Source organism: Brevundimonas sp. NPDC007368, from assembly GCF_042869015.1.
Classification (GTDB): Bacteria; Pseudomonadota; Alphaproteobacteria; order Caulobacterales; family Caulobacteraceae; genus Brevundimonas.
The window spans coordinates 109,500-217,463 of sequence record NZ_JBIAFA010000003.1 but is presented as its reverse complement, the minus strand read 5'-3'; the positions used below and the strand labels follow the sequence as shown (position 1 = coordinate 217,463).

113 protein-coding genes, 1 tRNA gene and 1 pseudogene (2 of these 115 running past the window's edge) are annotated in these 107,964 nt (G+C 67.4%); 57 read left to right on the top strand and 58 right to left on the bottom strand.

Annotated elements, in window-relative coordinates:
• From ACFYLW_RS07685 to ACFYLW_RS07675, 3 genes are all read right to left on the bottom strand, one after another.
• A protein-coding gene (locus ACFYLW_RS07685; protein ID WP_313471978.1) for a hypothetical protein crosses the window boundary here: on the bottom strand, positions 1 to 281 show its 5' portion. The gene continues 205 nt to the left of window position 1, outside the view; only the first 281 of its 486 coding nucleotides appear in the window; the start codon lies at positions 279 to 281; its stop codon lies beyond the left edge, outside the window.
• A gap of 465 nt (positions 282 to 746) precedes the next feature.
• Positions 747 to 1,295, bottom strand: coding sequence for a hypothetical protein (locus ACFYLW_RS07680; protein WP_312062824.1), 549 nt, complete (start codon positions 1,293 to 1,295; stop codon positions 747 to 749).
• An 8-nt stretch (positions 1,296 to 1,303) separates the two neighbouring features.
• Positions 1,304 to 2,068 carry a transglutaminase-like cysteine peptidase gene (locus ACFYLW_RS07675; protein WP_312062825.1) on the bottom strand — a complete coding sequence of 255 codons (765 nt, stop codon included), beginning with the start codon at positions 2,066 to 2,068 and terminating at the stop codon, positions 1,304 to 1,306.
• A gap of 141 nt (positions 2,069 to 2,209) precedes the next feature.
• Here ACFYLW_RS07675 and ACFYLW_RS07670 point away from each other — a divergent pair, with 141 nt between their 5' ends.
• The 3 genes from ACFYLW_RS07670 to ACFYLW_RS07660 all read left to right on the top strand — a co-directional run bounded on the left by ACFYLW_RS07670 (position 2,210) and on the right by ACFYLW_RS07660 (position 4,723).
• Entirely contained in the window at positions 2,210 to 2,791 is a 582-nt protein-coding gene (locus ACFYLW_RS07670) for a polysaccharide biosynthesis/export family protein (protein WP_312062827.1), read from the top strand.
• Positions 2,792 to 2,794: 3 nt separating this feature from the next.
• Entirely contained in the window at positions 2,795 to 3,607 is an 813-nt protein-coding gene (locus ACFYLW_RS07665) for a metallophosphoesterase family protein (RefSeq protein ID WP_313471979.1), read from the top strand.
• An 84-nt stretch (positions 3,608 to 3,691) separates the two neighbouring features.
• Complete coding sequence (locus ACFYLW_RS07660) at positions 3,692 to 4,723, top strand: cell wall hydrolase (protein WP_390182945.1); 1,032 nt, start codon at positions 3,692 to 3,694, stop codon at positions 4,721 to 4,723.
• A gap of 1 nt (position 4,724) precedes the next feature.
• Here ACFYLW_RS07660 and ACFYLW_RS07655 read toward each other — a convergent pair whose 3' ends face one another.
• Positions 4,725 to 4,877 (bottom strand): hypothetical protein, encoded by a 153-nt coding sequence (locus ACFYLW_RS07655; RefSeq protein WP_312062832.1) that lies wholly within the window; start codon positions 4,875 to 4,877, stop codon positions 4,725 to 4,727.
• Positions 4,878 to 5,084: 207 nt separating this feature from the next.
• Here ACFYLW_RS07655 and ACFYLW_RS07650 point away from each other — a divergent pair, with 207 nt between their 5' ends.
• Both ACFYLW_RS07650 and ACFYLW_RS07645 read left to right on the top strand, forming a co-directional pair.
• Positions 5,085 to 6,005: a glycosyltransferase gene (locus tag ACFYLW_RS07650; protein WP_312062834.1), complete on the top strand. Its 921-nt coding sequence runs from the start codon at positions 5,085 to 5,087 to the stop codon at positions 6,003 to 6,005.
• Position 6,006: 1 nt separating this feature from the next.
• Positions 6,007 to 7,521, top strand: a complete 1,515-nt coding sequence (locus ACFYLW_RS07645) for an oligosaccharide flippase family protein (RefSeq protein ID WP_312062836.1) — start codon at positions 6,007 to 6,009, stop codon at positions 7,519 to 7,521.
• On the opposite strand, the gene ACFYLW_RS07640 is transcribed toward ACFYLW_RS07645, so the two are convergent.
• Entirely contained in the window at positions 7,475 to 8,479 is a 1,005-nt protein-coding gene (locus ACFYLW_RS07640; protein WP_312062838.1) for a glycosyltransferase, read from the bottom strand. The two genes, ACFYLW_RS07645 and ACFYLW_RS07640, sit on opposite strands and share 47 nt — an antisense overlap.
• A 113-nt stretch (positions 8,480 to 8,592) precedes the next feature.
• Between ACFYLW_RS07640 and ACFYLW_RS07635 the strand changes: the two genes are divergently transcribed.
• Both ACFYLW_RS07635 and ACFYLW_RS07630 read left to right on the top strand, forming a co-directional pair.
• A complete protein-coding gene (locus ACFYLW_RS07635) occupies positions 8,593 to 9,414 on the top strand; it encodes a hypothetical protein (RefSeq protein ID WP_312062840.1) in 822 nt (273 codons plus the stop codon).
• Positions 9,415 to 9,509: 95 nt separating this feature from the next.
• On the top strand, positions 9,510 to 9,707 hold the full coding sequence (locus tag ACFYLW_RS07630) for a hypothetical protein (protein WP_292083163.1): 198 nt from the start codon (positions 9,510 to 9,512) through the stop codon (positions 9,705 to 9,707).
• Positions 9,708 to 9,716: 9 nt separating this feature from the next.
• On the opposite strand, the gene ACFYLW_RS07625 is transcribed toward ACFYLW_RS07630, so the two are convergent.
• The 8 genes from ACFYLW_RS07625 to ACFYLW_RS07590 are packed head-to-tail and all read right to left on the bottom strand — an operon-like array spanning position 9,717 to position 18,303.
• A complete protein-coding gene (locus tag ACFYLW_RS07625; protein ID WP_390182944.1) occupies positions 9,717 to 10,304 on the bottom strand; it encodes an acyltransferase in 588 nt (195 codons plus the stop codon).
• Positions 10,301 to 11,269 (bottom strand): NAD-dependent epimerase/dehydratase family protein, encoded by a 969-nt coding sequence (locus ACFYLW_RS07620; RefSeq protein ID WP_312062842.1) that lies wholly within the window; start codon positions 11,267 to 11,269, stop codon positions 10,301 to 10,303. Before ACFYLW_RS07620 ends, ACFYLW_RS07625 begins: the two co-directional genes overlap by 4 nt.
• A gap of 4 nt (positions 11,270 to 11,273) precedes the next feature.
• Positions 11,274 to 12,497: a class I SAM-dependent methyltransferase gene (locus ACFYLW_RS07615; RefSeq protein WP_312062844.1), complete on the bottom strand. Its 1,224-nt coding sequence runs from the start codon at positions 12,495 to 12,497 to the stop codon at positions 11,274 to 11,276.
• The gene (locus tag ACFYLW_RS07610) at positions 12,494 to 13,639 is read right to left on the bottom strand and encodes a glycosyltransferase family 1 protein (RefSeq protein ID WP_312062846.1); all 1,146 of its coding nucleotides are present in this window, start codon (positions 13,637 to 13,639) and stop codon (positions 12,494 to 12,496) included. Before ACFYLW_RS07610 ends, ACFYLW_RS07615 begins: the two co-directional genes overlap by 4 nt.
• A complete protein-coding gene (locus tag ACFYLW_RS07605) occupies positions 13,636 to 14,859 on the bottom strand; it encodes an aminotransferase class I/II-fold pyridoxal phosphate-dependent enzyme (protein ID WP_312062848.1) in 1,224 nt (407 codons plus the stop codon). Before ACFYLW_RS07605 ends, ACFYLW_RS07610 begins: the two co-directional genes overlap by 4 nt.
• On the bottom strand, positions 14,856 to 15,656 hold the full coding sequence (gene rfbF, locus ACFYLW_RS07600) for a glucose-1-phosphate cytidylyltransferase (RefSeq protein WP_312062850.1): 801 nt from the start codon (positions 15,654 to 15,656) through the stop codon (positions 14,856 to 14,858). Before rfbF ends, ACFYLW_RS07605 begins: the two co-directional genes overlap by 4 nt.
• Positions 15,653 to 16,798, bottom strand: a complete 1,146-nt coding sequence (gene rfbG / locus ACFYLW_RS07595; protein WP_312062852.1) for a CDP-glucose 4,6-dehydratase — start codon at positions 16,796 to 16,798, stop codon at positions 15,653 to 15,655. The genes rfbF and rfbG overlap by 4 nt, the downstream gene beginning before the upstream one ends.
• 2 nt (positions 16,799 to 16,800) lie before the next feature.
• The gene (locus tag ACFYLW_RS07590; RefSeq protein ID WP_312062854.1) at positions 16,801 to 18,303 is read right to left on the bottom strand and encodes a hypothetical protein; all 1,503 of its coding nucleotides are present in this window, start codon (positions 18,301 to 18,303) and stop codon (positions 16,801 to 16,803) included.
• A 244-nt stretch (positions 18,304 to 18,547) separates the two neighbouring features.
• Here ACFYLW_RS07590 and ACFYLW_RS07585 point away from each other — a divergent pair, with 244 nt between their 5' ends.
• Genes ACFYLW_RS07585 through ACFYLW_RS07570 form a run of 4 tightly spaced genes read left to right on the top strand, consistent with a single transcriptional unit; the run spans position 18,548 to position 22,852 of the window.
• Positions 18,548 to 19,906 carry a glycosyltransferase family 2 protein gene (locus tag ACFYLW_RS07585; RefSeq protein WP_312062855.1) on the top strand — a complete coding sequence of 453 codons (1,359 nt, stop codon included), beginning with the start codon at positions 18,548 to 18,550 and terminating at the stop codon, positions 19,904 to 19,906.
• Positions 19,903 to 20,829: a glycosyltransferase family A protein gene (locus ACFYLW_RS07580; RefSeq protein WP_312062857.1), complete on the top strand. Its 927-nt coding sequence runs from the start codon at positions 19,903 to 19,905 to the stop codon at positions 20,827 to 20,829. Before ACFYLW_RS07585 ends, ACFYLW_RS07580 begins: the two co-directional genes overlap by 4 nt.
• A complete protein-coding gene (locus ACFYLW_RS07575) occupies positions 20,826 to 21,812 on the top strand; it encodes a methyltransferase domain-containing protein (RefSeq protein WP_312062859.1) in 987 nt (328 codons plus the stop codon). Before ACFYLW_RS07580 ends, ACFYLW_RS07575 begins: the two co-directional genes overlap by 4 nt.
• Positions 21,809 to 22,852 (top strand): Gfo/Idh/MocA family oxidoreductase, encoded by a 1,044-nt coding sequence (locus tag ACFYLW_RS07570; protein ID WP_312062861.1) that lies wholly within the window; start codon positions 21,809 to 21,811, stop codon positions 22,850 to 22,852. The genes ACFYLW_RS07575 and ACFYLW_RS07570 overlap by 4 nt, the downstream gene beginning before the upstream one ends.
• A gap of 3 nt (positions 22,853 to 22,855) precedes the next feature.
• On the opposite strand, the gene ACFYLW_RS07565 is transcribed toward ACFYLW_RS07570, so the two are convergent.
• The 9 genes from ACFYLW_RS07565 to ACFYLW_RS07525 all read right to left on the bottom strand — a co-directional run bounded on the left by ACFYLW_RS07565 (position 22,856) and on the right by ACFYLW_RS07525 (position 33,098).
• Positions 22,856 to 23,722, bottom strand: coding sequence for a hypothetical protein (locus tag ACFYLW_RS07565; RefSeq protein ID WP_312062863.1), 867 nt, complete (start codon positions 23,720 to 23,722; stop codon positions 22,856 to 22,858).
• The gene (locus ACFYLW_RS07560) at positions 23,716 to 24,801 is read right to left on the bottom strand and encodes a Gfo/Idh/MocA family oxidoreductase (protein WP_312062864.1); all 1,086 of its coding nucleotides are present in this window, start codon (positions 24,799 to 24,801) and stop codon (positions 23,716 to 23,718) included. Before ACFYLW_RS07560 ends, ACFYLW_RS07565 begins: the two co-directional genes overlap by 7 nt.
• Complete coding sequence (locus ACFYLW_RS07555; RefSeq protein ID WP_312062865.1) at positions 24,801 to 25,523, bottom strand: polysaccharide deacetylase family protein; 723 nt, start codon at positions 25,521 to 25,523, stop codon at positions 24,801 to 24,803. Before ACFYLW_RS07555 ends, ACFYLW_RS07560 begins: the two co-directional genes overlap by 1 nt.
• Positions 25,520 to 26,740: a glycosyltransferase family 4 protein gene (locus tag ACFYLW_RS07550; protein WP_312062866.1), complete on the bottom strand. Its 1,221-nt coding sequence runs from the start codon at positions 26,738 to 26,740 to the stop codon at positions 25,520 to 25,522. The genes ACFYLW_RS07555 and ACFYLW_RS07550 overlap by 4 nt, the downstream gene beginning before the upstream one ends.
• A complete protein-coding gene (locus ACFYLW_RS07545; RefSeq protein ID WP_312062868.1) occupies positions 26,740 to 27,921 on the bottom strand; it encodes a glycosyltransferase family 1 protein in 1,182 nt (393 codons plus the stop codon). Before ACFYLW_RS07545 ends, ACFYLW_RS07550 begins: the two co-directional genes overlap by 1 nt.
• A gap of 3 nt (positions 27,922 to 27,924) precedes the next feature.
• Entirely contained in the window at positions 27,925 to 28,788 is an 864-nt protein-coding gene (locus ACFYLW_RS07540; protein ID WP_312062869.1) for a hypothetical protein, read from the bottom strand.
• Positions 28,781 to 29,842 carry a Gfo/Idh/MocA family oxidoreductase gene (locus ACFYLW_RS07535; RefSeq protein WP_312062870.1) on the bottom strand — a complete coding sequence of 354 codons (1,062 nt, stop codon included), beginning with the start codon at positions 29,840 to 29,842 and terminating at the stop codon, positions 28,781 to 28,783. The genes ACFYLW_RS07540 and ACFYLW_RS07535 overlap by 8 nt, the downstream gene beginning before the upstream one ends.
• Entirely contained in the window at positions 29,826 to 31,340 is a 1,515-nt protein-coding gene (locus ACFYLW_RS07530; protein WP_312062871.1) for an NAD(P)/FAD-dependent oxidoreductase, read from the bottom strand. The genes ACFYLW_RS07535 and ACFYLW_RS07530 overlap by 17 nt, the downstream gene beginning before the upstream one ends.
• 63 nt (positions 31,341 to 31,403) lie before the next feature.
• Complete coding sequence (locus tag ACFYLW_RS07525; protein WP_312062872.1) at positions 31,404 to 33,098, bottom strand: hypothetical protein; 1,695 nt, start codon at positions 33,096 to 33,098, stop codon at positions 31,404 to 31,406.
• Between the two features lie 127 nt (positions 33,099 to 33,225).
• Here ACFYLW_RS07525 and ACFYLW_RS07520 point away from each other — a divergent pair, with 127 nt between their 5' ends.
• Complete coding sequence (locus ACFYLW_RS07520) at positions 33,226 to 34,113, top strand: hypothetical protein (protein ID WP_312062873.1); 888 nt, start codon at positions 33,226 to 33,228, stop codon at positions 34,111 to 34,113.
• A 50-nt stretch (positions 34,114 to 34,163) separates the two neighbouring features.
• A complete protein-coding gene (locus ACFYLW_RS07515) occupies positions 34,164 to 35,000 on the top strand; it encodes a methyltransferase domain-containing protein (RefSeq protein ID WP_390182942.1) in 837 nt (278 codons plus the stop codon).
• Here ACFYLW_RS07515 and ACFYLW_RS07510 read toward each other — a convergent pair.
• Positions 34,994 to 35,686 carry a sugar transferase gene (locus ACFYLW_RS07510; protein WP_312062876.1) on the bottom strand — a complete coding sequence of 231 codons (693 nt, stop codon included), beginning with the start codon at positions 35,684 to 35,686 and terminating at the stop codon, positions 34,994 to 34,996. The genes ACFYLW_RS07515 and ACFYLW_RS07510 overlap by 7 nt on opposite strands.
• Before the next feature lie 158 nt (positions 35,687 to 35,844).
• Positions 35,845 to 37,494: an amidohydrolase gene (locus tag ACFYLW_RS07505; protein WP_390182941.1), complete on the bottom strand. Its 1,650-nt coding sequence runs from the start codon at positions 37,492 to 37,494 to the stop codon at positions 35,845 to 35,847.
• A gap of 559 nt (positions 37,495 to 38,053) precedes the next feature.
• Between ACFYLW_RS07505 and ACFYLW_RS07500 the strand changes: the two genes are divergently transcribed.
• Entirely contained in the window at positions 38,054 to 39,370 is a 1,317-nt protein-coding gene (locus tag ACFYLW_RS07500; RefSeq protein WP_312062880.1) for an integrase arm-type DNA-binding domain-containing protein, read from the top strand.
• 49 nt (positions 39,371 to 39,419) lie between these two features.
• Here the strand turns inward: ACFYLW_RS07500 and ACFYLW_RS07495 are convergent, their stop codons facing one another.
• The 6 genes from ACFYLW_RS07495 to ACFYLW_RS07470 all read right to left on the bottom strand — a co-directional run bounded on the left by ACFYLW_RS07495 (position 39,420) and on the right by ACFYLW_RS07470 (position 48,267).
• Positions 39,420 to 39,623: a hypothetical protein gene (locus ACFYLW_RS07495; protein ID WP_312062881.1), complete on the bottom strand. Its 204-nt coding sequence runs from the start codon at positions 39,621 to 39,623 to the stop codon at positions 39,420 to 39,422.
• Between the two features lie 685 nt (positions 39,624 to 40,308).
• A complete protein-coding gene (locus ACFYLW_RS07490) occupies positions 40,309 to 43,077 on the bottom strand; it encodes a PAS domain-containing protein (protein WP_312062882.1) in 2,769 nt (922 codons plus the stop codon).
• A 197-nt stretch (positions 43,078 to 43,274) separates the two neighbouring features.
• Entirely contained in the window at positions 43,275 to 45,845 is a 2,571-nt protein-coding gene (locus tag ACFYLW_RS07485; RefSeq protein ID WP_312062883.1) for an HWE histidine kinase domain-containing protein, read from the bottom strand.
• Positions 45,845 to 46,321, bottom strand: coding sequence for a biliverdin-producing heme oxygenase (locus ACFYLW_RS07480; protein ID WP_313471981.1), 477 nt, complete (start codon positions 46,319 to 46,321; stop codon positions 45,845 to 45,847). Before ACFYLW_RS07480 ends, ACFYLW_RS07485 begins: the two co-directional genes overlap by 1 nt.
• Positions 46,322 to 46,733: 412 nt before the next feature.
• Entirely contained in the window at positions 46,734 to 47,504 is a 771-nt protein-coding gene (locus ACFYLW_RS07475) for a metallophosphoesterase (RefSeq protein ID WP_312062885.1), read from the bottom strand.
• On the bottom strand, positions 47,488 to 48,267 hold the full coding sequence (locus tag ACFYLW_RS07470; protein ID WP_312062887.1) for a hypothetical protein: 780 nt from the start codon (positions 48,265 to 48,267) through the stop codon (positions 47,488 to 47,490). Before ACFYLW_RS07470 ends, ACFYLW_RS07475 begins: the two co-directional genes overlap by 17 nt.
• Positions 48,268 to 48,502: 235 nt before the next feature.
• On the opposite strand from ACFYLW_RS07470, the gene ACFYLW_RS07465 reads away from it, so the two are divergent.
• From ACFYLW_RS07465 to ACFYLW_RS07450, 4 genes are read left to right on the top strand one after another with little or no spacing between them, the layout of a single operon-like run.
• Entirely contained in the window at positions 48,503 to 48,925 is a 423-nt protein-coding gene (locus tag ACFYLW_RS07465; protein WP_312062888.1) for a DUF2231 domain-containing protein, read from the top strand.
• Entirely contained in the window at positions 48,925 to 50,232 is a 1,308-nt protein-coding gene (locus ACFYLW_RS07460; RefSeq protein ID WP_313471982.1) for a sorbosone dehydrogenase family protein, read from the top strand. Before ACFYLW_RS07465 ends, ACFYLW_RS07460 begins: the two co-directional genes overlap by 1 nt.
• Positions 50,233 to 50,289: 57 nt before the next feature.
• Positions 50,290 to 51,021: a cytochrome c oxidase assembly protein gene (locus tag ACFYLW_RS07455; RefSeq protein WP_312062891.1), complete on the top strand. Its 732-nt coding sequence runs from the start codon at positions 50,290 to 50,292 to the stop codon at positions 51,019 to 51,021.
• Positions 51,018 to 51,752 (top strand): cytochrome b, encoded by a 735-nt coding sequence (locus tag ACFYLW_RS07450; RefSeq protein WP_312062893.1) that lies wholly within the window; start codon positions 51,018 to 51,020, stop codon positions 51,750 to 51,752. Before ACFYLW_RS07455 ends, ACFYLW_RS07450 begins: the two co-directional genes overlap by 4 nt.
• On the opposite strand, the pseudogene ACFYLW_RS07445 reads toward ACFYLW_RS07450, so the two are convergent.
• A pseudogene (locus tag ACFYLW_RS07445) lies at positions 51,748 to 52,209 on the bottom strand (c-type cytochrome); the annotation flags it as partial. The gene ACFYLW_RS07450 and the pseudogene ACFYLW_RS07445 sit on opposite strands and share 5 nt — an antisense overlap.
• Positions 52,210 to 52,444: 235 nt before the next feature.
• Here ACFYLW_RS07445 and ACFYLW_RS07440 point away from each other — a divergent pair.
• The 9 genes from ACFYLW_RS07440 (at position 52,445) to ACFYLW_RS07400 (ending at position 59,941) form a co-directional block, all read left to right on the top strand.
• Positions 52,445 to 52,825: a c-type cytochrome gene (locus ACFYLW_RS07440; protein ID WP_312062894.1), complete on the top strand. Its 381-nt coding sequence runs from the start codon at positions 52,445 to 52,447 to the stop codon at positions 52,823 to 52,825.
• Entirely contained in the window at positions 52,815 to 53,765 is a 951-nt protein-coding gene (locus ACFYLW_RS07435) for a c-type cytochrome (protein ID WP_390182940.1), read from the top strand. The genes ACFYLW_RS07440 and ACFYLW_RS07435 overlap by 11 nt, the downstream gene beginning before the upstream one ends.
• Complete coding sequence (locus ACFYLW_RS07430; RefSeq protein ID WP_312062897.1) at positions 53,762 to 56,308, top strand: cbb3-type cytochrome c oxidase subunit I; 2,547 nt, start codon at positions 53,762 to 53,764, stop codon at positions 56,306 to 56,308. Before ACFYLW_RS07435 ends, ACFYLW_RS07430 begins: the two co-directional genes overlap by 4 nt.
• Positions 56,305 to 56,604: a hypothetical protein gene (locus ACFYLW_RS07425; RefSeq protein ID WP_312062898.1), complete on the top strand. Its 300-nt coding sequence runs from the start codon at positions 56,305 to 56,307 to the stop codon at positions 56,602 to 56,604. Before ACFYLW_RS07430 ends, ACFYLW_RS07425 begins: the two co-directional genes overlap by 4 nt.
• An 852-nt stretch (positions 56,605 to 57,456) precedes the next feature.
• A complete protein-coding gene (locus ACFYLW_RS07420) occupies positions 57,457 to 57,720 on the top strand; it encodes a DksA/TraR family C4-type zinc finger protein (protein ID WP_300195080.1) in 264 nt (87 codons plus the stop codon).
• Positions 57,721 to 58,046: 326 nt separating this feature from the next.
• Positions 58,047 to 58,262 carry a DUF6894 family protein gene (locus tag ACFYLW_RS07415; protein WP_312062902.1) on the top strand — a complete coding sequence of 72 codons (216 nt, stop codon included), beginning with the start codon at positions 58,047 to 58,049 and terminating at the stop codon, positions 58,260 to 58,262.
• 260 nt (positions 58,263 to 58,522) lie between these two features.
• Positions 58,523 to 58,717: a hypothetical protein gene (locus tag ACFYLW_RS07410; RefSeq protein WP_312062904.1), complete on the top strand. Its 195-nt coding sequence runs from the start codon at positions 58,523 to 58,525 to the stop codon at positions 58,715 to 58,717.
• A gap of 289 nt (positions 58,718 to 59,006) precedes the next feature.
• A complete protein-coding gene (locus ACFYLW_RS07405) occupies positions 59,007 to 59,261 on the top strand; it encodes a hypothetical protein (protein WP_390182939.1) in 255 nt (84 codons plus the stop codon).
• A 35-nt stretch (positions 59,262 to 59,296) separates the two neighbouring features.
• Positions 59,297 to 59,941 carry a hypothetical protein gene (locus ACFYLW_RS07400; protein WP_313105902.1) on the top strand — a complete coding sequence of 215 codons (645 nt, stop codon included), beginning with the start codon at positions 59,297 to 59,299 and terminating at the stop codon, positions 59,939 to 59,941.
• A gap of 345 nt (positions 59,942 to 60,286) precedes the next feature.
• Here ACFYLW_RS07400 and ACFYLW_RS07395 read toward each other — a convergent pair whose 3' ends face one another.
• Positions 60,287 to 61,066 (bottom strand): Crp/Fnr family transcriptional regulator, encoded by a 780-nt coding sequence (locus tag ACFYLW_RS07395; protein WP_312065288.1) that lies wholly within the window; start codon positions 61,064 to 61,066, stop codon positions 60,287 to 60,289.
• A gap of 189 nt (positions 61,067 to 61,255) precedes the next feature.
• On the opposite strand from ACFYLW_RS07395, the gene ACFYLW_RS07390 reads away from it, so the two are divergent.
• A complete protein-coding gene (locus ACFYLW_RS07390) occupies positions 61,256 to 61,483 on the top strand; it encodes a hypothetical protein (protein ID WP_312065287.1) in 228 nt (75 codons plus the stop codon).
• Between the two features lie 79 nt (positions 61,484 to 61,562).
• A complete protein-coding gene (locus tag ACFYLW_RS07385) occupies positions 61,563 to 62,282 on the top strand; it encodes a Crp/Fnr family transcriptional regulator (RefSeq protein WP_390182982.1) in 720 nt (239 codons plus the stop codon).
• On the opposite strand, the gene ACFYLW_RS07380 is transcribed toward ACFYLW_RS07385, so the two are convergent.
• Entirely contained in the window at positions 62,279 to 62,785 is a 507-nt protein-coding gene (locus ACFYLW_RS07380) for a hypothetical protein (protein ID WP_312065286.1), read from the bottom strand. The genes ACFYLW_RS07385 and ACFYLW_RS07380 overlap by 4 nt on opposite strands.
• Before the next feature lie 185 nt (positions 62,786 to 62,970).
• Between ACFYLW_RS07380 and ACFYLW_RS07375 the strand changes: the two genes are divergently transcribed.
• On the top strand, positions 62,971 to 64,242 hold the full coding sequence (locus ACFYLW_RS07375) for an FAD-dependent oxidoreductase (RefSeq protein ID WP_312065285.1): 1,272 nt from the start codon (positions 62,971 to 62,973) through the stop codon (positions 64,240 to 64,242).
• A gap of 374 nt (positions 64,243 to 64,616) precedes the next feature.
• Here the strand turns inward: ACFYLW_RS07375 and ACFYLW_RS07370 are convergent, their stop codons facing one another.
• The 6 genes from ACFYLW_RS07370 to ACFYLW_RS07345 form a co-directional block, all read right to left on the bottom strand.
• Positions 64,617 to 64,805 (bottom strand): hypothetical protein, encoded by a 189-nt coding sequence (locus ACFYLW_RS07370; protein WP_300195062.1) that lies wholly within the window; start codon positions 64,803 to 64,805, stop codon positions 64,617 to 64,619.
• A 68-nt stretch (positions 64,806 to 64,873) separates the two neighbouring features.
• Positions 64,874 to 65,629: a Crp/Fnr family transcriptional regulator gene (locus tag ACFYLW_RS07365; protein ID WP_312065284.1), complete on the bottom strand. Its 756-nt coding sequence runs from the start codon at positions 65,627 to 65,629 to the stop codon at positions 64,874 to 64,876.
• Between the two features lie 85 nt (positions 65,630 to 65,714).
• On the bottom strand, positions 65,715 to 66,320 hold the full coding sequence (locus tag ACFYLW_RS07360) for an isochorismatase family cysteine hydrolase (protein ID WP_312065283.1): 606 nt from the start codon (positions 66,318 to 66,320) through the stop codon (positions 65,715 to 65,717).
• Between the two features lie 6 nt (positions 66,321 to 66,326).
• Entirely contained in the window at positions 66,327 to 66,854 is a 528-nt protein-coding gene (locus ACFYLW_RS07355) for a hemerythrin domain-containing protein (protein ID WP_312065282.1), read from the bottom strand.
• 94 nt (positions 66,855 to 66,948) lie between these two features.
• Complete coding sequence (locus ACFYLW_RS07350; RefSeq protein WP_312065281.1) at positions 66,949 to 67,875, bottom strand: methyltransferase; 927 nt, start codon at positions 67,873 to 67,875, stop codon at positions 66,949 to 66,951.
• Entirely contained in the window at positions 67,872 to 68,786 is a 915-nt protein-coding gene (locus tag ACFYLW_RS07345) for an iron-containing redox enzyme family protein (protein WP_312065280.1), read from the bottom strand. Before ACFYLW_RS07345 ends, ACFYLW_RS07350 begins: the two co-directional genes overlap by 4 nt.
• A gap of 159 nt (positions 68,787 to 68,945) precedes the next feature.
• Here ACFYLW_RS07345 and ACFYLW_RS07340 point away from each other — a divergent pair, with 159 nt between their 5' ends.
• The 5 genes from ACFYLW_RS07340 to ACFYLW_RS07320 all read left to right on the top strand — a co-directional run bounded on the left by ACFYLW_RS07340 (position 68,946) and on the right by ACFYLW_RS07320 (position 74,288).
• A complete protein-coding gene (locus ACFYLW_RS07340) occupies positions 68,946 to 69,137 on the top strand; it encodes a hypothetical protein (RefSeq protein WP_312065279.1) in 192 nt (63 codons plus the stop codon).
• Positions 69,134 to 71,914, top strand: a complete 2,781-nt coding sequence (cphA, locus tag ACFYLW_RS07335; protein WP_312065278.1) for a cyanophycin synthetase — start codon at positions 69,134 to 69,136, stop codon at positions 71,912 to 71,914. The genes ACFYLW_RS07340 and cphA overlap by 4 nt, the downstream gene beginning before the upstream one ends.
• Complete coding sequence (locus tag ACFYLW_RS07330; protein WP_312065277.1) at positions 71,907 to 72,731, top strand: cyanophycinase; 825 nt, start codon at positions 71,907 to 71,909, stop codon at positions 72,729 to 72,731. Before cphA ends, ACFYLW_RS07330 begins: the two co-directional genes overlap by 8 nt.
• 77 nt (positions 72,732 to 72,808) lie before the next feature.
• Positions 72,809 to 73,327 carry a ferritin-like domain-containing protein gene (locus tag ACFYLW_RS07325; RefSeq protein WP_313105085.1) on the top strand — a complete coding sequence of 173 codons (519 nt, stop codon included), beginning with the start codon at positions 72,809 to 72,811 and terminating at the stop codon, positions 73,325 to 73,327.
• 55 nt (positions 73,328 to 73,382) lie between these two features.
• The gene (locus tag ACFYLW_RS07320) at positions 73,383 to 74,288 is read left to right on the top strand and encodes a manganese catalase family protein (protein WP_312065275.1); all 906 of its coding nucleotides are present in this window, start codon (positions 73,383 to 73,385) and stop codon (positions 74,286 to 74,288) included.
• Positions 74,289 to 74,814: 526 nt separating this feature from the next.
• Here ACFYLW_RS07320 and ACFYLW_RS07315 read toward each other — a convergent pair.
• Positions 74,815 to 75,018: a hypothetical protein gene (locus ACFYLW_RS07315; RefSeq protein WP_312065274.1), complete on the bottom strand. Its 204-nt coding sequence runs from the start codon at positions 75,016 to 75,018 to the stop codon at positions 74,815 to 74,817.
• A 504-nt stretch (positions 75,019 to 75,522) separates the two neighbouring features.
• On the opposite strand from ACFYLW_RS07315, the gene ACFYLW_RS07310 reads away from it, so the two are divergent.
• A complete protein-coding gene (locus tag ACFYLW_RS07310; RefSeq protein WP_184268476.1) occupies positions 75,523 to 75,771 on the top strand; it encodes a hypothetical protein in 249 nt (82 codons plus the stop codon).
• Positions 75,772 to 75,807: 36 nt separating this feature from the next.
• Positions 75,808 to 76,530: a DUF72 domain-containing protein gene (locus tag ACFYLW_RS07305; protein ID WP_312065273.1), complete on the top strand. Its 723-nt coding sequence runs from the start codon at positions 75,808 to 75,810 to the stop codon at positions 76,528 to 76,530.
• Here the strand turns inward: ACFYLW_RS07305 and ACFYLW_RS07300 are convergent.
• Positions 76,527 to 77,183: a DUF6766 family protein gene (locus ACFYLW_RS07300; protein ID WP_312065272.1), complete on the bottom strand. Its 657-nt coding sequence runs from the start codon at positions 77,181 to 77,183 to the stop codon at positions 76,527 to 76,529. The genes ACFYLW_RS07305 and ACFYLW_RS07300 overlap by 4 nt on opposite strands.
• 151 nt (positions 77,184 to 77,334) lie before the next feature.
• On the opposite strand from ACFYLW_RS07300, the gene ACFYLW_RS07295 reads away from it, so the two are divergent.
• The 5 genes from ACFYLW_RS07295 (at position 77,335) to ACFYLW_RS07275 (ending at position 80,676) form a co-directional block, all read left to right on the top strand.
• Positions 77,335 to 77,550, top strand: coding sequence for a hypothetical protein (locus ACFYLW_RS07295; RefSeq protein ID WP_312065271.1), 216 nt, complete (start codon positions 77,335 to 77,337; stop codon positions 77,548 to 77,550).
• A gap of 293 nt (positions 77,551 to 77,843) precedes the next feature.
• Positions 77,844 to 78,431, top strand: a complete 588-nt coding sequence (locus ACFYLW_RS07290; RefSeq protein ID WP_312065270.1) for a DUF4142 domain-containing protein — start codon at positions 77,844 to 77,846, stop codon at positions 78,429 to 78,431.
• 5 nt (positions 78,432 to 78,436) lie between these two features.
• On the top strand, positions 78,437 to 78,895 hold the full coding sequence (locus ACFYLW_RS07285) for a hypothetical protein (RefSeq protein WP_313471984.1): 459 nt from the start codon (positions 78,437 to 78,439) through the stop codon (positions 78,893 to 78,895).
• Between the two features lie 41 nt (positions 78,896 to 78,936).
• A complete protein-coding gene (locus ACFYLW_RS07280) occupies positions 78,937 to 79,485 on the top strand; it encodes an SRPBCC family protein (protein WP_313471985.1) in 549 nt (182 codons plus the stop codon).
• Between the two features lie 18 nt (positions 79,486 to 79,503).
• Positions 79,504 to 80,676: a zinc-dependent alcohol dehydrogenase gene (locus ACFYLW_RS07275; protein WP_312066097.1), complete on the top strand. Its 1,173-nt coding sequence runs from the start codon at positions 79,504 to 79,506 to the stop codon at positions 80,674 to 80,676.
• 176 nt (positions 80,677 to 80,852) lie between these two features.
• On the opposite strand, the gene ACFYLW_RS07270 is transcribed toward ACFYLW_RS07275, so the two are convergent.
• Positions 80,853 to 81,095, bottom strand: a complete 243-nt coding sequence (locus tag ACFYLW_RS07270) for a hypothetical protein (protein WP_312066096.1) — start codon at positions 81,093 to 81,095, stop codon at positions 80,853 to 80,855.
• A gap of 206 nt (positions 81,096 to 81,301) precedes the next feature.
• Between ACFYLW_RS07270 and dinB the strand changes: the two genes are divergently transcribed.
• Both dinB and ACFYLW_RS07260 read left to right on the top strand, forming a co-directional pair.
• Positions 81,302 to 82,390 carry a DNA polymerase IV gene (gene dinB / locus ACFYLW_RS07265; protein WP_312066095.1) on the top strand — a complete coding sequence of 363 codons (1,089 nt, stop codon included), beginning with the start codon at positions 81,302 to 81,304 and terminating at the stop codon, positions 82,388 to 82,390.
• Positions 82,387 to 82,977: an alpha-ketoglutarate-dependent dioxygenase AlkB gene (locus tag ACFYLW_RS07260; protein WP_312066093.1), complete on the top strand. Its 591-nt coding sequence runs from the start codon at positions 82,387 to 82,389 to the stop codon at positions 82,975 to 82,977. Before dinB ends, ACFYLW_RS07260 begins: the two co-directional genes overlap by 4 nt.
• On the opposite strand, the gene ACFYLW_RS07255 is transcribed toward ACFYLW_RS07260, so the two are convergent.
• Together ACFYLW_RS07255 and ACFYLW_RS07250 are read right to left on the bottom strand one after the other, a co-directional pair.
• A complete protein-coding gene (locus ACFYLW_RS07255) occupies positions 82,974 to 84,170 on the bottom strand; it encodes a DUF6880 family protein (protein ID WP_312066091.1) in 1,197 nt (398 codons plus the stop codon). The two genes, ACFYLW_RS07260 and ACFYLW_RS07255, sit on opposite strands and share 4 nt — an antisense overlap.
• A gap of 173 nt (positions 84,171 to 84,343) precedes the next feature.
• Positions 84,344 to 86,134 (bottom strand): response regulator, encoded by a 1,791-nt coding sequence (locus ACFYLW_RS07250; protein ID WP_313471986.1) that lies wholly within the window; start codon positions 86,132 to 86,134, stop codon positions 84,344 to 84,346.
• A gap of 309 nt (positions 86,135 to 86,443) precedes the next feature.
• Between ACFYLW_RS07250 and ACFYLW_RS07245 the strand changes: the two genes are divergently transcribed.
• The gene (locus tag ACFYLW_RS07245) at positions 86,444 to 86,665 is read left to right on the top strand and encodes a hypothetical protein (protein ID WP_312063197.1); all 222 of its coding nucleotides are present in this window, start codon (positions 86,444 to 86,446) and stop codon (positions 86,663 to 86,665) included.
• 30 nt (positions 86,666 to 86,695) lie between these two features.
• Here ACFYLW_RS07245 and ACFYLW_RS07240 read toward each other — a convergent pair whose 3' ends face one another.
• Positions 86,696 to 88,771, bottom strand: a complete 2,076-nt coding sequence (locus tag ACFYLW_RS07240; protein ID WP_390182938.1) for a glycoside hydrolase family 65 protein — start codon at positions 88,769 to 88,771, stop codon at positions 86,696 to 86,698.
• Positions 88,764 to 89,000, bottom strand: coding sequence for a hypothetical protein (locus ACFYLW_RS07235; protein WP_312063193.1), 237 nt, complete (start codon positions 88,998 to 89,000; stop codon positions 88,764 to 88,766). The genes ACFYLW_RS07240 and ACFYLW_RS07235 overlap by 8 nt, the downstream gene beginning before the upstream one ends.
• A 578-nt stretch (positions 89,001 to 89,578) precedes the next feature.
• On the opposite strand from ACFYLW_RS07235, the gene ACFYLW_RS07230 reads away from it, so the two are divergent.
• The 3 genes from ACFYLW_RS07230 to ACFYLW_RS07220 all read left to right on the top strand — a co-directional run bounded on the left by ACFYLW_RS07230 (position 89,579) and on the right by ACFYLW_RS07220 (position 91,203).
• Positions 89,579 to 90,175: a JAB domain-containing protein gene (locus ACFYLW_RS07230; RefSeq protein WP_313471987.1), complete on the top strand. Its 597-nt coding sequence runs from the start codon at positions 89,579 to 89,581 to the stop codon at positions 90,173 to 90,175.
• A 264-nt stretch (positions 90,176 to 90,439) separates the two neighbouring features.
• On the top strand, positions 90,440 to 90,832 hold the full coding sequence (locus ACFYLW_RS07225; protein ID WP_313104967.1) for an AlpA family phage regulatory protein: 393 nt from the start codon (positions 90,440 to 90,442) through the stop codon (positions 90,830 to 90,832).
• A gap of 122 nt (positions 90,833 to 90,954) precedes the next feature.
• Positions 90,955 to 91,203: a hypothetical protein gene (locus tag ACFYLW_RS07220; RefSeq protein WP_312063129.1), complete on the top strand. Its 249-nt coding sequence runs from the start codon at positions 90,955 to 90,957 to the stop codon at positions 91,201 to 91,203.
• Here the strand turns inward: ACFYLW_RS07220 and ACFYLW_RS07215 are convergent, their stop codons facing one another.
• Both ACFYLW_RS07215 and ACFYLW_RS07210 read right to left on the bottom strand, forming a co-directional pair.
• Positions 91,204 to 91,473, bottom strand: coding sequence for a hypothetical protein (locus ACFYLW_RS07215; protein WP_292083072.1), 270 nt, complete (start codon positions 91,471 to 91,473; stop codon positions 91,204 to 91,206). It abuts the gene before it with no gap.
• Between the two features lie 21 nt (positions 91,474 to 91,494).
• Positions 91,495 to 91,731, bottom strand: coding sequence for a DUF378 domain-containing protein (locus ACFYLW_RS07210; RefSeq protein ID WP_312063126.1), 237 nt, complete (start codon positions 91,729 to 91,731; stop codon positions 91,495 to 91,497).
• 208 nt (positions 91,732 to 91,939) lie between these two features.
• Between ACFYLW_RS07210 and ACFYLW_RS07205 the strand changes: the two genes are divergently transcribed.
• The 3 genes from ACFYLW_RS07205 (at position 91,940) to ACFYLW_RS07195 (ending at position 93,462) form a co-directional block, all read left to right on the top strand.
• Complete coding sequence (locus tag ACFYLW_RS07205) at positions 91,940 to 92,191, top strand: hypothetical protein (protein ID WP_312063124.1); 252 nt, start codon at positions 91,940 to 91,942, stop codon at positions 92,189 to 92,191.
• Positions 92,192 to 92,570: 379 nt separating this feature from the next.
• The gene (locus tag ACFYLW_RS07200) at positions 92,571 to 92,924 is read left to right on the top strand and encodes a hypothetical protein (protein WP_312063123.1); all 354 of its coding nucleotides are present in this window, start codon (positions 92,571 to 92,573) and stop codon (positions 92,922 to 92,924) included.
• Between the two features lie 82 nt (positions 92,925 to 93,006).
• Entirely contained in the window at positions 93,007 to 93,462 is a 456-nt protein-coding gene (locus ACFYLW_RS07195; protein WP_313471988.1) for a DUF6894 family protein, read from the top strand.
• Positions 93,463 to 93,477: 15 nt separating this feature from the next.
• On the opposite strand, the gene xth is transcribed toward ACFYLW_RS07195, so the two are convergent.
• Both xth and ACFYLW_RS07185 read right to left on the bottom strand, forming a co-directional pair.
• Positions 93,478 to 94,251 carry an exodeoxyribonuclease III gene (gene xth / locus ACFYLW_RS07190; protein WP_312063119.1) on the bottom strand — a complete coding sequence of 258 codons (774 nt, stop codon included), beginning with the start codon at positions 94,249 to 94,251 and terminating at the stop codon, positions 93,478 to 93,480.
• Between the two features lie 131 nt (positions 94,252 to 94,382).
• On the bottom strand, positions 94,383 to 94,619 hold the full coding sequence (locus tag ACFYLW_RS07185) for a DUF6894 family protein (RefSeq protein ID WP_312063117.1): 237 nt from the start codon (positions 94,617 to 94,619) through the stop codon (positions 94,383 to 94,385).
• Between ACFYLW_RS07185 and ACFYLW_RS07180 the strand changes: the two genes are divergently transcribed.
• Entirely contained in the window at positions 94,618 to 95,391 is a 774-nt protein-coding gene (locus ACFYLW_RS07180; protein WP_312063115.1) for a Crp/Fnr family transcriptional regulator, read from the top strand. The genes ACFYLW_RS07185 and ACFYLW_RS07180 overlap by 2 nt on opposite strands.
• A gap of 13 nt (positions 95,392 to 95,404) precedes the next feature.
• On the opposite strand, the gene ACFYLW_RS07175 is transcribed toward ACFYLW_RS07180, so the two are convergent.
• The 6 genes from ACFYLW_RS07175 to ACFYLW_RS07150 form a co-directional block, all read right to left on the bottom strand.
• Complete coding sequence (locus tag ACFYLW_RS07175) at positions 95,405 to 96,163, bottom strand: Crp/Fnr family transcriptional regulator (RefSeq protein ID WP_312063113.1); 759 nt, start codon at positions 96,161 to 96,163, stop codon at positions 95,405 to 95,407.
• Between the two features lie 956 nt (positions 96,164 to 97,119).
• Positions 97,120 to 97,311 (bottom strand): hypothetical protein, encoded by a 192-nt coding sequence (locus ACFYLW_RS07170; protein WP_312063111.1) that lies wholly within the window; start codon positions 97,309 to 97,311, stop codon positions 97,120 to 97,122.
• Between the two features lie 75 nt (positions 97,312 to 97,386).
• Entirely contained in the window at positions 97,387 to 99,123 is a 1,737-nt protein-coding gene (locus tag ACFYLW_RS07165; RefSeq protein WP_313471989.1) for a hemerythrin domain-containing protein, read from the bottom strand.
• 400 nt (positions 99,124 to 99,523) lie between these two features.
• The gene (locus tag ACFYLW_RS07160; RefSeq protein ID WP_312063105.1) at positions 99,524 to 99,811 is read right to left on the bottom strand and encodes a PQ-loop domain-containing transporter; all 288 of its coding nucleotides are present in this window, start codon (positions 99,809 to 99,811) and stop codon (positions 99,524 to 99,526) included.
• 19 nt (positions 99,812 to 99,830) lie between these two features.
• Entirely contained in the window at positions 99,831 to 100,826 is a 996-nt protein-coding gene (locus tag ACFYLW_RS07155) for an NAD(P)/FAD-dependent oxidoreductase (RefSeq protein WP_312063103.1), read from the bottom strand.
• Positions 100,827 to 100,942: 116 nt separating this feature from the next.
• On the bottom strand, positions 100,943 to 103,003 hold the full coding sequence (locus tag ACFYLW_RS07150; protein WP_312063101.1) for an AsmA family protein: 2,061 nt from the start codon (positions 103,001 to 103,003) through the stop codon (positions 100,943 to 100,945).
• A gap of 148 nt (positions 103,004 to 103,151) precedes the next feature.
• On the opposite strand from ACFYLW_RS07150, the gene ACFYLW_RS07145 reads away from it, so the two are divergent.
• The 5 genes from ACFYLW_RS07145 (at position 103,152) to ACFYLW_RS07125 (ending at position 106,984) form a co-directional block, all read left to right on the top strand.
• Positions 103,152 to 104,045 carry an SDR family oxidoreductase gene (locus ACFYLW_RS07145; protein ID WP_292083053.1) on the top strand — a complete coding sequence of 298 codons (894 nt, stop codon included), beginning with the start codon at positions 103,152 to 103,154 and terminating at the stop codon, positions 104,043 to 104,045.
• Between the two features lie 132 nt (positions 104,046 to 104,177).
• The gene (locus tag ACFYLW_RS07140; protein ID WP_313471990.1) at positions 104,178 to 104,996 is read left to right on the top strand and encodes a TIGR02587 family membrane protein; all 819 of its coding nucleotides are present in this window, start codon (positions 104,178 to 104,180) and stop codon (positions 104,994 to 104,996) included.
• Complete coding sequence (locus ACFYLW_RS07135; protein WP_292083051.1) at positions 104,993 to 105,379, top strand: hypothetical protein; 387 nt, start codon at positions 104,993 to 104,995, stop codon at positions 105,377 to 105,379. The genes ACFYLW_RS07140 and ACFYLW_RS07135 overlap by 4 nt, the downstream gene beginning before the upstream one ends.
• Positions 105,380 to 105,788: 409 nt before the next feature.
• On the top strand, positions 105,789 to 106,025 hold the full coding sequence (locus ACFYLW_RS07130; protein WP_312062657.1) for a DUF5961 family protein: 237 nt from the start codon (positions 105,789 to 105,791) through the stop codon (positions 106,023 to 106,025).
• Between the two features lie 95 nt (positions 106,026 to 106,120).
• Positions 106,121 to 106,984 (top strand): Ku protein, encoded by an 864-nt coding sequence (locus tag ACFYLW_RS07125; RefSeq protein ID WP_313105922.1) that lies wholly within the window; start codon positions 106,121 to 106,123, stop codon positions 106,982 to 106,984.
• Between the two features lie 684 nt (positions 106,985 to 107,668).
• Here ACFYLW_RS07125 and ACFYLW_RS07120 read toward each other — a convergent pair.
• A tRNA-Val gene (locus ACFYLW_RS07120) sits at positions 107,669 to 107,743 on the bottom strand.
• 86 nt (positions 107,744 to 107,829) lie between these two features.
• Positions 107,830 to 107,964 carry the end of a dicarboxylate/amino acid:cation symporter gene (locus tag ACFYLW_RS07115; protein WP_312062653.1) on the bottom strand. 1,155 nt of this gene lie beyond the right edge of the window, so 135 of the gene's 1,290 nt are visible here — the last part of the coding sequence; its start codon lies off the right edge, out of view; its stop codon occupies positions 107,830 to 107,832.

The following is a 107,964-nucleotide window of genomic DNA, read 5'->3' as shown; positions in this document are numbered from 1 at the left end:
AGCCGCAGGGCGGCCTGCACCACCATGGGATCGGCCCCGCTGGCGCTGATGACGTCTTCGACCGCCTGGGACACGGCCAGTTCGATCTCGCTGCTGGAGCGGCCGCGGTTATCTTCAATCGCCGTCGCCATCGCCGCCCTGATCCTGGCGGTCAGGGCTTCCACTTCGGGTGAGGGCTGATCGGATGGCGCCGGGGCCTGTTGCGCGGGCGTCGAGGTCGCGGCGGGGGTCGCCAGGCAAAGGGCGACGATGGCGAGCAAGCAGGTATGTTTCATCGTCATTCTCGATCCCGGCGGTGCAAAAGAAAATTTCGCATGAAACGATCCGATCGATGGTGTCTAACGTTCTCTATCTACTCACTAAAGGCCGTTTATACTCGTTGAGTTGATCTAATGATTGTTCTGGCCTAGGTTTATTCGTTCCAGATCGTGGATTTTATCATTCATGGATCTTCAAGAATTCAGGAAGCGGTGGATCGATAGTTCTGACCCGGCGACGGAAGGCAGTATCGATAACTCCAGACTAGAAGGCGCGAGCGAACGGCGACCGACGACCAAACAATCGTCCGTTCGGCAACCGGTACGCTTGAGGCCAAAATATGTTCCAGAGTCGGACAGCGACCTGCATCGCGAAGGAATCCGAAGGGCCTTATCCCGGGCTGTGATCGCCGTGGCGGTCTTCTTCGTCGCCTTGATCGTCCTGGGCGTCTTGCTGGACTATCTGCCCGCCTATCTGCGGACCTATGTCTATGATCGCTGACGCGTCGCGCCGGTCAGATCCGCCTCTGTCCTGAGCCGGGAGAAGGCCATGAAGGCGATCATTCTTCCGCGCGGATTCCGGATGGTCGACGGCAGATCCCTGAGCGCCCAGCCGTGGCGCGGGAAGACGGCGGCGAGTTCGTTCATCGCCTTGCCCTGCAGCGAGGGCGACAGGGCGTCCCAGTTTTCAAAAAGGAAGCTCAGCCGCCAGCGTGTCAGTTCGGGGCCGAGCGGCTCAAGTTCGTAAGAGCGCAGCACATGGGCCTGTGCGCGCTCAGAAAGGGGCGAACGCCGGGCCCGATCGATGTAGGCTAGGCGTAGCCAGGCTGAGGCGTCGCTTGGGCGCTGGGCGATGTAGTCTTCGGTCAGTCTGGTCGCTTGCCCGAGGTCTTCGCCAGCGGGGAGGGGCGCTTGCAACCGTTCGACGGCGGCGGCCTCCTGTCGGTCGAGGGGGAGTGGGCCGATCGGCCCCATCAGGCCTGTGAGCGCCAGGGCCAGTCCGAACAGACTGATCGCTCCGGGCAGCAAGTCGGCCATGCGCGGGCTTACTCGGCGGCGACGTGCACCCATGTCAGCATCTGGCCCGGCGCCTGGCGTTCGCGCCATGTCAGTCTGGCCTCCGTCCAATGCACCACCCAGGGGGTGAGATTGTCGAGAACGTATTCCCCCTGGTCCGTGGCGACAAGCAGAACGGCGTGGCTCAGCCCCGTCCGAGTCGTGACCAGGGCGATGGACAGGGCCTCGGCGGGGACGCCCTGCGCGATCAGGCGTTCGCGCTTGGTCAGGGCGAAGTCCTCGCAGTCGCCGACGGGCCTGGCGGGGCCGGTCGCGCGCGGGATCGTCCAGTAGTCGGCTTGCTGGTAGGCGCGCAGGTCGTCCTCGGCGTGAATGGCGGCGTTGACCTCGGCGTTGACGCTGGCCACCGCGCGCCACAGCGGACCGCGCCGATCGACAAGGGCGCTGCTGATTGTCGTCGTCGGGCGACGAGGCTCGACCTCGGCTGGCTGGCGAGCGGATCCTGACGCCGGTGAGGTGGCGCCCGGCGGCGATGCCTGATGCGAGCGGTCAAATACCTGGCGCCAGTAGGCTCGCGCCGCCGCCTGGGTCAGGGCCTCGACATCGGCGACCGTAGAGCCGGGCGTGCGGCAGGCCTCGGGATCACGGCGGCAGTAGTCGATCATCCCCGCGGGCGGCGCGGTTTCGGCGCCCAGTGGCATGGCTGAAAGAGGCTGGGCGCAGGCGGGGGCCGCCGCCACGCACAGGGCGATGAACGCCGACGACGGCGCGAGCCGGAAACTGGGTCGCGACATTCCTTCGAGCCCCGCACGGATGGGTGATCGCGACGCTAAGGCTGCGGTCGTCAAGATTCCGTAAGCTGACTCGTCCGAAATTTTGAACGGGAAACCTGCTGCGTCGTTAGAAGCGAAGCTGTGCAGACTGGGAAGGCCGACATGATCTCTCGTCGTCTGGTGTTGCTGACCTTGCCGGTCCTCGGTCTGTCGGGGTGCGCGACCGCGGCGCCCCTGAGCACGGGCGAGACTTCCGGCGCTTCAGGATCAAGCGATCGCGTGGTTGAGGACTATCGTCTGGGGGCGGGCGACAAGGTTCGCGTCAATGTGTTCGGCGAGCAGGCGCTGACCGGCGAGTTTCAGGTCAGCGGCGCCGGAATGATCTCCCTGCCCCTGATCGGCGACATCCCGGCGGCGGGCCTGACGGTGGCCGAGTTCCAGCGCTCGGTCGAGGAGGGTTTGAAGCAGGGCTATCTGCTGGATCCCAAGGTCAGCGCCGAGGTTCTGACCTATCGACCCTTTTTCGTTCTGGGAGAGGTCGGGTCGCCCGGCACCTATCCTTACAGCACGGGACTGACGGTGCTGAACGCAGTCGCGACGGCTGGGGGCTTCACCTATCGCGCCGACACCAAGCGGGTTTTCATCCGTCGCGCCGGCGGCGGGGACGAAGAGGTCTATCGCCTGACCACAGGCACCATGGTGGCCCCTGGCGACACGATCCGGATCGGAGAACGGTTCTTCTGAGCGATGTTGTTCGGCGCGCGCCCCAGAATTGCGGATGACCTGTCGCAGCGCGGCGTGCCTTCGGACACCCTGATATGGGCGATAGGCGACGTGCACGGTCAGGCGGACCTGCTGGCCTGTCTGACGCGGGCGATCGTCACCGACCTGGGCCAGAGCGCCTGCAGGCGGCGGATCCTGTTGTTGGTCGGGGACTATGTCGATCGTGGGCTTCAGTCGCGTGAGGTGATCCAGCACGTTCTCGACCTGGAAGCCGAGATGGAGGCCGAGGGAGGCGAAGTCGTCTGCCTCAAGGGCAATCACGAGGAATTGCTGCTGAAATTCCTTGAGGATTCCACCATCGGCCCGGACTGGGCGGCGCTGGGCGGCAAGGAGACCCTGATCTCCTATGGGGTGGAGCCTCCGCCCCTGGGCGCCAAGTCGGATCAGTGGCAGCGCGCCTCAACCGCCCTGCTGGAGCACATGCCCAGGGACCATCTCGAGTTCTTGCGCTGCCTGCACATCTCGGTGACCCTGGGGGACTTCCACTTCGTCCATGCCGGGGTCAGGCCCGGCGTGCCGCTGGAGCAGCAGACCGAAGCGGATGCCTTGTGGATCCGCGACGCTTTTCTGGCGGACGAGGCGCCCCTGCCCAAGGTGGTGGTCCACGGACACACCCCCGTTCACGACGTCCATGTCGATCATCGGCGGATCTGCATCGACACCGGCGCCTATGCGACCGGCGTGCTCAGCGCCCTTCGGCTTGAGAACCGAACCCGGATGCTGATGTGCGCCGAGCGCAAGGGGAGGGAACTCGGACTGTCCTTCAGGCGATTGTAGTGGTTGAGACGGCGCCGCTTGGCGTGACCTTGGCGGTCTGACAGGGCGTCGGGAGGGAGAAGGGTGGAGGAGCACGCGAGGGCTTTGGCCGCCTATGGCGGAGAAGTGTGGCGGCGCGGGCTGGCGACGGCGGCGGTGCTTGCCCTCCTGGCGGCGACGGTCTTCATCGGCCAGAACGTGCTCCAGGCGTGGAATGAGCGCCATCTGCGGGTGTTTCACCCCATCGCCGGTCTGAACTACGACCGGCCCCTGGTCGATGTCGCCGCCACCACGCCCGACAATCCCGTGCCGATGGCGTTCCAGAAGATCAGCGCCAATGACGCCTACCGCTACAACGCCTCCGTTCCGGTGGTTTCGGGCGCACTGGCGACGGCGCGTCCCTTCTTCCTGCCGGTGATGGCGGGGGTCAGCAACGAGCGCGCCCTCTATTGCCTGACGGCCGCTGTCTATTACGAGGCGGCATCCGAGAGCGCCGCGGGTCAGCAGGCCGTGGCCCAGGTGGTTCTGAACCGGGTGCGTCACCCGGCCTTCGCCAACAGCGTCTGCGGGGTCGTCTTTTCGGGCTCGCAGCGGGCGACGGGATGCCAGTTCACCTTCACCTGCGACGGGGCCATGGCGCGGCGGCCCAGCATCGCCGGCTGGGCGCGGGCGCGTTCGGTCGCCCAGGCGGCTTTGAACGGCTACGTCTATCCCGGCGTCGGAACGGCGACCCATTATCACACCCTGTGGGTGGCCCCTTACTGGAGTCCCTCCCTGACCAAGGTGGCCAATATCGGCGCCCACACCTTCTACCGGTGGAAGGGCGGCAATGGCCTGCCGGCGGCCTTCACGTCGCGATACGCCGGCTTCGAGCCCGCGCCGACGCCTGGCGGGCGGGCCGAGGTCGTGCTGGCAGCGGCGGTTCCGGCTGCGGTCGAGGTGCTGGACGTGACGCCGGCCAAGTCAGCCCTGCCGCCGCCCGAGGAGGCGGCGTCGATCCCTCCGCCGCCGATCATTCCAACCCCGCTGCCGACGGTCGCCGTCGAGGAGGCGCCGGTCGTCGCCGCTCCGCCGCCGCCTCAGGTTCTGGTCGAGAACGACCGGCCCCGGCGTCGGATCGCCAAGCCCAGCTGGTAGGTCAGAAGAGCATCCAGATGACCGTGATGATCCCGGCCCAGAGCGCGATCGAAGACGCGACCACGAACGCCAGGGTCCGGCGCGCGGACCAACGGGGCTCGGCCGGTCCGGGCTCGGCGCACGGCGTCGATGTCGGCAGGGAGGAGGCGGTCACCAAGGTTTCCTCTGGCGTGTGCAGGTCAATCGAACGTAACGCCGCCTTGCGGCCTGTTTGGGGTCCGGATCTGTTCAAGGTGCGACAAGCGGCAGGGGCGAGCCCTTATGAAGTCGTCTCCCTGCCTAGGGAGATTCTTCGCCTGTCGCCAATCAGGCGGGCGCGTCTGATGCTGCGCCGCCGACGCCTATCACGGCCGGGGTTCAGATGACGGATTGCTCCATCATCGTCTGCACGCGCAATCGCCTCGAGGCGCTTCAGCCCTGCCTCGCATCGATCATTCAGGCCGTCGGCGCGGCGGATGACGCCCGGTGCGAAATCGTCGTCATCGACAATGGCTCGACCGATGACACGGCGCGCTGGGCCGCTGACTATCTGTCGCAAGCGGCCGTGGCCTTTCGTGTCGAGCGAGAAGAGCGGCCGGGTCTGGCGGCGGCGCGGAACGCCGGCGTTCGCCACGCCTCGGGCCGCATTCTGGTTTTCACCGACGACGATTGCCGGCTGACGCCGGACTACGTGTGCAAGGCCCTGCATCATCATGCGGCGGATGCGGCGCCGGTCATGCGGGGCGGGCGGGTGGATCTGGGCGACGCCAGAGATCTGCCCTTCACCGTGATCGCCGACCCGCGCCCGCGTCGCTACGATCCGGGGAAGAAGACCCAAAGCCTGGGCGGCTTCATCCTGGGCTGCAACATGAGCGCGCCCAAGGCCCTGCTTGAAGCCGTCGGGCCGTTCGACGAGCGCTTCGGCGTCGGCGCGCCGTTCCGGGCGGCGGAGGACACCGACTACCTGTACCGCATCCATCTGGCCGGCTTCGGTGTCGAGTACGCCCCGGACATGGTGATCCGTCATCATCATGGGCGTCGCAGCGTCGACGAACTGCGCCGGGTCATCGACTACTACAACGAGGGGGAGGGGGCGATTTACGCCAAATACCTGTTCGGCCCCCGCGCCTTCTTCCGTCAGCTGCGCTGGGACGTCCGCGACGCCCTGGCCGAGACGCTGATGCGGCGGCCGATCCGGGACGTCTTCGGCGTGGGCAAGCTGACCAAGCTGAGGTCGAACGCCGTGGGCTTCTGGCGCTACCTGACCTACCCTGGCGTCGGTCCCGAGCGGCCGGGTCCATGAGATGACGCCTGCTCCGACCGTGACGTCGAAACCCGGCACCCTGGGCCGCACCACGGTCGGCGGGGTGGTCTGGCTGCTGGCCCAGACCCTGGCCAATCGCGGCGTCGGCGTGGTCAGCCAGATCGCCCTGGCCTGGTTGCTGATCCCGGCGGACTTCGGTCAGTTCGGCCTGGCGCTGTCGATCGTTCTGGTGGTGGGGCCGCTGACCAGTTTCGGCGTGGACGACGTCCTGCTGCAGCGGTCGGCCAGATCGCGCGTCTGGGCACCGCCGGCCTTCTGGACCGGCCTGATCGCGGGTCTGGTCAGCATGATGCTGGTCCTGATCGCGGCGCCCTTCCTGGGCGAGGCCTATCGCGCGCCCCGGATCGTCGGCGTCATGGCGGTGCTGGCCGTCGCCATTCCGGTGGCCTCGCTGTCCACGGTGCCGATGGTGACCCTTCGCGCCCAGCTTCGCTTCAAGACCCTGGCCTGTATCGGAACGGCCGAGTTCGCGGGGCAACAGGCCCTGACCGTGGCCCTGGCGGCGGCGGGGATGGGAGCCTACGCCTTCGCCATTCCGGTTCTGATGGTGGCCACGATCAAGGCGGTGGTGCTGTGGCGCATGGCGCGACCGTCCTTGAAAGTAGGGCGTCTTGGCCTGTTCCGGCTGCTGGCCCAGCGCGGCGGGTCGGTCTTCCTGTCGCGCATTCTGATCGCCCTGAGGCATCAGGGGGACGTCGCCATTCTGGGGCTGTTCGCCACCCAGGTTCAGGTCGGGCTCTACTTCTTCGCCCTGCGGATCGCGGCCCAGCCGGTCCAGATGTTCGCCGGCAGTCTGAACATGGTCCTGTTTCCCGCCCTGGTGCATCTGAGCGGCGACCGCCCGCGCCAGCTGGCGGCCTCGCTGAATGCGGCGCGGACCCTGGCCTTCCTGATCACCCCCATATGCTTCATGCAGGCGGCGGTGGCGGAGCCCCTGCTGACCCTGCTGTTCGGCGCCAAGTGGGCCGGCGCGGTCCTGCCGATCCAGTTCCTCAGCCTCGGCCTGGCCTTCGACGGCGTCGCCTGGGTGGCCGGGGCGCTGTTGACCGCGCGGGGCCATTTCAGACTGGGGGCCATCTACAACGCCGTCATGCTGGCGATCTTCGTCACGGTGGTTCTGACGAGTTCGCTTTCGGGCCGAGCCGCCTATGCCGCCCTGGCCGTGGGGGGATTCTACGCCGTCGTCCCGCCCGCCTATTCATGGCTGGTGTTCCGCCGATACGGCGCCTCATCGCGCGACGTCCTCGGTCTCTATTTCCGGCCGACCTTGATCGCGGGCGCGGCGGTCGGGACGGCCTGGGCCGTGTCGCGTCTGGGGCCGTGGGGCGCGGACCCCTTCTGGACCTGCGCGGTGGTCGGACTGGTCGGCGTCGCCCTGTACGCAGGCCTGGCGCGCTGGTTGATGGCCGACCTGTTCGCCCAGACCCTGACAAGGCTTCTGGGCCGCTTCAGCCGTCCGGGCCGGATCGCCGTCGCCGTGCCTGATCGGCCATGAAGGCGTCGAAGGCCGCGTCCGACCGCCCCAGCAGCCGGATGGCCAGACCGCGCAGGCTCAGGTTCACGGCCGCCTTGAACGGCAGGACGGACAGGGTCCGCGGCCCGGCCAGAAGCGCCTTGGTCAGACCCTTCGCCCGGTCGATGCGGCTGGCCGGGAAGGCCGCCAGGCTCAGGTAATCGCGGCGGCGTTCAGCCCCTGCCCGCCGCCACGCCTGTCGCTGCAGCCTCTGGGTCCGGTGCTTCAGGTCCAGTTCGCGGCGCAGATAGGAGGCCTTGTTGCCTACGTCGCGGGTCGTCTGCTCGCCGTTCTCGGCCCAGACGGCCAGCGGCTCCATGGCGACCAGGATGGGCTCGTCCACCGCGAAGGTCCGCATGTATTCCTGACTGGTCGCGGTGCAGGGGCCGATCTCCAGCGCGCTTTTCACATCGCGCGTCCAGAACAGGCCGCCGTTGGACACGCCGATCCCGGTCAGCAGGACCAGCCGGAACAGGTCCGCTTCATACAGCCCCTCGACGAGCTGTCCGTCCAGAACGCCGCCGTCGCTCAGGCGCGCCTGAGCCGTGCCGCTGGCCAGTTCGACGAACTGATTGCGCAGGATCAGGTCGACCTTGCGCGTCCGGCACAGGTCGATGTTCCGCTCCATGAAGCGGGGCAGCAGGTAGTTGTCGTCCTCGACCACACAGAAGTAGTCCGCGTCATGCGGGTTGGCGGCCGAGAAGCACTGGTCGATGTTGGCCGAGGCGAACTTGCGCGGTCGGTTGACCGTGTAACGGATGCGCGGGTCGTTCAGGGCCGCGCAGACCGCGCGCCCGCTCTCGTCGGGATCGTCGTCGAAGACATCGCAGATCCAGTCGGTCCAGGTCTGGGCCGCCAGAGACTCCAGACAGCGCTTCAGGGCGACGGGGCGTCGGTAGGTCGGCGTCCGAACCTGAACCCGTCCTCCGTTCCGCTCCACCCGGATGCTCCCTCAAGCCCGACCGGATCATCGGCGCGCATGTCGCCGTTATCAACATGGCTGGCGTCGAAACCTGTTCGGGCGGATAGTTCATGCGGGGCTGAGGAGACGCCATGAGGCCGCACTCGCCTGCGTTGAGAAGCCTGTTGCGCCTCGCCCTGGTCGCGCCCCTGTGCGGGCTGGCGTCGTTCGCGCGGCGACCCTCGCGGCAGGATGCGGGGCCTTCATCAGCCCCTGTTGCGCTGATCCCGACGCCGATGGACCGCGCCTTGCCGGACTGGCGCGGCGTGACGCTGCGGATCAATCGCTGGCGCACCCACCCGTTCAATCCCTCGTACTGGAGCGAGCCCAAGCTGGGCCCCTATGCCTGGAGCCCGCGCAATGCGTTGATTGCGGACGGGGCGTTGAGGCTGCGCGTCAGTGAAAGGGCGTCCGGTCAGATCCAGGCCTGGGATCGGGAATTCGCCACCCGCGCCCTGTGGGAGGTGGACGTCACCCTGCCGGACATGGCGCCCGGCCTGATCGCCGCGCCGCTATGGACCTACAACCGCACGACGCTGGAGGAGAGCGACTTCGAGGTCGTCGGGATCAAGGGCCTGTTCGTCACCCTCTGGGCCAAGGTCGGGGGTGAACACGTCGCCGTCTGGGACAATGGCGGGGCGCCGCTCATTCCGGGCGATTTGTCAGGACGGCGACTGCGCCTGGGCATGGCCTATGATGCGGGGCGCGTGGTCGTCTATTTCGTCAACGGGCGCGAAGTCGCGCGCGTGACCCCGGCCGACACCCGCGACGGGCGCTTTCCGACCGGACCGCAGAAGGCCTATCTGGACCTCTGGGTCGCCGCAGGTCTGGACCCCGGCTGGGCGGGCGGCTGGCGTCCCATGCCCGAGGGGCGACGGCTTGAAATGGTGGTCCACGGCTATCGCCAGGCCTGAGCCGGAAAGCAGGGATTTCAGGGTTTTATCGGGAACCGGCGTTCTTCGTGCGCGTCTAGCTTGGTAGGGTGTGCATTCAGGAGCGGGCGCGGGTCATGTCGTCCAAGGATATCGCGGATTTCGCCATTGAACTGAGGTTCGAGCCGGTCGCGGACTGGCTGTGGGCTGTCATCGACGCCGAGGGCCTGACCCTGACGTCGGGCAGTTCGACGTCGCGAACCCTGGCCTGGCGAACCGCGACGCGTGCGGCCGAAACCCTGCAGCAGGCGCGTCAGCCGTCCCAGGGACGTTGAATCGTCGGCCTATTCGATGGTCTTGATGTAGCGGGCGGGGACGCCGCCCCACAGTTCGCCCGCAGGCACCTCGCCGCGCACCACGCTGCCGGCGGCGATCACCGCATTGTCGCCGATGCGGGCCCCCGGCAGGATGGTGCAGTTCGCGCCGATCCAGACGTTGGCGCCGATCTCGACGCCGCACCTGACGTCGTCCCAGGGCGTATGGAAACGCGGCAGGCCCGGCTCGATCCTGTGGTTGGCGCCGACCAGAACGCAGTGCTGGCCAATGCCCGAACGATCACCGACGCGAATGACCCCGCCCGCTGCGCGGATGTTGCAGCCGGTCGAGATGACGACGGCGTCGCCGAGGACCAGCCCGCCTTCGACCGGGCTGTGCCTGGCATGACGTTGCACCAGCACCTCGGTGAAGGCGTAGACTCGCACTCCCTGACCCAGCTGGATGGCGTCGACGTCGCGATAGCCGTAGTCCCAGGTCACGGTCGGGTCGCTGAACAGGGTCGGGTTCCGCAAACGGACGCGCAGGGCCAGGAGCCACCGTGTCGCGCGCAGGCGACAGTCGCCGACCAGCACCTTGAGCAAGCCTCCCAGGCTCATGTCGTCGCCTCCAGGGTCAGCGCCTCGCGATGCCAGGCGATGGTCCGGGCCAGGCCCTCGTCCAGCGTGACCTGAGGTCGCCAGCCCAGTTTGGCGTGCGCCAGCGCCGCGTCTCCGACCAGATCGAAGATCTCGGTCGCCCGTTCTGGAGCGCCGCCGATGTCGAGCAGGGCGGTCGCCTCCACCATCCCGGCGATCCGGGTCGCGATGTCGCGGATCGCATGGCCCTCGCCGCTGGCGATGTTGAGGACGGCGCCGCGCAGGCTGTCATGGTCGGCCGCCCCCAGTGCGGCGGCCACGAAGTCGTCGACGTGCAGCAGATCACGGCGCTGCCGCCCTTCGGTCAGGGTGAAGCGCCGCCCATGCAGCAAGGCGCGGATCAGGGCGGGGATCAGGAAGTCCGCCGACTGGTCGGGGCCGTAGATCAGCGTGGGGCGCAGGGTCACGACGGCGAAGGGCAGGTGGGGCTGCATCATCTGGCTCAGATGCGTCCCCGCCGTCTGAGCGAAGGAGTAGGGCGAGCAGGGGGCTTCGCGTTGGCTCTCGACAAAGGGCGAGGGCCCGGCGCCGTATTCCTCAAGCCCGCCGGTGCGCACCAGGCTGCGCAACTCCGGCGCCTCTTCGCGCGCGGCCTGCAGCAGGTTCATCAGTCCGCCGAGCCCGGTCGTGGCGGCGCGCTCGACGCCGGCCCAATCGCCGGAGAAAGCCCTCAGGCTGGTGTCGCCCGCCAGGTGAAAGATCGCTTCGGGCCGTGCGCCTCGGCAGGCGGCTCGCAGCGAGGCGGCGTCGGCCATGTCGCCGCTCCAGACGGTCAGGCGGCTTCGACAATCCCGTAGCCGCCGAAAGTCGCTGTCGGGCCGCGCCAGCACATGAACCTGGCGTCCCTGCGCCAGCAGGCGACGCGTCAGGTGCGACCCCAGAAAGCCCGTGGCGCCGGTGACCAGAACCGAACCCCCCGCCGCCATGGGTTCAACCGACCACGCGGGGCTGGGGAATGGGCAGGATGAACCGACCGCCCGCCGCCCGATAGGCTTCCAACTGCTCCATGATCTCGTCGGCGAAATTCCAGGCCAGGATCAGCAGATAGTCGGGCCGGGTCTCGGCGATGACCTGGGGCGAGACGACGGGAATCCGCATCCCCGGGGACCAGCGGCCCTGCTTCAGCGTGTTGCGGTCGGCCAGATACTCCAGCAGGTCCGGCCCGATGCCGAAGTAGTTGAGCAGGGTGTTGCCCTTGGCCGGGGCGCCATAGCCCGCCAGCCTCATGCCCTGTTGCTTCAGGTCGTGAAGCAGGGCCATCAAGGTCTGGCGCATGACCTCGACCCGCTCGGCGTGGGCCACATAGGTTTCGCGCTCGAACAGGCCCGCGTCACGCTCGCGCTGCAGCCATTCGGCCACCACCGGCTTGGCCGGGCCGTGACGCCTCAGATAGAGCCGCATCGACCCGCCGTGGATCGGCAGGTCGTCGATGTCCACGACCTGAAGCCCGTGCGGGCGGCCGATGGCCTCGACGGAGGCGACGCTGAAGACCGACAGATGCTCGTGATAGACGGTGTCGAACTCGTTGAACTCGACGCAGGTCAGGGCCTGCGGCACCTCGATGACGAAGGTCCCGTCCGGCGCCAGCAGGGTCTCTATCCCCTCCATGAAGCCGTGCAGATCGTCGATGTGGTTCAGGGTGTTGGTGGTGACGATGACCTGGGCCGGTCCGTAGCGCGCCAGGATTTCATGGGCCGAATCCCGGGTGAAATAGGCGTTGAAGACCTCGATGCCCCTGTTTCTCGCCAGTTCTGCGATATTGGCCGAAGGGTCCACGCCCAGGACCTTGAGCCCCTGATCCTGACAGGCCGACAGCAGCAGGCCGTCATTGCAGCCGATATCGACCACCAGCTGGCCCGGCACGGTGATCAGTTCGTCCCGGAACCGCTCGGCCAGGGCGGCGAAATGCTTCGGCATGGTGGTCGAGGCCGACGGGACATAGACGTAGTCGACATAGAAGTCGGACGGCAGCTGATCCGGCACCTGGATCAGGCCGCACTCCAGACAGGCATGGGTGTCCAGCGGATAGCGCCGATCCGGCTGATCCAGCTTCTCGGGCCGCAGGAAGTCGTTGGCGGCGGGGTGGTCGCCCAGCGGCAGATAGCAGAACAGGTTGTCGGCGCCGCAGGCGCGGCAGGCGGCCATCGTGCTCATCTCGCTTCACCCTGTAAGGCCGAGCCCATTGCGACGCTTCGCAAGACATCCAGCGTTTGACGGGCGTTTTCGCTCCATCGCAGCGAACGACCGCGCTCGCGGCCGCGCCGTTGCAGGTCCCGCCGCAAGTCGTCGTCCTCCAACACCCGCCCGATGGCGTCGCTCAGGGCGTCCCGTTCAGGCGTGACCATCAGGGCGTGACCGCGCGCCACCTCGCCCAGCCCGCCGCGGTCGGCGGCCACCACGGCCACGCCGCAGGCCAGGGCCTCGATGGTCGTCATCGACCAGCCCTCGTATTCGGACGGATGCACGAAGACGCTGGCCGCCGCGTAGACGGGCACGATGTCGGTGTGATGCTCGATGACGCCGTCGGTCTGGACGACATGATCCGCGATGCCGAGCTTTTCGCAGAGGTCCGCCAGCGGCAAATCGGGCGGGCAGGGGCCGAACAGCAGCAGGCCATGGGGGATGTTTTTTGTCGCCCGCAGCCGGGCATAGGCCTCCAGCAGCATCGGGATGTTGCGCCGCGCCGAGCACTTGCCGACGAACAGGATGTAGGGCCGGTCGTGGCCGAAGAAGCGGGTGCGGACCGCCGACAGGACGGCCTCGTCCTCGACGGGAGCGAAGGCGTCGTCCGTCCCCTGATGCACGACGGCGATGCGTTCAGGCCGCACGCCGTAGTGCTCGACCACCAGATCCCGCGTTGACCGCGCCGGCACGATCACCGCGTCGGCCCGTCGGGCGCAGGCCCGGTGCAGCCGCGAATGGGTCTGGCGATAGACCCAGGAATGGGCCGCCGACTGCACCTCGTTGACGCTGTGGGTGGCCACCACCATCCGCCCGGGATAGGCCAGGGGCGCGGTATAGGCGGGGCAGAACAGCACGTCCTGCGACGCCGCCGCGCCGCGCAGACGCAAGGTCTCCCACGGCAGGCCCGACATGCCGGACTCCAGCAGCACCGGCCGGATGCGCGGGCTCAGCGCGGCCAGGTCCTCGTCCAGCGGGCGGCGCACGAACAGGGACACGGTCTCGTCGCCTTCAAGCTGGTTCGCCCAGTGGCGCAGCATGTATTCGATGTAGCGCCCTACGCCGAACCGCTGTCCGGCCAGGCGTTGACCGTTGACCGCGATGCTCAGGCTCACCGATGGCGCTCTGCAAAGGCGCGGAACTCCTCGTGGACATAGTCGATCTGCGCCTGGCTGAGGCCGTGGTGACAGGCCAGCAGCATACCCCCGCGCATGACACGGTCGGCGTTGGGGTATCCTTCTGCGGCCTCGCGGCGCTGAATATCCTTGAAGCCCGGCTGGCGCAGGATGTTGCCGGTGAAGACGGTGCGGGTCTGGATGCCGCGCGTCTCGAGGTAGATCTGCAACGCGCGCCGGGAGAAGGGGGCGTCGTCGCGGACGATGATCGGATAGGCCAGCCAGCCGGTGGTCGATTCCGCCATCTGACGCGGCAGGATCAGCCAGTCCTCATAGGCGGCGAAGAAGGCGGCGTGCTGGTCGAAATGGCGGGCGCGGGCCGCGACATTGGCGTCCAGCCGGCTCAGCTGCACCAGACCAAAGGCCGCGCCCATCTCGGACGGCTCGAAGTTGTAGCCGATGTCCGAGAAGACGAACTTGGCGTCATAGGGGATGCCGCCGACATCGACGTTGAAACGGTTCTCGATGGCCTCGGAATCATCGAACAGCGACGAGTTGCGGCCCCAGCTGCGCAGCAGCCGCGCCTTGTCGCGCCAGTCGTCGCGGTTGACGCACAACATGCCGCCGTTGCCGGCGCAGTTGATGACGTGAGAGCCGTAGAAGCTGGTGGTGCTGATGTCCGACCGGGCGCCCGTGCTTACCCCGCGCAGGGTGGCGCCCAGGGTGTCGGCGGAGTCCTCGATGACCAGCAGGTCATGGGCGCGGGCGATGGCGGCGATGCGATCCCAGTCGGGCAGGTTGCCGATCAGGGACGGGATCATCATGGCCCGCGTGCGCGGCGTGATCGCCGCCTCGATCCGCTCGACGTCGATGTTGAAGGTGTCCGGCTCCACGTCGACGAAGGCCGGGATCAGCCGGTTCTTGACCAGGGGCGCGACCGTGGTGGCGAAAGTCAGGACCGGGGTGATGACCTCGGCCCCCTCGGGCAGGCCCAGCAGTTCGACGGCCAGATAATTGGCGCTGGAGCCCGAGTTGACCATCACCCCGTGGGTCTTGTCGAACAGGTCGGCGACGCGCTGCTGAAAGCGGCCCACATGGTCGCCCATCTGGGTTGAGCCGCGCAGGACCGCGACCACGGCGGCGATCTCTTCCTCGCCGTGAACGGTCTGGCCATAGGGGACGCGCATGGCGGCGCGGGGCGGAACCTCGACCTGGGTCATCCCGCGCTCCGCATCAGGGGGCTTTCGACCGGACGCCGCCGCCAGGGCGGATCGCCGCTGCGCCACAGCTCCTCGAGCAGGTTCTTCTCGCGCAGGGTGTCCATCGGCTGGAAGTAGCCCTCGTGCCGATAGGCGACCATCTGGCCGTCGCGGGCGATCCGATCCAGGGCATCGCGCTCCAGCGACGACTGCGGCCCGTCGATATAGTCCAGCACCTCGGGCTCGAAGACGAAGAAGCCGCCGTTGATCCAGTCGTTCGCCGTCTGGGGCTTTTCGGAAAAGCGGGTGACGGTGTCGCCGTCCATCTCCATGAGGCCGAACCGGGCGGGCGGGTGCATGGCCGTTACCGTCGCCAGCTTGCCGTGGGCCTTGTGGAAGGCGACCACCTCGTCGATCGGCACGTCGCTGAGCCCGTCGCCATAGGTGCACATGAAGGCCCCGTCGCGCAGGTGGTCGCGCAGGGACAGCAGCCGCCCCCCGGTCAGGGTCTCCAGCCCCGTGTCGATGCAGTGAACCCGCCAGTCCGGCGCCCCTTCGCCAATGAAGGTGCGCTCGCCGCTGCGCAGGTCCATGGCCCAGTCGGAGTGGTCGAAATGCAGGTTGCCGAAATACTGCTTGATGACCTCGCCCTTGTAGCCGCAGGCGATGACGAACTCGCGGAAGCCGTGGTCGGCATAGGCAGACATGATGTGCCACAGGATCGGATGGCCGCCGATCTCGACCATGGGCTTGGGCCGCAGCGAGGTTTCCTCGGCCAGCCGCGTCCCCAGTCCGCCGGCCAGAAGCACGGTCTTCATCGGGCCCACCCTGACGCTGCGCTGAGGGCGCGGGCTCCAACGTCGGCGAGGTGCGGAGTGCTGACGTTTCGCCCCATCGCATCGCCTGCCAGCGCCGCGTCCACGGCGGCGATCGAGGACGCGACCTTGTCGCAGCCCTCCAGCCAGTCGGCGTACCAGGTCGCCGTCGCCTCGACGGCGGCGGGCGTATCCAACAGCGGCCGCCACCCGAGGGCTCGCATCGCCTCGCCGGAATCGAGCGCCAGGCGTCTGGCCTCCGGCATCGTCGGTTCGGGCGACAGCCGCCAGTCGACGTCATGACCGGTTGCGGCGCCCCACAGGTCGAGCAGGCGGCGCACGCTGATCTCGCCGTCGGCGGGACCGAAGTTGAGGGCGGCGGGCGCGGTGTCGGGCGCCGTCATCAGCCGCTCGGTCAGAAACAGATAGCCCCGCAGAACGTCGAGCACATGCTGGAACGGCCGCGTCGCCTCGGGCTGGCGCAGGGTCAGGGTCGCGCGGGACCGGATCGCCCGCACCAGATCGGGGATCAGCCGCTCCTCGCCGAAGTCGCCGCCGCCGATGACATTGCCGGCCCGCGCCGTGGCCAGCGGCGGCAGTTCGCTCGCGAAGGACGCCCGCCAGGACGCCACGGCGATCTCGCAGGCCGCCTTGGAGGCGCTGTAGGGATCGGCGCCGCCCAGCGCAGCCTGCTCGGTGAAGGGGCGGCCCGCGCCGTCGTTGCGATAGACCTTGTCCGATGTCGCCACGAGCAGGGCCTGGACCCCCGGAAGGCTCCGCGTCGCCTGCATCAGGTTGATGGTCCCGCCCACATTGGTCGCGAAGGTTGCCGCCGGATCGCGATAGCCGCGACCGACGAAGGCCTGCGCCGCCAGATGCAGGACCACATCCGGCTGCGTCGCCCGGACGAAGGCGTGCAGCCGCTCCGCGTCGCGAATGTCGATCCGCTCGTCGCCGGCGAGGAGGGCGGGCAGGGCCAACGCCTGATAGGCGGTCGGTCCGGCCTCTAGAGCCAGGGAAGCGCCGATCACCTCGGCGCCGAGCCGATGCAGCATCAGGCACAGCCAGGCGCCCTTGAAACCGGTGTGTCCGGTGACCAGCACCCTGCGACCTTCCCAGAGGCCGGGCGTCAGCGATGCGTTCACACTCAAGCCCTCCGCCCGGTGAATCGTCTGACCAACGCCAGCGTGGCCGTGTCGTTCCTTAGAAAAATCAGCCAGGTCAGGGCCAGGCAGACGGCGGCGAACAGCGCCCTGGCGCCGAAGCCGGTCAGGCTGAACTCCGGCCCGCGCATGAACAGGGCTCCGCCCGCCGCGATGACGACCATCATCCAGACGACGCGGCTGTGGATTTGCGGCGTCAGGCTGACCCCGTGTTTCCACTTCAAACGAACCAGAATGGCGCCGGCGTAGAGGGCCATGCCCAGCGTCATCGCCGCCGGCGCGCCGATCAGACCCATACGCGGCAATAGCAGTTCGGTCAGCAGCGCCGACCCGCCAAAGCCGATCAGGGCCAGAACCGGCACGGAGACAAGATCGTCCAGGCCGATGAGAAGCTGCAGGCAGATGTAGGAAATCTGCGTCAGGCACTGCCACAGCACGAAGCTGAACAGGATGTGGGCGGCGGGTGTGAACTGGTCCGTATAGAGGATGCGGATGATGGTCTGGGGGAAGCAGAGGATCGGAATGATCGCCAGGATCATGACCGGCAGCAAACTCATCATGAAGCGCTCGCAGGCCGCGACCTTGTCCGCCGTCGGGGCTTTGCGGCTCAGGATCGGGATCAGGTAGAGGTTGATCAGCGGCGTCAGCACGGCGCCCGCCGTCAGGGCGATGCTCATTCCGCTCTGGAAGAAACCCGCGGGCGTTTCGCCCATATGGGCCAGCACCAGGTAGCGGATCAGGAACAGGCTTCCCGCCGACAGAACCATGGTCAGGTAGAAGCCGGCCGAGGCCGGGAAGTGCCGCAGGGCCTCGGCGACGCCGCCTTCGCCTCGCCGTCCCATGACCCAGCGCACGCCGACGTCGCGGAACAGGAACAGGCCCGCGCCGACGGTGCTCAGCAGGCCCGCGATCGCCGTCCCGGCGTACAGACCGTTCAATCCGTCCAGGGCGACGCCGATCACCGCCCCCGCCGCCAGGGCGAAGGCGACGGCGAAATTCATCATGGCTGCGCCGACAGGCCGCTGCGCCGCCGCCAGGGTGTTGGCCGCCAGGATCGCCAGCATGGCCGCCGGAACGCACAGGGCGGCCAGCTTCAGATAGGACAGATAGGGCGTCAGCTCCCGACCGATCCACTCGGGCCTGAACTGCAGGATCAGCAGGAGGATCAGGGTGCTGAGCAGGCCCGCCGTCAGGATCGCCCTGGCGAACCCGGCTGCGACGCGCTGGAACTGCATCTGACCCTCGCTATGGGCCTGGGCCATGTATTTCAGGCTGGCGAACGGCATCCCCAACGCGCCCAGTTGGACCACGGTCATGATCAACTGATCGATGGTGGCCGCCACGCCGAAGCCGGACGGCGACAGCATTACGGCCAGGATCTTGGCCCGCCCCAGCGCCACCAGGGTCATCAGGACCTGCAGGGCCGCGATCCACACCAGCGGACTGCCCCAGATTCGTCGGCCTCGCTCGTTCGACGCTGTCGTCATCGGCGTGACGCCCCTCAATGGGTTCGGCGTTTCTCTCGCCGGACCTTCACTGAACGCCCGAAATTCGATGACTGCAACTAGACCGTAACTCAGGCGTATTGAGCATTGAGCGTGGAGTGGTGGCGGCAGGTACTCATTTTACAAATAATGAGCCGATGAATTCTCGGCGTCGCGATGGTCGGCGTCTGATTTCGCCGGCGGATGGTCGAGACCGGTGGATAGTCATTCGGATGAAGAGGGGCGAATGCACGCGGATCGCGGACTGTTCCGTGGCCGCGACGGGCTTGGCCGGGCAGGGATGGCCGTGCGGAAAGGACGGCGCGCCGTCCGGCGCAAGAGCGCCCTGCCCATCGGCCTGTCCGACGCCCTGATCACGGCGGCTTTCGGCGTCGGCATCGTTGTGGTCTGGGTTCTGCTGGTCATTCGCCTGGGGTGGGTCGGCGGCTTCTTCGCGGGGTGGATCGTCGCGCCTGTGACGGGGGTGGCCTCGGCCCTTCTGATGGCGGTCTGGACGATCCCGCTGCGCAACGAGGACGTGCTGAGCTTCAAGCGGCGGCGCCGGCATTTCGAACCCGACGCCTCGACGTCAGCCCGGCGCAAGAGCATCTCGGTGGTGATGCCGGTCTATAATGGCGAGCCCTACCTGAGGGTCAGTCTGCCGCCGCTGATCGCCATGCTGGCCGACGGCGCCCTGGCCGAGGTCCTGATCATCGACGACGGCTCGACCGACGCCTCGGCCGCCTACGCCAGGGAACTCGGCGCCACGGTGATCAGTTCTGGCGGGCGCATGGGGCCGGGCGCAGCGCGCAATCTGGCCATCGCCCACGCGCGCGGCGAGATCCTGTGGTTCGTCGACGCCGACGTGGTCGTCCACCCCGGCAGCGCCCATTACATCCAGAGCGCCTTTTGCGCGCCCAATGTGGTCGCCGTCTTCGGCTCCTATGACGACCGGCCCGCGGCGCCCAATTTCGGATCCCAGTACAAGAATCTGGTGCACCACCATTATCATCAGCACGCCGACATCGACGCCTCGACCTTCTGGTCCGGTTGCGGCGCGGTCGACAAGGCGGCCTTCGCAGAGGTCGGAGGGTTCGACGCCGAAACCTTCCGGATGCCGTCCGTCGAGGACGTGGACCTGGGTTACAAGCTTCGTCAGGCCGGGGGCGCCATTCGCCTGGATCGACGCCTGTTGAGCACCCACCTCAAGGTCTGGTCGGTGACTGAACTGGTCCGGACCGACATCTTCCGCCGCGCCATCCCCTGGGCCCGGATGATGCTGAAGCGTTCGGAAATCCTCGACGATCTGAACGTCGGCACCTTCGAGCGTCTGCGGGCGCTGCTGGCGGCCTTGCTGATCCTCGTGACGATCGCGGCGGTCGTGGGCTGGATCAGCCCCTGGTGGCTGGGGCCCATGCTGCTGACCATCCTGACGGCGAACTGGCACCTGTTTCGGCTCTTCTACCGCCGCCGCGGCCTGCTGTTCGCCGTCGCGGGACTACTGTTCCATCAGGTCTATTATCTCTACAGCGCCGCCGCCTTCGTCGGGTGCTGGCTGGAGTTCAGGCTTTCCGGGCGCTCGGCGCGAACGGCGGAGGCCTCATGATTGCACCGCATGACGCCGAGCCTGCGCCGCCCGTCGCCGTGCTGATCGGTCTGGTCAGCACCGAGGACGCCGATCGCATTATGGAAACCCTGGCCGCGCTGGCGAACGACCGCGACCATGCCTGCGAGGTGGTTCTTGTGGACCGGCGCCAGGATCAGGTCAGCGCCGAGATCGGCCGACGGTTTCCCGGAGTCCTGCTGCTGCCTTGCCCCGCCGAGGCGACCTTGCCGGCCATGCGCGCCCTGGCCCTGTCGCGCAGTCGGGCCGCGATCGTGGCGGTGACCGAGGATCATTGCGTGCCCTGCGACGGCTGGCTGGGTCAGATCGTGGACGCCTTCGACGCCGACCCTGGTCTTACCGCCGTCGGCGGCCCCGTTCAGAACGGCGTCTTCGATACGGGGCTGGATTGGGCGACTTTTCTTTGTGAATACAGCTTCTTCTATCCGCCTCTTGATGAAGGGGCGACAGCGGTTCTGCCGGGCATGAACGTCGCCTATCGCCGCGAGGCCCTGACGGCCTTGCCGGCCCAGGCCCTGACCGACGGCTTCTGGGAGACGACGGTTCATCCGCGGCTGATAGCGGCGGGCGGGCGCTTTCAGTCGCGAAACTGCATGGTCATGTTTCACTGCAAGCGCTTCTCGGCAGGGCTCTTTCTGCGTCAGAGGTTCGTCTATTCGCGCTACTACGCCGGCTTGCGTTTCCCCGCTCGTCAGACGGCGAAGCGGGCGGTCGCCGCCGTGGCTTCGCTGGCCCTGCCGCCGGTCCTGCTGCTGCGCATCGTGCGCTCCTGTCTGGCCAAGGGGCTGCGCGGTCCGCTGCTGAGGGCCTTGCCGTCCCTGCTGCCCATGGTCTGCGTCTGGGCCGCCGGCGAGTCCTGGGGCTATGTCCGGGGTCCGGGGCGCGCCCTGGCCGAGATCGAATGACCGGGCGGATCGCGTTCTGCTGTCCGGCCTGTCGCGGGCCGGTGTCGATGCAGGCGGACGCCTATCGCTGCGACGCCTGCCGTCTCAGCTTTCCGATCCTGTACGGCGTTCCTGATTTCCGCCTTCGGTCCGACCGCTACCTGACCCTGGAGCAGGAGCGCTTGAAGGCGGCGCGACTGGCCGACTTCGCCCGCACCCACAGCTTCGCCGACCTGCTGACCTTCTACTATTCGATCACCGACGACGTGCCGCCCGAACTGGCGGTGCGGTATGGGGACTACGCCATGACCGGGCCGGAGCGGGCCTGTGCGGTCCTCGCCGATCTGGCCCCCCTCACTGCGCAGGACCGGCTTCTGGACGTGGGGTGCGGGGCGGGAGGCATGATAGTCGCCGCCGCGCGGCAGGGCGTCGAGGCGGTCGGCGTGGATATCGCCCTGCGCTGGCTGGTCATCGCCCGCAAGCATCTGGAAAGCCACGGGCTGGAGGCCGTGCTGGTCTGCGCCGACGCCGAGGCCCTGCCGTTCGCCGATGGCGGCTTCACCCGCGTCGCCGCCGTCGATGTGGTCGAGCACGTCCGCGACCCCGAAGCCTTCGTCGCTGAATGCGGGCGGCAACTGGTCGAGGGCGGGCGATTGTGGATCAGCGCCACGAACCGGCTCTGGCCAGGCCCGCATCCCTCGGTCGGCCTGTGGGCCGCAGGCTGGCTTCCCGAGTCCGTTCGCACCGCGCGCCTGACCCGGCTGCGAGGCGTCGACTCGCTGCGGTTCGTCCACCTGCTGTCGCCCTTCCGCGTCATGCGGGCCTGCCGCGAACGCGGCCTTCGCATCCTCAGTCGCCGGCCGCGCGCCGCGCCGGGCGGGCGGGGCGTCGTGCGCCGTCTCTATGCCGGTCTGGCGCGCACGCCGGGTTTCAGCGCCCTTCTGTTCGTCGCCGGCCCGGCCTTTCAGATGATCGCCGCCCGTCCTCAGGGAGACCGTCCATGAAGTTCGGATTGATCGGCGCCGGCGGCATAGGCGCCATTCGGGCGGCCGCGCTTAAGGCGTCAAAGGCTTGCGAACTGACGGCCATCAGCGATCTGGACGCGCCGCGCGCCCGCGCCCTGGCCCCCCAGGCTCGTTTCCATGCGACGGCCGAGGCCCTGTTAGACGATCCGGCCGTCGAGGCGGTGGTGATCTCGACCCCGCCTCAGTTCCATGAGCCCCTGGCCGTCGCGGCGCTGGACGCGGGCAAGCACGTCCTGGTCGAAAAGCCCATGGCCCCGACCCTTGAGGCTTGCCACAGCATGGTTGAGGCCGCCGCGCGCAACGGGCGGCTGTTGAGCGTCGGCTTCAATCATCGCTATTTCGACGCGGTCAAACGGGTGCGCGAGGCCATCGCCTCGGGCGCGATCGGCGCCCTGACCCACGTCAAGGGCTTCACCGGCCACACCGGCCTGTCCGAGTTCAAGGCCGCCTGGATGTACGACCCCGCCGTCATGGGCGGCGGCGCCCTGGCCGACAACGGGGTGCATATGCTGGACCTGTGCCGCCACCTGATGGGCGAGGTGGCCGAGGTCTATGGTCATGCCTCCAGCAGCGTCTGGAACCTGGGCGCAGCCGAGGACAACGCCTTCGCCTTGATGCGTTCCGACGCGGGCGTGGTCGGCAGCCTTCACGCCAGTTGGAGCGAGTGGAAGGGCTATCGCTTCCACATCGAAGCCTATGGTGATCGCGGCATGGCCCGCGCCTACTACGCCCCCATGATGTCCACGGTGATCCAGCTGGACCGACCGGGCGGCAAGGGCAGGACCGAGCGGAACTTCTATCCCGCCGCCATCGTCCGCGAGCGCCTGTCGGGCTGGCAGAGCACGGTGATCCGCGGCTTCGTCGAGGAGTTCGCCGACTTCGTCGAGGTCGCCGAAGGCCGCGCGGGCAGCGGGCGTCTGGCCACCGGCTTCGACGGCCTCCGCGCGGTCGAGATGGGCAAGGCGGTCTACGCCAGCGGCCCAAGTGGGCGTTCCGTAGCGCTGTCGCCGCGCGCCTGAGCCTCAGTCGATCAGGCTCTCGTCCCCGCCGCGCCCGGTCAGATAGCCGAGGCATTCGCCCGCCGACCAGCCCGCCTCGACCCACAGCAGATGCGGCCAGAAGCGCCAGAAGGCGACGCGGCAGGTCTCGATGCGCCGGGCGTGGCGATAGATACGCGCCACCCTGAGGAAGGGCAGCAGAGGCGTAAACAACGCCGCCGCCAGCCGGGGCGGGGCGTCGGGCTGCTTCAGGCGATGCGCGGCATAGGCTCGGCCATGCCGATACCGCCGACGGCGATAGGGGCCGAGCGCGAAGGTCTTGTGGTGGATGACCAGGCAGTCCGGGGCCAGCTCAGGCGACATCCTCCCCAGCAGCGCGGTCTTGACGAAGCCATGGGCGGCCAGGTCCGCCGGGTCGCCTGTCGCGGTTCGGGGCAGGATCAGATTGGCCCCGGCCACCTCGGTACCCGTCGCTATGATGGGGCGATGAAACTGAACATATTCCGTTAGATATCCTATTATTCTCATGTCTTGCGCGCTGTATCTCGGCTCTACGGGGCCGAAGAAGGCGGCGGGGCTGTCGTCCAGTCGATCCAGCACGGCGTCCAGCCAGCCCGGCGCCGGCACGGACTGCGCGTCCAGAATGGCGACGTAGCGCGCCGTCGTGCGGCCTATGCCCGTCCCCCACAGTCGAAACACCGAGACCGGCTCGGTCGCCAGGTACAGGCGCACGCCCTCGGGCGGCGGGGGATGGAGCCGGGTCGTGCTGTCACCCAGGATGTGGACCTCGACCTCCGGCCGGTCCAGGACGCCCGACGTCTCCAGCATGCGGTTCAGAGCCGCTGCATCGCAGGCCCCCTTGGCGGCGAAGATCAGGGCCAGCGTCACCATTCGCCGCACCGGATCACAGCGCCGGGCTCGGCCTCGTAGCAGGCCAGCAGCAGCCGCAGCGTGTGGCGCGCGTCGTCCAGCGTATAGGGCGGCGGGCGTCCAGCGTTGATCGCTTCGATGCTCATGCCCAGCAGCCGCGCGGTGGCGTCGGCGAACAGGTCGAGGGGGGCGGTGGCGATCCGCTGGCTGGCCTCGTCGCGATAGAGCTTGGCCTTGCCGGCCATGGCCATGTCCAGCTCGACAAAGGGCCGCTTGGTCCGGGGGCGCAGCCCCGCCTTGACCTGCATCCGCCCGCCCAGACTGGTCTCGATGGCCGCCTCGGTTCCATCCAACCGAATGTCGAGATAGCGATGCCGCCCGCGTGTCAGCCGATCCAGGGTGATCTGGGCGAAGCGGTCGCCCGAGAACTCCAGCTCCAGCAGGTTCAGATAGTCGGGCCCTCCGGGTCGCCCCGGTCGCGGCATCCGCGCACGCAAGCTCAGCGGCCGCTCGCCGTAGAAGAACTGGGCCAGGTCCAGAACATGGGTGCCGAACTCCTTCAGCGTGCGCTGCGGATCGGCACCGCGCCAGCCTTCCTCGGTCTCGGGCGTGACGACGAAGCTCTGCTGGATCATGACGAACTGCAGGTCGCCGAAGCCGGGCTGGGCCATGCGCCGCTTGGCCTGCCAGTGGATCGGCATGAAGGGGAACTCGCTGTTCACGATCACCTGTCGCCGTCGTTCGGCGGACAGTGCGGCGATGGCGTCGGCGTCGGCCAGCGTCTCGGCTAGCGGCTTCTCACAGAAGACATGACAATCGGCCAACAGGGCGCGCCGCGTCAGCTCGACGTGGGAAGCGGGCGGCGTGGCGACCACCACCATGTCGGGGCGGGCCTCGGCCAGCATCTGATCGACGGACGCGAAGCCGGGCAGACCCAGGGCCTCGCCGCCGCCCTGCACGTCATAGGCGCCGACGATCTGGACGTTCTTCAGCTTCTTGAGGGCGGGCAGGTGGATGGTTCGCCCGGCCTTGCCTAGGCCGACAATGGCGATCCGTCCGACGGCTTCCTGCACCAATTTATTGTTTTCAGAATAAGTCATTACGAGCGATTGCGAATCTGACGAATGAGGCGACGCAGACCGATGTAGCCGCGCCCGGAGGCGTGGTGGAGTCGCCGTATCAGCCAGGGATGTCGCAGGTAATGGCTGTCGAGGCGCGGCAGCTGGGCTGCGTCGTCCCTGCCGCTTAGATCGGCCAATCGGGTGGTGAATCCGGCCCGATAGCGTCGTCCGGCCTCGGCTCGAACGGCGGCGTCATGCCGGCCATAGGGGTAGGCGAAATAGCGCGGCCGTCGCCCCAGCCGGTCCGTGATAATCCGGTCCGCCGTCTCCATTTCCTCAGAGACTTGCGGCGCCGACAGAGCGCGCAGGTCGGGGTGGCGGTGGGTATGGCTCTCGATGCGGACGCCACCGTCATGCAGGGCCTCGATCTGATCCCAGGTCATCATGGCATAGCGCGGCGCGGACGCGGGCTGCCCCGGCCAGGCGTTGTCCTGGCCCACATAGGCGGTCGGCAGGAACAGGTGGGCGGGCGCGTCAAACGCTTTAAGGATCGGCAGGGCCGCCTCGTGCACGCTGGCCAGTCCGTCGTCGAAGGTCAGGGCCACGCCTTCCTGCGTCGCCGGATCGAGTAGGGCGTCCAACGTCAGGATCGGCGTCCCCGTCGCCAGCAGGGTCTCCACCAGCGTCCGAAAGGCCTCGGGCGGATAGGACAGGGGCGACCGCACATGATCGACGGCGTGAAAGGTCAGGACGGCCTTCATGGGCGGGCCCCTTCATCGGCGCGCTTCTGTTCCAGAACGCGCGCGATCAGCGCCTCATAGCGATCCAGGTGGCGATCGAGCGTGTGTTGCGCTTCGTATCCGGCGCGCGCCGCAGCCCCCAGGCGCTGTCGCAGGTCCGGCTGGGTCGCCAGGTCGCGCAGCAAGATCTCCAGCTCGGCCTCATTGCGATAGACCAGCCCGCCGCCGGTTTGCTGGATCGTCTCGACCGCCCCGCCGGCGCTGGCCGCGACCAGGGAGGGCGTGCCGCAGGCGGCGGCTTCGACCACCCCCAGACCGAAGGTCTCGGGCGCCAGAGACGGCAGGATCAGGGCGGCGGCCCGGGCGTAGTGCCGGGCCAGTTCGGCCTGGGGCAGGGGACCGAAGAACCGGATATTGGGGCTGGTCGCATAGGCCCGCTCCAGCGCGGCGCGTTGGTCGCCGTCGCCGATCACCAGAAGCCGATACTGCGGCAGACGGGCGAAGACCCGCAGCAGCGGGGCCACCCCCTTCGACGCGGTGACACGGCCCACGATGACGAAAGTCGAAAGCGAAACCGGCGGGGCCTTGGCCGGCGCGGGAAAGGCGGCGAACAGCGGCAGAACCTCGATGACCCGTCCCAGCGCGGCGTGCTTCTCGGCGGTGAAGGCGCTGGGGGCGATCATCTGATCGACATGGTCCAGGGCGTTTCGGATCAATGGCCCATAGCGCCACAACTGCGGCGGCACGCGGGACTTGATGCAGCAGCTCAGGCAGGTCGGCCCGTCGCAAGCGCGATTGCGCGCTTTCCAGAAGATGTGGGTGGGGCAGATCAGCCAGTGTTCGTGCAGGGTGTAGAGCGTGACCGGGGCGCGGCTGTAGGTCAGCACGCCGGGCCCTCCGACCAGCGAGATGTTGTGGAAGTTGACCACGTCGAACCGGCCCTCGCCAAGCAGGCGCTTCAAGGCGGCGGCCTTCAGTCCCGGCCGACCCGTCTGCTGGGTGATCAGGGGCGATAACGGCCCCCCTCGACTACGCAGGCGGTGCACCCGCACGCCAGGATCCTCGATGATTGGTTCGTCGGGCCCCCGGCCGCCTAGCAGGTCATAGGCATCCTGACAGTGGATCACCTCGACTTCATGCCCCCGCGCGGCCAGTCCGCGCGACAGGTTGCGCACATAGGTGGCGTCGCCGCCGAAGCTGTAGGGGGGATAGAAGGTGGTGACCATGCCCAGGCGCATCAGCGGACCCGCCCGAACCGTTCCAGAACGTCGAGGGTGGCCGCCGCCGCCGCCGGCCAGCTGAGTTGCGCAGCGCGGATCAGGCTGGCGCGCCGCAGCTGATCCATCAGGGCCGCGTCGGTCGCGGTTCGGACGATGACCCGCGCCATGTCGTCGACGTCCAGCGGATCGAAGAAGGCCCCTGCCGGACCGACCACTTCGGCCACGGCGCCGTTAGCCGTGGCGATGACCGGGGTGCCGCAGGCGATGGCCTCGGCGGCGGGCAGGCCGAACCCTTCGGACAGGGCGGGCATGGCGACCACATGGGCGGCGCTATAGAGGCTGACCAGATCCTCGTCCGAGACGAAGCCTGTGAAATGGACGCGCCGCGCCAACCGCGCGTCGCCGTCGATCAGGGCCTTCAGTTCCTCAAAGTTGGAGTGAAACCCGTCCCCCTCGGGGTCGCCGACGAAGACGAGGCTGAGGTCGTTCAGGCGAGGATCGGCGGCGGCTTTCGCATAGGCCTGAGCCAGCCGAAGCAGGTTCTTGTGGGGCGCCAGGCCGCCGACATAGAGCAGCAGCCGGTCGTCGCGTGGCAAGGCCAGCCGGGCGCGCATCTCGTTCAGACGCGCCGGGTCTGAGACGCGCGCGAAGATCGGATCGGCGGCTTCCAGCACCACCTCGATCTTGCCGCGCGGGATCTTCAGAAAGCGCACGATCTCCTCGCGCGCGGCCTCGGACACGGTGGTGAAGCCCGCCGCAGTTCGACGCGCCAGCCAGGTCTTCAGGTTCCAGAAGAAGCGACCGACGCGGTCGGGAAAGACCAGGTCGGAATAGTGCTCGGCGATGGCGTCATGGAAGGTGATGACCGTCGGGGCGCTCCCCCCGGTCGGGAACCAGGAATAGACCGCCGGGAAGTAGAGAACATCCAGCGTCTGGCCCACGACAACGCGACGAAAGCGTAGCATATCCGATAGCTTGCGGCGACCTTCCGCCACAGCGGATGAAGTGACGGTGGCGCTGGTTTCGACGCGGACCACATGGACGTCGGGCCGGATCATCTCGGGCGCGGGCTCGCGGTCGATGAAGAGATAGATCTCATGTCCCCGGCGGTCGGCCAGGATGGCGGTGATCAACTGCCGGCTGAAGCGTCCGAAGCCCCGGCGGTTCCACCAGCAGGTTGCATCGATCCCGATCCGCATCGGTCAGGTCCAGCTTTTGGCGGCGTCGCCGACGCTGCCGGTCAGGTAGCCGGTGAACTCGCCGGCGGACCAGGCGGTGCTGAACAGGCAGAGCCACAGGACCACGCCGGGCCAGACTTTCATCCCCTGCGGACGATCACGCAACGCCCGATGGACCATCGCAGCCGGCAGCAACAGGCAGCCGGCGGCATAGCCGAGGCGGCGACCCAGGAGCCCTTGGGGAAAGCGGCGGCCCGCGAACAGGCGTCCATGCTGGAACCGCGTCCGCAGACGTGCGCCCTGTTCATGCTCGGCGGCGTAGCAGACCGACATGGCGTCGCAGGTCCGCACCGTCTTGCCCGTCTCGCTCAGGCGGCGGAACAGGTCGCCTTCGATGAGCCCGCCCGTCTGGTCGTCCAGCAGCGGCAGGACGTCTGCGCGCGCGACGGCGAATGCCAGACCAGGCAGGCCCGAGGCCGGGTCCTGCTTCATCTCGTTTGGAGAGAAGCGAGCATATTCGCTGAGGCCCAGGGCGCGGCCGCGCGGGGACAGGCGTGGCGAGATGGTGATCGGCCCTGCGACGGCGGCGGTCCCGTCCATGGCGAAGGCGGCGCTCAGGCCTCGACGCCAGTCCGCGCCCGGCACGGCCGTATCCTCGATGAAGGCGACGTAGGGCGTCTGGGCCGCGAGCAAGGCCTTCATTCTCACCATGGGAACCGGGGTCTTGGCGTCGTCGCCCGCGTCCGAAGCGCCGCGACCCACGACGACGATCCGGGCGGCCTGACGCGCCAGCGCCGTCAGGCAGGCCTCAAGCGCGGCCCCGCCGACAAGCGAAACGACCACCACGGTCAGGTCGTCAGGCGAAGGGGCTTCGGGGCGCTCAAACATCGCACACCTCCGCGCCCGCGCGCCGCATGCCGGCCAGAACAGCATCGCCCGCCACGGCGCAGGCCAGGGTTTCGTCCAGCGAGATCGGGCGCCGCCGAGGATCGGACAGGGCGTCGTAGAAGCGTCGCGTCAGCCTTCGCAGGCCGGGATAGGCGAGGTCGCGGCGCAGCACTCGACCCGTCAGGGCGGCGGTCGCGCCGGCCAGCCCCTTGGCCCCGCGCTCAAAGGGCGCGACGACCTTGGCCGTTCGCGAGACGCGTCCGCCCAAAACGATGCTGTGACCGTGAAAGCCGTCGATCTCGATCAGGCCCTGATCGGTGTGGATGCGGGTCTGAAAACAGGTGGGGCGCGCGCTCAGGCTGATGGCGATGGTGGCCGTTGTCGCGCCCAGTTGCCCGATGATGCTGATCTCGCCCGCCTGGGCGCGATGGACGATCCAGTCGACCGCGTCGATGGCCTCTGTGGGCAGCAGCCGTTGCAGGATGGACAGGGGGTGGGGCAGGATTTCAGCGGCGACCGCGTCGGCCCGGCCTTCGAACCGACCGAAGGCTCCTGCCGAACAGAGGGTGAAATCGATCCGACGCGCGCCCCCGGCCGCGGCGATCCGCGCCCTGGCCCGCTCGACGCCGGGCTGAAATGCGTACTGGTGCGTCGGGCATATGTAGAGGCCGCGTGCGTCGGCGGTCTGGATCAGGGCGCGGGCGATGTCGGCGCCCGGCGCCATCGGTTTTTCAATCAAGAGGTGGGCCCCGCGTTTCAGCAGCGACGTCGCCAGGGCGGCGTGGCTCTGGACGGGGGTGCAGACATGGGCGGCGTCGATGCGCATGTCCTGGGGAACCAGCGACAGGTCGATCAGGGCGCTCGCGCCAGGCGCCGACCGCGCAAGGGCCTTGGCCGCCGCTTCGTCCTGGTCCACCACGGCCATGATGCGGGCGCCCGACCGGCGTGCGGCGTCCATATGCCAGCGGCCCATCGGGCCGGCCCCCACGATCACGGCCTGGGGCGCGCCCTCGGGGGCCGCGACGCGCGGCTGCGGCTCAGCGGTTGGCCTCACCCACCAGCTCCCGTCTGACCCGCTGCGGCGTCAGCCGCACGCTGCTCAGGGCCTCCTGCGCGCCCGAGACGCCGGCCTCGGAATACTCGGCGTCCTCGTTGACGCCCCAGACGTCATAGAGACGCTTGCCGGCCAGGATGTTCTGGACCGTCAGCATCGCCGTCATCATGGCGTGGTCCTGATTGTTGTACTTGTGCATCCCGTTGCGCCCGACCAGGTGCAGGGTCGGGTATTCGCGCTCATAGTCCTCGCGCACGGCGTCGACGGCCTGCTGATAGGTGTCGTCATAGACGGGATAGGCGCGAGGCTGGCGGACCACGGTGCCGTCGATGACGTCGGCCGGATCGACCAGGCCGATCTGGCCGATCTCCCGCTTGGCCAGTTCGACCAGGTCGGCGTCGTCGGCGGTCCACAGGCCGTCGCCTTCGAAGCAGAAATACTCCAGCCCGACGCAGGCGAAGCCCTCGGGCGCCATGTGCGGCGACCAGGACAGGAAGTTCTGCACCCGCCCCACCTTGAGGTCGGGATCGTGGATATAGACCCAGTTGTCGGGGAAGGTGGCCGAGGCCCGCGCGATCAGGGCCACGGTGATGAAATCCCTGTAGCGGAGCGTCTGGGCCTGTGCGTCGCTGCGGGGGCGGGGGGATATGGCGGCGGACAGTTCGGTCAACGGGGCCGAGGAGACCACGTGCGCGGCGGTCAGGGTCTGTCGGGCGCCGTCGGCGGCGGTCACGGTGGCGGTCCAGTGCGCCCGGTCCGCATTCCACGACAGGCCGGTCAGGCTGCAGCCCATTCGGACCTCGCCGTCCTGCGCCCGGACCTTGTCGGCGGCGGTCTCCCACATCATGCCTGGCCCCTTGGCGGGGTAGCGGAACGACTCGATCAGGGTCTTGGCTCCGCCGGCGGCCTGCTTCAGGCCCAGCGAGCGATTGACGCCGTCGATGATGGCGGCGCCCAGGTCCAGCCCCTTGATCCGTTGCGCCGCCCAGTCGGCCGAGATCTCGTCGCACGACATGCCCCAGACCTTTTCCGTGTAGGTCTTGAAGAAGATCGAGAACAGGCGCTCGCCGAACTGGTTGCGCATCCACTGGTGGAAGGTCTGCGGGTCGGGAATGGGCTGCAGCCGGGCGCCCAGATAGGACAGCATGCAGGCGCTGCTCTTGAGAACGCCGAGGTTGGTTAGGGCCTCGAAGGCCCGCAGCGGATAGCTGTAGAACTTGCCGTCGTAATAGATGCGCGACAGCCGGGGCCGCTCGATCATGTCGTCGGGCAGGATCTCGTCCCACAGTTCGACGACCTCGCGGCTCTTGGAGAAGAAGCGATGCCCGCCGATGTCGAACAGGAAGTCGCCGTGGCGGACGGTGCGGCTGATGCCGCCGACATAGACGGGGTCACGCTCGACGATCACCACGTCGCGGCCGGCCTTGGTCAGCAGATAGCCGGCCGTCAGGCCCGCCGGGCCGGCGCCGATGATAAGCGTCTCGGTATCCAGTGACACGCGCCGCTCCTCCCATTCGCGGGCCGAGGCTCGCGAAGTCTCCCGAGGGCATAACTCGGAGTTTCAAAAAGCGTTGCCTTGGCTCTTGGAACGGGGCGACAGCGCCGCCTGGGCGCGGGCGGTGGTGCGCTCGGAGCGTTCGTATTCGGGGGCGCATCCGGGCAGGCTGGGGTCGGGGGCTTGCGGCGCTTCGCCCACGGCCGTCGGCGTCATCGTCGCACGATAGAGCCAGACATTGGTGTCCTCGGCGGCCAGGTCGACCTTGGCGTCGAGGCCGCGCGCGCGCCATTCGACGTCGTTTCCCTGGATGTTCCAGGGCTCGCGGCCATAGTCGGTGATCAGGATCCACAGCCGATGCTCGGGCGCGACGACAGGCAGTTCATCGATCACGCAGTTCCAGCGGCCCGACGTCAGCCCGCGCACCCACTGAACCCCCGCCAAGCCGGCGTCGGCCTGATAGGTCAGGAAGGCGGGGGCCGAGGTTCGCGTCACATAGACGACGTCGCCCGGTCGCGCCTCGCGGGCCAGGGTCTTCAGAACCGGTTGCATTTCCTGCATGGCGAAGGGCGGGCTGCGGCTCAGTTCGCCCGCCATCGCCCAGGCGGACGGGCCGACGGCGGCGGCGAACAGGACCGCCCCCGCGGCCAGGCTGCGCATCCTTACCGCGATCTGCGAGAAGCCGATCCCCGCCAGCAGGATGGTGGTCGGTAGCAGGAAGAGGGTCAGCCGCTCGAACAGGGGATAGAGCTTCAGCCCCGATCCGATCACCGCCGCCGCCGCCGGCAGCAGCAACAGGAGCAGCAGCCAGGGCTGGCGCCGAATGCCGTAGATCACGCCCGCCAGGATCAAGGCCGCCACGGCGAACTGCAGCCCGCCGAAGAAGTAGTAGAGCATCTCCTTTGGCGCGGTGACGTACCAGGCTGCGGCCTTGAGCGAGGTCGGGGGCAGGGGGGCGAAGTAGTTGGTCTCGAAGAAGGCGCGCGATACGCCCGACGTGACCGAGGTGCCGGCGGCCTGCGGGGCGGCGAAGACCACATAGACGACGGCGAAGGCGGCCAGCCACACCACGCAGATCCCCGCGGTGGTCGCCGCCGCGCGCCAGTCCTTTGCGACGGCCTTTTTCAGGAAGACCGCCGCTCCGGCCCCGAACAGGACATAGACCGCCGGGAAGGAGAAGAAGGGCGCGACGGCGCCCACGATCAGGAAGGCGCCCCAGGTCCGCCAGCGCGCTGCGGCGGTCGTCAGCAGATGATGGCCGATCGCCAGGATCAGGCAGGCGAACATCACGTCCAGGGCATAGGGCTTGGCGTCCCCGGTGAAGCGAACGAAGACCACCGAACAGACGAACAACGAGACGGCGCAGAGAAAGCCCAGGCCCCGGGTGGTCCGCGCCGCCAGATGGCGGAAGGCCACGAGCGCGGCGATCCCGGCCAACAGCGACAGCAGGCGCAGGTCGTATTCGTAGCGCCCCGTCAGTCCGTCCAGAAGCTTCTCGCCCAGCAGCCAACCCACCGGCGCGACCTGGCCATAGTCCAGCGGTCCCAGCAGTTCCTGGGGCGACAGGTAGCGGATGTTGAGCGCGATGAAGGCCTCGTCCTGGCGCAGCGACCGGGCGCCGAGGACATTGTAGATCTGGGCCAGGGCGCCGACGGCCACGATGATCCAGGACAGCACGGACAACAGGCGGTCCTGCGGCGAGCCCGCCAGCAGGCGCTCCCAGACCGTGTCTCGCCTCGTCGCTTCGCCAGCCTCAGTCATGGGCCACCTCGCTACGTCCGGGCATCCCGCCTGAAGTCCGGCGCGATGCGGTCGACGGAACACAGCTATACGGGAACGTTTTACTTGGGAAGCGCGGGGTGTAGCGTCGCGCTTCATGGGAGGTTCGATGGACGCGATGACGGCTCCTGCGCTGACCGTCGTGATCGCCGTCAAGGGCGGGCAGGCCAATCTGTCCGCGATCCTGGACCGTCTGTCCGGCGCCGACTCTCGCGCGGTCGAGATCCTGTTCTGCACCGCGGGTCCAGCCTCCGAGGCCCTGACGTCGCCCGGCGCGCGATACCGCGTCATCGAGGCGGAGGCGGCCGCGCTTGTTCCCCATCTGTGGCGCGACGGCCTCGTCGCCGCTCGCTCCGACCGCGTGGCCTTGACCACGGCCCAGTTCGTGCCGCCTGAGAACTGGATCGCCGGGCTTCTGGCCGCCGACCTGGATCAATGGGCCGGCGTCGGCGGGCCGATCGAGAATGACGCCGAGGCCAACCCCGTGCGCTGGGCCGTCTATTTCCTGCGCTACTGGAAGTTCGCGCCGCCGCTGCCTTCAGGACCGGTCGAGGAGATCGCCGCCGACAACGCCGTCTATGATCGGCGCGAAGTGATGAAGCATCCCGACCTGCTGGCGCGAGGCTTCTGGGAGCCGTCGTTCCATGCCCGGTTCCGGGCCGACGACCGGGGGCTGGGCCTGGATGCGCGCCTGCTCAGCCTCTATCGCGGCCATGACGGCGTGGGCGCGTTCTCGCGTCAGCGCTTCACCCACGGACGGACCTTCGCCGAGACGCGGGGGCGGGCGGGGTCGCGCGCCAACGCCGCCGTCTATCTGCTGGCGACGCCCCTGCTGCCGCCGCTGCTGATCGGGCGGATCATGAGCCGGGCGCTGCGTCGCCGACGGCTCGCGGTGCGCTTCTTTCAGGCCCTGCCATGGCTGCTGGTCTTCGTGACGGCCTGGAGCGCCGGTGAGGCGGCGGGCTATCTGAAGGCGGCGTTCGGCGCGCGCGACTAGGGCGAATTGGAACCAAACAGCGGTCAAGGTTCTTGGCAATTCGAATGGACATGACCCCGACCCAGGACGAGATCTACACCCCCGGCTACTACGACCGGATCGGGGCGCTGGAGCATACGCACTGGTGGCATCTGGGGGCGCAGAGGGTGGCCAAGACCCTGCTGGCCTCGGTGCGGGCGCCGAGTTTTCCTGCGGTCCTGGATGCGGGCTGCGGCTCTGGCGGGATGATGGCCTGGGCGCAGGCCGAACTGGGCGCAGTCTCGCTGTCGGGCGTGGATGTGTCGCCCGATGCGGTGCGGACCTGCGCCGGTCGCGATCCCGACTGGTCTGTGCAGTTGGGGTCGGTCATGGACATGCCTCTGCCCGATGACCGGTTCGATCTGGTGATCTGCAACGACGTGATCCAGCACCTTCCGACCGACGGCGGCGACCTGACCGCGCTCAAGGAAATCAGGCGGGTGTTGAAACCGGGCGGGCTGCTGATCCTGCGCACCAACTCCCGTCAGGGCATGCGGCAGGACCCGGCCGCTCAGGACCATGACTACAAGCGCTACGTCCGTCAGGAGGTCATCGATTTGATGGATCAGGCGGGTTTCACAGTGCGCCGCGCCACCTATGTCAACGCCATCGGCGGGGCGCATGAAACCGTGCGCCGCCTGCTGCGCCCGCCGCGTCCTCATCATGACGCCCATGACGTGCAGCAGGGCGACCAGCCTGAGCGTCATCTCTATGAAGGCCTAACCATGCGCGATACGGCGAAGGAGAAACCGGCCCTGAATCGGATGCTGCTGGGCCTGTTCGGCGTCGAGGCGGCGATCCTCAAGGGGCAGGGGCGCAGCCTGCCGTTCGGTCATTCCATCGTCGTCGTCGGCGAAGCGCCTCAGTAGGAGCCGCGACCCGAGGTAACGGCGGGCAGGGTCGCCACGATGATTTTCAGGTCCGTCCGCAGCGACTTGTTGCGCGCATAGAGGACATCGCAGGCCACCCGCCGGCGATAGGTCATGTCGTTGCGCCCGCTGACCTGCCACAGGCCCGTGATGCCGGGCCGTACGGCGCAGTAGTACTGGAAGTAGCCGCCGTAACGCTCGATCTCGCCGACCACGATCGGGCGCGGGCCGACGATGCTCATGTCGCCCTGCAGCACGTTCAGAAGCTGCGGCAGTTCATCGAGGCTGGACTTGCGCAGGAACTTGCCCAGCCGGGTCACGCGCGGGTCGCGGTGCAGCTTGTGGTCGCGTTCCCAGGACTCCCGAGCATTGGGGTTGGTCTTCAGCAAGTCCGTCAGCACGGCGTCGGCGTTGCAGATCATGGATCGGAACTTCAGGCAGCCGAAGATCTGCCCGTCCTTGCCGACCCGCGCGTGGCGAAAGATCGGCGCGCCGCCGTCGCTCAGATAGATGACGGCCGCAACGACCAGCAACAGGGGGGCCAGCAGCACCAGCGCAGCCGCCGCGACCATGATGTCCAGCAGTCGAACCCACTGTCCGTCGCTGATCGAGGGCGCGCGCAGGGGCGGGATCGGCCCTAGCGGACGGACACTGACACCTTGGCTCGCAGAAAGACCCAGATCCATGAGAACCCACCCAGCACGCGTCGTTAATGAATTCTTAACGTCGCTTTGCCGGCAAGGTTCAGATTTAGTTAATTATATGATTTTTCTTATTTTTATGCCAAAATTCACGAAGTCAACCGCGAATAAAATGGGGTATATGGCGCAGTCCTCAGGCCCCTCTAGCGGCGCCAGACCTCGCGGCCCTCCTTGTAGGTGGCCTGCACCTTGATCTCAGCCAGCTTGCCGGGGTCGACGGTCATGGGGTCAGCATCCAGCAGGGTCATGTCGGCCAGCTTGCCGACAGTCAGCGAGCCCTTCCTGTCGTCCTCATAGTGCTGCCAGGCCGCCCACAGCGTCATGGCCTTGAGGGCGATGTCGACCGGCACGCATTCGTCGGGGCCGAGGATGTCGCCTGAGCGGGTGCGACGCGTGACCGTGGCCGACAGGACGCTCATGGAGTCGGGATTGGCCACGGGCGCATCGTGGTGGCTGGTGAAGCGCATGCCGCGGCGCACGACCGAGGCGCAGGGCGAGATGAACTCGGCCCGGCGCGGTCCCAGCACCGAGTCCCGGTGGAAGTCGCCCCAGTAGAAGGTGTGCATGGGGAAGAGGGACGGCACGATGCCCAGGGTCTTCAGCTGGTCCAGCTGGTCCATGCGGACGGTCTGGCCGTGGATCAGGACCGGGCGACGGTCCTTGGCTCCGTGCCGCCGGGTGGCGTCGCTGACCGCCCCGATCAGCAGGTCGATGGCGGCGTCGCCGTTGGCGTGGACCTCGATCTGCCAGTCGTTCCTGAAGGCCAGTTCGACGGCGTCCAGGGCCTGTTGCTCGGTCACCGCCGGATAGCCGCGATAGGAGGCAGGCTTCCCCTCGGGCGGGATGTAGTAGGGCTGGGACAGCCAGGCGGTCTTGCCCTGAGGAGAGCCGTCCAGCGTCAGCTTGACCCCGCCGATGCGGAACCTGCCGACATAGGTCTTGCGATAAAGCGGCGTCGCCATGACGTCGGTCGAGGTCAGGATGTCGGGGAAGGACAGGATGTCGATCGGCAGCTCGCCGCGCTCGGCCATCTGGGCCATCAACTGGCAAGAGCCGGTCGAGGAGCGCCCGTCCTGGGCCGTGGTGTAGCCGAAGCTGGAATAGAAGCGCGCGCCCTCGCGGATCATCTCCATATTGGCCTGAACATCGAGGCGCGTGAACAGGGCGCCCATGACGGTGAAGAGGGCGGTCTCCTCCATGACGCCGTTGGGTTCCTGCGCGCCGTCTTCGCGACGGAAGGCGCCGCCGTCGGGGTTGGGCGTCGAGGCGCTGACCCCCGCCGCCTTCAGGGCCGCGCTGTTGGCGGCGCCCAGGTGACCGGACTGATGCAGGAAGAGGATGGGCACGATGTCGGAGATGGCGTCCAGCTCGCTTCGCGTCGGATGGCGGCGCTCCTTCAACTGGGAGTCGTCATAGCCGAATCCGATGACCAGCTGGGTGTCGCGGACCAGCTGTTCGTGGGCGTTCATCCAGTCGCGGGTGATGCGTTGCAGAGCCGGGATGTCGTCGCCCTGACCGTCGGGCGCGGGCAGCAGGTTGGCGTAGCGCGCCTGCAACCCCACCATGGAGACGTGGCCGTGCGGGTCAAAGAAGCCCGGCAGCAGGGTGCGCCCGTCCAGATTGACCACCTGGGCGCCTCGGCCCGCCGCCGCCCGCGCCGCATCCAGCGAGCCGACGGCGACGATGACGCCGTTGCGGACCGCCACGGCCTCGGCCGTCGGCATGGCGTCGTCGATGGTCAGGATCGGACCGCCGGTGAAGATCATGGCGGATGAGGCGCGTGACTGGGCCATGGCGGAGGGTCCTCCGATCAGGGTCGCGCCGGCCAGGGCGCCCGCGCCGGACAAAAGTCTGCGGCGGTCTGTCGGCGGTGCGAGCAGAGTAATGGGCGACCCGCTTGATCGAGCAGGTCGGTGCTCTTGTGCAGAATGAGAGGCCCGGGCACCCGGGCGAGCGCTGGAAGCGCCGCTCCCGGAACGAGGATGCAGCCGATCAGGTCAGCCCGGAGAACCCCTCGACGCATCGATCGCTCCTCTTCGCCGCAAGCACGCTACAGCGAAAGCAGCCGGCTCGATAGGGCGCCCCTGATGCGGAAGGCCCTGTGTTCATGCTCGGGATGAGAGAAGATGGTGGACGCGACAGGGATTGAACCTGTGACCCCCTCGGTGTGAATCCTATTCTAGCGGTTTCAGGCCTTTTCAGTTGGTTTCAGTTTCTGAAGCAATATGCTGTTTTTTAAACACTTATTGATGATGAAACGTTTCAGGTGTTTTCAGGCAGTTTCGTATTGGGCGCCCCCCTAACGCCCCCCTTGGTGTATTATAAGGAGGTCAGAAGTGATTTGAGGGACAAATGCCTCAGGATCCCGTGCGTACAGATCGTCAGATCGCCGCCCTGAAGTCGCGCGATGCACGGTATGAAATGGCCGTCGCGGACAGCCGCGGCCTGTACGTCCGCGTATGGCCTACGGGGGCAAAGAGTTTTGAACTTCGGTACACTGCCGAGAACGGCAAACGGCGTCGTCATGTGCTGGGCGCCTATCCGGATATCACCCTTGCGGAAGCTCGTCGTCTGGCCGCTGCAGCCCGGGTTGCTGTAGCAGGCGGGACAGATCCGGCCGCTGACCGCAGTACGCGTCGCGAGGAAGCCAGGACGGGAGAGACGCTCGAGGATCTTGCTGAGGCCTATTGGAGGGCGGCCAGCAAGGGACTGCACGGCGGGCGGCGACGTCCCAAGCAGGCGAGGACCCTCGAGTCCGAACGTTCGCTTTTCCGCCGCTACATAAGGCCGGTTCTCGGCGACATGAAATTCGCCGCCGTCAGGAGGACGGATATCCGCATCTTCATGCGGGACCTCGCGGCGGAAAGCGGGCTGGCCCCGGCCAGTCTCGCCTCGGTCGGTGGCGTCCTGATGAGCGTGCTGGGCTTTGCGGTCTACGAGGATCGCCTTGAAGCCAATCCGGCCTACGGACTGACCAGGCCCCTTGCGCTCACGCCCCGCGAGCGGATGTTCGATGATGAGGCGCTGCGGGTTCTGTGGAACGAGGCCTCGCTAGCGTCATCGCCCCGCGCGCCCGGCGAGAAGACGGCCGGCACGCATGCGCGTCTCGATGCGCCCACGGGCCTGGCGATCCAGTTCCTTATGACGACTCTGACGCGCCGGTCTGAAGTCGCCGAGGCGCTTTGGAGCGAGATCGATATGGCCAGCGCCGTCTGGACCATCCCTTCGCATCGCACCAAGGCTCGACATGTGCATGTCGTTCCCCTTCCAGACGAAGCCCTGGCCGTGTTGCAGCGAGCGCGTTCTCTGTATCCGAAGAGCGCTTGGGTCTTCCCGGCGCCGCGCAACAGGACTGGTCCTGTAGATCCCCGCGCTTTGACCAGGGCGGTCGTCCGCACCTGCAAGCGTCGCAACCTGCCCGCTGGTTCGCCACACGACGTGCGCCGGTCAGGCGCCACGACCCTTACCGGCAGGTATGGGGTAGGGCGTTTCATCGTCGGTCATCTTCTGGGGCACACCGTGCGGGACGGCGCCGCCGTCACGGCGGTCTATGATCGTTACAGTTACATGGCGGAGAAGCGGGCTGCACTTCAGACCTGGGCCAGCCATCTCGCCAATCTGAAACCCTCCGCAGAGGCCGGTGGAGCGTGCAAGCCAAGCCGGGGTTAGAGCCCGCCCCTGCCGTCCATTCCCTCAGGACGGAGACGATCGTTCCTAGCTAGGCGGCCGGACCTTGGACGGAGCTGTGCTTCTCGATCAGGGGAATGAAGAGGCGTCCGTTGCCGACCGCGGGCTCCAGCACGGGTCCGCTGTCGCACTCCAGCAGCCGCGCCCGATAGAAAGCCTGATCTCCGAACGAATGCCCCACCGGCTTGTCCAGGTCGTAGACCCAGGAGGCGAGTTTTCCGTAGCGATTCTGCATATTCAGGCTCCTGCGATCTGTCGTGGCGCGCGACCTGTAACGGGGTCAAGGGGCGCGATGTACGCGGCAGGCCGCAGGCGCTTGATCCGTGCCATCGCTATTGAGCGGAAGAGCCTGGTGATGATCGCCCCGAAACGGGCCCCTCCCATGAAAACCTTGTTCCCCCGGCAGACCGGCATCGAGCGCACATGTCTGACGTCAACACCCATGACGCGGCGGATGTCCCCTTGCTTCCGATTGCCGGACCTGATGCCGTTCCGACCTATCGGTACACGATATTGTTTTCATGGTGTCGTGGAACATTGCGCTCATCCAAGGTCTCATTCGGACCGTATCCAGCGCCCGCCGCGGACCTGCTCCAGCGCGGATGCAAGATTGCAGTTTCCGAGTTTGTTGATGAACCATGCGTCCCGCCTGACCGAACTTCGCCGCCTCCAGCTCAATGCGGAACAGATGGCGAGGCTGTCGCCCTTCAAGGCCGACCGCGAGAAGTTCGGGCGGATCGCGGAGCGTTACAGGCAGGAGGCCGAGGCTCTTAAGGGAAGAGGCGGGGCGCCCGCGCCTTCCCGCAACAGATGAACGGCGGCTGCGGCGTCTCCACCGCCCTCGGCATCGCCGTCGGCGTTCAGGGATGCGTCTGAGTCAGGGAACGGGGTCAGGGAGAGGGCGCGGTGCTTTGATGCGGTCACGTCTCGATCATGGTCGTGACCTTCGACGCCAGGTCCGTCATCGCGAACGGCTTGGTCATGACCTCCATGCCCGGTTCCAGCAGTCCATTGCCCACGGCGGCGTTCTCCGCATAGCCCGTGATGAAGAGGACCTTGAGGTCCGGACGCCTCATGCGGGCGGCGTCGGCCACCTGGCGCCCGTTCAGCCCCCCAGGCAGACCGACATCAGTGATGAGGAGGTCGATACGGTGCTCGCCTTCCAGAATGCGCAAGCCTGAAGGCCCGTCACCAGCTTCCAGCGTGGCGTAGCCATGCTCACGCAGTACTTCTGCGACAAGATTGCGCACAGAGGCCTCGTCGTCGATGACCAGAATGGTTTCACCATGACCTGAAGCTGGATGCGCGCTCGCAACCGCCAGTTCCGCTTCGGCGGGGACGCCGTGATAGCGCGGCAGGTAGAGGCACATGGTGGTGCCCATTCCGGGTTCGGAATAGACTCGGATCTGACCGCCGGACTGCCTGACGAAGCCGTGGATCATGGATAGACCCAGCCCGGTGCCCTGTCCGATCGGCTTGGTGGTGAAAAAGGGTTCGAAGATCCTCTCGATGATCTCGGCGGACATTCCTGAGCCGGTATCGGTGACGCAGATGGAAATATATTGACCAGGAGGCAGGTCGCGCTCGCGGGCGTGGCGATCGTCGAGCCACTTGTTCGCGGTTTCTATCGTCAGACGGCCGCCTCCTGGCGCCATGGCGTCGCGAGCATTGATGCACAGATTGAGCAAGGCGTTCTCAAGCTGCGATGGATCAATTTCACTCAGCCACAGTCCGCCGGCGCCGACGACTTCAAGGTCGATATCAGGGCCGACCGTACGGCGGATCAGATCCTCCATACCGCCGATCAGGCGGTTGGCATCCGTAGGGCGAGGGTCAAGGGTCTGGCGACGAGAAAAGGCCAGAAGGCGCTGGGTGAGGGTGGCTGCCCGCTGCGCAGCGCCCTGCGCCGCTTCAACATAGCGCCCGATTTCGGCGCCGCGACCCTGCGCCATCCGTTTGGAGATCAACTCCAGGCTGCCGGAAATCCCTGCGAGGAGATTGTTGAAGTCGTGGGCTATGCCGCCGGTCAGTTGGCCGACCGCCTCCATCTTCTGGCTCTGACGCAAGGCGGCATGAGCGGACTGCAGTTCTGCGGTCCGCTCCTCGACACGGGCTTCAAGCGAGGCGTTGAGATCCGCCAGAGCGCGTTCGGCCCGTTTCCTCGCCGTCAGGTCCTGGAAGAGAACGGCCACCTGCCGACCTCCGGTTGGTCCGACCTTGAAGGCGGCCAGCTCCAGCCACCGGCCTGTGGCTTCCAGTTCCTTTTCAAAGCGGATCGGCCGGCCTGTTTCGAGGACGTCCCGATAAAGCGGAACCCAGCTGCCGGCCTCGGCCGGAACCATGTCGCGAACCCGGCGGCCGACCACGTCGTCAATCCCGGCATGTTCGGCATAGGCGGCGTTGGCTTCGACATGGACATAGTCGCTGAGCGGCCCGTCAGGCCCGTCGATGAATTCGATAACGCAGAAGCCCTCGTCCATCGTGTCGAACAGGGTCTGGTAGCGTTGCTGGCTTTCGGAGCGCTCGGCCTCGGCGCGAAGCCGTTCCACGACGTTGCGGGTTCGCGCCGCCACATCCTGAAGGAAATCCAGGTCGATCTGGCTCCATGCGCGGGAACCGGCGTCCGTGACGAACAGCATGGCGACCAACTGGTCGCGCTCCAGCAGGGGCACGGCGGCGAAGGCGCGTATGCCCGTCGCCGTCAGGCCGGCGGCCTTTCCGCGCATGAGGGCGTCCTGGGCGACGTCGGCCACAGCGACGGCGCGCCCCTCGGCCAGGATCTTGAAAATCTCGGGATGGTCTCGCGGCGACCAGGCCTGCTTCGGCGCCTTGCCGCCCTTGTCGAGCGAGACGTAGGCCGCCGCCAGGTCCAGGGTTTCGCCGACGATGCGCGCGGCGGCGGCCGAGATCAGTCCGGGGTCGTCCAGGGCTGTGAGCTCGTCATGCAGGCGGAGCAGGGCGGCTTGCCGGATTTCGACCTGCTTGCGCTCGCTGATGTCGAAGCTGACGCCGGGAAGACGGCGGAGTCGCCCCTCGGCGTCCAGCACGCACCGGCCCTCGGCGACGACCCACACCGTTCCTCCGTCCGGCTGGACCAGACGGTATTCCGCGCTGAAAGCGGAGCGCATCTCAACGGCGCGCTCGATCGTCGCCCGGACCTCCGGGAGGTCCTGAGGATGGATGGCGCTGAAGAAGACCTCAAGCGGCGCGCCCTCGCGGGCGACAACAGGATCTACGCCGTAGAGCCGGGCGAAGCGTTCATCGGCGCGCACGATATCCGTGGCGACGTCCCAGTCCCAGGCGCCGACGCCGCGACCGGCCGACAGCGCCATCTCGAGCCGTTCGACCGCCTCGGCCTTGTGAGCGGCGAGGCGGATTTGCTCGGTGATTTCGGAGACGAAAACCATGACGCCGGCGGGCTGGCCGGATTCGTCGGGAACCGGGGCGTAGTGAAGATCAAGCCAGGCCGATTCAGGGCCGTAGCCTCGATCCAGCACCAGTTCCTGTTGTTCAAGCGACCAGGACTGTCCGGCGAGCCCGCGACGAATATTGGCGTCGTTGAAATCGGCGATTTCAGGCCAGCCCTCACGCGCCCCCATGCCGAGCAGTTCGGGGTGGCGGGCGCCGGCGAAACGCGCATACCCGTCATTGTAGAGCAAAACGCCGGACGGCCCCCAGAGCAGAACCATAGGATTTGGCGCGGCGATCATCATGCCGACGACTGTCGTCAGACCTTGCGGCCAGGCTGACCGGGGACCGAGCGGCGTCCTTGACCAGTCGTGGTCTCTGATGAGCCGGGCCATTTCGCCCGGACCGTTCAGGAAGTTCCTGTCTGCGGCCGTCTGAATCACAAATCCCCCTGATCGCCATGCGATCGGCCGCTTTTTTAAGTCGTTTCGCCGATGAGGCTGTCGAAGGCTCTGGCCACATTCTCCAGCGTGTAGGGCTTTTGAACGATCGGACGCCCCCTGTGTTCGATCGGCGGGTTGGCCTGTTCGCCGTAGCCGGTCGCGAAGATGAACGGAACGCCGACTTCCGCCAGCCTGTCCGCGATCGGATAGCTGTGACGATCTCCGAGATTGATATCCAGCATGGCGACCGTGGGACGGGCCGTCTCGATGAATTCGAGCGCCCCTTCCACCGTGGCGGCAGTGGTCACGGAAGCCGCTCCCAGCCTATGGGCGATGTCCTCGGCGTCCAGCGCGATGATGAGGCTGTCCTCGACCAGCAGAATGTCGTGGTTGGCCAGCACCGCGTCCGGCAGGGCCTGGGGGTGGCCTGGGGCGGGCCGCGGGTATCTGATCGTCTTGCCGCCGTCCGTGGGCCGCGGTTCCGACAGATGTCGCGCCGGGATGCGGAAGACGGCGTGCACGCCGCCGGGCTCATAGGCGACGTCGGCCGATCCGCCGAGATCATAGGGGACCGAGCGGCTGATGATGGTGGTGCCGAAGCCCTGCCGCGTCGGCGGGGTCACCGGCGGTCCGCCGATCTCACGCCACTCCATGACCAGGTCACCGGCCGCATTGCGGCTCCAGCCGATCACCACCCGCCCGTCCTGGGTCGAAAGACTCCCGTATTTGTTGGAGTTTGTGACCAGCTCATGCAGCACCAGCGCCATGGTGGAGTAGGCGTTGGGATTCAGGAGAACGGGCTCGCCCTGAAGCGTGATGCGTCCCCGCTCATCGACGAAGGCGGCCGCTTCCGCGTCGATCAGGGCCTGCAGGGGCGCGGGTCCCCAGTGGTCGTCGGTGATCTGGTTGTGGGCGCGCGCCAGGGCGTGGATGCGCCCGTCCACGACCTTGACGAAGTCGGCGATGCTGGCGCTGGTGGGTTCCGACTGGCGGATCAGGCCCCGTATCAGACCCAGGATGTTGCGCACCCGGTGATTGAGCTCCGCAATCAGAAGCTCCTGACGCGCGCTCGATTGCTGGCGCTCGGCGGAGGCTTCATCGGCGAGACGCAGGACGACCTCTATCAGGGTCGCCCGCAGGGTCTCCGCTACCCGGATTTCTGACGCCGTGAACGGTTGGGAGCGTCCCTCGACCAGCTCTTTCCATTCCGCAAAGCTCTCGCGCGGCGTCAGGCGAGGGCCGTTCGGACCAAAACTCACCGGCTTGTGCGGGTCGCCGCCCCAGCGCACGGAATGAACCAGTTCTCGACGAAACAGGATGACGTAATCGCGCGGAGAGCGAGAGATCGGAATGGCCAGAAGACCGGCCGCGCCCGAGGCGAAGGCGGCCGCTTCAGGGACCAGCGAGCCGATGTGATCGGTCGCGAACACGCGACCGGCGGCCGTGCCGTTCAGTGCGCGCACGATGCGACGGAAATCCTCCAGAGGGGGCGTCTCGCCGGAAAAGGCGTGATTGCCGCCAAGCCATACGCCGACACCGTCGGCCGGTATGGCGTGGGTGAGGATGTCTGCGAGCCAGTCAGGGTCCTTGAGCAGGGTTTCGTCCGACGCCACGGCCCCCAACAGCTGATCGGAAATATCCCGAGCGCGACGTTCGTACTCGACGGTCTCCTTACGCTCGCGACTTTCCAGGCGCATGGAGAACATCTGGGCGAACAGCTCGCTGACCGACCGCCGCTCAAAGGTGGGGCGTCGCGCGGCGTAGTGATGGCAGGCGAACAGACCCCAGAGCTTGCCGTCGACGATGATGGAAATCGACAGCGAGGCGCCGACGCCCATGTTCTTGAGATACTCGATGTGGATCGGTGAAACCGATCGCAGCGTCGAAAGGGAAAGATCCAGGGGGTGGCCGGCCTCGTTGCGCGAAGGAATGACGGGCACCGGCACGGCGTTGACGTCCGTGATCAGTCTCAGGAGATTGCGTCGGTAAAGTTCCCGCGCCTGGGCTGGGATGTCGGTCGCCGGATAGCGAAGCCCCATGAACCGGCCGATGCCCGAGCGCGCCGCCTCGGCCACGACCTCGCCGGACCCGTCCTCGGCGAACCGATAGACCATGACTCGGTCATAGCCGAGCAGGGCGCGAACCTGGCGGGCGCCTTCTCTGTAGAATGCGGGAAAATCCGGCGCCTGATCCAGTCGCGACATCATGGATCGGACAGCGCCGCTGGCGTCGCCGTGTTCGCCGGACGCCGGCTCGGCTTCAATGACGATCTCTCCGGCGGAGACATGAACGGCGACGTCGAAAGCCGGACCGCCGTTTACCAGCACGCAGCTGAACAGACGTTCGACGGCGTCACGTCCGCCCAGCATGGCGACGCGGTTGCGCAGATCGTGAACCGCCGTAGGGGTGAACAGGTCCTGGACCAGGGCGCCGATGACGTCCTCCGGCGACTGATGGAGGAACTCCTCGATGTTTGCGGAGGCGCGCGCCACCTGCCAGTCGGCGGTCAGAGCGAGCAGAAAACCGATCGGCTGGATGGCTCCAGGGATGTGAATAGGTTCACGATCGCAATTGGTCAGATCGACCGAGGCGGCGGGGGTCGTCACTATCGGTCGGCTCCGGGGTAGGCGCGTGCGGCGTTTTCGAACACCGCGAACACTGAACAGGCGGCGCTTGCGGCCCTCTCGAAGCGGTCTGGCGAACTTAGCCGTTCATCAAGAACAGAGGCTAATGCGCGCCAGGCGGCCGGGTTCCCGCACGAGAGGAAAGATCTCGGGAAATCGTCAGGAACCGAGCGGATCAGAACGGCGGCGCCAAGCCGAGAGCCTTCAAGGACATAGATGGCGCCCAATACCTCCGCCTCTCCACGAAAAGGCGTGACCGAGGCGGGTTCGGGCAAGGCCAGACCCATCAGGCTCAGATCGGATCGCAGCGCCGCTGTGCGACGTCTTTCGGGCCAGTCCGGCAGATAAGCTCCCGCTTCGGCGCCATCCAGAGCGCCCTCGACGCCCATGAAGGCGCTCGTCTGGGCCTGGAGAAAGGCGGCGTAGTCGGCGTGACGAGTCAGATCATAGCCAGACATAAGGGCGTCCAGGCGCTCATGAGCGACGGAGGTGGCCGCCTTTAGCCTGAAGCGCGCGCTAATCGCGGCGGCCGGTCCAGAGAGATGGGGCAGGACAGGTTCCTTGGCTTGGGCGAGGGTACGCACGCGGACGCCTATTGCTTATGCGTCTGGAGCTTTGTCAAACACATGACCGCAGCCTGGCCGTAACGCATTGACCTAGGTTAGGATCGGCCATGCGTAGATCGATGGATCAAAGCGCACGGGCGCGGAAATCGGACGCGGTTGAAACAACCTGAAATGCCGATTTGAGGGTGGCTTGCGCGGCCCCTAACGTCCGCCTTGACGCAGTGCGAAGGGGCAAAGGCAGGTCATGAAGCGAGCGAGAACATAGCTGCTGAGTGGGAGGCCGCCCCCGCCCAAGACCTAACTGTCAAACCTCGAATACGCGGTATGGGCGTTCACCCAAGGTTCGCAGAACAGGCAGGGCGACATTGTAGACGGGGACGCCTCGTGCCGTGCGGCCTTCAGGCGCGCCGCGATGAGCATGCCCGTGGACCACAAGTTTGACGTTCTCGTAGCGATCCACGACCTCCCCCAGGCGAGAGGAGCCGAGGAAGGGGTGAATCTCCGCCGGCTCGCCGATCACCGTGTCTACAATAGGCGCGTAGTGCAGCAGCACCACGCTGCGTTCAGTGCGAAGGGTGCGGATGGAATTCTCGATCAGGTTGGCGTCCTCGACCGCCTCCTGGACGAATTGCTTGATCGAAGCCTCTCCGAACGAACTGAGCATGTAACGACCGAAGCCACCGACAAAGCCCTTGCCGCCGGCGAAACCGACGCCCCCGATCTCATAGGACTCTCCGGTCAGCATTCGGACGCCCGCCTCGGACATCAGTCGGGCGACCTCGTCGGGCTGGCCGCATTCATGCTCATGATTGCCCAGCACCCCGACCATGGGGATGCGGCAGGCCCGCAGGTCTTCCAGCAGGTTGTCGACCTCGCCAGTCTTGCCGAAGTTGACCAGATCGCCGCAAAGACAGAGGACGTCGGCGTCTTCGTGCACGCGGTCGAAAAGGTCGCGATAGACTCGGTGCGAAGTCTCGCCCACGTGCAGGTCCCCAACGGCGGCGATACGCAGCTTCCTTCCTGGTCCAGCCTCCATGCCAGGTTGAGGCGTCTGGATTTCAGGCGACGGGGTCATGGCGTTCCTCCAGGCCCTTGCCGACAACATCGCCGAAGCCCCATTCGCTGATGTCGGCGATATAGTCGCGAGGGCTGAACAGACGGCCGCGGCAGACCCTGACGCGCGGCGCCGGCAGATCGACCTGGGCCTGAAGCCGTTCCAGGAGCTCGGTCATCAGCCATGCCGGCACACGGCCGCGCTCTGTGGGATAGGCGAAGCGGAAGTTCAGGAGGTGAGCCATGAGGACCTCCCAATAGAGGTCCATCTGATCCAGCATGGACTTCCAGTCTATGGCGTCGGACTGCTTGAGGATGACGTGGTTCACGTCCGCCCCGTCGTAGCGATACCGATCCTGGATGAAGACCTTGGACAGGATCAGGGCTGTCGGCGACGTGATCATGACCTCATGGCCGTAGACCGTGATCCGGTCCTCGCCAAACCAGCTGTCCGACACCGCGATGGTGCCGTTCGACATGGCGAAGATGACGTCGAAGAAATGCTTGTCGTCCTTCCAGACCTTGGCGATCCAGCGCTCGTCCTCGACATCCGTCCGGTAACCGCGGGCCTGGAAGTAGGCGAGAATGCGAGGGTAATCCCCGGGCTTGCAGAAGACGTCCAGGTCCTTGGTGGGACGGCGGATGCCGGTGTAGGCCGTCACCGCATAGGTGCCGGAGAGCAGGAAGGGCACGCCGGATTCCTTCAGAAGCCGAAGGCTCTCCTCGTAGAAGGCCATGGCCTCGGGCGGAGGTTCAAATGCGGGCTCGGCGACGGTGGCAGACATGCAGCGGGGTTCCTGAACAAGGTCAGGGAAACGGAGCCGCCAAGCCGAGGGTTCCGCGTCAGAAACGTCGGCGGAAGGGCCAGGCCCATGAATATGCCGCAGAAGCCGTAAGGCTCGAGCCATGAGCACAACAGGCCGCCGGTTGAATGAGATGGCCTGTAACCATTCGGCTATGCCGTTGAACCTTCTCGCGGCCAAGCAGTTAGCCAAAGCCAGGCTTTAGGGAGAGGGCGACATGACCATCTATGACCGATCCGGCGGGGTGGTTCGACCCCTGCACCGCATATTGCTGGCGTTTCCGATCAGCCTCTTCACCTTCGCCCTGTTCACCGACATCGCCTATCTGAAGACGGCGGAGATTCAGTGGACGAACTTCTCGGCCTGGCTCATCACCGGGGCGCTGGTGTTCGGCGGTATCGCAGGCGTCTTCTCCATCATCGATTATGTCATCGGCGCGCGGCGGGGTCGGTCGCGCCTCGGCGTGATTCATCTGGTTGCGCTCGCCCTGGCCTGGGTGCTGGGGCTGGTGAACGCCTTCAAGCACAGTCAGGACGCCTGGAGTTCGGTCGGCGCTTTCGGCCTGATCCTGTCCCTCCTATGCACCTTGCTGGTCTTCGTGGCCGGCTGGATCGCCTATTCCACGCGGGAGACAATCTGATGGACAAGAACCTGCTTGCCGCCAGCGCCGCGACCCTTGCGATGGCGTTGACCGTGGCCGCCTGCGGAAACGCCAGCGATCCCAAGCTGAACCAGACGGGCGGCGCTCCCGACCTGCCAAGCATAGACGAGACCCTGGTTCCGGCCATGAAGATCAGTCCGCCCGCCGGCTGGAACGGCGAGGCGCCCACCGTGCCCCAGGGCTTTACCGTCAGCGCCTTCGCGACCGACCTGAAGATTCCACGGCAGATGCTGGTCCTGCCCAACGGCGATGTGCTGATCGCCGAAGGGCGGGGCGGTCATGCCCCGCGCCTGCGTCCCAAGGACGTGATCGCCGGTTTCATCAAGAAGCAGGGCAACACCAAGATCAAAGGGGGCGACCGCATCACCCTGCTGCGCGACGCCGATAACGACGGCGTCCCCGAACTGCGCGCCGTGCTGGTCGATAATCTGGATGCGCCATATGGTTTGGCCTATGTGGAGGGCTACCTTTACGTCGCCGAACAAGGTGCGCTGACCCGTTTCGCCTTCCAGCCGGGGCAGACCGGTATCGCGACGCGGGGGGAGCGGGTCACAGCACTGCCCTCCCGCATAAACCACCACTGGACCAAGTCCCTGACTGTCAGCGCGGACGGGACCAGGCTCTATGTCGGCATCGGCTCCAACTCCAATATCGGCGAACGGGGACTGGCGGTGGAGGAGGAGAGGGCCGTGGTCTGGGAAATCGACCGCGCGACCGGCGCGCGTCGCACGATCGCCACCGGTATTCGCAACCCGACCGCCCTGGCGATCGAGCCGACCACCGGTCTCCTGTGGTCGGTGGTCAATGAGCGTGACGAACTGGGCCCGCAACTGGTGCCCGACTATCTGACCCAGGTGCGCGACGGCGCCTTCTATGGCTGGCCCTACAGCTATTGGGGCCAGAATGTCGATCCGCGTGTGAGGCCGCAGAAGCCGGACATGGTCGCCAGGGCCGTCAAACCCGATTACGCCCTGGGCTCGCACGTCGCGGCGCTCGGTCTCGATTTCGCGCGCGGCGGCGGCTTCGGCGGCCCGTACGCCGACGGCGCCTTCATCGGCATGCACGGCAGTTGGAACCGTGAGGATCCGTCCGGCTACAAGGTGGCCTGGGTGCCGTTCAGCGGGGGCCGCCCCGTGGGGCAGCCCGTCGATTTCGCCACGGGCTTCCTCAAGGACGGCGAGGCCCGTGGCCGTCCCGTCGGCGTGGCCTTTGATCCTGTGAAAAGGATTCTTCTGGTCGCCGACGACCTGTCCAACACGGTCTGGCGGATCGCCCCATCGCGCTGAGGCGTCTTGGTCGCGAAGCATGATTGAACCGTCGCCGTTCCGGGTCGTTAGCCGACTATGACGATGACGCCCTGGACGCCCTATTGCGGACCCGCGCCCGATCCCATGGATGTGCTGGGACGCTGGAACGGCGATCCGGTGCTTCTGGCGGCGCTGGGCCTTTTCATCGCGGCCGGTGAGTTCCTGACGATGAGGCGGCGCCCCGGATCGCCCTTCTTGCTGGGCGCGGCGGGGGTGCTGGTTCTCGTCTTCATCTCGCCGTTGTGCGCGTTGAGTTCAGCCCTGTTTACAGCCCGTACTCTGCATCATCTGTTGCTCCTGCTCGCTGCGGCGCCTTTGCTGGCTCTGGGGCCGCCCAGGCTGAGGGCGCCGCGACTGGCCTTGGCGACGGCTGTCCAGGCCGTCGTCTTCTGGGCCTGGCACGCGCCTGATCTCTATGCTGCGGCCCTGTCGAACGACCTGGTCTATTGGGTCATGCAGCTGACCATCCTGGGCAGCGCCGTCTGGTTCTGGGCGGCTGTGCGCGCGTCGAACGCCGCAGCGGCGGTGGCGGGCCTGCTGGCGGCCATGCTGTTGATGGGCTTGCTGGGGGCGTTGATCGTATTTGCGGGTCAGCCGCTCTATTCGCCTCACTTCGCCACGACCCTGGCCTGGGGCATGACCCCGCTGGAGGATCAGCAGGCGGCGGGCCTGATCATGTGGGCTCCGGCGGCGGCGGCCTATCTCCTCGTCGCCCTGTGGCGGATCAGCGGCCTGTTCAGCAGCGGGGAGGCGGCGCGTCCGGCATGATCGACCGGCTGATCGCAAAGGCGCTGGAATGGGCGGCGGGCCATCACGACGAAGGCCGCTATTCCCCGGTCGCCATCGTCTTTCACTGGACCATGGCGGGCCTGGTCTTGTTCCAGCTCGGTTGGGGCTGGTGGATGGGGCGGCTGCCGGTCGGCGGGGCCAAGGCGGCGGCCTATGACGTGCATTTCGCCATCGGCCTGCTGATGCTGCTGCTGGTCATCGGCCGCCTGTCCTGGCGGCTGGCGGCGCCCAATTTGATCAATGACGCGGACAAGCCGGGCTGGGAGAGCCTGGCGGCGCACATCACCCACTATGTCTTTTACATCTGTCTGTTCGGCCTGCCGCTGTCGGGATGGGCGATGATATCCGCCACCGCGCGAGACGCCCAGCTGGCTGCGGCGGGTTTGATCCCCTGGCCCTTGCTGCCGATGCAGGATGTCTCCAACACCCAGCTATGGGCGATCGAGGCCGGCGCCGAATGGGTGCATTGGGCCATGGTCGCGGCCCTGCTGCTGATGATCCCGATCCATGCGGGGGCTGCGCTCAAGCACCATCTGATCGATCGGGACGACGTGTTTCACGCGATGCTGCCGGTCGCGCCGCAGCTGCGGCCGAAACGGACGCGCTGGCAGAGGCGCTGGCGGGCGTTGGAGAAACGGGTTGGTCGGACAGCCACTGGGCTATGGCGAGTGCTTCTGCGTCCGTCAGCCTCTGGACGGCGGCAGCCATGACGCCGCGTGGATCGTTGCGGCGCTTGCCGGATCGCCAGCGGTCGATCTGCTCCAGCGTATAGGCGACAGGCTGGCCGGCCACGATCGGCTGGCCTTCACCCGCGCCCTGTCCATTGGGGCCGTGACAGGATGAGCAGGCCGTGACGCCGCGAGAGACATCGCCCCTCCGCCAGACCGGGGGCGGCGTAGCGGCGGAAGGAGAAGCGCTCGTTGACGTCGATGACGGCAAGCCGGCGTAAAAGGCCGCGATGGCGCGACGGCTGTCGGGATCTAGCCCCCTGGCGACGCGGCTCATCACATCATCCGGCCGCAGGCCGCTGGCGTAGTCCTCCATCTGTTTTTGCAGATAGCCGGCGTCCAGCCCGGCCAGGCGCGGCGCTGAGACGCCGTCGCCCTGACCCTGAAGTCCATGACAGGTGAAGCAGGCGTTCGCCGCTCCGCCCGCGCCGCCGCTCATGGCGATGATCTTTCCCGAAGACGAGAAGGCGCGGTCGGTCTCGCCGGGCGCGGCGTCGCACGCGACAAGTCCGGAGCCGGTCAGGATGAGGCCGAGAAGCGTGAGGGGAGGGAGAGCGCGCACCCTGTCCCAACACCGGCTTATGGTCTCGGTTCCGGGGCGGGAACCCCTCAGGCTGCGAAGGATTGGGTTCTGGTGAAGCTGGAGAGGGGCGGGATGCGATCATGTACGGACGATGCGAACCATAGGGGCCTTGCTGCTGGCGACGGGGCTGTGCGCCGCCGTGACGGCCTGCGCAGACAAGGCGAATGCGCCGCGCACCCTGGCCCAGGCCGATGCAGCAGAAGGGCTCAGACTGATCGAGCGTCATGGCTGCGCCGCCTGCCATGCCATACCGGGCGTTCGTTGGCCGCAAGGCCGCACCGGCGGGGATCTGACAGGGGTGGCGTCGCGACCGATGATCGCGGGGCGACTGCCCAACCAACCCGCGGTAATGGCGGCCTTCGTTCGGGACGCGCCGGCCCTGCTGCCCGGTACTGGCATGCCGCCCATGCCTCTGACCGACGCCGAAGCCCGCGATGTGGCGGCCTATCTCTATACGCTCGATGACGATTGAGACGCCCGCCGTTCTGAGCGGCTGGCCGCCGCCTGTGCTGGATCCGGCCGGCCCCTTCGCCGGACCGGTGGCCACCGTCGCCTGGGTCCTGTTCGTCATGGGCGCCGTGGTGCTGATCCTGGTGCTGATCGCGCTCGGCGTCGCCCCGTTCGGACCACCCCGATGGAAGCGGCGGGTCGCGGGCGAGAAGCTGGTCTGGATCGGCGGCCTGGCCTTTCCTGTCGTCGTGCTGACCGGCCTTCTGATCTATGGGCTGAGCGTGACAGCCCGCGTGGCTGACGCCCCGCGCCCCGGCGAAATGCGGGTGCGCGTCACGGGCGAGATGTGGTGGTGGCGCGTGGCCTATCTCGATGATCAGGGCCGCGAAGTCGTTCAGGACGCCAACGAAGTCCATATTCCCGCCGGTCGTCCGGTGGTTCTGGAACTGGAAAGCGCGGATGTGATCCACAGCGTCTGGATTCCGCGTCTGGGCGGCAAGACCGACATGATCCCCGGCCGGCGCAACTTCATGCGACTGCAGGCTGACGCGCCGGGCGTCTATGCAGGCCAGTGCGCGGAATACTGCGGCGGGCCCCACGCCCTGATGGGACTGGTGGTGGTGGCCCATGCGCCGGCCGATTTTGCGACGTGGCGTCTCAAACAGGCCGCTCCGGCGGCGGCGTCGACCTTGCCTGGCGCAGCGGTGTTCACCGCCTCGGGCTGCGGCGCGTGCCATACGATCCGGGGGACGGAGGCCAATGGTCTGGCTGGGCCGGATCTGACCCATGTCGGATCGCGCCAGACCCTTGGGGCCGGCATCCTGCCTAATAACCAGGGCACGATGGCGGGCTGGATCGCCGACAGCCAGGGCATCAAACCCGGCAATCGCATGCCGTCCTATTCCGTCCTGAGCGGACAGGAGCTGCGCGATGTCGCGGCTTATCTGGAAAGCCTCAAATGACGTCGGAAACCGGCTTCGACGTCGACAAGTACGACCGCTTCCCGACCACGGAGCCCCGGCCTGAGGGGGAGCTGGAGCAGCTGGAACAGGCCTGGTGCGGGCCGCGCTCGCCGTGGGAATGGATCACGGCGACCAATAACAACATCATCGGCGTCTATTATGTCGGCGCGGCCATGCTCTTTTTCGTGCTGGCGGGGGTCCTGGCCCTGCTGATGCGGACGCAGCTGGCCCTGCCGATGACGGGCTTCCTGCCCCAGGACACCTACAACCAGATCTTCACCATGCATGGCACGGTGATGATGTTCCTGTTCGCCGTCCCGGCGGTCGAGGCCCTGGGCGTCCTGCTGTTGCCGCAGATGCTGGGGGCGCGCGACCTGCCGTTTCCACGCCTGGGGGCCTACGCCTTCTGGGCCTATCTGATCGGAGGGCTGGCCTTCTTCTGCTCGCTGTTCTTCGGCCTGGCGCCGGACGGGGGCTGGTTCATGTACCCGCCGCTGACCAGCATGACCTATTCGCCCGGAATCAACGCCGACTTCTGGCTGCTGGGCATCGGCTTCATCGAGATCTCGGCCATCGCCGGCGCTATCGAGATCATTGTCGGGGTGTTGAAGACGCGGGCGCCGGGCATGACCCTGGACAAGCTGCCCGTCTTCGCCTGGGCCATGCTGATCTTCGCCTGCATGATCATCATCGCCTTTCCGTCGATTATCCTGGCGACCCTCTTGCTGGAGCTGGAAAGGGCGCTCGGCTGGCCCTTCTTCGACCCGCTCAAGGGCGGCGACCCCATGCTGTGGCAGCACCTCTTCTGGTTCTTCGGCCACCCCGAGGTCTACATCATCTTCCTGCCGGCGGCGGGAGCCATGTCGACCATCATCCCGGCCATGGCGCGCACGCCTCTGGTCGGACATCCCCTGGTGGTCATGGCCATGCTGGCGACGGGCTTCATCAGCTTCGGCGTCTGGGCCCACCACATGTTCACCACGGGCATGCCGCAGATCAGCATCAACTATTTCAGCGCGGCCTCCATGGCGGTCAGCGTGCCGGCCGGGGTTCAGGTCTTCGCCTGGATCGCGACCATGGCGGCGGGCAGGATGCGGTTCTCGACGCCGGGCCTGTTCGCCGTCGGCGGCATGGTCATCTTCGTCATGGGCGGGCTGACAGGCGTCATGGTCGCCATGGTGCCCTTCGACTGGCAGGCCCACGACAGCTATTTCATCGTCGCCCACCTGCATTACGTCCTGATCGGCGGCATGGTCTTCCCGCTGTTCGCCGCCATCTATTATTGGCTGCCCATGTCCAGCGCGCGGCCCCTGAGCGAATCCTGGGGGAAGTGGGTCTTCTGGCTCATGTTCGCCGGGCACAACCTGGCCTTCATGCCCATGCACCTGACCGGGCTGATGGGCATGCCGAGACGGGTTTACACCTACCTGCCGGGGAGAGGCTGGGATCTGCCCAACTTCATCTCGACCATCGGCGCCTTCATGTTCGGTCTGGCCGTCCTGCTGTGGGTCATCGACATGATCCGCAACTTCCGGCCCTTTGGTCGGCGCGAGGCCGGCAACATCCACGATGGCCCGGGCCTGGAATGGCTGCCCAGCGGATTCTATTCGGTGCGGTCGATCCCGGTGGTGAAGAGCCTCTATCCCTTGTGGGACCAGAGGGGGCTGGCCAGGGACGTGGCGGCGGGCCGCTACCTCCTGCCGGGCGCGGCCCGGGGCGAGCGCCAGACCTTGGTCACCAGTCCGCTGAACGCCGAGCCGCAGTATGTGCTGCGGATCCCCAGACCATCGGCCTGGCACGTGTTCGGGGCGGTCTTCACGGCGGGCTTCTTCCTGATCCTGACCGTTCAGGCCTATGCGGCCGCCGTCGTCAGCGGCGTGCTGGCCGTCTACTGCATCATGCGCTGGTGCTGGTTCCTGGACGCGCCTCATGCCCGCAAGACGACTGATATCGGGGCGTCGATCCGCGTGCCCAACCATGTGTCAGGTCCTTCCAGTCACGGATGGTGGGCCATGGTGATCGTCCTGATCGTCGGGGGGATGGTCTGCCTGCTGGCAGGGTTCTCCTATGTCTTCCTGTGGAGCCGACGGCCGGATCTGTGGCAGGCCCCGCCGGACATCAGCTCGTTCATGGCGTCCGTCGGCCTGCTGGTCGTGGCCGGGCTTTGCGCCGGCGCAGCGCCGCGGGCCGTGCGATCGGCGCGAGAGGGAGCGGTTACGGCCGCGGCCGGCTTGCTGGTGCTGGCCTCCGCCGCGGCGATCGCGGCGACGATCCTGGAGGGGAGGGCGTGGTGGGCGACCGGATTGCGGCCGGAGGTTTCCAGCCAGGGGGCGTCGGTCTACGCCCTGCTCGGCTGGGCCGGGACCTTCGCGGCTGTCGGCGGCCTGATGGGGCTCTATGTCGTGCTGAGGCGGCTGTTTGGTCGTCTGGCCGCCGAACGCCCTTCGACGGTGGACCTGATCAGCCTCTTCCTGGCCTTCACCGCAGCCCAGGCGATCGGGGTGATCCTGCTGGTCCGCCTCTTCCCGGGCGGTGCGACATGACCCGCTGGTTGAGGATGACCGGCGGGCTGCTGATCTGGGCCGCGCACTTCGTCGGGGTCTATCTGATTTCCAGCGCCGCCGACGTCTGGTTGTCCAGCGAAGCCGGAAGCGCGCGCTGGATAGGGCTGGCGTTCAGCATGGGCTGTCTGCTCGCCATTGTCGCCATGGGGGCGTGGTTCTGGAGAGGGCGACGCCAGGTGTCCGGTCCGGAGGCATGGGAGCGGCGGGTGGGCCTGACGAGTCTCCTGGTCGCCGTGATCGGCGTCTGCTGGCAGACAGCGCCGCTGGCTTTTTGAACGTCTGCCGCGGACGCGGCTTTGGACTTATGACAATAGGCCACGCTGGACCCTGAGTTTTTGGCCCCTATCCATATTCATCGAAATCTCTCTGTCCTGTCTGATGCGGCCGAGTAAGACGCCTCCTGCCTCCCGCCCGGGGCCGCACGGAATTGGCAGAGCGGCTGGGGCTTAGCGTCGACCGAGGGTATGGCTGTTTGTCACCCCTTACGCCCGACGGTCGGCCCGACCTGTGCGCAGGTCCTGCGCCGCGGCGGTCGCCCGAGCAGATAAGGCGTTCCGATGCACGGGTGCAAAGGGCGGCGGCCGGCTCTGGGGTCGGCTCTGGGGCAGGCTCTGGGGCCGGGTCGGTTATCGGCCCGGCGGCGCCGCCGTCCCGCTGACGCTTCATCTATTTCTTGTCCTGCCGATCTCGAGGCGCTTCAGCATGCTCGGGCGGCCTCCTGCGGAAGACATCCCGAACGCCTGGAGTTCGGCTGCGGCCATCTGGGCATCCTGTCCAGTCGCCTGCCTCCCGGCGCCCGCCCTGATGTGGATTTGGCGTGCAGAGTGATCTGGGAGGGCGCATGCCTGAGGATCTGGTGCGTGAAGATCCTCAGATCGCCGCCCTCAAGCCGCGCGGAGCCCGATACGAGGTGGCTGTCGCGTCTTTCTGTCCGCGTCTGGCCGACCGTCGCCAAAGGCTTCGAGCTTCGCTACATGGCCGACAAGCGGGCGGCCCTTCAGCCTGGGCCAGTCATGTCTCTAATCTGAAACCCTTCCGGACAGCGCGAGGAAGAGGGTCAGCCAAGCTGGGATTAGAGCCCGCCTCCCCATATTCCATCCTCATCATCAGGACGGAGGCGATCATCCATGGCTGGAGGCTGGACCAGGGACGGCGCGGTGCTTGACCAGATTAACGACACTGTCGTTGACGGCGTCCTCACAGCACGCGCTCGTATTCCCAATGGGCCGGGGCGAGACGCCTGTCTCGAATGTGGCGACGCCATTCCCGAAGCCCGTCGCCGCGCCATGCCAGGGGCTGCGACCTGTGTGTCCTGCCAGTCCGGCAGGGACGCGCGGATTGTGACCGTCGGCATCAACCGGCGCGGAAGCAAGGACAGTCAGCTGCGCTAGGAGCCGCGCAGTGAGGTTGCGTCGATAAGGCTGCTGGACGGGAGAAGACCTTCTTCTATCCATCAGTTCTTGAACGCCTGGGCTGCTTCTGCCGTCGCTAGCTCCGCCGCCTGGAAAAGGCGGATGTGTTGGCGGCGCGCACCCAAGAGATGCGCGAGCACGGCTTTTGGAGCTTCGGTCGCGCGAGGCGTCTACCCGTCAACTCGGGGAAACGCGACGACGATGTCGACGTTCGATGCCTTGGGCGCCTGAGGCCTCTCCAGCACGCTTGTGTCCGGTATCGGCCATTTGGGACCCGCCCGACTTCCCCGAACGTAGAAGTCTTCATGGCGACCTATGATTTCATCTTGAGCGGCGTGGACTCCGAGACGCCCCTTCAGGGCGCGGCGTCCACGGACGCCGATGCCTGGCGGGAGGCCATCCTCTTCCTTTCGGAGATGTTGCGCGAGAAGCCTGTGCGGGAAGGCGGCGCCTTCTCGCTTCAGATCATTGTCCGGAACGAAGGTCGGGAAATCTGCCGGGTCGGCGCTTCGGCTCATTAGAGCCTGGGCCAAAGGGGCGAAGAAGACGGCCGGTTACGCCAAAGGGGGGGCAATCACGGAGCCGGCCGTCTGCCGATCTTCTCCCCAAGAAGGATCTGCACCAGGACAACGTCGCGTCCGCCGTCGCCGCTCCCTCCGTCGGGTTCCGGACTTATCGCCTCGTTTGGGGAGGGAAGCGGCCCTTGAGGCGGGCTTTTCCCTGGGGCCTGGAGCGAGACGGACGGTCCGGCGTTGCTCCGGAAGTCATCAGGAGCAGACACATGAGCATGCACGACCAGGCCTTCAGAACTGTGGAACTCCCGGCGCTTCCGGGAAAACTGGGTGAGATCGACGCTCTTCTACAGGCGGCCAGATCCTCTGGCGCTACAGCCGGCGAGCGCGTCGTGCTCCAGCAGATAGCGCGTATTATCGACCGCTCTTCTGGCGGTCACATCTACCAGAAGCCGCTCGGCTGAGCGGCGTCTTCCACGCTGTAGCGGCGGGTCCGGCGCAATGTTCAAAACCCGACATAACTTCAGAATGCGGACTTTATCGACGATTTCAGCCCGTTTCCGAGCAATTTTGGAGGGTTCCGCTGGAGGTGTTGAAATTTCGGTCGGCAACTCTTCGGGGGGGCATTGCTTGAAATCGCTCACAACGAAAGGCGCTTGAATGAAGCTGTTAATTCCCGCTCTCGCCGCGACGGCGCTGATGCTGACCGCGTGTGGAGACAATTCTTCCGATCGCGGGCAGGTTGAGGGCCCCGTGGTTTCGGGGTCTGAAACGCCGCGCAATCCAGCCGTCGATACGGGCGGCGGCGATACGCTTACACCGGGAGCCAACTCCTTCACGGAGGCTCAGGCGCGTTCGGCGATCGAGAAGCAGGGCTATGTCGTCGCCGGCCCGTTGAGCCAGGACGCCCAGGGCGTGTGGAGCGCGTCCGCCACCAAGGATGGCGCCGAGGCCGTGGTCTCGGTCGACTACAAGGGCGTGGTGAGCGCCGCCGTTCCGGGTCGCTGACCCTTCAACGACAACTGATAATCAAAGGAGCTCTCATGCCTGTTGTTACGCGTCTGTTCGACCACCACACCGAGGCCTTGGCCGCCGTCTCTGAACTCGAGGCCGCCGGCTTTGATCATTCGACCATCAGCATTGTCTCCAACAATGCGGAAGAATGGCATGATGGTCATCAACACAAGGACCATGCCGGCTCCGCCCTGGGCGACAGGAATGGCGACGGCGTCAACGACGTCGGCGAAGGGGCGGGCAAGGGTGCGGCTGCGGGCGGCGCTATCGGCGCCGGCGTCGGCGTTCTGGCCGGCCTGGGCATGCTGGCGATCCCGGGCCTGGGGCCGGTCGTTGCGGCGGGTTGGCTGGCGTCGACGGCTGTCGGCGCCGCGGTGGGCGCGGCGGCCGGCGGCGCGACCGGCGGTCTTCTCGGCGCGCTCAAGGAAGCCGGCCACAGCGACGAAGACGCCCACGTCTATGCCGAGGGCGTCCGGCGCGGCGGCACCCTCGTCAGCGTCCAGGCGTCCGATGCGGATCGTGCCCGGATCGAGACCATTCTGGACAATCGTCGCGGCCTGGATGCTGTCACCCGAGGCGGCGTCTACCGCCAGGCGGGCTGGACCGAGTTCGATCCGCGGGGTGAACCCTATAGTCCGGAACAGATCAGAGCCGAACGCGCGCGCTACCGCTGACGCGGTTCAAAAAACCCGGGGCGTCTCTCCTGACCGGAGCGACGCCCCTCTTTTGTCGGCGACTGCAGTGTCGCCCAGACGACATTTCCCGCCTGCGGCGGGGATTTCGGCGTTCCTGGTCCAGGCAAGGGTCGAAGACATGGGCGTCGTCATTTCTTTTCCAGACAGGGTCCGCCCAGGTCGCAGACGGCGCGCCTTGAGGTTAGCGGTTGTCGGCTTTTGCGCTGGCTTGCTCGTCGCGGCAGGCGTCGTGCTGGCGGGCCAGGATCTTCTTCGAGGAGGACGGGGCGGCCTCCTGAACGAGGCGGCAGGCCGCTCAGCATCGGTCGCTCCGGTCCACCCTGATCAGGCGGCTGTATCCCGTTGATGAGCATCGTTGGAGACCAAGCTTGCAGATTCCGCAGGGCGTTGCGGGCCGACGACCATGGTCGCCGAGGGCGTCCTGCTGTCGCCGCAGCCGCAGGACACGGCGCGCAGACCGGCCAGGTCGAGGATCTGGACCCGTCCACGTCCGAACCGGACCAGACCGAGGGACTGCAGGCGTCCAGCGGCGGCGTTGACGCTGGTCCTCTGCACGCCGAGCATGGCGCCGAAATCGGCCTGGGTCAGCCGGAGGGGCGCGCCATTGGCCCCGCAATGGAGCCGGACCAACCACTTCGCCAGCCGCTCCTGGACCAGGTGCGAGGCGTTGCAGGCCGCTTCGGCGGCCAGCCCGCTCAGTCGTCTGGAAGACTGCCGGGCGACCAGACGGTTGAGCCAGTCGCGGCCGAGGCCGTCGACGACGCAGTCAGCGGGCACCCGGCAAAAGGTGGTGTCGATCAGGGCTCTGGCCGTTGGCCGGCCGGCGTCGGGCTCAAGGGCGTGGTCCCATCCATGAACCGACCCGGCGACGACGGTCGCGACGCAGATGCGGTCGCCATGCGGGAAGAGGCCCAGAACGCCTGCGAGAACAAAGGAGAGAAAGCCGGTTTCCACGAGGGGCTGGCCGGCAGGGATCGTCATCAGCCTGCTGCGAGCCTGTGCGATCGACTGGATGCTGCGCGGGAGCGCCTGGAAGACAGGATGGTCGACCAGGTCCAAGTGCGGTCGATGAAGACCGCAACCGGTATTGGTGAGGCTGATCATAGTTTGCATGTCGGACTCCTGAGCGCAGAGTGACGCCCCGGGCACAAGCCGCACTTACATGGGTTAGGAATAGCGCGAGGAAGTCTGAAATGCGCGAGCAGCCGATGTCGTCTTTTTCGCCAAGTCCGGCTCAGTGCATAAGGAACGAGCGCCCAGGCTTTGAATTCATCTTCGGGACCCGGAGGCGATATGACTCTTTTCACCATTTGCTACAGCGCACGCGGGACCGGCGTGCTGAGAACCGAGCGCCTCCTGGCCGACGAGCAGGCGGCTATCGCACAGGTGAAACGCCGGTTGGGCGCGAGCAGGACGTTTCAGGAAGCCAGGGTGTTCGAGGACGGGGAACTGCGGTTCAAGGTTTCGTCGGACCCCTGTGGCGTGTCGTCGGAGGCCGGCGGGCCCAGTTGGAAATCTTGACCCAAGGCCGACGGCGCGGCGACGGAACGCGTGCGGCGCATGAGGATTAACACGGCGACCCTTAACGCGAGGAGACGTCCTGATCAGTCCCCTGATCCAGAAGCTGTCGCGCCGTGATGACCTATCCGAGCCGGAGAAGCTGGTTCTGGGTGAGCTTCTTCAGCCGCCGGTCGTCATTCCGGCGGGAGCCGACATCGTCCGGCAGCATTCATCGCCCGGCTTCAGCACCCTGATCCTCGACGGCTTCGGGGCCCGATATGTCGTGCTGATGAACGGTTCGAGGCAGATCACGGAACTGAACGTGCCCGGCGACTTCGTCGATCTGCACAGTCTGATGATGAACCCGATGGATCACGGGGTGGTTGCGCTCACTGCCTGCACGGTGGCGCGATGCCCCCATGAGGGCCTGCGCCGGCTGACAGAGACCGAACCCCATCTGACCCGGCTGCTCTGGATGGACACCCTGATCGACGCCGCCGTGCACCGGCAATGGATCGCAGGCCTGGGACGCCGGAACGCCGTGGCGCGCCTCGCCCATCTCCTGTGCGAACTCTATCGTCGCCTGGAGATTGTCCATCGCGCGGGTAGCGGAAGGATGGAGCTTCCTCTCAGCCAGGCCGTCCTCGCAGACGTCCTCGGGCTGTCGGACGTCCACGTCAATCGTTCCATCGCCCAACTCCGGAGCGCGGAACTGGTCAAATGGACAGGACGCGCCATCGAGATCTGCGATTGGGACGGCCTGGTCAGGCAGGCGGAGTTCGACCTCACCTATCTGAGGCTGACAAAGGCTCCGGTCTAAATCTGGTCTAGTTCGTGGTTGTCGATCACGAGACCCGAGGAGGGAAGGCGATGGCTCCGAAATTTCCATAGGGAAACCGGTTCCGGCACGGGCAGGTCCGAAAGACTGTCCAGCCCGGCCAGGCGATCCTTCAGGTCTGTGCCGAAATACTTGTCACGGGGCGGAGAGCCTAGAAGCTTGAAGGGTCCGTTCGACCCCTGTTCCAGGGCGGCGTGGTCTCGCCACAGGCGTCGCCATTGTCGGATCCAGGCGCGCGTCGCCAGGATCTCGACCGGAGTCGCGGCCTCCACCTCGCCGGCGATGACCCGCATCAGGTCCATGATCGAGATCAGGTCGTCCACGACCCCGCGGTCGATGTCGACATAGCGGGGGTAGAGCAGTTCCTCGCGGATGATGGAGACCATGGCGAACAGCCGGCAGAGTTCGGCGGGGCGGTCCGCGCCCGTCTCCGATTCAAGATGGTCCTTGAAACGGCTGTCGAGATAGCGGAGCTCGGCAAGCATGTTCAGAACCTCCTTCTTTCGGGACCAGGGACGATATTGAAAGCCAATCGTCCGCGCCCCGGCGCCCAGAGTCCTCTTTTGGTCACTGGCGGAGGACGGGGCTCGGGGAAACCCAATAGATCCAGGCGGGCAGGCGGCGCTCCGGAACTTTGGCAACCCCTGCAGGAGGCAGGGATTGATTCAGGATGCAGGACCAGATCGTGATCGTGGGCGGCGGTGCAGGCGGCCTGGAGCTGGCCGCCCTTCTCGGACGCCGGCTGGGCCCCCACGAAGGGCCCGGGAAAGTGCTCCTCATAGACCGGGCGGTCTTTCATCTGTGGAAACCCTCCCTTCATGAAGTCGCGGCCGGCTCGCTGGACTCGAGGCAGGAAGGCCTCGACTATCTGATGCTCGCGCGTCGCAATCATTTCAGGTTCATGCTGGGCGAGGTCGAAGGCCTCGACCCCGTCGCGCGCCGCCTTCGTCTGGCTGAAACCCGGGACGTCGACGGCGCCCTGCTGATCGGGGCGCGGTCGCTGGATTTCGAACGCCTGGTTCTGGCTACGGGCGCCGGGAGCCATCTGTTCGACACGCCCGGCGCGGCTGAACACGCCTGTCTGCTCGAGGACGTGGCGGACGCGGAGGCCTTTCACCGGCGGCTCGCCGCGCTCTTCCTGTCATCCGCCTATGACGGTCGCCGTCTGCTCAGGATCGCCATCGTCGGGGCCGGCGCGACGGGGGTCGAACTCGCCACGGAGCTTCTGGAAGGACATGCGGTCCTGTCGGCGGCGCTCGACCCCACCGAGCGCTTCACGCTGGAGGTGACGGTGGCGGAGGCCGCGCCGCGCATACTCGGCGGTCTTCCCCAGACGGTCGCCGACAAGGCGGCCCGGGCCTTGCGGGCGCGCGGCGTCCGGCTCGTCGTCGGGGCGCGGGTGACGCGCGTCCGGGCCGACGGGCTGGAGACCAGCGCCGGCGAGATTCCGGCCGACCTGATTGTCTGGGCCGCCGGGGTGAAGGCGGCCGAGATCAACAGGACCTTCGGCCTGGCCACGGGGCGTCTCAACCAGTTCGTCGTGGACGATCGCCTCCGCACCTCCGCTTCCGGCGTCTACGCCATGGGCGACTGCGCAGAGGCGCCGGGTCCTAATGGACGCCCCGTTCCGGCCAGGGCCCAGGCCGCATCCCAGGAGGCCGCCTACCTGGCAAGAGCCCTGACGCGGCCCGGGGATCCCGGACCCTATCGATACCGCGACAAGGGCTCCCTCATCTCCCTCGGCCCGGGTCATGGGCTGGGCTCGCTGATGGGCGGACTCGTCGGCCCCGACTTCCTGATCGAGGGACTTCTCGCGCGCTGGGCCTACATGGCTCTTCACCTCGAGCACCACCGGGTTGTCGTCGGTCTGCGCAGAACCGTGCTGCTGGCCCTGAGCCGGTTGTTCCACCGCCGTGTCTCTGGGCGGCTCAAACTGCACTGAAGAAAGCCCCTCCTGGTCGGCCAGGGAAGGGCTCGGCGGGTCAGCCGCGCCGACTCGGCGCCGGTCGCCGGGGCGAGACCCGGTTGCGGGTCCGGCCGGACCGACGCATCAGGGGCGTCCGACCGAAGACGAAAGCGAGCAGCCAGCCAACAAGGCCGCCTGGTCGTATCGATGTGGATCCGGCATTCGACATGAAGCCATCCTGACCCTGTGCACAGGGGCGCCCAACAACATGGGTTAGGAAGATCGGCGACGCCTGCGACCGATGGCACGTCGTCTTCGGACAGGCGGGCCGAATCCAGTTTGGGCCAAGGCGTCTTTGGCAGCGTGATCTGGAGTTTGCGCGATCAGGCGACTTGCGCGGCGGTCGCGCTCTAGGTCCGCGTCGAGGCGGCGGTGGAACGGGTGTCTCCGCCCGCATTCTGGCCGGCGCGGAAGACCCGGATGGGTTTCTTTTCCTCCAGACCGTCGGAGCGTCCGTCCGTGCGGGCCGGCGCCGTCACCGTGGGGTCGGTATTGTCCTCCGGGTCCGGTCGGGGCGGCTGGTCTGGGCTTCGGGTCATGGCGTCCTCGCGACTAGGCGTGAGGTCAACCCGTCCGGGGTCCGACCGGTTCCGGTCGCGCCAGGCCCTCAGAAGGCTGTGGGAATGAGCGGTCCGCAGACGGCGCTGAGGTTGGCCGCCTGAACCAGGCCGGGCAGATCCTGAAGCACGGTGCGTCCCGCCCTGTAGTCGACGAGAACATTGCGTCGAAGCTGCTGGAGGGTGCGGTTCATGTGAACGGCGCTCAGGCCGAGAATGTCGGCGAGCACGTCCTGCGTCAGGGGCAGATGGAGGGCGCCGCCACGCGCGGACCCGAGACGGACCTGACGCTCGTGCAGTTCGAGCAGCAGGTGGGCCGTGCGTTCGTAGGCGTTGAGCCGCCCGAGCCGGACGACCTGGCGCGCCATGCGCAGGCGTTCCGCCGTCCGACATCGACGCCAGGCGTCCCTCAGGGGAGAGGCCTTCACCTCGGGCTCGGAAAGCGTGGTCCAGAAGGCGGTGGCGTCCACCGTGACGATCTCGGTCAGGGCCCAGACCTGGAGATCGGCGTCGACCGATCCCGAGGCCACGATGACGTCGCCGGGCAGGCTGAGGCTGACGATCTGACGTCGTCCGTCGTTCAGCATGGCGCCGCGCGCGATCCAGCCGCTCGTCACCAGCCGGGCCTGGTTGCGCTCGGGGTCCATGGGAATGGCGGCGCCGGAGGGCTGCTGCTGGGGCGCGCCTGTGAAATTGCTGCGGATCAGGGCAGTCCCCTCCACCCCGATCGGGGCGAAGCTGGCCAGCATCCGCTCCAGGGGCGCGGTGAGGCGGGCTTCAAGACCTGTATCCGACTGATTCTTCATGGCCTTCGACCAACAGCATGGCTTCGACGACCAGTTCTTCACATAGGTTGGTTTTCGCGCGTTTCGTGCTGGCCGGGTGCTGAAATCAGGCGCCGGCCGATGCGCCGCTGGTCCAGAATTTCGCGTCCAGACAGGCTGCTGGGCGAGTGTCGGCGCCCAGACCGTCGGAGAGAATCTCCAGCGCGGGTTCCAATCTCGCGGGGCGGGAGGGCACGAGACCGTCGCGTGGCGTCCAGAGGTCATAGGAACGCATATGGGCGTCCGCAGCCGTAAACAGGAGGCAGAGATCCGCGGCGAGCCCCACGAGAACCAGGCGGGTGGCGCCGAGGGAGGGCAGGAGCACCGGCAGACCCGTGCCGTAGAAGCCCGACTGCTGGGGTTTGATGATGAAGACGTCGTCGTCGGCGGGCGCCAGACGTCGGGAGATCGAAGCCCCCCGCGCCCCGGCGCGGCAGGCCCGGTCGACGATCTGCCGGCGGTCTTCAGACCATCGATCGAAGTTGTCATTGACGTAGATGACCGGCGCGCCGCAGCGGCGGGCGGTCGCACGAAGGTCGTGGATGACGAGGCTCGCGGCTTCGGCCTGGGCCAGGATCGCCGCGGCGCCGTCGAATTCCAGGTCGTTGATCATGTCTATGATCAGCAGGGCGGGGCGTTCGCCCGCAGGATGTCCGGAAGCCGTGGGCGACATCGTGGGTCAGCCGCCGACGTAGCGATCGAATTCCTGGAGATAACGGATCTTCAGTCGATCCTGGTCCTCGGCATGGGCTTTCAGGTGGAGAAACCACCCGTGCTCTTCCTCGTACATATGGGTCAGGACGGCGCCCTCGACATGTTCCCACTTGTCGAGCCATGCCTGCGAGTCCGGCGCAATCGTCTCCAGTTCAGCCATCTGCATCTTGGCGGCGGTCTGCTCGCCATAGGCCAGTCCGGCCTGGTCCTTGTGGCCGTGGCGGGCCATGGCCGGATAGAGCACCAGCTCCTCCGCCAGGCTGTGACCGTTGAGGACGAGGGCGAGGGCGTCCCGCGCCGCCAGACGCGCTTCGCCCGCAGCCGCTTCACGTCCGGACTGAAACGCCGCCCGGATCGCCTCGTGATGATCCAGGGCCGCGGACAGCCAGTCTCCGGGGGCGGCGGCCTCCCGCGCGGCCGCCGTGGCCTCGGCCCTTTTTTCCGCCGAGGGGGCGGGCGTGATGGCGGCGAGCGCCTTGTCGATGACGGACATGTCCTGCTTCTCCCTGGGGCTTCAGTCAGGCCTAACGATCCGCGAACAGGCCGGTCGGCAGAGACCGGTAGCCGACTCAGCCGTCGACCGTCCGTCAGACCGTGACGACGCCGCCGACGGCGGCGATGCGCTCGACCTCGGCATAGGAGGCCCGTGCGAGGCTGGCGCCGAAGACGTCAGGATCAATCTCCTCATAGACCAGCCGGGCCCCGCGCCGGTCGGCCAGGGTGGCGAGGGCGGTGCGCACCAGGTCTTGGCCGGCCACGACCGGAGCGCCGGTGTAGAGCAGGAGGCGTCCGCCGGGCGCGAGGCGGGAGAGGGCTTCTTTCGCCCACTCCAGAGCGACCTCCGCCCCGTACTGACCGCCGCCGTCGCGGTACAGCCGTCCGCTGCGCCCCGCCATATAGGGCGGGTTGGCGGCGATCAGGTCCCAGACGCCCTCAGCAGGAAACCCGCCTGGCCGGAGATCGATCGGGAGACCGGCATGTCGGGCGTTGAGGCGGCAGAGGCGAAGGGCCTGGGGGTTGATGTCGGTGGCGACGACGGAGGCTTCGGGATCGAGGGCGGCGATCGCGAGGGCTCCGGCTCCCGCCCCGACCCCGATCTCGAGCGCCTGTCGCCACGAGGCGCCGGACAGGGCCTGACGCAGGAAGCGGACGTAGCGATAGCTGTCGGGTCCGAGGAAGACGGCCTGCTCGTCTGCGGAAGAGGCGGAATGCAGGTGCAGGCGTCCGTCCAGACGACTGACGCGGAGCCGGGAGCGCAAACCGTCGGCGTCTTCCCTGAGGGCGTCGGCCTCTGTCAGGACGTTCAGAAGCCATGCGGGGGCGGTTTCGGCATGGAAGGCGCGGCCCCAGCCCAGGACGTCGCGAAGGAGGTCGGCCTCGTCGGCCCGCCGCCGCCGCGCTACCAGGCCATGGACGGCCGGGGTGGGCGAGACGAAGTCGTATCCGGCGGCGTCCAGGCGGGAAAGAAGCTCAAGGAGGGCGGCGTCGCCGGGCGCAGGGACCTGAGCCGTCACGCGGAACGACGCAGGGGGGCTGCGCCCCAGAGATGGGCCCGGTAGGCGTCGAAGCAGCGGGCGCCGGCCATGAGCCGCATGATCGCGCCTTCAGCCAGGGCGCGGACGCACTCCGGGCGCTCCGCGGCTAGGGGGCGAAGCACCTCCTCGTTCCAGGCCTCGGAATGGGCGATGTCCAGGGTGGCGTGAAGGGCGAAATACTTGCGCTCCACCCCGACGCCGAGCCGCTTGAGGCCCTCGGCCACATGGGCGGCTCGCCAGGGGGCCGTGAGCTCTACAGCCCCCAGGGCGCCGAGGGCGTGGTAGGCGTAGCGTCTCTGGGTCGAGAAGGCGACGAGGGTGTTGCCAAGAGCGAGGGACGGCCACGCCGTCTCATCGATACGGGGATGCAGGTCGAGCGCCGCGGCGAGACGGTCCAGCATGGGACCGTGCATGCCGGCTTCCGACCCGCGGCCCATTTCGTCCCAGTAGTTGCGCGCCAGTTCGAGCTTGGGACGGGCCGGCATCTTGACCTGGGCCATGGCCACGAGATCCTCGAACCCGGCCTCGCCCGCCACCTCCTGCAGCAGGAACCAGCGCATCTCCTCCATCGTCGCCGTCTCGGCGAGCCAGGGGAAGAGCGGGTCCGCCTCTCCGGGCCCGGATCCCTTGAGCCCCTCGAACCACGCGACGAAGGCGTCCGCCGTGGTCGGCAGGTCGGCGAGCCAGGGCGCGGCCTCGGCCCGGGCGCGTTCGATGAATTCGCCCTCGACCAGCATCATCTCCGCATCGTGGCGGAGGTCGTCACGCCAGGCAGGGCGCGGCGTGGCCGGGGCGAGGCGACGGTGGTTCCAGTGCGCCAACCGGCGATGAAAACCCGCCGGGTCCGAGGGTTCGGGGGCGGGGAGCGGGGCTGGACCCTCTGGCGACATGAAAGGCTCCTGTGACTTGGGGACTGCCATACGCCCTGCCGCGACCCAGGGTTCCCGAAGGGGTGCGAGGCCCCGAAATCCCTGCCTCCGTGTCGGGTTTCAGACAGTGGAACTGGGTCCGTGACCGTCGGTTCATCCAGTCCTTCAGGGAGGCGCCGAATGGAAGAGACTGGATTTAACTGGACGATCAGCCGGGTCGAGGAGACCTGGGCCTGGGTCGTGACGGACCCGGCGGACGGGGCGGCTCTTGTCGCCGGCCAGGCCCCGTCCCGCGCCGTCGCCGCCGCCATGGTGGTTCGCGCCCTGGCGCGCGGCATGACCGAGGCAGCGCCTCGCGAGTTGGCCGCATGAACGCGACGACGACGAGCGGACTGCGGGCGATGCAGGTCCTGGAGCGGAGCCTCTATCGCGGTCCCCATCTTTACAGCGCCAGGCCCATGGCGCGCATCCGTCTCGACCTGGGTCGGATGGAGGACTGGCCGACCAATCGGCTGGGCGACTTCACGGCGCGCCTGATGGAGGCGCTGCCGGGCCTCGAGCGGCACGGCTGCTGCTACGGCGAGCCGGGAGGGTTCGTGCGTCGCCTGCGCGACGGGACATGGTTCGGCCACGTCGCGGAGCACGTCGCCCTGGAACTGCAGACCCGCGCGGGAACCCCTGTCACCCGGGGCAAGACGCGTTCGGTGCGCGGCCAGCCGGGCGTCTACGACATCCTCTTCACCTATGGCGACGAGACCACGGCCCTTCTGGCCGGACGACTGGCCCTGCAGATTTGCGACGCCCTGCTGCCGGAGGCGCTCGCCGGGATCAGCGGCCTGGACCGGGTCTGCGCGGACAGTCTCGATCCGCGCCTGCCGGGCGCCGTCCAGGCCGATGAGGCGGCGGCCATCCTCCGCGATGCGGTGCGCCGGACGGCGTTCGGCCCCTCCACCCAGGCCCTGGTGGACGCCGCGCAACGTCGGGGGATTCCTGTGGAACGCCTCAACACCGGGAGCCTCCTGCGCCTGGGATGGGGCGCCCGGCAGAGGCGCCTGCGCGCCAGCGTGACGGACCGCACGGGCCTGATCGCGGCCGAACTGGCGGGCGACAAGGCCCAGGCCAAGGCCTTGCTCGAGGCCGTGGGCTGTCCGACCGCCCGCGGAGAGGTGGTGCGCACCGCGGACGAGGCCGCCGCCGCCGCCGCACGCCTGGGCGGCAGGGTCGTGGTCAAGCCGCTCGACGGCAACCATGGACGGGGCGTGACGACAGGCCTGGACACGTCCGAGGCCGTCAGGAAGGCCTTCGCCCTCGCCGCGCCCCACGGTCGGCGGGTCATCGTCGAACAGGAGCTTCCGGGCCGGGATTACCGGGTCCTGGTGGTCGACGGCAGGGTCGTCGCCGTCGCCGAGCGCAGGCCGCCCTGCGTCGAGGGCGACGGGCGTCGTTCGGTCGCGGAACTGGTCGAGGCGGTCAACGCCGATCCGCGCCGGGGCGTCGGCCATGAGAACAGCCTGACCCGGATCCGCCTCGACGAGGAGGCGCTGGCCCTCCTGTCCCGCCAGGGCCTGTCGCCCGAGAGCGTTCCGGGGCCCGGCGTCAGGGTCCTGCTCCGCACCGCCGCCAACCTCTCCTCGGGCGGGACCGCGACGGACCGGACCGACGAGATTCACCCGGCCAACGCCGCCATCGCCCGCCGGGCCGCCCTGGCCCTGGGCCTGGACGTGGCCGGGGTGGATCTTCTTGCGCCGGACATCCGCCGCTCGGTGCGCGAAACCGGCGGGGGCGTGGTCGAGGTCAATGCTGCGCCGGGACTGCGCATGCATCTGTCGCCTTCGGAGGGCGAGGCGAGGGACGTCGCCTGGCCGGTCCTGGACATGATGTTCCCGCGGGGCGTCCGGTCCCGCATTCCCGTGATCGCAGTGACCGGCACCAACGGGAAATCGACCGTGGGCCGGATGATCGCCCATGTGCTGCAGGCGGAAGGACGGACCGTCGGCCTGACCAACACCAGCGGGGTCTATGTCGACGGAGAGAGAATCCGCGCCGGAGACGCCAGCGGTCCGCGCAGCGCCCGGATGGTGCTGAATGATCCCGTCGTCGACGTCGCGGTGCTGGAATGCGCCCGAGGGGGCATCCTGCGCGAGGGCCTCGCCTTCGACCGCTGCGACGTCGGCTGCGTCCTCAACGTCCAGCCCGACCACCTGGGGCTCAAGGGGGTGGACACCCTGGAGGATCTGGCGAAGGTCAAGTCGGTCGTGGCCGAGGCCGTGTCACGTCGGGGTCTGAGCGTCCTCAACGCCGATGATCCGCTCACGCTGCGCATGGCCCGCCATGCGGGAGGACGGGTCTGCTGGTTCTCCATGCGCGGCGGCGCCGAGACGCCGGGCTTCCTGCTCAAGCATGTGGCCGAAGGCGGGGTCGCGGTCCTCTATGACGCCGCAAGCGGCGTGCTTGAGCTTCACGACCGGGGCGATCGCCGCCGGCTGGCCCATGCGGCGGACCTGCCTTCGACCCTGGGCGGGGCGGCGGCCTTCAATGTGGCCAACATCCTGGCGGCTGCGGCGGCCTGCTACGGCGTAGGCGTGCCTCCGGAGCGGATCGGGACGGCTCTGGGCAGCTTCACATCCAGCTACGAGCAGAATCCCGGCCGCCTCAACATCTGCGACCAGCACGGCTTCCGGGTCATCATGGACTACGCCCACAACCCGGACGGCCTTCGGGCCCTCGGCGCCCTCGTGGCGGCGATCCGGCCCGCCGGGGGACGGACCATCGCCATGATCAGCATCCCCGGCGACCGGCGGACGCAGGAGATCGTCGCTATGGGCGAGATCAGCGCAAGCTTCTTCGACGAGGTCGTCTTCAGGGAGACGCCCGACAACCGCGGTCGTCCCGCCGGCGAAGTGATCCGCCTCCTCGCGGAAGGCGCGCTGCGCAGCGGCGCAGACGCGTCACGTTTCCGCGGCGTGCAAAAGGAGGAGGAGGCTGTGGCTGCATGCCTTGAAGCGGCGAGACCCGGGGACCTCGTCGTCCTCACGCCGACCCGCATCGAAGCGGTGTGGGCGCAGATCCTGGCCTTCCGTCCTGCCTTGCCGTCCTCGGCCCTTGGCCTGAATGCGCCCGGCGTCATCCTGGAGCCTCCCCATGGGTAAGGGCCCCCTGATCATCATCGGCGGGCATGAGGACAAGACCGGCGAGCGGGTCATCCTCAACGAGGTCGCCCGGCGCCTCGACGGCGGCAAGCTGGTGATCGCGACCATCGCCTCCCATGAACCCGAAGGCTATTTCGACAGCTATCGGGAAGGCTTCAAGGGCCTCGGCGTCGGTGAACTGATCGAGCTCTACGTCGAGGACCGCGCCGAGAGCCATGAGCGGGACCTTCTCGCCCGGCTTGACGGCGCCGCCGGCGTCTTCTTCAGCGGCGGCGACCAGCTCAGGCTGGCCAGCCAGATCGGCGACACGCCGATCGAACGACGCATTCGCGATCTCCATGCGCGCGGCGGCGTGATCGCGGGGACGTCGGCGGGGGCTTCGGTGATGAGCGAGACCATGCTGGTGAAGGGACCGAGCGCGGAGTCCTACAGGATCGGCGAGGTGCACATGGCGCCCGGACTGGGCCTGCTCCCCAATGTCATCATCGACCAGCATTTCGCCGAAAGGGGACGGTTCGGCCGGCTGCTGGGCGCGGTGGCCCACAATCCGCGGCTCATGGGGCTGGGCATCGACGAAAACACGGCTGTGGTGGTCGAGCACGGGCGGTTGAGGGTGCTCGGCGACGGCGCCGTCTATGTCGTCGACGGGGAGGATGCGACCCATTCCAATATCTCTGAAGGCGGCGCCGAGGACGCCCTGTCCATGTTTGACGTGCGCCTCCACGTCCTGGCCCGGGACGACGGCTTCGACCTCGCCCGCCGTCGTCCGCAGCGCGCGGCCCCGGAAGAGAAGGGCGGGAGCGGCGATCCGCAGTGACCTGAACCCGACACGTCGGCCCCGGCGCCGGTCGCGAGGGTTAGCCTCCTGAACCGACTGCAAGGAGGGACGCCGACATGACCAATGCTGACGACGTCTGGCGCGACGTCTTCGTGACAGGCCTCAAGAACGCCCACGCCGTGGAAAACCAGGCCCTGGCCCTGATGGATCGCCAGATCGACCGGGCCCGGAACTTCACCGAGGTCGCCGCCAGGCTGAAGGCCCACCGTCTCGAGACCGAGGGACAGATCCTCCGTCTGGAGACCCTGCTGGACGGCTTCGACGAGAAGCCGTCCGGCCTCAAGGACGCCGCCCTCTCGCTTGGCGGCAATCTGGCGGCCATGAGCCACAGCTTCGCCGAAGACGAGATCCTGAAGAACGCCTTCGCCAACTACGCCTTCGAGAACTTCGAGGCGGCCTCCTACCGGGCCCTGATCCTTCTGGCTCAGAGCGGAGGCTATGAGGCGGCCTATGACCCCCTCGCCGCCACCCTGGAGGAAGAGGTGCGCATGGCGCGCTGGGTCGACGAAAGCCTGCCCATGCTGGTCGAGAAACACCTCGAGCTCAGACGCGCCGGCGAAAACGCCAGCCGCTGAGTCCTGTAGCTGAAATTGTATATATCTTCAATATAATCAACGGGATAAAACCGTCATGTTCATGCACAACAAGAAGTTGATGTATACGGTGCGGGTCGCCGAACCCAATCCGGCCCTGGCCACTCTCATGCTCGAACAGTTCGGCGGACCCCAGGGTGAGCTGGCCGCCGCCATGCGCTACTTCACCCAGGGGCTGGCTGACGAGGACGTGGGGCGTCGCGACCTGCTGATGGACATCGCCACGGAGGAGCTGAGCCACCTCGAGATCATCGGCTCGATCGTCGCCATGCTCAATCGCGGGGCCAAGGGGAAGCTCGCGGAAGCCGCCGAGGAGGAAGCGGACCTCTACGCCAGCATGACCTCGGGCGGCGAAAGCCACACCATGTCCATCCTCTATGGCGGCGGCACGGCCCTGATCAACTCCGCCGGCGTGCCCTGGACAGCGGCCTATATCGACTCCATCGGCGATCCGGCCTGCGATCTGCGCTCCAATATCGCCGCCGAATCCCGGGCCAAGATCGTCTATGAACGGCTGATCAACGTCACCGATGATGCGGGAATCAAGGACGCCCTGACCTTCCTCATGACGCGCGAAGTGGCCCACCAGAAGTCCTTCGAGAAGGCGCTCTACGCCATCCCCGCCAACTTCCCGCCCGGCAAGCTTCCCGGTCATCCGGACTTCGCCGACAAATACTACAACATGTCCCAGGGGGACGGGGATGCGAACGGGTCCTGGAACGAGGGCGAGCAGTGGGAGGTCGTGGACGACCGCGAAGCCCAGGCGGCGGTGGACGGTGGCGCGGGCGACGCCTCGGTCAAGCTGGCGGCGGCTGACAAGAAGGCGGTTCAGGCCTTCGCGGCCCGCACCCGGTCCGATCCTTCAGCCAATCCGATCACCGGGGCCGATCTCGGCGCAGGTCCCGGGGCCGGGCGCACAACGCCCATGGAGGCTCCGGCCTGACGAGGATCGTGGGACACGCGGGCGCTCGGTGGCGCCCGCAAGTCCCGCCGCCGCGCGACTGAGCGCTGCAAGACGCACGAGGAGCAAGAGCATGACGGATCCATTCCGTGCCCACAGGGGCGCCGCCAGACCGACGGCTCTGGTAACCGGCGCCCGCCGCGCGCAAGGTCTCGGCGGTCTCAAGGGAGCGGGGATAGGGTGAAGCCAGCACGACTTCGGGGCGTTCGTGAGCCGGAAGGTTCGCGAAGCAGGTCCCGAGGGCGCGGGCCTGCACAGGGCCCGGGGGCTAAGCGGGACGTCCGCGTCCCGCATTTCCAGCTGGATGCGGTCATGGCCGGCGGCATGGGCGGCCTCAAGCGCGACATCGCCGGCGCCTTGCCCGTGGCGAACCAGCCAGAGGGCCGCGCGCCAGCGGGACCGGTCAGCCTTCATGGCCGGTCTCAGGTTCGGCGGGGATCGGCGAGCCTGAACCTCGGCCGCTGCATCTCGCCCGCTCGTGGAGGAGCGCCGGTGCGGCTCGACGGGCTCAGGCCGCCTCGGACAGCGCAGGGACGGCCGGAACGGACTGGACGACGTCCTGACCGCATTGGTTCGGAAGAGGGTCCGGCGCAACCGGCTCAGGGCGCTTCATCGGTACCGCCGCATGACAGGCCGGCGACGTGAAGACATAGAAGCCGCGGTCGGCCATGGCGGCGAAGAAGTCCTGATCGTAGACGCGATCCGCAAACATCGAAGCTGACAGTCTCCCTTCTGTTCATCGGGAGGGCGTAACGAGACCCATGCGGCGGCGTTCCATGGGTCCGGCTTCCGACTCTTTGAGCGCGACCTCAATCGCCTACGGCTCGCTCAAGGGGCGCCTCGGCGCCCGTCATTCGCGGGTCGGGCCGCTTATCCTGATTTCTCAGAAACCCGGTCAACGCCGTGGCGAGGTAGACAAGAGCCAGGAGCAGAAGGAGGAGGCCTCCGAACTGCAGGAGCCGCCGGGGGTTGCGCAGGACTGGCGGCTTGTCGGCGGATTTCATCGGAGCGCCTTCCTTCTGGCCGGGTGTGCGTGGGTTCAAGCGCCCGAAGCCCCCGCCTGTTCCAGGGGAGTCGCTGTGTCGCCCATCCGCCGTTTCGAGGCGATGTGCCCGGAACGCGTGGGCCGCCGAAGCGCTACCCGGAAGCAGCGGGCCGCCGGACGCCCCCGTCCTTCGCGGTCGTACAGACAATCCCGAGCCAGGTGAGGAATGAGATGAAATTCTACGAGATCGTCGTCGCCGACGCCCACGGCGCCGAGCGCAAGCTGAGGGTGCCTTCTCCGACGGACGCCCAGGCGGCGGACGCCGCCGCCCCCTTGTTGAACAGCGGCGACTCCATCCTTTCGATCCGCGAGACGCCCGACGACGGCCTTCAGAGAACCGATGGTCCGCCCCCCAAGACCCAGGCGGAGGAGCTCGCGCCGACCACGCCCGGCATGGCGGCCCGTCGCGATCCTTCGTGATCCATGCAGGCCGTCCCGGCGGAGACCCCCGGTGAGATGAAGCTTCGCGTCGGCACGGCGGGCTGGGCCATACCGGCCGGGGTGAGAGACCGGTTTCCTGTCGAGGGGGGCGGGCTCGAACGCTACGCCGGCCGGCTCGGCGCCGTGGAGATCAACTCCACCTTCTACCGCCGCCACCGGGTCTCGACCTTTGAGCGCTGGGCCGCCGCCACGCCGCCGGATTTTCGGTTCGCCGTCAAGGCGCCGCGCGAGATCACGCACCGCCGCAAGCTGGAGAACTGCGAAGACCTGCTCGCGGACCTGGCCGCCGATCTCCGCGGACTGGGAGACCGCCTCGGACCGGTCCTGATCCAGACGCCGCCGAGCCTGGCCTTTGACGAGACCCGGACAGGCGCTTTTGTGGACGCCTGCGAGGCCCAGATCGAGGCGGCGATCGTGATGGAGCCCCGGCACCCTTCCTGGTTCACGGCTTCGGCGGATCATTGGCTCGCCTCTCGCCGGGTGGCGCGTGTTGCGGCCGATCCGGAACCGGCGCCGGGGGCAGGTTCGCCCGGCGGTTCCGGGTCCTATGTCTACTTCCGGCTGCACGGCAGTCCGGACATGTATCGCTCGGCCTATGGGCGCGATCGGCTCAAGGCCATCCTTCAACGGGTCATGGGGGAGGTCGGGGCCGAGCGCTGGGTCATTTTCGACAACACCGCCTCGGGCGCGGCGGCGGCGGACGCGCTTGCGCTCGCCCGGATGGCGAGGTCCGCCTAGTCTCCGGTCTGGTCGTGAGGCGCGGCGACCGGCTTGGACTCGGGCGACTCGCGTTGCCGCAGGAAGATCGACAGGACCACCAAGACCGCCGTCGACAGAAACTCGCTCTGCCAGTTCTGGAAGGACTCGAACCAGAGCTGGGGGTCGGCGAGATAGGCGAACGTCCCCGTGGCCGCCTCGCCATGCTCCAGCGCCTCCTGCGCGGCCGCTCGCGCGCTTTGGGTCCAGTGGAGGATGAAGGAGGCGAGGAAAAGGACCACAAGCGCCAGACCCAGGGAACGGGAATAGACAGCCCGTGCGAAGGCGCCCCAGCGCAGGGGCGCGGGCGCTCCCGCCTTGTCGGCCTGGGCCTGAAGATCAGCGTCGCGGGGCGGCGCCTCGGGGGCCCGGGATTCCGACGAACCCTTCTGGATCAGGAAGGCGGTCAGGACCACATAGGCCGCCATCTGCAGGAACTCGCTCTCCCAGTTCTCGAAAACGGTCGACAGGAAGGGAGCGCTGCCGAGGTATTCCATCAGCGTGCCGCCGTCCTGGCCGTGTCGCAGGGCGTCCCCCGTCTCGACCCGCCATCCTGTCAGGGCGTGGCCGATAATGCTGGCGGCGAAGAGGAGCAGAAGAAAGAGCGTCAGCCCGTTGTCGCGCAAGATCCGCATGATGTCCTCCGGGTCGCCTTTGAAACGTCGTGATACGGTCAAGGCTCCTCTGACGCAGAGGCGCCGTGGAAGCTCCCTGTGTCGGGTAGAGGGCGCGAGAAACAGACGGCTGTAACGGGCATTGCCCTGTCTCACCGGAAGGACATCGCCCATGAACGCCCAGCAGTCCGGAGCGCTTTCGCTCGCCTCGATCGCCCTCAACCTGACCCTGCTCGACACCCTCGTGGAGAAGGGACTTCTCGACCAGGAGGAGGTGCGGCGCCTCTTGCTCCAGGCGGACGACAAGGTCGGGAAGAGCCCGTCCATGGAGGTCACCCGGGGTTTTCTCGCCGGTCTCCGTCGTGATCTGGGGTTAGACGAAGCCTAGGAGCCCCGCCGCCGCTCGAACGGGGCGACGGGGCGAGCGCAGGCTTCGCCTTGGCGCTCTCGGCGGACCGAGACCCCCAGCGCTTGGCCGGCGGCGTTCCAACGGACGCGCCCCTCCGCGGGTTCCGGCGGTGCGCAGGCGGTCCGGATCGGCCTTGTGTCGCCTTTCCGACAGTGGCGGGCAACCCCGCTGCGCGGGGCTCGCAGGGGCCTCGTCGTGACCGTTGGCGGTCGCTGGAACCCCCCCGGCCCGACGCGCGCTTCGTCTGTCACATCCACAAGGAGCTCATAACCATGCGACACGCCCCGACCCTCGCCGCCGCCGCCGCCGCCGCCGCGCTTCTGTCCGCATGCAGCCCGCAGGGCGGAAACGAAGCGGTCGACAAGGCCCAGGACGCAGTCTCAGCACCCGTCGGCCAGACCTCGGCCGCGACCATGGGGAGCAACCTCGTCAGCGCCTATGTGCCCGGCGCGGCCATGGGAGACATGTATGAGATCGAGGCGGCGGACATCGCCCTGGAGCGGGCCAAGCGGGCCGACGTCAAGGCCCTGGCCCAGATGATCAAGACCGATCACACCGCCGCCGCCGCCGCCCTCAAGACGGCCGCCGCCTCCGCGGCTCCGGATGTCGCGCCGCCCGCCGAGCTGGACCAGCGTCGCAAGGGCCTGCTGGACAATCTGAGATCGGCGGGCGTGGCGGACTTCGACAAGGTCTATATCGACCAGCAGGTGGCGGCCCACCAGGAGGCCGTGACCCTGCATCGCGGATTCGCCGACAATACGGATGCGCCGGCCCTGGCGGCCCACGCACGGACTGTCCTGCCGAAGATCGAGGCTCACCTGCAGAAGGCCCAGGAGATCCAGGCCGCGATTTCCGGCTAGGCGACATGGCGCCCAGGCTGAAGGTCTTTGAATGGTCGGACGGCTTCCATCGTTTCACGGTGGCCGCCCCCTCCCGACCCAAGGCCCTGGCCGCCTGGGGCATCCAGCAGGACATCTTCGCTTCCGGCCTCGCAAGGGAGGCCCCCGAGGCGGAGGACGCCGAGGCGGCGCGAGCGCGACCTGGAGAGGTCGTCGAGCGTGGGCTGACGGTCGACATAGGCCAGGCCGGCCCCCGGGCGGCGCGGCGGAAGGCGCGCAAGCGACCGACCGCGGCGGAGCGGCGCCGGGCCCAGCACCTCGCCGACGAACTGGAGGCGCTCGATCGGGCACAGGCCGAGAGCGCGGAGGCTGTTCGCGTCGAGATGAAAAACCTTGAAGCGCGGGCCGCTGATGAGAAGGCGCGGTTTGACCAGACACGGACCAAGCTGGTTCGCGATCTGGCCAGGGCGCGCGAGAAACTATGATGGGCGGAGGCGCCGCGCCTCCCCGGAACCGGAGAGAACCCATGCAGACGCAGCCGACAAGCACTGACGCGGACATGGCGTCGACAGGATTTCTGAACGACGACGTCCACGACGGGGACCACGCCTCCTCGTCCATCCAGGCCGTCATGATCAACCGGCCCCGATCCGAGCTCTACGCCTTCTGGCGCGAGTTCCGGAACCTTCCTCTCTTCATGGCCAATGTCCGGTCCGTCAGCAGCGACGGACGCGACTGGGTCATAGCCGGGCCCGGCGGCATGGATGTCGAACTGGAAACCGAGATCGTCAAAGACCGGCCGGGCGAGAAGATCGCCTGGCGCTCCACGGAGGCGGCGGACGTCGATCACGAGGGCTGGGTCGAGTTCCGCGACAACGCCTTCGGGCGGGGGACCGAGGTCAGGGTCATGATCAGCTATGACCCGCCCGCCGGCGCCGTGGGCAAGCTTGTGGCCAAGGTGATGCAGCGTGAACCGCGCATCCAGGCCCGACGCGAACTTCGCCGCTTCAAACAGCTGATGGAGACGGGCGAGGTTTCCACCTCCCAGGCTCCCGCCGCCGCGCCCCGCGGCTGATCATCAAGGACGAAATCCATGCGCGCACTGACCTGGCACGGCAAACACGATGTTCGGGTGGACACGGTCCCCGATCCCGAGATCGTCAATCCTCGCGACGCCATCATCAAGATCACCGCCACCGCCATCTGCGGCTCGGACCTCCACCTCTATGATAGCGTCATCCCCGGCATGCACCGCGGCGACATTCTCGGCCATGAGTTCATGGGCGAGGTCGTCGAGGTGGGGCGGGGCAATACGAGCCTCAGGGTCGGGCAGAAGGTGGTGGTGCCCTTCGTCATCGCCTGCGGCCAGTGCTTCTTCTGCGGCAAGGAGCAGTATTCGGCCTGTGACAACTCCAACCCCGCCGACAAGTCCGACGCCTCCGAGGTCGCCTACGGCTATCCCGCCGCCGGGCTGTTCGGCTACTCGCACCTGACCGGCGGTTACGCCGGCGGGCAGGCCGAGTATGCGCGCATTCCCTATTCGGACTTCGGCCCCATCGTCGTGCCTGACGGCATCGAAGACGAGCGGGTGCTCTTCCTGTCGGACATCTTCCCCACCGGCTGGATGGCGGCGGAAAACGCCGGGATCGAGCCGGGCGACACGGTGGTGGTCTGGGGGTGCGGGCCCGTCGGCCTGTTCACGATCAAGAGCGCCATCCACATGGGCGCGGCGCGGGTGATCGCCATCGACCACCATCCGCGCCGTCTCGCCCTGGCGAAACAGAACGGCGCCGAGGTCCTCAACTATCATGAGGTCAAGGTGCTGGAGGCCCTCAAGGAGATGACGGCGGGCATCGGCCCTGACGCCTGCATCGACGCCGTGGGCATGGAGGCGCACGGTTTCGCTCCGGACAACATCATAGATGCGGTCAAGCAGGAGACGAAACTGGGCACGGACCGCCAGCACGTCCTGCGCGAGGCCATCATGGCGTGCCGCAAGGGGGGCCGCATCTCCATGCCCGGTGTCTATGGCGGCATCGGCGACAAGCTGCCGATCGGCGCCTTCATGCAGAAGGGGCTGACCCTGAAGACGGGGCAGACCCACGTGCAGAAATACCTGCCCAAGCTGCTGGAGCTGGTGATGGACGGTCAGATCGACACGACCGACCTCATCAGTCATCGCCTTCCCCTCGAGGAGGCGGCGACGGCCTACGAGAACTTCCACGACAATCCCAATGAGTGGACCAAGGTCGTCCTCAAACCCTGAGCCGCCTCAGGACGCCCGGCTCGTCGGCGAGCAGGACGAAGGCCCGTCTCCGGTGGAGACGGGCCTCGATGGCGGAGCCTTGCGGCTCGACGCGGTCGGATGAAGGCGGGCGGTCGGGCTAGTCCGGGCTCAGGCGACGGGCCCAGCGGGCTTCGTCGCTCGAAGGACCGAGGCGTTTACTGGCGATTGTCGCGTTCATGGCGCTTCTCCTCGCTGGACGCCTGCCGTGTCGAACGCGCCTCGGCCGAATGACCCTTGTGCACATCCTTCTCGCCTCCGCCGCCCGAGACCTGGCTGCGGGGCGACAGATGATCGGGATCTTCGGCGTCCTTCACTACGGGATCGGGCTGCGGGGTCTGCCGGTTCTGGTGACTTGAGCCCGGGCCGCCCCAGCGGTCGGCGTCCTTGTCTCGGTCCATTGACGTGTCTCCCTCTGTTGGTCCACGCCTGTCGAACCGTCGGCATGACGCCGTGTTCCTACTGTCGGGCAGCGGGCCCTGGCAGCCTTGGCGGAACCCGTTTCGGTCCCTTGTCAGGGCGGGCGCCCTAGTCGCGTGGTGTTGAACGGTTGCTGACGGGCAGGATATCAGTTCCGGCTTTGTTCTCTTTCTGCTAGGCGTGGCGAATGGACGTTGCCGCGCTTCGTAAGATCATCCATGTGGATATGGACGCCTTCTTCGCCTCGGTGGAGCAGAGGGATGATCCGGCCCTGCGCGGACGGCCGGTGGCCGTAGGCCACGCCGCTTCGCGCGGCGTGGTCGCCGCCGCCAGCTATGAGGCGCGCAGGTTCGGCGTGCGGTCGGCCATGCCGTCGAGCACGGCCTTGCGGAAATGCCCTGAGCTGATCTTCGTACCGCCCCGGTTTGAGGTCTATCGCGCCGTCTCGGCGCAGATCCACGCCATCTTCGCCGACTACACCCATCTGATCGAACCCCTGTCGCTCGATGAGGCCTACCTCGACGTCACCGCCAATATCCGGGGACTGCCGACGGCCTCGGCGACGGCGGAGGAAATCCGCGCGCGCATCCTCGAGAAGACGGGTCTGACGGCCTCGGCCGGGATTTCCTACAACAAGTTCCTGGCCAAGCTGGCCTCGGACCAGCGTAAGCCGAACGGCCAGTTCGTGGTCCCGCCCGGGCGAGGGGAGGCCTTTGTCGAAGCCCTGCCGGTCAAGCGTTTCCATGGCGTGGGGCCGGTCACGGCGGAGAAGATGAACCGCCTGGGCATAGAGACCGGCGCGGACCTGAGGCGTCAGTCCCTGGCCTTCCTGCAGCATCACTTCGCCAAGTCCGGCGCCTGGTATCATGGCGTGGCGCGGGGAGAGGACCACCGCCCCGTCAATCCGGATCGCGAACGCAAGTCGAGCGGGTCGGAGACCACCTTCGCCAGCGATCTGGTCGATCCGGCGGCGATCGAGGCCGGGCTGGACGAGATGGCGGACGATGTCTGGGCCTGGTGCGAGAAGGCCGGGTCGCTTGGCCGGACCGTGACGGTGAAGGTCAAATGGGCGAACTTCCAGCAATCGACCCGGAGCCGCTCCTTCAATGAGCCGGTCGCCTCGAAGGCGCGCTTGCGCGAGATAGCCCGGCTGCTGGCAAGATCCCTCTATCCGCCGACCAGGGGCGTACGGCTTGTCGGCGTGATCCTGTCCAATCTGGAGAAGGCGTCGCCGGGATCGCCCTCAAGGGCTTGTCCGGGCGAGCTGGCGCTATGACCGCCATGCTCCAGGCGGACCTGTTCGGGCACGCGCCCCAGCCTGCCGTGCCTCCGGGCTTCGACTATTGGCCGGAGGTCCTGGCGGCATTCGAGCAAGCGGCGGTGGTCGAGCAACTGCAGCGGTTGAGCTTCAGGCCCTATGAGCACATGGGCTACCAGGGCTTCCGGCAGATCGCCGCCTTCGGGCGCCGCTATGATTTGGAACGGGGCAGGCTGGAAGCAGCCGATCCCTGGCCGGATTTCCTGAAGGGGCTTTTGGGGAGTCTGACCGGTCGGCTCGGCCTTGATGAAACGGCCTTCGTCCAGGCTCTGGTCAATGAATACGCCCCCGGCGCCGGGATCGGCTGGCACCGCGACAGACCGGTCTACGGGGAGATCCTCGGCGTCTCCTTTCTCGCGCCTTGCGTGATGCGTCTGCGCCGGAAGGACGGGACGGGATGGCGTCGGTCAACCGCGCCGCTGGCGCCCGGATCGGCCTATCGGCTGTCAGGCGCGGCGCGCAGCGACTGGGAGCATTCGATCTCGCCGATGACGGTCCTGCGCTATTCCATCACCTTCAGGACCCTGGCTGGCCAGAGCGTCTAGCTCGCCAGGATGTCGGCGGCTTCGGGATAACGCTGGGCCAGGCGAGAGGCCCAGTCCGCAGACACCGGGCGAGCCTGCCGGGCTTCCCGGGGTCGGGACAGGACGAGGGCCGCGGCCTCCCTGTGAGCGGGCCAGTCCATCAGGAGGCGCATGGCGGCCTCGAAGTCCGGATGGCTGGAGGCGTGGACGAAGGCCCGGTCCAGGGCTTCGACGTCGTCGAAGTCGGGCAGGCGCGAGAGGTAGTCACGCAGAACCGGAGCCGACAGGTCGCGTTCGAACAGGCTCCAGCGCAGGTCCTGGGCCTCCTGGCGGCTTCCTTCGGCGTCGAGCACGTCGATGGAGGCGGCTTCCCAGGCCGGGGTCAGGCGTGGTGCGCCGTTCTTCGGGCTGTGGCCAAAGGTCCAGGGGCGGTTGAGCGGGGAGGCGCTCAAGGCGGCCTCCAGGGCGGCGCGGGCTTCGGCGACGCGGCCGGCGTCCAGGAGGCGGCGGGCGATGTCTGCGGCTATGTCGGGGGATCGGGCCTGTTCGGGGGTGACGAGCGACAGCCAGAGGTCGAGGTCCCCGGCCCTGTCCGCGAGGCGGCGCAGCAGGTTCCGGCCTGCCGGGGTCTTCCGGGCCGAGGCGTCCAGGCTCTCGAGCAGCCGGCGGGCGGCGACGGGACCCAGAGCGTCCCCTGCAGCGGAAATCCAGCGCCCATAGTCCTGCGGACGCCGTTCAAGGGCGTCGACCAGATCCTGCAGGGCCTTGTCGCCGCCAGCCTCGGCGAGCGCGAAGAGATCAGGCGCCGCCGCTTCGAAGGCGGCGGGGAGTTCGCCCCTGGTGTCCTTCACGCGGGCGGCCAGGCCAGGATAGAGATCGAACCAGCGGATGAGGACGGCGAGCGCCTCGACGGGCGCCTCCGGCGACAGGCGCTCCATGATCATCCGGAGGTGGGCGTTGAGGTCCTCGATCAGCTCGCCGCGCTTGCGCCATGACACGCGGGTGCGGGCGGCGGCGAGGGCCGTGATGCGCTTGTCGATCTCCAGCGCCAGGACATCCGGACCCGCCTCGGCCGCCAATTCAAGGCGAAGGCGGCGCTTCAGATTGGCGTTTCCGGCGCCAGCCTCGATCAGCAGGTCGGCCAGGCGCGGCGCGCCGAGATGGACGAGGCTGGCGGCTGACAGCCGCGTCGAGAGTCTTGATTGATGCGCCATGAGGTCCTTTGCGAGGCGGGCGAACCTGCCCGAACCCTTATACCATGCTCAGCCTGACGCCTGTCGAAACGGGAGAGGTCGAGTTCGGCGAGGGGTCTTTTAGCGAGATATCCGTTCCGACGGCTTCATGGCGCCGCCGGGGCCCACTGAAGGCCCGCTCTGATAGTCGGCGCTCAGGCGCGGAAAGTCGACCGTTCCGCGGCTGAGTCGCCGGAAGCCTGGACCCCCCGCTCGATGGCCGCGTAGAGGGTTTCGGGTTGCACTGGCTTGCCGATGAAATCATCCATCCCCGCCGCCGCATATTCCTCCTGTTGATGCTGCAGGGCGTTGGCTGTCAGGGCGAGGATCGGCGTGCGCTTGCGTCCCAGGAAGGCCTCTTCGGCGCGGATCGCGCGCGTGGCGGCTATGCCGTCCATGACGGGCATCTGGATGTCCATGAGGATCAGGTCCCAGTCACGCTGTCGCCAGGCCTCGACAGCCTCCTGGCCGTTTTCGACAAAGTGGCATTCCACGTCGGCCGGTTCGAGAAGAAGCTCGAGGACCTTGCGATTGATCGGATGATCCTCCGCCGCCAGAATTTGAAGTGCCGCGGGCGGGTCGCACGGTGAGACTTCGCTGACGGCGGCCGCCGGCAGAGCCGGTTCCGCCTCTTGCTGCGGTCGGGACGTGTTCCGTCGTTCGGGCAGCGGGAGGACGACTTCGAACCTCATGCCCGCGTCCGGAAGACGTTCGGCGCGAATGTCGCCCTTCATCAGCGCGACGAGATCGGCGCAGAGAGAAAGGCCCAGACCGGCGCCGCCGTGACGGCGCGTCGGGGACTCATCGAGCTGCACGAACTTCTGGAAAAGCAGCGCCATCTGGTCGGCCCCCACCCCGGGACCGGTGTCGGACACCGCCAGCCGCAAGCCCTGCGGGGCGGGGCGAGCCTCGACCAGTATCCGGCCATGGTCGGTGAATTTGACGGCGTTCGAGATGAGATTGGCCATGATCTGGCGCACCCGCGTTTCATCGCCGACATAGACCTCCGCAAGGTCCGGCGAGGCGGCCAGACGCAGCTCCAGGCCCTTGGCCGCCGCCGCGGGATCGAAGAGGCGGACCAGGCGGTCGAGCAGGTCGCGCAGGGCGAAGGGGCGGGAATCCAGAACGAAGTGACCGGCCTCGATCTTGGACAGATCAAGCATGTCGTTGAGCAGGACCCTGAGCGCTTCGCCGGATTCCAGGAGCAGCAGACTCTGCTCGCGCTCGCGCGGCGGCAGGTCGGCGTCCGCGAGCGCTCGCGCCAGACCCAGAACGCCGTTGAGCGGCGTTCTGATCTCATGGCTCATATTGGCGATGAAGGCGCTCTTGGCCCGGCTGGCCGCTTCCGCCTGACGGCGCGCGGCGACCGCCGCCGCCTCGGCGGCGCGCTGGCGCGCCATGGTCCTGGACAATCCCCTGACGGCGGCCACGGTCGCGGCCGCCAACAGCATGCCGGCCACCAGGAGCTGCACCGCCGGAAGCGGCGAGTCATAGCTGAGGTAGAGGAAGACCGGCAGGCTCAGGAGCAGTCCGATATGGGGCGCCAGGGCCGCCAGGGTGACAGCGCGCGAGCCGCCGGTCGTCATGGCCCCGTTGATGAGGGCTCCCGAAGCCAGGACAGCGGCGCAGACCAGGCCGAGCGTGTCCTGCGTCATGGCCTGGCGCAGGGCGAAGCTGGCGAAGACCAGGTTGCCCGCCAGTACCAGAGCCAGACCCGGATACGTCAGACGTCGCCGGAGCCGGGGGGAGGCGCTCCACAGGGCGGTCAGGAAGCGCTCGCCCGCCTGGACGAGAAGATAGGTCCCGGTCCAGGCCAGGGCGAAAAGAGGACCCGTCATGGGCCAGAAGACCAGGGCGATCAGCAGGCCGAACCCGATCCGCGTGCGCCACTGCTCCGCGCGCCGTCTCAGGGCCTCTCCAATCCACCGTCGCTCCATAGGGGTCATGCCGGTCTCTCCTGAGGGCGAGGATGGTGGGACGGTCTTCGTCAACAAAACGTTCGCCGTCTGCGTGAAGCGGAACAGAGCATGGCTCTTGATCATTGCCGCTACGGAGCTGTGATGCGCTCCATCCTTCGGCGGGCGGACGTCGTCGTTGCAAGACGCGCGGCGTCCGCCATCCGCCGTTGGAAAGTCCCCCGGTTCCCGATCGGGGGGCGCCGCCAATGTCGGGACTGGCCCTGTGTCGGGCATCCGACACAGGGAGACGGCGGCCGGCGAGAGCGCTTGACGAAGGAGGAGAGCCGGGAGCGATCCATGTCCTATCTGGTCACCTATGAAGCCGGCGAGAAAGACCTCGCCACCTGCGTGTCCGACGACCGCGCCGCCCTGCGCCTGGCGGCGTTGTTCGAGGCCCAGGGGCTGACAGGCGTGGTCATTCAGGACGGGGGAACGGGCGAGGTGTTTTCGCCCCTGGCCTTCCGCCTTCGATGCGGGCCGGACGCAGGACTGCAGGGCCGTGGACTGAAAGCGCTTTGAAATGCGCGGCCCGCCGGCGACGTCCTGGCATCAGGAAAATGAAAGCTCGGCGCGCTCGGCGCCCTGCCGCGCGACAAGGCGCGCCGAACGGCCTCTCACCCGGAGGCGGTCGATCCTGACAGCCTCCCAGCCGGCTGGGAGGGTGATCGGGCGGCGGGCCCAGGTATCCGGCTCGCCGTCGTCCACCACGAGTCCGGTCAGACCGTAGCAGAGGCCGAGAAGCATGCCGCCGAGATTGGCGAAGAAGGGCCCGGCTGCGGGTCCTTCCACGTGATCCAGCCGATATTCGAGGCACTGGTGAAACCGGGGGCGGTCGTAGGCGGCGAAGCCTTCTTCAAACAGCTTGAGCGCGAGGTCCCGGTCGCCGGCCATCGCGGCCCAGACGCAGTAGAGGGCGGGCAACATGGGCGATCCGACATAGTCGGGCCAGAGCTTGAGGTAGAAGGCCAGCGTCTTGCGGCTCACGGAGGGCGAGGCCGGATAGTCATAGGGAAATAGTCCGGCCAGGGGAGAGGGCGTGGCGCCCTTTTCCTCGCGGCGGTCATAGTCGTCATGGGCGGCGATGACCCCGTCGAAGCGCACCGGCAGGTAGAGGTCGGCGAACACCATCTTCCAGGCGTCGGGCGCGGGCCGCCGCAGGCGTTCCGAGACGCGCAGGGCGCGCCGAAGTACGTCGGCGCCGGCCATGAGACTGAAGGCGTCGTTGTCCGGGGGCGTGGGGACCTCCGCCGGGCCCATGGACCGCAGAAGCTCAAATCCCCGACCTGTCCGGCTCACCCGGCTGACGAACCAGTCGGCCACCCCGCTGAGGACCGGCCAGGCCTCCTCTTCCAGAAATCTCTGGTCGCCCGTGGCGTCGGCGAAGAGGGAGAAGGCGCGGGCCACATGCAGGGAGACATGGTCCTCGTGATGGGCGGCGTCGCCGGCGCCGGGCGCCGCCTCCTGGCCGGTGCCGGGCGCCGCCTCCCAGGGATATTGCAGCCCCTGACGGTCGGAGAGGCGCGCATTGGCCGCCGCAGCAGGCCGGCCTCGACTCCGGAAGGCCAGCATGGCGCGCGCCGCGTCCGGCTGCATGAGGATCAGGGGCGGGAGGCAGAAGGCGTCCACATCCCACATCACGTGGCCGTAGTAGTAGTGATAGTCCCGCCAGGTCGCGAGGCCGAAGATCGAGGTGGAGGCCGGCGAAGCGGGGTGGGCGGAAGCGTTCAGGTAGTAGAAGGCGGCGTCGACAAGCGCCTGGTGCCGCGCGCTCGCGCCCACAATGACAATCCGACCCTCCCATATCTCCGCCCAGGCTGCGCGGTTGCATCGTCTCAAGACGTCGAAACCGTCCCGGGACGCTCGCGCCACGCGCCTGACGGCCTCCTCGTCCGGCCGTCCGTGGAGGACGGAGGGGATTAGGGCCGCCAGTTGCCGAAAACGCGCGGCTTTTCCTGAAGCCAGCCGGATCTCATGCTCCGTGCAGAGGGGGCCGGCGTCGCACCAGGTCAGGACCTTGCGGCCGGCGGCCGCAGGGGCTTCGGTGGCCAGGGCCAGGCCGCATTGGCCGAGCGCTTCGGCCGTTTCCCAAAGGAGGCTGCCGTCACAGGCCGCCTCGGGTTCGCCGGGCGCGTCCGTGCGCCGTCGTGCGATCCGTCCGGTCACTCCGGCGATCGACACCACAGCCCGGAACTTCAGGTCACAGGGGCCGTCGGCTGTGACCCGGACCTCCTGGGCGACGATCGAGGGGGCGGTGCGGCTGGCGAAGGTCACGACCTCCACCGAGAGGGTCCGGGCCCCGGCCTTAAAAGTGAAGGCGGAATGGAGCTCGGCGGTCGCGAAGTCGTAGGACTGTCGGAGATCGCCGACGCCCCAGGGCTGCTCGCTCATCCAGACCCCGTCGATCGCCAGATCCCCGGATAGCGGATAGGGCGCAGCCGCGGCGGCCTCGATCCCGCGCTCGGGGTGGGCGCCGGCGAGGCCGCTGACGAGAACCATGCCGGCGAAGAGGGGGACCTCGCGGACCCTCAGGCCGATCAGGCCGTTGCCGAGATAGGCCGGCAGATCGCCGTCCCTCGGCCCGGAAGCCGGTTCGGGGCTCAGGGGCGGCGCGGGACGGTCATCCATTCGGCGGACGCTCCGCCGGCTTATTGGGGCCGGTCTCTTTCGACCGCCGTCGATCGGGCGGTCTCTTGAAGATGTCGCCGACCACCGTCGCGTCCGGACCGTCGGGACCGGCGCGCTTGCGGGCCTCGCGGCCCACGCGCTCCACGGCCTCGTCGGATTCGTCAGCCTCGGGCTTGCCGCCCGGCGTCGCGGCGTTGCGCGCCCGTCCTCGGGATTGCTCGGATGTCATGGTCGTACTCCTGGCCTCCGATACAGACGACCTCCCGGCAGGAATGGTTCCTTTCCACGCGCGAGACCCAGCTTGTGTCGGGGGCCGGTCTCAGCGGCCTTGCTCCCAAATACCGTCTGCTACGACGACCCAGGGGGCGCTCGTCCGTCTGTCGCCCGATACCCTGTACCGCCGGCGCCCCTTCTATCTCCTTCAAGCGGAGCCGGGGGCTTGGCGGCCGGTTTTGTCGCCTGGGTCAAGGCGCAGGCCCACGCCTGCATGGGTAAGGCGTTTTCTGCGAACGCGCCCTTGGGACGGTAGCGGCGGGGCGCATTCAAGCCAGGTGGTCCGCTCGATCCCCCCAACATCGGCCTGATTGACGCTGAGGGCGTCCTGCATCTGAAGGATCGCAATCCGCCATGATCCTCTCCGGCGGCTAACGTCTGCTTGCGACGCTTGCGTTCAGCCCAGGACGAACAGGTGAACGGGGCGTGCGCCGGGTCTGATCCAGCCCTGAGCCAGGCCGGGCGTCTTCGGACCGGAGGGAAGGAAAGGGCGCTCTGGGGCGCTCCGCTCGGGAGCCCAGGGAGGACTACGCCATGACTTCGCTCGTCGCTTTCGATTGCACCATTCCGGCTACGCCCTATGAGGAGGCCGCGGATCTGGACCTGTTGTCGGCTCTCCTGGAGCGGGAGCTGCCGGGATCGGGACGGGACGCCGCCGCCGCCCTGATCACGGACTTCGGGGGCCTGGCGGGGGTGGCGGCCGCGGACGCCGCCGCCCTGGCGCGAACGGGTCTGCCGCCCGGGGCTGTGGCCGGTTTCGCCAGCGTCAGGGCCCTGGCCCTGGCCATGGGCCGGGCCGAGGCCTGCAGGCGACCCGTCCTCTCGTCCTGGAGCGCGCTCCTGAGCTATCTGCGCATCTCCCTGGCCCATGCCCCGCGAGAACAGTTTCGGGCCCTCTATCTCAACAAGCGCAACATCCTGATCCGCGAAGAGCTGAGGGCTGACGGCACTGTCGATCACGCTCCTGTCTTCAATGCGGGGCCTGCGCGGGTGGAGCGTCTGGGGCGGGTTCCGGAAATCCCGGAAACCGAGGCCTACGTAGACCTGGTCCTGTCCTGCTATCTGGCCCTGGCCGCAGGTCGGGATGTCCGGTCCGCCCGGGACTGCCGAAGCCGGGAGAGAAGCCCATGATTGCGGAGCCAGGTCGAGCGGCGCCGGACGACGGGGCGGAGGATCTTCTGACGCGCAAGGAGGCCTCCGCCTTCCTCGCCGCCCTGGGCGTGCGCCTGAAACCGGCCACTTTGGCACGCCTCTGGTCCATGGGCGGGAACGGACCGCCATGTCTTCACGTGAGATCGCGTCCCTTTTACCCCCGCGGCCTGTTGCGGACCTGGGCCCTGGACCAGATTTCCGAAGTCCGCACGTCGGCGCCGGCGGCCGCCCGGGCGCGTCGCCATGGCTGAGGAAGGGATTTCGGGCGAGGAGGGCCCTGCGCCCGAGGGGCGTTTGCTGGTCTGGTCCGAGGTTCGGGCCCTGGTCGGCGTCAGCCGGACCACGGCCTGGCGTCTGCAGAAGACAGGCGGTTTTCCGGCCTCTGTCGCCCTTTCGCCCGGCCGGGTCGGCTGGTGGGAGAGCGAGCTGGAGGCGTGGCGGAAGAACCGCGACAGACGGCGTTGGCGCAGTCCTTCCAGCCCCCGTCTCAAGGGAATGGACCGACGCAGCCGAAAACCCTGTGAGGAGAGCCTGGCTTCGGAGTGTGAGGCGATGAAGCCCAGGGCGACTTCGCGACCCTCGCGAAGGACGCCGAGGTCCGCCGTCCATCCTGATCAGATCGACTTCGGCTTCTGATGCGGCCGCGGCAGGCTGGAACGGCCACAGCCTAGCGGTTATGCGCGGCGGGGCGCGCTCGGCTTCCTGACGGCCGGGCGGCGCCGGCTTGCGTCCGCGCCGGTTTCAAGGTCACTGGCGCCATGGGGAAATATGATCCGCTTCGCGACTACCTGAAAAGACAGAAGGTCGACGCTCTCGAGTTGAGCTTCGCCGAGATCGAGCTCAGGCTGCGCGCCATGCTTCCCAAGGGCGCGAGCCTTCCGCAGTGGTGGGCCGACGAGGCCGAACCGACGCCCCGTGATGTTCAGAAGGACGCCTGGCGAGCAGCCGGATTCGACGCCTGTCTCATCCCCGGCAAGGAACGGGTGAGGTTTGTGCGCAGACGCTGATCACCAGGAAGGTTCGGCGCCTGCGGCCGGCAAGAGGGCCTTGCCGAAAGCTTCGCGATCGATGCCGCCGAAGAAGGGGTGTTCGGCCTCCGGCTCACGGGACGTCTCTACCGATCCGACCGAGCGATCGCCGTCGAAGACGTAGCCGGTGCGGCCGCCGAAGCGGAGGGCTCCAGCCTCCTGCATCGCCTGGTCGTCCTCGACGGCCTCCAAGACCTTCATTTCGACGTCATGCCGGTCGTCGCCCTCGATGAAACAGAAGTAGATCATGGTTTCTCCTGGGCGAGCGGTTCAGCGAGCGAAGCGACGGCCGGCTTCAGCGCGGGGTTCATCGATCCGCAGGGCTCGGGCGAAGGGGGCGACCTGCCAGAGACCCGCAAGCCCGACGAGGACGTAGACGCCGCGGGTGATCGCCGAACCGTCGCCGAAGAGGGCGGATACGAGGTTGAAATCGAAGGCGCCGACGAGGCCCCAGTTCACGGCTCCGATGATGATCAGGAGAAGGGTGATGAGATTGACGGCTTTCATGGTCTGTACTCCGTGTGACGTCGATCAATCGGGCCGGGCCCCGCCCTTGTTCCGGCAAGACCGGTATCGGTCACAGACGCAGGCGTTCGCGAAACGCCGAGCCGGCCGGCCGGCCCGGGCGGCTCATGGTCCGATCCGCACATATCGAACTCCCGGGCGAGGTCAGGGATTGATGTCGTGGGACCGAACTGGATGGAGACGCAGACCCATGATCACGAACCATGAAACCGACGACACCCGGCACGGCGATCAGCGCGGCCCGCACGCTCCAAAGGCCGGTCATCAGGGCCCGGCCGAGGCGGTCGATAGTCTGGCCGACGACCAGGCGGAAGAACTCCTGATGGACGGTCAGGAGGAGGTGTTTTCCCGAACGGAGATCGAGAGCGGCCGTATTGAACATCATGTCGGCGAGGAGGGGGCCGCCCCAGTGTCGTCTTCCCGACCCAAGTCCGCCGACTAGGAACCTCGGGCCGGGCCATGGTTTCAGATCCCATGCCCCATCCCCTTCAGGAAAAGGACGCCCAGTGGCGCCGACGCGGCCAGGGCGCCAGGCCGATCTTCGATCCCGGCACGGCGCCGGCGGGCGCGGACGAAGAGGCCGGAGGCGCCCGTCGTTCGCCCCTTCCGAAGAGGGTCCTGAGACCCCCTTGCCCACGGAGCCTGTGTACCAACCGGGAGGCCCGCGTCTCACGCCGACCTTCTGGTACGGATGTGCGGCCGCCATCGGCGTGGTCATGGCCGTGCTCGGTCTCTTGAGCCTTTGAACAGGCGGACCTGAACGAAGTTTCGACTATCGGTCGAGCGGTCCGCGCCCCCTTGCCCATATGAAAAGGACCAACATGCTCCCGAATCCCCATGAAGCCTCGGCCAGGGCCGTGCGGAACAAACGGCCGGTCGAGGCCCAGTACGTGCGCCAGGGCCGAAAAGGGTCGCGGATCATGGCGGTTCTCCTGGGAGGCCTGGTGCTGACGGCTGTCGGCTTCGCCGTGGTCTGGGCCTTCTGGGCGGGGCCTTTCGCCTCCGCTCCCGTGGATAACGGCTCCCAGGTCGAAGACGCCGCAGCCTTCCAGGATGAGGCCGGCAGGCGGCTGACGACGGATGCGCCTGTGACGGCCGCCGGCGACTCCGCGCCTTCCCGGACGAACGGGGCGTCGCGCGGCGCATCGGGCGCCGCCGCGACGGCGTCACGCTGACGCCGAGATGCAGAGCTTCCTCTTCGAGTCTGACGCAGGGCCTGACGGCAGGACGTTTAGGTGGCGATCGAGCCTCGCATCGGTGGACGAGGCCCGGGTGGAGGCGGTGCGCACCCTGGGCGAGCTTCTTCGGGACGACGGCGCCGCCTTCTGGAGTTCGCGCGAGGCGCGGATGACGGTCTCATCCCCTCGGGGCGAGATCCTGTTCCAGCTGGTGCTGAGCTCCGCCGGGGCGCCGGCCCTCACGGATGACCAGAGACGCGAGGATCCGGACGCCTGTCGAAGAGCGCTGTGGGAAATGCGCGAGATCGCCGCCGCCGCCGCGCTCCAGGACAGTCCCATGACTGATCAGGAAGCTCTGCACACCCTCGCCGCCATAGCGGCCTGGGTGCAGACCGAGGCGCCGGCCGACGGCGCGGCCTGCGGGACTGTGATCGATCTCCTGGTCGATCTCACCGCCGGGATCGATATCGACGCCCTGGACGACGCCCAGGCCATGACGCGGTTTCGCCAGATCGAGAAGAGTCTGGTCGTCTGACGGTCGTGGATACCGTCAGTCGGCGAGTTCGATCCAGGTCGGCGCGTGATCGCTCGATTTTTCCCAACCTCGGACCTCGCGATCGACGTTGGAGGCGCGGAGGCGATCGACGAGGGAGGGGCTGACCAGAAGATGGTCGATGCGCAGTCCCGCGTTGCGGGCGTAGGCGTTCCTGAAATAGTCCCAGAAGGTATAGATGGTCGCCTGCGGGTGGTGCAGGCGCAGGGCGTCGGTCCAGCCCTGGTCGAGCAGGCGGCTGAAGACGCGCCGCGCCTCGGGACAAAAGAGGGCGTCGTCCGTCCAGCGCTCCGGCTTGTAGACGTCCGCGGGGGTCGGGATGATGTTGTAGTCGCCCGCCAGCACCACCGGCGCTCCGGTCTCGATCAGCCGGGCGGCATGGGCGATGAAGGCCTCCGCCCAGGCGAGCTTGTAATCAAAGCGGGGGCCGGGCGCCGGATTTCCATTGGGAAGATAGAGGCAGCCCACGAGAACGCCGTTTATCGCAGCTTCGATGTAACGGCTCTGGCTCGGGTCAGGGTCGTCGGGAAGGCCGCGTCGGGTTTCGTGGATGGCCATTCCCTTCGCCAGAACGGCGACCCCGTTCCAGCTTTTCTGACCCAGCCATATCGCCTCATAGCCGAGGTCGCCGAGGGCCTGCGCGGGGAAGTTCGCCTGCTGGGCCTTGAGCTCCTGCAAGCAGACGACGTCCGGGCGGCTCGCCTCCAGCCAGCGGAGCAGCACCGGCGCCCGGCCGTTGATCCCGTTGACGTTATAGGTGGCGATCCTCACCGCGCAAAAGCGCCGGGTCGAGAAGGTCGGCGGCGCCGATCATCCGAAGGAGCCCTTGTAGGGAGGAGCAGAAAGACCATGGCACTTTAAAAGCGGCTGGCGCAGAGCTGTTCCGCCACGTCGGGGACGCCTCAGGAATGGTCGGGCTTGGCGGGGGCCGTGACCGACACGCGCCAGATCTCGCGGCCGTCTGCATTCTGGACGACAAGGTCGAAGCCGAAAGGCGCCGGGAGAGCCGTAGACTGTTCAGCCAGCAACTCGGCGGCGAAGCGAACCCCTTCGCGGTAGGCGAAGGCGTCCGAGGCGGCCTCGTTCTCGAGCACCAGTTCCTTGTCCGGTTGGGTGACGATATATCTGTAGAGCGCCATGACAGACATCTATACGCAGCTACGTGAAGATCGGATGATTTCGGGTCAGTCACCGACACAGGGGCTTATCGCCAGACTCGCGCGGCGGGACAGGATTGGTCCCGCCGAGCGGATCGCACTGGAACAGGCGCTCGACGCCCCCGTCCTGCATCGCGCCGGAGAAATGATCCTCCAGTCAGGCGCCCGTCCTTCGAGCTGCCGCCTGCTCGTTTCCGGGCTCGTCGCCCGCATCAAGGATTTCCAGAGCGGCGCGCGCTCCATCGCCCAGCTTAGCGTAGCTGGAGATTTTCTCGACCTGCACGGCTTGGTCATGAAACAGGTGGACCATGGCGTCCTGGCGCTGACCGACTGCATCACCGCGTCCCTGCCTCACAGCCTTATGGCGGATATGATTGAGACCTGGCCCCATCTCGGTCGGCTGTTCATGCTGGAGCTGGCCGTCGACGGGGCGATCCAGCGCGAGTGGTTTCACCGACTAGGCCGCCAGGATGCGCTCGGGCGGATGGCTCACCTTCTGTGCGAGCTCGACGCCCGGATCGCTATGGCGGGACTGGGGAACGAGGACGGATTCAGCCTGACCATGACCCAGGAAGATTTCGCCGACTGCCTCGGGCTTTCATCGGTGCACGTGAACCGGACGCTCGCCGTGTTGCGCTCTCGCGGCCTGGCGTGCTGGCGGGCCGGACGGGTCGAAATCCATGACCGCGCCGGGCTTGTCGCCCTGGCGGGCTTCGATCCGAACTATCTTCGTCCGGACGCCGCGCCGATCTAGGCGGCGCGGCGGATCAGTCGGTCTGGGCGATCCGCAGTCTGTGGCCAGGAACGACGCCGCGCTGCAGATAGGCCGGCTCGAAATCGGCCAGACCGACCAGTTGTTCCCAGTCCAGGACCTGGGCGGACCGGCTCGCGAGGGTCGCCACGGATCGGAGGGCCTTCAGAGTCCGATTGACGTGGACGGAGGTCATGCCCGTCGCGTCGGCGATCTGGTTCTGGGTCAGGGGAAACTCGAAAGAGTCCGCCCCGGTTTCGCGGACGCCCTGGCGCGTCGCGATTTCGCAGATGAGATGGGCGATACGCCCAACGGCGTCCCGCCGACCTATGTTCACGACCCACTGCGACAGGATGGCTGCGTCGACCATGCAGTCCCGCCAGAACGCCTCGGCCAGGGCGGGGTGCCGGGCGGCTGCCGATCGCAGGGCCTGGTGAGGGATTTTGAGGACCTTCGTCCGGCAAAGGGCCTGCAGGGCGGAGGTCGCGCGGGGCTCCACGACGGACTGCAGATTGGCCATGTCGCCGGGAACGTGAAGCGCGGTGATCTGCCGGTCTCCGCGGGCGTTCTGGCCGAAACGTCCCAGCGCCCCCGTGACGACCAGGCTGGCGAATTCCGTCATCTCGCCGAGGGCGACATGGTCGATGTTCGCCTCCAGCTCGGATGGAAAGGCGGGCAGGTCCAGTACGGCCTGCTGTTCGACGGGCGTGAGCTGGGAGCGAAGGTTGAGACGGTTCAGAAAAACCTGAAGCCCGGCGCGGTTCTGACGCGGCAAACGATCACTCCGCCATGCAGCGGGAGCGTGCGCCCACGGCTGTCGAGGCCTGCGGACTCTTCTCGACAGTGAGTCACCATGATCTGCGGGAGAAGCGGCCGCAATAACCTATGATATAAAACGCCTGGCGTCGGAAAGCGGTGAGCGGCAAATCGCCCGAACGCAGATCTGCTCGTCAGAGGCAGGCTCAGGGTGAAAATCAGACCGTCCGGTTCGAAGCCCAGAAGGGTCCCGCCGGAGCGCGACGGCGCCTCCTCATTGCGGCCCGACTGCACGCCGGAGCGGGGAGGGATCAAAGGCGCCCGGCCAAGCTCGGGGTTAAGCAGGCAAGGAGAGGACAAGGCGCGGCGAAGTGTCCGGTACCGGACACCAAGAACCGTCAGCGGAAGAGGACATTTACAGTCGGCAATCACTTCGGGAGGTGAATTGTAATGCGGCTCGGCGACGTGTCAGCCCCTCTTCGGCACGTCCCGGGCCGCATTTTGCGGGCGAACGCGGGAGGGCGGGGGTGTTGAGGAAATCGGCTATCGAGCGGGCCTTCGAACTGGCGGATTCGGGTCGCTTCGCAATCCCCAGCGCAATACGAAAGGCCATGATCTCCGAAGGCTATACCCAGTCGGATGTCTTCACCCTCGAGGGTCGTGCGACCTGGACGCAGCTTCGCCGTCGGTGTCTGGCCGCCCGTGAACGGAGCGCGCGCTCCGGCAGCGCCTGCGCCGAGGATTCCAGCAATCCCGGTCGAGGAGCGGCGGCTTCACGGACATGACGACGGCGCGCGCCCGCGGCGGCCCGCTTTTCGAAGTCGCCCGTCTTCTCAAGGCCAGGGGCGTTACCTCGCTTCCTGGAAGCCCTTGTCGCTCAGTAAGAGGGCCCAGGCGCAAGATTGTCCGAGGATCTGACCTGCGGCGTGATCCCGACGTAGCGGCCGGGTGTCGAGGAGGTCCGGGCCGGTGTTTTCAGCAGGATCCGATACGGTTCGTCATCATGGGCGTCGCATCGCCCTCCACCAGAAGTTCACCCACAATCCTGCCCGTGCTTCTCAGGGCGTCCAGCCTCTCTTCGGCCTGATCCCATTCGCCTGCAGTCAATCGGCAGGAGAGGGTTTTGCCCAGCCATTCGTAGTCGATGAGGAAGGTCTTGTCGGCCATGATGGTTCTCCCCTGGGGGTGACGGGGGTGGAGCGGTGATGCGTCCGGACCGAAGGCCGGACGCATACCTGCTTATCAGCGACGGTTTTCCCAGCCCCGCCGGGAAGCCTCGGAATGGCCGCGGGAATCTCCGAACCAGCCGCCATGCCCGCGATCCGAACGTCCCGAGCGATCATCGTCGTCGCGACCTCTGTTCTCCCAGCCGCGACGCGCCGCTTCGGCATGACCGCGAGAGTCTCCGTACCAGCCGCGGCCGTCGCCATCATCGTCGTCGCGTCCGCGGTAGGACCGCTCATCGCGGTCGCGGTCCGAAGACGAACTGCGCCCGCGCCCGTCGCCGCGGCCGGAGCGGTCGTCGTCGCTCATGAAGCGGCCCTGGTCGTCACGGTCCCGGTCGGAGGAGGCGTTGCGGCCGCGTCCGCCGCCGCCGCGGCCGGAGCGATCGTCGTCGCTCATGAAGCGGCCCTGGTCGTCTCGGTCCCGGTCGAGGGAGGCGTTGCGGCCGCGTCCGCCGCCGCCGCGGCCGGAGCGATCGTCGTCGCTCATGAAGCGGCCCTGGTCGTCACGGTCCCGGTCGGAGGAGGAACTGCGCCCGCGTCCGCCGCCGCCGCGACCGGAGCGGTCGTCGTCGCTCATGAAGCGGCCCTGGTCGTCCCGTTCCCGATCGTAGGAGGAACTGCGCCCGCGTTCGCCGCCGCCGCGACCCGAACGATCGTCGTCGCTCATGAAACGGCCTCGATCGTCCCGGTCGCGGTCGTCATCGCCGCGCATGGACCGGCGTTCGTCCCAGCCGCGCCGAGCGGCCTGGGCATGACCGCGGGAATCCCCGTACCAGCCCCGACCGTCGCCATCGTCGTCGTCCCGGAAGCTGCGACCCTCGCCACGGCTGCGCGCGGCCATGGAGTGGCCCTCGGAGTCTCCGAACCAGCCGCCGCGACCACGGCCTCGTGCATTGTCGTCCCGGCGGTCGTCGTCGCGAGACCGGGAATAGGATCCACCGCGGCGATCATCATAGTCATCGCTGATGAAACGGCCGCGTTCGTCTCGTTCCGGACCTTGATTTCTGGGCATGCCATGCTCCTGGGTTGGGCGATTTTCGCCTTGAAGTTGATGAAAAGACACGAGGTGCGACGGGCGCAGCCGGTCGGCCTCCTTCAACAGCCGACGCTTCCGTTCCAGAAGTCGGCGGCCCAGCGCGGCTGTGTCGACGCCGGCTGACTCCGCCTTGGCGAAGACGCCTGTCCGGGGCGCCTCCTCCTCAGCGACATGGTGTTTGATCTGCTCGGCGAGGACCTTGAACCGAGCGGCCTGGAGCGGATCTTCCTGGCTGCTCGCCAGCAGTTCGATGATGAGGAGCTTGGCGCAATCGTGCTCGACCTGGGCTTCGTCCAGGGCGTCCTCGGTCTCCTGGCCGTCCGCTGCGCGGCAGGCGGGGTAGAAGATCTCTTCTTCGAGCAGGGTGTGAAACGTCAGTTCCGTGCAGGCCTCGCGGATGATCGCGGCCTTGCGCCGGTCGGGGGCGGACTCGAACTCCGCGAACAGGGCCTCTACCCGCCGATGATCAGCCTTGAGCAGGTCGACGGCGTCGGCCTCCGGATCGGATGGGAGCTCCGGGGCCTTGCCGGTCTTGGGGGTTTGACCGGGTTTCCCCTGGTTCGCGGCGGCCGACGACCCGGCTTCCGCCCTGGTTTCGCCGGGAGGGGCCTTGGCGCCTGCAACGGACTTTCCCGACGTCGGGGAGGGTGCAGCCGCGGCTGCGGGCGTCGGCGGTTTTGCGGTTGGAGAAGGGGCGTTTTCTTCCGGCGTCTGCATGACGGCTCCTGTCGAAAGGGGACAGGGGGCAAATCGGCTTTGTGGATGCGAGTTCCGGTCATGCCGTCCAGGTCCGAGCCGGGATCGCGAGCGCAGGTTTTAGCCGATCTGCCGGATTCTATACTGCACTGCATGTGCGGCTTTGCCGGTGGAATTCCGGTCTGGCGGGCTCAGGCGCCACAGCTTGACGTTGTTGTTGGCGTCTGCGCTACGGGGTTCTCGTCAGGGCCTCGCACCCCGAGGCGGCTTCGAAATTATTCGTCAGTCGATGCTCGCCGGAGACCTTATGTCGCATAGGCGTCTCATCAGAACGGGACGTGAAAGCCGGCCGCCGTCCGGGAGCGCCCCAGGTTTGGTCGCGTCCCCTCGAGGCCGGCCGACTCCGGTGCGACTGTGAGCGCTAGGATCGCGCTGCGCGGGGACCGTTGTCCCTGAAGCGCCATTTCATCAACAGCACGCCGGACGCCATGGCCAGGGCGCAGGCGTTTGCGATCGTCACGGGCCAGGCCTCGGTCATGACGCCGTAGACCACCCAGAGGACGAAGCAGGTGACGGTCAGCCCATAGGTCTTGAGGCTGACGGCCGAGGCGTCCCTCTCTTTCCAGATCTTGACGCCTTGGGGCGCGAAGCTGGTGATGGAGCAGACGGCGGCGGCAGAGCCGACGATATTGGCGACGAGTTCACTCATACGGCCGCAACGCCAGGCGTCATCTGCTGTTCCTTGAGGTTCGGGTGCGCATGCGGCGATGACTAGGACCGGCTTTGCTCTCGAGCGTGGCTTGCTCCTGCTCGCGCAGCCAGTTGTGCGCCCTGGTGGCCGCCACGGCGCCGTGGCCCATGGCCACGCTGATCTGATCCAGGCCTTCCACAAGATCTCCTGCGGCGAAGACGCCCGCGACGCGGCTGTCGAAGACGGCGTCGGAGGTCACGCAGCCGGCCTCGGTGAGAGCGAGCCCGAGCTGCTCAGCAAGGGTTGAACGCGGTCTGCATCCCAGGGCCGGGTAGATGACGTCGAACGTCAACGGCGCGCCGGTGTCGAGACGGACGACGATGTCATCGGCGCCGGGCTCTAGAGCGAGAAGGGCGCCGGCTTCCAGCCGGATTCCCGCATCGGCCAGGGCCCGGGCCTCGGCGGAAGAGAGTTCAGGGCGGTTGAGCGGCATGAGAGTGACGTTCTGGGAATACCCCCGCAGGAAGAGGGCTTCAGCCGCGCCATTGGTGTCGCAGCCGATCACCCCTATCCGTTTGCCGATATGCTCATATCCGTCGCAGACCGGGCAATAGCGCAGCACGCCCGCCCGGATCGCAGCCTCATGGACGGCTTCGGGCAGATCGACCTGGTTGAGATCCACGCCGGTCGCCAGGACGACGGCGCGGCTCACGCGCGTGGAACCGTCTGCGAGATGAAGGCTGAATCCGCCGGCTACGGCCTCGACAGCCGCCACCTCGGCCTCCTGGATGGTCGCGCCGTATTGAACGGCGTGGCGGGTCATGCGTGCGATCAGATCCGGTCCCCGAACGCCCTCAGGAAATCCCGGAGCATTGTGCGTGAGGGGAATGCGCAGGGCCCGGCTCTTGCCGTCGTGCAGCACGAGAACACTCCGGCGGTATCGCGCCAGATAGAGGGCTGCGGTCAGGCCCGCGGGCCCGGCGCCGATGACGACGACATCGGGTTCAGAGGTCGGTTCTGTGTCTGCGGCCATGGTTTCGCTTCGAGGAGGCGCCCCATCCGAACAGATGACAAGGTTCGGCGTTCCATCCCGGCCCTTCCAGGACCGGGGCGACGAAAGCCGTCGGCCGGAGTGCGGCCGCAGAGAGTTCAGCGAGCGGAAGCGATCAGGGAGCCGCAGTCTGCGTCCTCGGCCAGGCCGGGATCGATGAAGCCCAGGAGGGCCGCGACCGGACTGACGAGGGTGGCAAGGGCGCCCACCAGACCGCCCTGCGTCGCCACCGCCGAGGCGTCCACGCCGAGGCGCGGGGAGGCGAGGGGGCCTTTGATGGTGATCGGCGCCCAGACGCGCAGGAGGCGCGGCTTCTTGGTTTCGCCGTCGATCCGGAGGTTCATGGTCTCGGCGCCGAGGTCGATGGTTCCCGAACCCTGGGCCAGGACCACGTCCGTGTCGATCACAAGGGTGCGAGAGGTTGCGACGCCGCCGGCCACCTTGAAATCCGCAACCGCGCAGCGAATGCCGGACGTGGACTGGTCCCCGGAGAGCAGCTTGCCGAGCCCGGCGCCGACATTGATGCCCAGCAGTTCGGCGAAGGCCGATCGCATGTGACCCTGGGGCGCCACCAAGCTGATGGATCCCTTGGAGTTGGCCGCCAGGTCGTGAATGGATGCGCCTGGCCCCTCCAGCCTGGCCCGCCCCAGGGCGCGTCCCGTCACTGTCGGGGCGCCCCCGCGCGCTGGGATGATCGACTCCAGGGGATAGCCGCTCAGGCGGAAATCGACGACGCTGTAGGGAATGGACTTGCGGGCGTCGATGCGGGCCGTACCGTTGAGTTCTCCGCGATTGAAGGCGAAGGCGACGGGGTCGAGCTTCAGGATCCCGTCCTTCAGGTCGGCCCCGAGGCTGACCTGCCGGATGTCGAAGGCGTTGGTCTTGACCGTACCGGCGCGGTAGGAGAGCGACCCGTCCATGGCGCGGAGCCGTTCCGTCCGCAGCGGGGCGTCGGGCAGGAGCTTGCCGGGCGCGCCCGAGGTTGCGACCGTCCCCTCGCTGGTGACCTGTGGTCGGGCGCCCAGGACGGCGGCGAGGTCGTCGATGTCCAGGGTGCGGGAGGTCAGTTTCGCGTCGACGCGGCGGCGCTCGCCGACCTTGTTCACCTCCAGGCTTCCGGACAGGTCGGAGGATCCGACCCGCCCGCTGAAATCGGCGAAGCGGAACAGGGCGCCGTCCCGGCTCAGATCGCCCTTCAGTCTGTAGGGCGGCGTGTTGGGCGTGGTGATCCCGGTCAGGAGATAGATGTCGGCCAGGTCCTGGCCCTCAAGCTCCAGCACCGCATTGAACCGCCCGAGGTCGAACGGCCGGGTGACTTCGCCCTCGGCCCTAAGTCTCGAGCCGGCGCCCGCCAGATCGGCGGTGAAGGCGTAGGGTCGGTCGCGGCGAATATTGACGAAGGGGCCGCCGGTTACGCGGAGAGTGAGCGGCGCGCCGTTCATCGTCCCCTTGCCGTCAAGCAGAAAGCCGCTTTCGCCGTCCTCGGGGGAGCGCGCCTCGCGCGCCGTGATCATGGCGTCGAGCTTCATGCCCCGTCGCTGTTCGTCCAGCGTCAGGCGGCCGTCCTTGATGACCAGGCGCTGGATGACCGGCAGTTTCGCCCCGCGACCGTCGTCGGGCCGCTCGGGGTGCAGGTCCCAGCTCCGGCGACCGTTCCCGTCCACGACAAGATGGACCGCCGGACGGGTCATCACCAGGGAGGACACCTCCACCTGACCCAGGAAAAGCCGTCGCAGCCGGACGGAGACGTCCAGTTGTTCGACTTCGGCCGTGTTGCGATCGTGCGCCCAGGCGGGGCCGCCTATGCTGAGGCGGCGCACCGTCGCCGAGGGCGTCCAGCTGAACAGCCTGACATCGAGGTCGCCGTTCAGCACGACCTCGCGACCCGTGGAGGCGGAGGCCGCCCGACTGATCGGCCCGCGCAGCCAGTTCCAGTCGAACAACATCAGAAACACCAGAGAGCCCGCGATCAGCCCAAGAGTGATCGTGGCCGCGATGATCTCCGCCTTTCCCGGACGCCGGACGGCCGACCAGACAGGATCCTGATCGAGGACATAGGTCTTGAGCCGGGCTGCTCTCGCCCTCATCCCGCGCCGGAGGGAGGCCGCGGCGGAGCGCAGGGTCTGCAGAGCGGATTTGTGGCCTGGTTCGTCGATCAAGGTCGCCTCCGGTGAAGCTGGTCAACGCCTGAGACCGCAAAGGGCGCCATGGGGCTGAGCCTGGGCGGAACGAGCCCTGCGACACGGACATTAGGTCGGCATGCCCGAGCGCGCCTGATGCAGGCCGCGCGCCTTCAAAGGAAGACCCATGTCCGATCGCCTCGCCATGCAGGATCCGCGCAACCAGTATCCTCGACCGCCCTTTCCCCGTCAGCCTCAGCCCGAACCCGGTCTGGCGGGCCGGATGATCCCGCGGCCCGACCATGGTGAGGACAGCTATGTCGGACATGGCCGTCTGAAAGGGCGCCGGGCCCTGATCACGGGCGGAGATTCCGGGATCGGGCGGGCGACGGCGATCGCCTATGCCCGCGAAGGCGCCGATGTGGCCATCGCCTATCTGCCGTCCGAGGAGAAGGACGCGCAGGAGGTGGTCGCCCTGATCGAGAAGGCCGGGGTGAAGGCCCTGGCCCTGCCAGGCGACATTCGCGACGAGGCATGGAATGCGACCATGGTCGCCCGGGTGGCGGAGGCCTTCGACGGTCTGGACATCCTGGTCGTCAACGCCGGTCATCAGCAGTACCGGGAGAATGTGGCCGAGGTCTCGACCGCCGATTTCGACGCCACGATTAAGACCAACCTCTACGCCTTGCACTGGATTTGTCAGGCCGCAGCGCCTCATCTGCCGCCGGGCGCGGCCATCATCACCACCGCCTCGATCCAGGCCTATGAGCCTTCGGACATCCTGCTGGACTATGCGACCACCAAGGCCGGGATCGTCGCCTACACCAAGGCCCTGGCCAAGCAGATGATCGAGAAGGGCGTGCGGGTGAACGCCGTCGCGCCGGGACCCTTCTGGACGGTGCTGCAGCCCAGCGGCGGTCAGCCCCAGGAGAAGGTCGAGCAGTTCGGGGCCCACAGCGCCTTCGGCCGGCCGGGGCAGCCGGTGGAGATCGCGCCGGTCTACGTCCTGCTCGCCTCCCAGGAGGCCAGCTTCGTCACCGGAGAGGTCTGGGGCGTGACCGGCGGGGCCGGCGTCGGCTGAGCGGCGAACGCCGTCCGACCTGGAACGGCAAGGCTTGTTGGATCTTGGAACGAAATGCGCCCTGGCTCTGGGGCGGCGCTCGTGAAGGACGTCGTCAGTTCGTGGCGGCGGATGGTTGGGAGGATCTGAAGGATGACGTCCGCAGACCGCGGGTTGGGTTCGGAGATCGACTATCTGTCGGATCTGGGGCGCGCATTCGGCGGCGCCCTGTTGTTCAGTCTCCCCTTGCTGATGACCATGGAGATGTGGGCCCTCGGCGTGTCGGCTGCGCCCGCGCGGCGCCTCGCCTTCGTGATCGCCGCCTTGCCCGTCCTCTACGGCTTGGCTCACTACGCGGGCTTTTCTGCGCGAAGGGGCTTGGTGAACAACAGCCTGGACACCCTTGTGGCGCTCGCCGTCGGGTTCACGACCTCGACGGCGCTTCTGGCCATGTTCAACGTCCTTGACGACTTCTCCCTGACTTCGGCGGCGGGGCAGGTTTCGCTTCAGGCGGTCCCGGCCGCCCTCGGCGCCCTTGTCGCCCGTCGGCAACTTTCAGGGGATGAGGAGGAGGGCGACGAGGACGAGGCGTCCTACCCTGGCGAGCTCTTCCTCATGTTCGCCGGAGCCTTGTATTTCGCCATGAACCTGGCGCCGACCGAGGAGATGCGGCTGATCGCCTACCTGACGACTCCGTCAGGCGCCTTGGGGCTGCTGGTGCTGTCGCTGGCGCTTCTGCATGTCATCGTCTTCGAGGCCGGTTTCGCGGGGCAGGAAGAAAAGGAAAGCCCTCTTCGCGCCTTCCTGGACTTCACCCTGCCGGGCTACGCCCTTTGTCTGGCTGCGAGCTTCGCCATGCTGTGGGTGTTCGGCGCTGTAGATGGGCATGGCGCGGGCGCCGTCATGGCCAATGTCGTCGTTCTCGCCTTCCCGGCCGCCCTGGGCGCGGCGGCCGCGCGGCTTCTGGTGTGAAGATGAAGAACCGGGAGAAGCCCGCTCGCGAAACGCTGTCACGGCTGCAGTGCGTCTGCGCCTTGATGGGTCTCATCGTCACCGCCGCAGCGATCGCTGTGCTCGCGCGATCCGCCTTCGCCGATCACAGGCCGCCCGACCTGACCGTCCTGCCCCAAGCTCTTCGTCCTGTGGGAGCGGGCTGGGCGCTGGAGGTCAAGGTTGTGAACAACGGCGACATGACGGCCGCCGCCGTGGAGATAGAAGGGGAGGCGGACGGGGAGAAATCCGGGGCTACGCTCGACTACGTGCCGGGACACGGCGAAAAGCGGGCGACCCTGGTCTTTTCCTCTGATGGGAAGCCCCAGGCGCAAGTCCGCATCACGGGATGGAGCGATCCATGACTCCCTATGAGCGCCTGCGAAGAGAGGGCGACGCCGCCGGGAACCTTCGGAGCTCGCCCGGCGCTGGTTTGATATGCAGATGCTTGGCGCCATTCTTATTGTCATTCTAGGAGCTGTTCCGGTCGCCATGGGATTGTCCCTGATCAGCCGCGCTTTCAGACGCATCGGACGGGGATGGAGTCCGGGGAAGGGCGCATGAATTTCCTGCTTTTCGCTCTTGGTCTCGTCTTCGCCGCGGTTGCGGCGGCGGCGATCCGGTGGAGCCGCCGTCATCCTGGAGCGCCTGGGAAGAAGGCCGATGAAACGCCGCCAGACGCCTGACTTTCGAAGCGTTCGACACGGGCGGTCGTGTGGGCGCCAGCTGAGTTAGCAGTCGAATACGATCAGGCCCAAGGCTTAGGAGGTCTCAATGTCCGGAACCGGACACAACCGCTTTTATGTCTACGCCGAAGGCGCAGGCCGAGCCCATGGCCACGTGATCGAGGCCCCGAGCTTTGAGGCGGCGGCGGTCGGGTACGCCGAACTGTTCTTTCCCCCTGTGAACGCCGGGGATGAGGTTCGTCTCTTCGTGACGGATATGGAGGGAGGTCGGGAGCACTGCTTCGTTTTCGACCTGGAAGACGGGCAGGCCGAAACCTGCGGCTGAGCCGTCGGCTCGGGTGAGACGCAGGGCCGGGAGCGAAACGCGTTTCATGGAGTTGATTCGGCGCGACGGCGCGGCGCCCGTCCCGGAGGCTCGAAATGGCTTATCGCCCCACCTGGCAGGGACACCTGCGTCTGTCCCTCGTGACCTGCCCCGTCGCCCTTTACACGGCGACCAGTTCAGGGGGCGAGGTTCATTTCAATCTCATCAATCCCGAGACCAACAATCGTATCCGGATGATCACCACCGACCCCGACACGGGCCCGGTCGAGCGGTCGTCCCTGGTCAAGGGCTATGCCGTCGCCAAGGACGAATACATCCTTCTGACCGATGAGGAGATAAAATCCGTCAAACTGGAGAGCACGAAAACGATCGATATCGAGCGCTTCGTGCCGGAGGAGGAGATAGACCGCCTCTACTGGGATAATCCCTACTACCTCGCGCCGGCCGGAGCGCTGGCGGAGGAGGCCTTCGGCGTTATCCGTGAGGCCATGCGCTCGGAAGGCAAGATCGCCCTGGGGCGCGTGGTCCTGTCGACGCGGGAGCGTCTGCTGGCGCTGGAGCCGCGAGACCAGGGAATCCTCGCCTATTCTCTCCGTACGCGAGGGGAGGTCCGCGCGATGCGCGACGTGTTCGGAGCTATATCGGACAAGGCGCCCGACCCGGCCATGGTCGATATTGCGCGGCGGATCATCGAGCAGAAGGCCGGGCCCTTCGACCCGGACCAGTTTGTCGATCGATACGAGGAGGCGCTCAAGGCTCTGATCGCCTCCAAACAGAAGGGTCATAAGCCTGTTCGCGCCGCCGAGCCGGAGGACACCAATGTCGTGGATCTGATGGCCGCGCTCCGCGCCAGCCTGAAAGGTTCGGGCGCCGAACCTCGCAGGGGCGCGCGGACGGCCAAGCGGCCTGCCGCTTCGGAAAAAGGGAAGAGAGCTACGCCCCGGAGACGGGCGAGCTGAGGTTCGCCGGGGTCCTGTGATGCTCGGCGCTCGCGACTGACCGAAAGGCGACAGTCGCAACAATCCTCGGCCTAGCTCTTTCCGTTTTGTCGAAAGGGAGCTCGATATGAAGACCTACATCAAGATCGCGGCCGGCCTGGCTTTCCTTGGTTTGCTGGCCGCCGCCTGCAGCAGGGACGCCGACCGGCGGGCGCGAGCAGCGTCCGGGGCGGAAGGGGAGCGTGTGGGGGAAGTGGGGACCTTGACTGATGTTCCTGCTGGACCGGGGACGTCAGGGTCATCCAGCGAGGCGGTCAACGGGGCGGTTGCGACCGAGGCGCCGGGCTCCCCTTCGCTTCAAGGGGCGGGGACAACCACGCCGTCCCGAAGCACGACCAATCCGAGTCCGCCCGCTGCGACCAGTTCACCTCCGTCTGCTCCGGACTGAGTGAAGCGGCCTCGCTGGATGCCTGGTGCGTTACGCCGGCCGGGCCTTCGTCGGTCCTTGCTGAAGCGTTCCTGGCGAGCGACGGCAATGCTGCTATGCTTGTTCGTGGCGTATTGGTGCTTGAAACAGCCTGAAACGCCGTTTTGAGCGAGGTTTCCGGCGCCCCCCTAGCGCCCCCCTAACGAGGTCAAACCTCAGACGCCCCAGGTTCACGGCCAGGCGATGAGTTCTATCTTGTTGTAAGATTAGGGGAAAAATGGTGGACGCGACAGGGATTGAACCTGTGACCCCCTCGGTGTGAACGAGGTGCTCTCCCGCTGAGCTACGCGTCCAGCGCAGGAACGACCAAATCAGAAAGGCTTGGGCCGTCGGGAGGCGCGATGTAGCCCGCGATTCCGACGACGGCAAGCCTCTTTGATCAAATACCCGCCGCGCGCACGCCTTCGGGCGTTTCCGTCTCGGGATCGCCGGGCAGCCAGGCGACGTGACCGTTGTAGATGTCCTCGTTCAGGATGCCTTCCTCCCTGGCGACCAGAACGGGCACGACCATCTG

Excerpts from the sequence above, each read along its gene's own strand:
- ACFYLW_RS07230 (WP_313471987.1), top strand. The coding sequence starts at position 89,579 with ATGACTTCGCTCGTCGCTTTCGATTGCACCATTCCGGCTACGCCCTAT.
- ACFYLW_RS07330 (WP_312065277.1), top strand. The coding sequence starts at position 71,907 with ATGGGTAAGGGCCCCCTGATCATCATCGGCGGGCATGAGGACAAGACC.
- ACFYLW_RS07145 (WP_292083053.1), top strand. The coding sequence starts at position 103,152 with ATGTCCGATCGCCTCGCCATGCAGGATCCGCGCAACCAGTATCCTCGA.
- ACFYLW_RS07220 (WP_312063129.1), top strand. The coding sequence starts at position 90,955 with ATGGGGAAATATGATCCGCTTCGCGACTACCTGAAAAGACAGAAGGTC.
- ACFYLW_RS07360 (WP_312065283.1), bottom strand. The coding sequence starts at position 66,320 with ATGTCGCCCACGGCTTCCGGACATCCTGCGGGCGAACGCCCCGCCCTG.
- ACFYLW_RS07235 (WP_312063193.1), bottom strand. The coding sequence starts at position 89,000 with ATGACATCCGAGCAATCCCGAGGACGGGCGCGCAACGCCGCGACGCCG.
- ACFYLW_RS07615 (WP_312062844.1), bottom strand. The coding sequence starts at position 12,497 with ATGAGCACGATGGCCGCCTGCCGCGCCTGCGGCGCCGACAACCTGTTC.
- ACFYLW_RS07470 (WP_312062887.1), bottom strand. The coding sequence starts at position 48,267 with ATGTCTGCCACCGTCGCCGAGCCCGCATTTGAACCTCCGCCCGAGGCC.
- ACFYLW_RS07415 (WP_312062902.1), top strand. The coding sequence starts at position 58,047 with ATGGCGACCTATGATTTCATCTTGAGCGGCGTGGACTCCGAGACGCCC.
- ACFYLW_RS07620 (WP_312062842.1), bottom strand. The coding sequence starts at position 11,269 with ATGGCGGCGGGGGGTTCGGTTCTGGTCACCGGCGCCACGGGCTTTCTG.
- cphA (WP_312065278.1), top strand. The coding sequence starts at position 69,134 with ATGAACGCGACGACGACGAGCGGACTGCGGGCGATGCAGGTCCTGGAG.
- ACFYLW_RS07380 (WP_312065286.1), bottom strand. The coding sequence starts at position 62,785 with ATGCTTGCCGAGCTCCGCTATCTCGACAGCCGTTTCAAGGACCATCTT.
- ACFYLW_RS07320 (WP_312065275.1), top strand. The coding sequence starts at position 73,383 with ATGTTCATGCACAACAAGAAGTTGATGTATACGGTGCGGGTCGCCGAA.
- ACFYLW_RS07410 (WP_312062904.1), top strand. The coding sequence starts at position 58,523 with ATGAGCATGCACGACCAGGCCTTCAGAACTGTGGAACTCCCGGCGCTT.
- ACFYLW_RS07475 (WP_312062885.1), bottom strand. The coding sequence starts at position 47,504 with ATGACCCCGTCGCCTGAAATCCAGACGCCTCAACCTGGCATGGAGGCT.
- ACFYLW_RS07455 (WP_312062891.1), top strand. The coding sequence starts at position 50,290 with ATGACGATGACGCCCTGGACGCCCTATTGCGGACCCGCGCCCGATCCC.
- ACFYLW_RS07310 (WP_184268476.1), top strand. The coding sequence starts at position 75,523 with ATGAAATTCTACGAGATCGTCGTCGCCGACGCCCACGGCGCCGAGCGC.
- ACFYLW_RS07160 (WP_312063105.1), bottom strand. The coding sequence starts at position 99,811 with ATGAGTGAACTCGTCGCCAATATCGTCGGCTCTGCCGCCGCCGTCTGC.
- ACFYLW_RS07125 (WP_313105922.1), top strand. The coding sequence starts at position 106,121 with ATGGCTTATCGCCCCACCTGGCAGGGACACCTGCGTCTGTCCCTCGTG.
- ACFYLW_RS07290 (WP_312065270.1), top strand. The coding sequence starts at position 77,844 with ATGCGACACGCCCCGACCCTCGCCGCCGCCGCCGCCGCCGCCGCGCTT.
- ACFYLW_RS07430 (WP_312062897.1), top strand. The coding sequence starts at position 53,762 with ATGACGTCGGAAACCGGCTTCGACGTCGACAAGTACGACCGCTTCCCG.
- ACFYLW_RS07130 (WP_312062657.1), top strand. The coding sequence starts at position 105,789 with ATGTCCGGAACCGGACACAACCGCTTTTATGTCTACGCCGAAGGCGCA.
- ACFYLW_RS07490 (WP_312062882.1), bottom strand. The coding sequence starts at position 43,077 with ATGGTTCTGCTCTGGGGGCCGTCCGGCGTTTTGCTCTACAATGACGGG.
- ACFYLW_RS07365 (WP_312065284.1), bottom strand. The coding sequence starts at position 65,629 with ATGAAGAATCAGTCGGATACAGGTCTTGAAGCCCGCCTCACCGCGCCC.
- ACFYLW_RS07590 (WP_312062854.1), bottom strand. The coding sequence starts at position 18,303 with ATGACGACAGCGTCGAACGAGCGAGGCCGACGAATCTGGGGCAGTCCG.
- ACFYLW_RS07340 (WP_312065279.1), top strand. The coding sequence starts at position 68,946 with ATGGAAGAGACTGGATTTAACTGGACGATCAGCCGGGTCGAGGAGACC.
- ACFYLW_RS07155 (WP_312063103.1), bottom strand. The coding sequence starts at position 100,826 with ATGGCCGCAGACACAGAACCGACCTCTGAACCCGATGTCGTCGTCATC.
- ACFYLW_RS07580 (WP_312062857.1), top strand. The coding sequence starts at position 19,903 with ATGATTGCACCGCATGACGCCGAGCCTGCGCCGCCCGTCGCCGTGCTG.
- ACFYLW_RS07645 (WP_312062836.1), top strand. The coding sequence starts at position 6,007 with ATGACGCCTGCTCCGACCGTGACGTCGAAACCCGGCACCCTGGGCCGC.
- ACFYLW_RS07540 (WP_312062869.1), bottom strand. The coding sequence starts at position 28,788 with ATGTTTGAGCGCCCCGAAGCCCCTTCGCCTGACGACCTGACCGTGGTG.
- ACFYLW_RS07315 (WP_312065274.1), bottom strand. The coding sequence starts at position 75,018 with ATGTTTGCGGATCGCGTCTACGATCAGGACTTCTTCGCCGCCATGGCC.
- ACFYLW_RS07555 (WP_312062865.1), bottom strand. The coding sequence starts at position 25,523 with ATGAAGGCCGTCCTGACCTTTCACGCCGTCGATCATGTGCGGTCGCCC.
- ACFYLW_RS07550 (WP_312062866.1), bottom strand. The coding sequence starts at position 26,740 with ATGCGCCTGGGCATGGTCACCACCTTCTATCCCCCCTACAGCTTCGGC.
- ACFYLW_RS07585 (WP_312062855.1), top strand. The coding sequence starts at position 18,548 with ATGCACGCGGATCGCGGACTGTTCCGTGGCCGCGACGGGCTTGGCCGG.
- ACFYLW_RS07260 (WP_312066093.1), top strand. The coding sequence starts at position 82,387 with ATGACCGCCATGCTCCAGGCGGACCTGTTCGGGCACGCGCCCCAGCCT.
- ACFYLW_RS07435 (WP_390182940.1), top strand. The coding sequence starts at position 52,815 with ATGACGATTGAGACGCCCGCCGTTCTGAGCGGCTGGCCGCCGCCTGTG.
- ACFYLW_RS07400 (WP_313105902.1), top strand. The coding sequence starts at position 59,297 with ATGCCTGTTGTTACGCGTCTGTTCGACCACCACACCGAGGCCTTGGCC.
- ACFYLW_RS07355 (WP_312065282.1), bottom strand. The coding sequence starts at position 66,854 with ATGTCCGTCATCGACAAGGCGCTCGCCGCCATCACGCCCGCCCCCTCG.
- ACFYLW_RS07465 (WP_312062888.1), top strand. The coding sequence starts at position 48,503 with ATGACCATCTATGACCGATCCGGCGGGGTGGTTCGACCCCTGCACCGC.
- ACFYLW_RS07425 (WP_312062898.1), top strand. The coding sequence starts at position 56,305 with ATGACCCGCTGGTTGAGGATGACCGGCGGGCTGCTGATCTGGGCCGCG.
- ACFYLW_RS07650 (WP_312062834.1), top strand. The coding sequence starts at position 5,085 with ATGACGGATTGCTCCATCATCGTCTGCACGCGCAATCGCCTCGAGGCG.
- ACFYLW_RS07560 (WP_312062864.1), bottom strand. The coding sequence starts at position 24,801 with ATGACTTATTCTGAAAACAATAAATTGGTGCAGGAAGCCGTCGGACGG.
- ACFYLW_RS07305 (WP_312065273.1), top strand. The coding sequence starts at position 75,808 with ATGAAGCTTCGCGTCGGCACGGCGGGCTGGGCCATACCGGCCGGGGTG.
- ACFYLW_RS07240 (WP_390182938.1), bottom strand. The coding sequence starts at position 88,771 with ATGGATGACCGTCCCGCGCCGCCCCTGAGCCCCGAACCGGCTTCCGGG.
- ACFYLW_RS07185 (WP_312063117.1), bottom strand. The coding sequence starts at position 94,619 with ATGGCGCTCTACAGATATATCGTCACCCAACCGGACAAGGAACTGGTG.
- ACFYLW_RS07325 (WP_313105085.1), top strand. The coding sequence starts at position 72,809 with ATGACCAATGCTGACGACGTCTGGCGCGACGTCTTCGTGACAGGCCTC.
- ACFYLW_RS07295 (WP_312065271.1), top strand. The coding sequence starts at position 77,335 with ATGAACGCCCAGCAGTCCGGAGCGCTTTCGCTCGCCTCGATCGCCCTC.
- ACFYLW_RS07520 (WP_312062873.1), top strand. The coding sequence starts at position 33,226 with ATGGACGCGATGACGGCTCCTGCGCTGACCGTCGTGATCGCCGTCAAG.
- ACFYLW_RS07510 (WP_312062876.1), bottom strand. The coding sequence starts at position 35,686 with ATGGATCTGGGTCTTTCTGCGAGCCAAGGTGTCAGTGTCCGTCCGCTA.
- ACFYLW_RS07525 (WP_312062872.1), bottom strand. The coding sequence starts at position 33,098 with ATGACTGAGGCTGGCGAAGCGACGAGGCGAGACACGGTCTGGGAGCGC.
- ACFYLW_RS07200 (WP_312063123.1), top strand. The coding sequence starts at position 92,571 with ATGCTCCCGAATCCCCATGAAGCCTCGGCCAGGGCCGTGCGGAACAAA.
- ACFYLW_RS07480 (WP_313471981.1), bottom strand. The coding sequence starts at position 46,321 with ATGTCTGGCTATGATCTGACTCGTCACGCCGACTACGCCGCCTTTCTC.
- ACFYLW_RS07570 (WP_312062861.1), top strand. The coding sequence starts at position 21,809 with ATGAAGTTCGGATTGATCGGCGCCGGCGGCATAGGCGCCATTCGGGCG.
- ACFYLW_RS07670 (WP_312062827.1), top strand. The coding sequence starts at position 2,210 with ATGATCTCTCGTCGTCTGGTGTTGCTGACCTTGCCGGTCCTCGGTCTG.
- dinB (WP_312066095.1), top strand. The coding sequence starts at position 81,302 with ATGGACGTTGCCGCGCTTCGTAAGATCATCCATGTGGATATGGACGCC.
- ACFYLW_RS07250 (WP_313471986.1), bottom strand. The coding sequence starts at position 86,134 with ATGACCCCTATGGAGCGACGGTGGATTGGAGAGGCCCTGAGACGGCGC.
- ACFYLW_RS07460 (WP_313471982.1), top strand. The coding sequence starts at position 48,925 with ATGGACAAGAACCTGCTTGCCGCCAGCGCCGCGACCCTTGCGATGGCG.
- ACFYLW_RS07395 (WP_312065288.1), bottom strand. The coding sequence starts at position 61,066 with ATGATCAGCCTCACCAATACCGGTTGCGGTCTTCATCGACCGCACTTG.
- ACFYLW_RS07165 (WP_313471989.1), bottom strand. The coding sequence starts at position 99,123 with ATGCAGACGCCGGAAGAAAACGCCCCTTCTCCAACCGCAAAACCGCCG.
- ACFYLW_RS07170 (WP_312063111.1), bottom strand. The coding sequence starts at position 97,311 with ATGGCCGACAAGACCTTCCTCATCGACTACGAATGGCTGGGCAAAACC.
- ACFYLW_RS07545 (WP_312062868.1), bottom strand. The coding sequence starts at position 27,921 with ATGCGGATCGGGATCGATGCAACCTGCTGGTGGAACCGCCGGGGCTTC.
- ACFYLW_RS07450 (WP_312062893.1), top strand. The coding sequence starts at position 51,018 with ATGATCGACCGGCTGATCGCAAAGGCGCTGGAATGGGCGGCGGGCCAT.
- ACFYLW_RS07495 (WP_312062881.1), bottom strand. The coding sequence starts at position 39,623 with ATGCAGAATCGCTACGGAAAACTCGCCTCCTGGGTCTACGACCTGGAC.
- ACFYLW_RS07345 (WP_312065280.1), bottom strand. The coding sequence starts at position 68,786 with ATGTCGCCAGAGGGTCCAGCCCCGCTCCCCGCCCCCGAACCCTCGGAC.
- ACFYLW_RS07630 (WP_292083163.1), top strand. The coding sequence starts at position 9,510 with ATGTCGTCCAAGGATATCGCGGATTTCGCCATTGAACTGAGGTTCGAG.
- ACFYLW_RS07210 (WP_312063126.1), bottom strand. The coding sequence starts at position 91,731 with ATGAAAGCCGTCAATCTCATCACCCTTCTCCTGATCATCATCGGAGCC.
- ACFYLW_RS07675 (WP_312062825.1), bottom strand. The coding sequence starts at position 2,068 with ATGTCGCGACCCAGTTTCCGGCTCGCGCCGTCGTCGGCGTTCATCGCC.
- ACFYLW_RS07255 (WP_312066091.1), bottom strand. The coding sequence starts at position 84,170 with ATGGCGCATCAATCAAGACTCTCGACGCGGCTGTCAGCCGCCAGCCTC.
- ACFYLW_RS07625 (WP_390182944.1), bottom strand. The coding sequence starts at position 10,304 with ATGAGCCTGGGAGGCTTGCTCAAGGTGCTGGTCGGCGACTGTCGCCTG.
- ACFYLW_RS07665 (WP_313471979.1), top strand. The coding sequence starts at position 2,795 with ATGTTGTTCGGCGCGCGCCCCAGAATTGCGGATGACCTGTCGCAGCGC.
- ACFYLW_RS07515 (WP_390182942.1), top strand. The coding sequence starts at position 34,164 with ATGACCCCGACCCAGGACGAGATCTACACCCCCGGCTACTACGACCGG.
- ACFYLW_RS07225 (WP_313104967.1), top strand. The coding sequence starts at position 90,440 with ATGGCTGAGGAAGGGATTTCGGGCGAGGAGGGCCCTGCGCCCGAGGGG.
- ACFYLW_RS07680 (WP_312062824.1), bottom strand. The coding sequence starts at position 1,295 with ATGGCCGACTTGCTGCCCGGAGCGATCAGTCTGTTCGGACTGGCCCTG.
- ACFYLW_RS07270 (WP_312066096.1), bottom strand. The coding sequence starts at position 81,095 with ATGGACCGAGACAAGGACGCCGACCGCTGGGGCGGCCCGGGCTCAAGT.
- ACFYLW_RS07505 (WP_390182941.1), bottom strand. The coding sequence starts at position 37,494 with ATGGCCCAGTCACGCGCCTCATCCGCCATGATCTTCACCGGCGGTCCG.
- ACFYLW_RS07205 (WP_312063124.1), top strand. The coding sequence starts at position 91,940 with ATGATCACGAACCATGAAACCGACGACACCCGGCACGGCGATCAGCGC.
- ACFYLW_RS07390 (WP_312065287.1), top strand. The coding sequence starts at position 61,256 with ATGACTCTTTTCACCATTTGCTACAGCGCACGCGGGACCGGCGTGCTG.
- ACFYLW_RS07300 (WP_312065272.1), bottom strand. The coding sequence starts at position 77,183 with ATGCGGATCTTGCGCGACAACGGGCTGACGCTCTTTCTTCTGCTCCTC.
- ACFYLW_RS07605 (WP_312062848.1), bottom strand. The coding sequence starts at position 14,859 with ATGACCCAGGTCGAGGTTCCGCCCCGCGCCGCCATGCGCGTCCCCTAT.
- ACFYLW_RS07575 (WP_312062859.1), top strand. The coding sequence starts at position 20,826 with ATGACCGGGCGGATCGCGTTCTGCTGTCCGGCCTGTCGCGGGCCGGTG.
- ACFYLW_RS07140 (WP_313471990.1), top strand. The coding sequence starts at position 104,178 with ATGACGTCCGCAGACCGCGGGTTGGGTTCGGAGATCGACTATCTGTCG.
- ACFYLW_RS07500 (WP_312062880.1), top strand. The coding sequence starts at position 38,054 with ATGCCTCAGGATCCCGTGCGTACAGATCGTCAGATCGCCGCCCTGAAG.
- ACFYLW_RS07440 (WP_312062894.1), top strand. The coding sequence starts at position 52,445 with ATGCGAACCATAGGGGCCTTGCTGCTGGCGACGGGGCTGTGCGCCGCC.
- rfbF (WP_312062850.1), bottom strand. The coding sequence starts at position 15,656 with ATGAAGACCGTGCTTCTGGCCGGCGGACTGGGGACGCGGCTGGCCGAG.
- ACFYLW_RS07635 (WP_312062840.1), top strand. The coding sequence starts at position 8,593 with ATGAGGCCGCACTCGCCTGCGTTGAGAAGCCTGTTGCGCCTCGCCCTG.
- ACFYLW_RS07420 (WP_300195080.1), top strand. The coding sequence starts at position 57,457 with ATGGCTGGAGGCTGGACCAGGGACGGCGCGGTGCTTGACCAGATTAAC.
- ACFYLW_RS07215 (WP_292083072.1), bottom strand. The coding sequence starts at position 91,473 with ATGATCTACTTCTGTTTCATCGAGGGCGACGACCGGCATGACGTCGAA.
- ACFYLW_RS07370 (WP_300195062.1), bottom strand. The coding sequence starts at position 64,805 with ATGACCCGAAGCCCAGACCAGCCGCCCCGACCGGACCCGGAGGACAAT.
- ACFYLW_RS07245 (WP_312063197.1), top strand. The coding sequence starts at position 86,444 with ATGTCCTATCTGGTCACCTATGAAGCCGGCGAGAAAGACCTCGCCACC.
- ACFYLW_RS07275 (WP_312066097.1), top strand. The coding sequence starts at position 79,504 with ATGCGCGCACTGACCTGGCACGGCAAACACGATGTTCGGGTGGACACG.
- ACFYLW_RS07565 (WP_312062863.1), bottom strand. The coding sequence starts at position 23,722 with ATGGTGACGCTGGCCCTGATCTTCGCCGCCAAGGGGGCCTGCGATGCA.
- ACFYLW_RS07280 (WP_313471985.1), top strand. The coding sequence starts at position 78,937 with ATGCAGACGCAGCCGACAAGCACTGACGCGGACATGGCGTCGACAGGA.
- ACFYLW_RS07375 (WP_312065285.1), top strand. The coding sequence starts at position 62,971 with ATGCAGGACCAGATCGTGATCGTGGGCGGCGGTGCAGGCGGCCTGGAG.
- ACFYLW_RS07285 (WP_313471984.1), top strand. The coding sequence starts at position 78,437 with ATGGCGCCCAGGCTGAAGGTCTTTGAATGGTCGGACGGCTTCCATCGT.
- ACFYLW_RS07180 (WP_312063115.1), top strand. The coding sequence starts at position 94,618 with ATGACAGACATCTATACGCAGCTACGTGAAGATCGGATGATTTCGGGT.